This window comes from Pseudomonas sp. QC2, from assembly GCF_002859085.1.
Lineage (GTDB): Bacteria > Pseudomonadota > Gammaproteobacteria > Pseudomonadales > Pseudomonadaceae > Aquipseudomonas > Aquipseudomonas petroselini.
In genome coordinates, this window is the sequence record NZ_PKKS01000023.1 from 113,242 (window position 1) to 224,693 (window position 111,452).

Sequence of the window (111,452 nt, forward strand, 5' to 3'; positions counted from 1 at the left end):
CTGCCCAGATCCAGCAAAAGATCGAGCAGTCGCGGCAGGAACTTGAAGCTGCCCGCCGTAAAGGCGACCTGAACCGCATGGCTGAGTTGCAGTACGGGGTGATCCCGGACCTGGAGCGCAGCCTGCAGATGGTCGACCAGCACGGCAAAAGCGAGAACCAGTTGCTGCGCAGCAAGGTGACCGAGGAAGAAATTGCCGAAGTCGTCTCCAAGTGGACCGGTATCCCGGTGTCGAAGATGCTCGAAGGCGAGCGCGACAAGCTGCTGAAAATGGAAAGCCTGTTGCACCAGCGTGTCATCGGTCAGGAAGAGGCCGTGGTGGCGGTGTCCAATGCGGTGCGGCGCTCCCGGGCCGGTTTGTCCGACCCAAATCGTCCGAGCGGCTCGTTCATGTTCCTCGGCCCGACCGGTGTGGGTAAGACCGAGCTGTGCAAGGCCTTGGCCGAGTTCCTCTTTGATACTGAAGAGGCCATGGTGCGAATCGACATGTCTGAGTTCATGGAGAAACACTCGGTGGCTCGCCTGATTGGCGCTCCACCAGGCTATGTGGGGTATGAGGAGGGCGGTTACCTGACCGAAGCCGTGCGGCGTAAGCCTTACTCGGTGATCCTGCTGGATGAGGTCGAGAAGGCGCACCCGGACGTGTTCAACATCCTCTTGCAAGTGCTGGAGGATGGCCGCCTGACCGACAGCCACGGGCGTACGGTGGACTTCCGCAACACGGTGATCGTGATGACCTCCAACCTGGGCTCGGCGCAGATCCAGGAACTGGTGGGCGACCGTGAAGCCCAGCGTGCGGCGGTGATGGATGCCTTGACCACGCACTTCCGCCCGGAATTCATTAACCGGGTCGATGAAGTGGTGATCTTCGAGCCTTTGGCACGGGATCAGATTGCGGGCATCACCGAGATCCAACTGGGTCGTCTGCGTGGTCGTCTGACCGAGCGCGAGTTGTCGCTGGACCTGAGCCAGGAGGCGTTGGACAAGCTGATCGCGGTGGGTTACGACCCGGTGTATGGTGCACGGCCGTTGAAACGTGCGATCCAGCGCTGGATCGAGAACCCGTTGGCCCAGCTGATCCTGTCGGGCAGCTTTATGCCAGGGACCAGCGTTACGGCAACGGTGGAAAACGACGAAATCGTCTTCCACTGAGCCCCAACTGCTGGGTAATAAGAGAAGGCCTCGCTTTGCGAGGCCTTTTTTTTCGATAGGGCGTTGAACTGTAAGGCAAAGGCTTGTAAAGTGCGCCCCGCAGCAACGTCAGCCCACGGGTTTCTTCTCCCCAAGAAGAAATCAGAAACAAGCGCAAATCATTGTCTTAAAAGCAATTTAAAGGGTTGACAGGGTTTTTTAAGATTGTAGAATAGCGCGCCTCAGAGACACGAACGTAGCGATACGGAAAGGTCGAAGAGAAGGTTACACCGCAGTAAAAATGCTTTGAAATAAGTAACACTTTGAAATATGTAGTTCCGTGATAGCTCAGTCGGTAGAGCAAATGACTGTTAATCATTGGGTCCCAGGTTCGAGTCCTGGTCACGGAGCCAATTTCAAACCGGGGTATAGCGCAGTCCGGTAGCGCGCCTGCTTTGGGAGCAGGATGTCAGGAGTTCGAATCCCCTTACCCCGACCATATTTGGGTCGTTAGCTCAGTTGGTAGAGCAGTTGGCTTTTAACCAATTGGTCGTAGGTTCGAATCCCACACGACCCACCATTTTTGAGACCAGTTAACGCTGGAATCGAATCTTAAGATCAGAGGCCAAAAGCGCTGATCGAAGAAGGCGACTGAGAGGTCGCCTTTTTTTTACCGGGGTATAGCGCAGTCCGGTAGCGCGCCTGCTTTGGGAGCAGGATGTCAGGAGTTCGAATCCCCTTACCCCGACCATATTAAAAATCCTCGTATCGAAAGATACGGGGATTTTTTTTGTGCGCGTAAATCCTGAGCTCACCGCAAAGCAAAGGTGGGAGGGGGCAAGCCCCCTCCCACCTTTACAAGGTCCCATCCGAGACCGAGTTATCAGTGCAATTTAAGACGTGGCTCAGTCCCGCGCCCGATCTTGCTGCCCAGCATCAGCATCGCTGTGCGGAAGACCCCATACAGCGCCATCTGGTGCATGCGGTACAGCGACACGTAGAACATCCGCGCCAACCAGCCCTCCAGCATTACGCTGCCGGTGAGGTTGCCCATCAAGTTGCCCACCGCCGAGAACCGCGACAGCGAGATCAGCGACCCATAGTCGGTGTACTTGTACGACGGCAGGTCCTTGCCCTCGATGCGCAATTTCAGCGACTTGGCCAACAGTGAAGCTTGCTGGTGAGCCGCCTGGGCCCGTGGTGGCACGTTACGGTCGGTGCCCGCTTGCGGGCAGGCGGCGCAATCACCGAAGGCGAAGATGTTTTCGTCGCGGGTAGTTTGCAGCGTCGGCAGCACTTGCAATTGGTTGATGCGGTTGGTTTCCAAGCCATCGATGTCCTTGAGGAAACCTGGCGCGCGAATACCGGCCGCCCATACCTTGAGGCTCGCAGGGATGACCTGGCCGCTGCTGGTGATCAGCGCATCGGCAGTCACTTCGCTGACCGCGGAGTTGGTCAGCACCGTCACCCCAAGCTTCTCCAGGGTTTTATGCACCGGCACGCCGATCCGCTCCGGCAGTGCAGGCAGTACCCGCGGGCCGGCTTCGATCAGGGTGATGTGCATGTTTTCCGGCTTGATGCGGTCCAGGCCGTAGGCGGCCAGCTCATGGGCGGCGTTATGCAGTTCGGCGGCCAGTTCGACCCCCGTAGCCCCTGCGCCGACGATGGCGACGCTGATCTTTTCCACCACATCCGTCTGCCCGGCATGGGCGCGCAGGTAGTGGTTGAGCAATTGCTGGTGGAAGCGCTCGGCCTGTTTGCGGGTGTCGAGGAACAGGCAATGTTGCGCTGCGCCTTCGGTACCGAAATCGTTGGTAGTGCTGCCGACTGCGATCACCAGGCTGTCATAGCCCAGTACCCGCGCGGGCACCAGCTCACGGCCTTCTTCGTCGAGGGTGGCGGCCAGCTGGATCTTCTTCTGTTCGCGGTCGAGCCCGCTCATGCGCCCCAGTTGGAACTCGAAGTGGTTCCATTTGGCCTGGGCGACATAATTGAGTTCGTCTTCCGAAGAGTTCAGCGAACCGGCTGCCACTTCGTGCAGCAAGGGCTTCCAGATATGGGTCAGGTTGGCGTCCACCAGCGTGATACTGGCGGTGCCGCGCTTGCCCAGAGTCTTACCCAGGCGGGTAGCCAACTCCAGGCCGCCGGCGCCGCCGCCGACGATAATAATACGATGGGTCATGGGGATATCTCGCAAGGCTAAAAGAAATCGGAGCAGTTACCCCCGCGAGCGCCAGGCAGCTCATAGCGTCAGGTAACTCAAAAGGCGACTCAGCAAGCCGAGGCCGATCACCACTGCCAACACCACACCAAGGAGCAGCCACGGCCGGAAAGGCTTACGCTCGACTTGGTTCTGGGAGAGTTGCAGGTACTCTTCGACATGCTGTTGGTCATCGGGGTTCAGGCGGCTGGTCATAAAGGCCTCGTCAGGTAGACGTTGCAAAAGGGCGCCACGTTACAGTCCGGGGGCTCAGAGGCTGATGCCCACGTCGAACACTATGCTGCGACCCAGGTTGTTGCGCAAGAAATCCGGCGCATCCGGATGGGCGAACAACACCCGTGCGAAAGTCGGCCCCACCAGCGACAGTGAGCGCCAGCCCTGGCGCAGGTATTCCGTCGGTGGCGGGAAGTGGCTATTGAGGTCGAGCACTTCGCGCTTGAGGCTGGTGAAGGCGACGATATCCAGTTCCCCCAGGTCCATGCCGCGCTCTTTGTAGTTATGAGCCTTCTTGCGCAGCGTGGGCGCCAGGCGCAGTAAGAACTCATGGGCCGGGATGCGTCGCGGCTTGGCTTCGCGCCGCACCAACTGGCTCAGGGAGAACGCGCTGCGTCGGCGCAGCAACTCGTCGCGCCATTCGTCATTCAAGCGTCGGCCCTCGTCCAGCACGAAAAACACCTCGAAGCTGGCATCGCGAAACAGCACATCCGGCGGCTCTTGCCCGGCGGCGTGGAATTCTTCGGCCCGGTAGGGCACGTTCAAGCCTTGCAGCAGGCGCTGGCAGACCCAACGCTCACGCTCCCATTTGCGGGCATTGGACAAGAACGCATTGGCTTGTTCGGCCGCTACGGTGAGCAGGCGCAAGTAATCAGAGTCATCCATAGCTAGCAGCTTAGCGCCCAAATGATGACCGCAGGAAGTACCCTTGTGAAACGTCGGTGTAGACTGATCATCCGACTAGTGTCCGACGCAGGGGGAGTACTGCCGTGATCAGTGCCGCCATGTTAGCGCCGACAACAATGGGCATCGGCTGGCTGTTGTACGCACCTGTGGTGGCGTGGGCCATCTTGCGTTCACCTTGGGTCGAACTGTTTGCCGACCGACGGCGCCAGCATCTGCTGTTCGGCACCGTGTTCGCGTTGTTCATGCTGTGGCTGGTGCGGCGGGATTTTGATACGGGGGTGTCCTACCACTTTATCGGCATGACTGCCGTGACCCTGCTGCTGGATTGGCCCCTGGCCATCGTCGGTGGCTTTGCCGCCCAGTTGGGTCTGATGGTGCTGGGGCGCCAGGACCTTGCAGCACTTGGCGTCAACGGCCTGCTGCTGATCGTGCTGCCGGTGCTGGTCACCGAAGCCTGCGCGCTGCTGGTCGAGCGTGCGCAGCCACGCAATCCCTTTGTGTATATCTTCTGTTCCGGTTTTTTCGCGGCCGCGCTGTCGGCGCTGCTGTGCTTGCTACTAGGGCTGGGGCTTTTGTGGCTCGACGGTCGTTTTGCCATGCCGGAATGGCTGGAGGATTTCGTCGGTTATCTGTGGCTGATCATCTTTCCCGAAGCCTTCATCAACGGCATGGTCATCAGCGCCTTGGTGGTGTTCTGCCCGGAATGGCTGGAGACTTTCAACCGTACGCGCTACCTCTCTGCGCCCTGGAAGGACGGCGATTCAGAGCGTTGACCCAGATCAAATCCCGCCCGGCCGACCAGGCCCATGCTTTGCGAAATTTTCCTAGGCAAGGCGGGAGCACAGATCATGAGTGTGTATGAGTGGGCACGGCAGGAGTTGCGCAGAAGCCAGGATGCGGCGCTGGAAATCGGTTTCGACCCAGGCTTGACCCTGCGCGCCATGCTCAGCGCGGTGGTGCAGCAGAGCAAGGGCGTGCGCAGCTTTGAAGACCTGGCCGACGAGCTGCAATACCTTGCAGAAAACCTCGACGACCAGCAGGAATATGCCTTTATGCGCCCTTAGTGACGCGGCGGAAGGTCTTCGGAAAACAGCTCGTCTTCGGCATCCGGGGCCACCGGAATTTTATGTTCCTCAGCGGCCCAGGCGCCTAGGTCGATGAGTTTGCAGCGGTCCGAGCAGAACGGCCGGTTGAGGTTGGTCGCTGTCCATTCCACGGGGGCGCCGCAGGTTGGGCAGTCGACGGTCAAGGGTTGGCTCATGATCGGCCTCCACGCAAAGTAAGGTAAAAGTGGTGCAGTCGCTCGACCTCGCTGTGCAGCCAGGCAAGGTCCTGGTCGTTGACCAGCACGTCATCGGCATGGTTCAAGCGGTCTTCGCGGCTGGATTGGGCCTTGAGGATCGCCTGCACCTGTTGTTCGCTGATGCCGTCGCGCTGCAGGGTACGCTGAATCTGCAGCGATTGCGGCACGTCGATCACCAGGATGCGCTGGGTCATGCTGTACTGGCCGGACTCGATCAGCAGCGGCGACACCAGTATCGCGTAAGGCGACTTCGCGCGCGCCAGGTGGCTACGAATCTCATCGCCAATCAGTGGGTGCAGCAAGGCTTCCAGCCAACGGCGCTCTTCGGGTACTTCAAAGATCAGCTTGCGCAATGCCCCTCGGTCCAACTGGCCGTCCGGCTGCAGCACGCCGGCACCAAAATGCTCGGCGATGCGCGCCAGTGCCGGCCGGCCAGGTTCGACCACCCAGCGCGCCGCGTGGTCGGCGTCCACCAGGTCGATCCCCAGGTCGATAAAGTGCTGGGCCGCTGCGCTTTTACCGCTGCCGATGCCGCCGGTGAGGCCTAGAATCCAGGGTGTTGCAACAGAAGTGGTCATCTGAAACCGACAGACTGCAAATAGAAGTCGGTTATTTGACCACCCCAGAGCAATGCAATCCAGCCGGCAATTGCCAGATACGGACCAAACGGCATCGGTGTCGACGCCCGGGCCTTGCGCAGGCGCATCAGAATCAAGCCCACTAACACCCCGACCAGCGACGATATCAGCAGTGTCATCGGCAGGATCTGCCAGCCACCCCAGGCACCGAGCAGTGCCAGCAGCTTGAAGTCGCCGTGGCCCATGCCGTCCTTGCCGGTGGCCAGCTTGAACAGCCAGAACACGCTCCACAGGCTCATGTACCCGATAACCGCGCCCCAGAGGGCATCGGGTAGCGTCGTCAGCAGGCCAAGCGCGTTGACGATCAGTCCCAGCCAGAGCAGCGGCATCACCAGCGCATCCGGCAACAGTTGATGGTCGGCATCGATCAGGCTCATCGCCAACAAGCCCCAACTCAGCACCAGCATCGCGCCCGCCTGCCAGCCAAAGCCGAAATGCCAGGCCACCCAGGCCGAGATCAACCCGCACGCCAGTTCAGTGAGTGGATAGCGGGCGCTGATCGGGCCTTGGCAATGGGCGCAGCGGCCGCGCAGAAACAGGTAACTGAGCAACGGGATATTTTCCCATGGGCGTATCGGATGGTTGCAGTGCGGGCAGCAGGAGTTGGGGTGCATCAGGTTGTAGGTCGGCCCGGCAGGCTCAGCGGGCAAGCCGAGCACTTCGTGGGCCTGGGCGCGCCATTCCCGTTCGAGCATTTTCGGCAGGCGCCACACCAGCACGTTGAGAAAACTGCCGACGATCAGCCCCAGCACCCCGGCCATCGCCACAAAAGCCCAGGGCTGTTCAACCAATAGCAGGCTCAAAACGCGCTCCCCAACTGAAAGACCGGCAGGTACATGGCGATCACCAGCGCGCCGACGATGCCCCCCAATACCACCATGATCAGCGGTTCCATCAGGCTGGTGAGGTTATCGACCAGGTTGTCCACATCGACCTCGTAATGGTTGGCGACTTTTTCCAGCATGCGGTCCAACGTGCCCGACTCTTCGCCGATGGCCGTCATCTGGATCGCCATGCCGGGAAACAGGCCGCTGGCGGCCATGGATTGATTCAATTGCATACCGGTGGATACATCATGTCGCATATGCTCGATTGCCTGTCTGAATGGCCCCGAACCGGCGGCGCCGGCCACGGAATCCAACGCCTGCACCAATGGAACACCGGCGGCGAAGGTGGTGGAAAGCGTACGGGCGTAGCGGGCCACTGCGGATTTTTTCAGCAGTTTGCCTGCCAGGGGCGCTTTCAACAAACCGGCGTCTACCCGCAGACGAAAATCAGGGAAGGTGCGATACGCTTGGCGCCACCCCAAGCCTCCGGCAAGCATGCCCAGGGCCACGACCCACCAGGCTTTTTGCGTGAACTCGGAGAGGGCGATGACCTGCAAGGTGAACTCGGGCAGCTTGCCGTCGACCCCGGCGAACAAACTCTGGAACTGTGGCACTACCTGTATCAGCAGCACGCCGGTGACCAGGCTGGCGACCACCAGGACTGCGATCGGATAGGTCATGGCCTTTTTGATCCTGGCCCGTAGCTGCTCGCTCTTTTCGCGGTGGATCGCCACGCGCTCCAGCAGCGTTTCAAGTGCGCCAGCCTGTTCGCCGGCGGCCACCAGGTTGCAGTACAGCTCATCGAAATAGCGCGGTTGTTTGCGCAGCGCCTCGGCCAGGCTGGTGCCGGCGGCGATTGCCTGTTTCAACCCCTGCACCAGCTCGCGCACAGGGCGGCTTTCGAAGCCTTCACCGATAATGTCGAAGGCTTGTAGAAGTGGGATTCCAGCCTTCAGCAGCGTGGCCAGCTGTCGAGTTAGCAGGGTGATGTCCGCCGATTTGATCGACGGCGCGAGGCTCGGTAGCAAGGCGGATTTCTTGTACACAGCCACTGGGCTGATGCCTTGCCGGCGCAACTGAGCCTTGACCAGGGCAAGGTTGTGCCCCGTGGTTTGCCCGGACACCCTGCGTCCTTTGCGGTTGATGCCTTCCCAGGCGTAGATCGTTGCAGCGTTGTCCATGTCACGGTTCCGCACAGAGGTCGTCGAAGATTTATAGCGTAGTCAGGTGACGACTTCGGACACGCTGGCAGTGCAGGATAAAATGTCAGAATGTGCGTCTTGCAGGCGCTTGACCGCCTGCGGATGAGTACACTGGCGCCGCTGCAAAATACGGGGCGCAGGACGCGCCTTGTCATGAGTTCTATCCTGGAGAGTGAATGTGATACGTCAAAAAGGTTTTACCCTGATCGAGCTGTTGATCGTCGTGGCAATCATTGGCATTTTGGCCACCATTGGCCTGCCCATGTACACCACCCACCAGGCCAAGGCCAAGTTCACCGCAGGCCTGGCTGAAATCACTGCGTTGAAACCCGGGTACGAAGACACCCTCAACCAGGGCACCGTACCGACCCTCGCATTGATCGGCGGCACCAGCCCGACAGCCAACTGCAAGATCGACGTGGCAGGCGATGTAGGCACGGGTGCGGGCTCTATCAGCTGCGAAATACTCGACGCTCCAGCGCCGGTGCTGGGCAAGACCATCAGCCTGACGCGCAATGCCACCACTGGTTGGAAATGCACCACCACCGCCGACGCAAAATATGTCGCCAAGGGCTGCGGCGCCGACGGGGCATAAGTGCTGAACCGTCAACATGGACGTAAGAGGTGGCCGATGTCGTTATCCGTACAGCAGCGCGGCAGTATTTTTCTGGTCACAGTGGTGTGTCTGCTGGTTGTCGGGATTTGTGCACCGTTCAGTGGGCATGATTTGCAACGGGCGATGCAGATCGCCGTCGGGTTCTGCGCGGTGCTGTACGGGCTGTCGGTCGTCCGCGTTGAACGGTTGACGGACCGGCCCACCGCACTGGGCCTGACGCTCATTATCGTGCTGGGCCTGGTGTCATCAGCGCTGGCCCATCAGCCCCTCTGGGCGTTTGCCGAAGTGGCGTTGTTTGTCAGTTGCGGGGCGATTGCCGTGGCGTTTGCCTTGCTGCGTCGTCACGGGGGCGAGCCTTTGGATCGCGTCTTGATCATGGTGGTGGTGCTGCTGTGCCTGATCAAGTCGGTTCAATACGTGTATGCGGGCGTGCTTGCGTTCGCCAGTGCCGAGCGGACGCTGGATCCTGACCTGTTGCTGTCGGGCTTTTCCAACAAACGCTTCTACGGTCAATTCCAGACGTTCACCCTGCCGCTGCTGGCGCTGCCCTTGTTGATCCCCACGCTCTCCCGCTCGCTCAAAGCTGCAGTGTTTGCGTTGCTGTGCGTGTGGTGGATGATCGCGATCGGCGGCGGCACGCGTGGCACCTGGCTCGGCATGGGCGCGGCGGGTGGGGTGTTGGCAGTGCTGGGGCCATGGGGCCGACGCTGGTTGGGTTGGCAACTCGCTGCAGTGCTTGGCGGGCTGTTGCTGTATTGGCTGGTGTTTGCGGTGTTGGCGGATTACCTGGGGATCGAGATCGCCAATGCTGCCGGCGATCGCCTCACCACCTCGCTGTCGGGGCGCGGCCCGATCTGGTGGCAGGCCTGGTACATGCTCGTCGAGAGGCCATGGTTGGGGTTCGGGCCGATGCATTTTGCCGATGTTGCCAACAAGATTGCCGCTCACCCCCACCAGGCCATCCTGCAGTGGGCCAGTGAATGGGGGGTGCCATCGGCGCTGTGCGTTACGGTTTTGGCGTGGCGAGGCGGGTGGGCCACGCTCGGGGTGCTGCGTGAGCGTGCGCAGTGCGCCGAACGTGCAGACCTGCTGCGGCTGTGTCTGTTTGCCGCGCTGATCGGTGCGCTGGTGCAATCGATGGTCGACGGTGTGATGGTGATGCCCAACTCTCAAGTCTGGTTGGCGCTGGTGGTGGGCTGGTTGATGGCGCTGCATGTGTGGCGAACCGCTGTCGGTGTCGAGCGGTCATTCGCCTGGGGCATCTGGAAAACACTGAGCGTGTTGGCCGTTGGTCTGTTGATCGTGATCGCTGTGCGTGACGTACCTCACATCAAGCGAGCCCAGCAGCAGTACCTGGACGCCCATGGCACTTACCTTCAGCCACGCTTCTGGGCCCAAGGGGTGATTGCTCGCTGACGGCGGCAAGTTGCCGGACTTCCGATGCGGTGCTAGCTTTAGCCCACCGCCCGTGTAGCTCAGTCGGTAGAGCAGCGCACTCGTAACGCGAAGGTCGCAGGTTCGATTCCTGTCTCGGGCAAAAAGGCAACAAAGGTTCCACCGTTTCAAAGGCAATGTTTTCAGATGATCCCAGAATGGTTCTGAAGGCCAGACGAGCCGGCATTTGCGCCCGCTCTTTTGTATCTGCGCAACCTTGATGACCCAGATGCATCCCCATTCCTCGATCTAAGAGAACGACATGACCACGACTGAAATGACCCAGGAAGTTCGGCATCAAGCAGCCCTCGAGAAATACCTTGAGGAATCGCCGCAGCTTAAAGAAGAGATCAAGGACCTGAGCGCCGATGACCAGCGCGACCAGATTCAGTGGGCATTCGAGGACGAGGCCGAAAGCCAGGGCTACCAGCCCTGGGAGCTGACCCTCAAGTACACATCGACACCGGAAGAGTTCGAAGCGGCACGGCTGGCCTTGCATAGAGAGGCGGCCGAGGTGCTGGGTGTCGAGTGGGAAGAGTATTGCGAGATGAATGACCTGGTCGTTTAAACGCCGTTGTAGTGAGCGGGCTTGCCCCGCGCTGGGCTGCGTAGCAGCCCCAACACCTGCCACCCCGTTCTACCTGACAAAACGCGGCGGCCTCGTTGGGGCTGCTACGCAGCCCAGCGCGGGGCAAGCCCGCTCACCACACACGCATTTTCGAACGCGCTGGATACTTAAGGTGCATCGACACCGAAAGAGCATTGCAAGATGAATGACCTGGTCACTCAAACGCCGTTGTAGTGAGCGGGCTTGCCCCGCGCTGGGCTGCGAAGCGGCCCCAACACCTGCCACCCCGTTCTACCTGACAAAACGCGGCGGCCTCGTTGGGGCTGCTACGCACCCCAGCGCGGGGCAAGCCCGCTCACCACACACGCATTTTCGAACGTGCTGGATACTAAGGTGCATCGACACCGAAAGAGCATTGCGAGATGAATGACCTAGTCGTTTAAACGCCGTTGTAGTGAGCGGGCTTGCCCCGCGCTGGGCTGCGAAGCCGCCCCAACACCTGCCACCTCGTTCTGCCTGACAAAACGCGGCGGCCTTATTGGGGCTGCTACGCAGCCCAGCGCGGGGCAAGCCCGCTCACCACACACGCATTTCGAGCGCTCTGGATACTTAAGGTGCATCGACACCGAAAGAGCATTGCAAGATGAATGACCTGGTCACTCAAACGCCGTTGTAGTGAGCGGGCTTGCCCCGCGCTGGGCTGCGAAGCAGCCCCAACACCTACCACCCCGTTCTACCTGACAAAACGCGGCGGCCTCGTTGGGGCTGCTACGCAGCCCAGCGCGGGGCAAGCCCGCTCACCACACACGCATTTCGAGCGCCCTGGATACTAAGGTGCATCGACACCGAAAGAGCATTGCGAGATGAATGACCTGGTCACTCAAACGCCGTTGTAGTGAGCGGGGCAAGCCCGCTCACCACACACGCATTTCGAGCGCCCTGGATACTAAGGTGCATCGACACCGAAAGAGCATTGCGAGATGAATGACCTGGTCACTCAAACGCCGTTGTAGTGAGCGGGGCAAGCCCGCTCACCACACACGCATTTCGAGCGCCCTGGATACTAAGGTGCATCGACACCGAAAGAGCATTGCGAGATGAATGACCTGGTCACTCAAACGCCGTTGTAGTGAGCGGGGCAAGCCCGCTCACCACACACGCATTTTCGAACGTGCTGGATACTAAGGTGCATCGACACCGAAAGAGCATTGCGAGACGAATGACCTAGTCGTTTAAACGCCGTTGTAGTGAGCGGGCTTGCCCCGCGCTGGGCTGCGAAGCGGCCCCAACACCTGCCACCCCGTTCTACCTGACAAAACGCGGCGGCCTTCTTGGGGCTGCTACGCAGCCCAGCGCGGGGCAAGCCCGCTCACCACACACGCATTTTCGAACGGCTGGATACTAAGCGCATCGACACCGAAAGAGCATTGCGAGACGAATGACCTGGTCACTCAAACGCCGTTGTAGTGAGCGGGCTTGCCCCGCGCGGGGCTGCGAAGCGGCCCCAACACCTACCCCCCCGTTTTACCTGACAAAACGCGGCGGCCTCGTTGGGGCTGCTTGCGCACCCCAGCGCGGGGCAAGCCCGCTTACCACACACGCATTTCGAAGGTGCTAGATACTGAGGCGCATCGACAAGTCCACTGCCTTCACATCCTTGGTCATCGCGCCGATCGAGATGTAGTCCACCCCGGTCTCTGCAATCGGCAGCAGGGTGCTTTCATTGATCCCGCCGCTGGCCTCCAGCTTGGCCTTGCCGCCGTTCAGGCGCACGGCTTCACGCATATCGTCCAGGCTCAACTCATCGAGCATGATGATGTCGGCGCCTGCCGCCAGGGCTTCGCGCAGTTCCTCCAGGCTCTCCACTTCGATTTCCACCGGCTTGCCGGGTGCGATCTTGTGGGCGGCCGTAATCGCCTGGGCAATGCCGCCGCAAGCTGCGATATGGTTTTCCTTGATCAGGAACGCGTCATATAAACCGATACGGTGGTTGTGGCAGCCCCCGCAGGTGACTGCGTACTTCTGCGCCAGACGCAGGCCCGGCAAGGTCTTGCGGGTATCCAGCAGCTTGACCTGGGTGCTGGCGACAAAATCCGCCAGGAATTGGGCGCGTGTGGCGACGCCGGACAGCAGTTGCAGGAAATTCAGTGCGCAGCGTTCGCCGCTGAGCAGCGAGCGTGCCGGGCCTTCAAGGTGGAACAGCGCCTGGTTGGGGCTGACGCGTTCACCGTCGGCCACCTGCCAATGCACGGCGACCCGCGGGTCCAGTTGGCGGAACACCGCATCAACCCAGGCTGTACCGGCGATAACCGCCGTGTCACGGGTAATGATGGTGGCCGTGGCCAGCCGTTCGGCCGGGATCAACTGCGCAGTGATGTCGCCGCTGCCGATGTCTTCCAGCAGTGCGCGGCGCACGTTGGCTTCGATTTCGGCGGTGAGGTCGGCAAGACGGAGATTCGGCATAACAGGCTCCACAGACAAAGTGTCCCGATTATAGGGGCAGTGTGCGTTCGAACCCAGGCTCACCACTCATTTACCGCGTAATGGCAGAGTTTGCTGGCGCAACCCCCCTCATTTGCAAGATAATCTCGCGCCTTGCAATTGGCGTCATAGCTTTGACGTCTTGAGGATAAGCGGTTATTTCTGGTTCCCGACGGGGCCCGTACCCGATGTTTCCCCACCCCAATACCGCCGTTTCAGGAGGCCAGGATGCACAATGACGGAAAGGTGGTGCCAATCAACAAGGCACACGCTACGCCATCGCCGCTCGCCCGCCTGCCGGTGGTGTTGCAGCAGCTGCGCGACAAGGCCGCGCAACAGCTTCAACAAGGTCTGCAGGACCTGTTCGATAACGCTGACGACACGTTGTTCGAAATGGCCGACAAGGCGCGCAACAACCTCGATCACCATATTTTCTTTGAAGCCATGCGCGACCTGCGCCTCAAGCGCAAGAATTTCGAACGCGTGTTCATGGAGCAACTGTTCGGAGCTTTTGCCAGCCTGGGCCAGGCGGGGCGAGGGGAGTTGCAACTGGTGCCCGTGGTTTCCTATGACGCGGTGCCGGGGTCTTCCAAGGATGACCTGGAGAAAGCCGTAGCGCTTGAAGCCATGCTGGGGCGGGTGCGGCACCGTGACGGCCTGGCCCTGGGGCAACTCACGGCGCGCTTGAGCGCTTTGCTGGGCAACCGCCTGGATGAGCGTGAGAACCCTTTGGGTCCGGCACTGCTGTGTGAGTTTTTCCTGCGCGCGGGGCGCAGCCTGGGCGTGGAGATCCGCGTCAAACTGATCATGCTCAAGTTGTTTGAAAAATACGTGCTCAGCGATGCCGACCAGCTCTACGGCGAAGCCAACCAATTGCTGGTCGCGACGGGTGTATTGCCTGAACTCAAGGCCGTACCTTGCCGCCGCATCGAGGGGCGTGCGGGGCGTGAACTCCCGCCTGAAGAAACCTCGTCGGCCGCCGACCCGCTCGTCGACGAAAATGGCCAGCAAGCGTTCGCCGCGCTCCAGCCATTGCTGACAGTGGTACGCGGCAGTGTGGCGCCGACGCTTGAAGCCAGCGCCGAACCGCTGCCCATTGCCACCCGTGACCTGTTGCGCCTGCTCTCCCACTTGCAGCAGTACGTGCCGGAGCCTGAGGCCGAGGACGATTTCGACCTGCGTAACCAGCTTGAGCAGTTGCTCACCCGAGTCAGCGTCAAGAGTGGTAAGTCGCGGGTGGTGGAGGCGGCTGACGAAGACGTGATCAACCTGATTGCGCTGCTGTTCGAATTCATCCTCAACGACCGCGCCATACCCCATGCCTTCAAGGCCCTGATCGGCCGCCTGCAGATCCCGATGCTGAAAGTAGCGGTGTTGGACAAAAGCTTTTTCAGCCACCCCAGCCACCCGGCGCGGCGCCTGCTCAATGAAATCGCGGCGGCCGCCATGGGCAGCAGCCCGCGTGATGACTACCAGCATGACCACCTCTACCTGCGCATTGAGCAGGTGGTGCAGCGCTTGCTCAATGAGTTCGTCGAAGATCCGGCGATTTTTTCCCAATTGCTCGCGGAGTTCAGCGCGTTTACCGCCGATGAACGGCGGCGCAGCGACTTGCTTGAACAGCACACCCGCGATGCCGAAGCCGGGCGCGTGCGCACCGAAGCCGCCCGCCAGCGCGTGGCCGATGTGCTGAATAAACGGCTGTTAGGCAAGGTCCTGCCGCGTCCGGTCGTGCAGTTCCTGCAGCAGGCCTGGAGCCAGGTGCTGTTGCTGGCCAGCCTCAAACACGGCGAGCAGTCAGTGCAATGGCAGGCGGGCCTGCGCACCATGGACGAGCTGATCTGGAGCGTCAGCCTGCAACAAGACACCGAAGCCGGGCGCCATTTGCTCGAGCAACTGCCCGGTTTGCTCAAGGCGTTGCGCGACGGTCTGACCAGCGCGGCGTTCGACCCCTTCAGCACGCGAGAATTTTTTGTGCGCTTGCAGGCCCTGCATGTCCAGGCGCCTGAAGGCGTTGATGAGTTGATCGAAGTGCGCGAGCCGTTTGTACTCAGCGCAACGTCCTCCGATCAGGTCACCGACTTGCCGGACAACGACCCCGACCTGCTCAGGGCCCATCAACTCAAGGTGGGAGGCTGGGTGGTGTTCCAGGCAGACGACGCCAACGCGCTGCGGTGCAAGTTGACGGCGATTATGGCGCCAGCCCATACGTATATTTTTACCAGTCGCACGGGGCTCAAGGTCTTGGAGAAAAGCGCCGGCCAGTTGGCCTTGGCGTTCAAGCGTGGCGTGCTGCATACCCTGGATGACGGACCGCTGTTCGAGCGCGCGTTGGCCGCTGTAGTGAGCAAGTTGCGGCAACTCAATCACGGCAAGTGATCGCAACCGGAGGGGCGAACGCGGCATACTGGTCATACTTTGTCTCATTCAAGGAACCTGTATGCAGTTGGACCCCACCAGCGGTTGGTGCGAGGGCATCCGTCATTGCCCTTCACCCAACTTCAACGAGCGCCCCACAGGCGAAATCTCACTGTTGGTGGTGCATAACATCAGCCTGCCACCGGCGCAGTTCGCCACTGGCAAAGTGCAGGAGTTTTTCCAGAATCGCCTGGATGTCACGGAACATCCCTACTTTGAAGGGATTGCCGCCCTACGGGTGTCCGCGCATTTTCTGATTGAGCGCGACGGTACGGTGACGCAGTTTGTATCCTGCCTCGATCGGGCCTGGCATGCCGGGGTCTCGCAGTTCGAGGGGCGAGAAACCTGCAATGACTTTTCTTTGGGGATTGAGCTGGAAGGTACGGATGATCTGCCGTTCACCGATGCCCAATACGCATCGCTGATCGATCTGAGCCGCCAGTTGCTGGCGGCTTACCCCGACATTACTCCCCAGCGCGTGTGTGGTCACAGCGATATAGCCCCGGGGCGCAAGACCGATCCCGGCCCCGCTTTTGATTGGACGCGCTTTCGCAGCGCCCTGCAGGATGGAGGACACGCACGATGAGTTTCCTGGTGTTGGTACTGGCCGTATGGATCGAGAAATTCTCGGCGCTGCGCCAGCGATTGCAACGTGATGGCGGTTGGTTGCGCGAACTGGCCAAGCTGGAGTCGAGCCCGCGCATGGGCAAGCAACCCTGGCTGATTCTGGCGTTACTGGTGTTGTTCCCCGTCGCGCTACTGGCCTTGCTGCTGCTGGTGCTGGAACCGGTGGCCTACGGACTGCTGGCACTGCCGGTGCACCTGCTGGTCGTGATCTACAGCCTGGGCCGCGGTGATCTGCTCGCCGGGCTCGGGCCCTTCCGCGATGCCTGGCGACGTGGCGACCTGCAAGCGGCCGAGCATGTCGCCGAGCGTGACCTGAACCTGAGCGCCGACAGTGGCGAGCAATTGCTCGAACGCGTCCAGGGCCATCTGTTGTGGCAGGCCTACCAGAGCTTTTTCGCGGTGATTTTCTGGTATTTCCTGCTGGGCCCGGTTGCCGCGTTGGCGTATCGCCTGCTCGCATTGGCCAGTGAACATAGCAAGAACCCCCTGGTGGCTGAGCGTGCCGGGCAACTGCGTCATGCATTTGACTGGTTGCCGGTACGCCTGCTGGCGGCCAGTTTTGCCCTGGTGGGCAACTTCGTCGCAGTCGGTCGCGTGATGCTGCACGAACTGCTGAGTTGGGACATCAGCGCCGCTGAACTGGTCGAAAAAGTCGGCTTGGTCGCTGCCGAAATCCCGCCGCCGGCGGTAGGTCCCGATGGCATCAACAGCCTGGACCGGATATGGGAGCTGCTGCTGCGTGCGGCGGTGCTGTGGTATGCCGGGTTTGCGATCTGGACCGTATTGCCCTGACTGCGAACACACATCGGAAAATGTGGGGCAGGGCTTGCTGTAGTGAGCAGGCTTGCCCTGCGCTGGGCTGCGAAGCACCCCCACCGGATCCTGAGTGAACCCGCATTGTTTCCGTGGTGCCCCTCCTTTCGTTAACCTTAAGTTACAAAACTCCCTTTCAAATTGAGCTATACAGATGCTGGCTAACTGCCGCCCTGCGCCTCAATAAAAATAAAAGAAGGGGAGTTCACAGTGAAGAGCTTGCTCTATCCCGCCGTCGCGCTGATGAACCGCCTGAGCTTCGGCATGAAGTTCAGTTTGATCAGTGTGTTGTTCCTGCTGCCGATGCTGGCAACCAACTACTACCTGGTGCGTGATTCGTGGCGTGAATTCCAGGGCACCCGTGTGGAGCTGCAAAGCCTCGACTTGCTCGGCAGCAGCCTGGCCCTGCGCCGCGACCTGGAAACCCTCAACAACCAAGTACAGATCAACGCGACCCTTGGTCAATCCGGCAAGGCCGGTGACCTTGAGGGCAAGATCAGCGCCTTGGAGCACAGCGTGCTGACTCGCCTGCAAGGCCTCAATGCCATGACCATCGAGCCTGAGCAAATCGCTGCGTTTGACGCCAAGCGCGACGAGTTGATTGCGGCGTTCAAGGCCCAGCAACAGGAAACGTCGCTGCTGAGCAAAAGTGCACTGATCGGCAAGTTGCTCAACAAGGCCCAGATGCTCAGCCAGATCATCGCCAGTCAATCCGGCTTGAGCCGCGATTCCCAGAGTGATCTGCGCCAGCTCAGCGCACTGATCACCAGCGTCACCCCGCAGGTCACCCAGACCCTCGGCGAAGGTCGGGCGATGGGCGCTTACTCCCTGGGCCAGGGGTTTCTCAATTCGGCGTCCAGTACGCGCTTTGACGAACTGCTGCAGCAATTGGAAAAACTCCAAGCCGAATATGGCCTGAAGTTGCAGGATGCCCTGGGCTCCAGCAACGCCGCCCACGCGACGCTAGACAGCCTGGCCCAGGCCAGCAGTGCCAGCCTCAAGCAAGGCAGCGAGTTGTTTGAGGAGCAGGTGGTGATGGCCGAAACCCTCGACGCGCCCTGGCAGGGATTCTACGACAGCGTCAGCCAACTGATGGCCAGGACCTACCAGCTTGACGACGCCACGTTGACGTTCCTGGAGCAGCAGTTGGAGCAGCGCCTGGCGCAGAATCGCACGCATATGGTGGTGCTGGTCTCTGCCCTGACGGCGGTATTCTTGCTGATCTTCTATCTGTACGCAGGCTTCTATGCCTCCACCCGCACCACGCTGCGCCGGCTGGGCGCGATGATGGACAAGGTGGCGGCCGGCGACATGACCGTCACGTTTGTCGCCCAGAGCCGCGATGAACTGGGCGACCTGGGTCAGCTGTTCAACGGCACTGTGGCGAAGATCCATGACTTGATCGAGCGCGTCGGGCACACCGTCAGCCAGGTTGAACGCCAGGCCGGCCAAGTGGAAACGGTCTCGGCCCGGAGCAATCAGGCGGTTGCCGGGCAGCGTACCCGGATCGAGCAGGTGGCGACGGCCATGAACCAGATGTCGTCCACTGCCCAGGAGGTCGCGCGCAGCGCGGCGACGGCGGTCAGCAGCGCTCACAGCGTCAACGACGAAACCGTCAGCGGCCGTGGCTTGGTGCAATCCCAGCAGGGCAGCATTGCGCGGCTGGCCTCGGAGATCGATCAGTCGGTGCGGGTGATCAACCAATTGGCCACCGACAGCCAGTCCATCAGTAGCGTATTGGAAGTGATCAAAAGCATCGCCGAGCAAACCAACCTTCTGGCACTCAATGCCGCCATCGAGGCGGCGCGTGCCGGTGAGCAGGGGCGTGGTTTTGCGGTGGTGGCCGACGAGGTGCGCACCCTGGCCCGGCGCACCCAGCACTCCACTGAGGAAATCGAACAGATGATCAGCCGCTTGCAAGGCGGTGTGGCGGCGGCAGTAAGGGCCATGGGCAGCAGCCATGAGATGGCCAACGGCACCGTGGGTCAGTCGGAAAAAGTCCAGCAGGCTTTGGAAAATATCCTCGGCGCCGTAGGGATGATCGTTGATCAGAATCAGCAGATCGCCGCCGCCGTGGAACAACAGACCGCCGTTGCCCACGACATTGACCAGAACATCGTGGCCATCAATCGGGCTGGCGAATACGCCGCCGAAGGAGCGCACCAGACCGAGGCGGCGAGCCGGCAACTGTCGATGCAGGTGATTGAGTTGAAGCACTTGATCGGTGCGTTTCGCGTGTAAGACCGTGGTGTGGGAATTAGCTCTTGTTGGTGTAGTGCCTGTCCTGATTTCACGGAGTCCCTTTTCTGGCCGCGTGAAGGGGGGAGAATTTGTTTCAATCAAATTCAGGTTCAACGGAGCGCGACGACGATGACCACTGCGATCGGCATCAAAGGGCATTGTGCCCATTGTGATATCAGGTTTGAACTCAAGCCGTGGCAACTGAATGCCATCGCGATCCAAGAGCCTTTCGACTGCCCGTACTGCCAACGGATCGTGCAGTTGAACTGCCCCCGCCAATTGCGCCAGTTCAAGGCGCTGGACCATTGGGCGCTGGTGCAACCGAGCATGGTGGTGTTCACCTGCATGGTGCTGATTGTGGCGCTGGTGGCGGAGTGGGTGGGGCTGATCAGCGTGATCGGTCAGTTCAACGTCTCGCTGGTGATGCTGCTGATGCATTTCCTGGTGCTGCGCTACGCCCGCTACCGGCAGCGAATGACGCTGGACCTGCAAGTGGTCACGCCGGTGCTACCAATTGAACAGCTCGCACGCATTGCGTGTGCTCGCCTCAGCCAGTAACAGCGGGCTGATGCCCATGCGCTCGGCCAGGGCGGTGCAGATGTCCGGCAGGTGCTCGGGGCTGTTGCGTTGACCGGGAAACATGGCGGGCGCCATATCAGGGGAGTCGGTTTCCAGCACCACCGCGTCCAGCGGCAGTTGCGCCAACACCTTGTGCATACGCAGGGCCTGGGGCCAGGTGGCGGCACCGCCCAAACCCAGCTTGAAGCCGAGCTTGATGTACTCGCGGGCTTCTTCGCGGCTCCCGGCGAACGCATGGATGATGCCGCCGCGGTGCAGGCGGATGCGCTTGAGGGTAGCGATCACCGCGGCATGGCTGCGACGTACATGCAGCAACGCCGGTAATCGGAAGTCCGCCGCCAGCTTGAGCTGGGCTTCAAACAGGCTTTGCTGGCGTTCGCGGTCCAGCTGTTCGAGGAAGTAATCCAGGCCGATCTCGCCCACCGCGCACAGCTGCCGGTGGCCGTGCAGGCGCGTCAACCAGTTACCCAATTGCACAAGGTCGGCGGGTCGATGCTCATCGAGGTACACCGGATGTAAACCAAAGGCTGCGAATATTCCTTCATCCGCTTGCGCCAGGTCCCACAGGCGCTGCCAATTCTGCTGATACACCCCCAGCACCACCATGCGCCGCACGCCCAACGTCCGGCTGTGGGCGAGGACGTCCCGGCGGTCGCTGTCGAACTCCGGGAAATCCAGGTGGGTGTGGGTGTCGATCAGCTCCACGCTCAAGCCTCGTGAATACGCTGCTTGAAGGTCCGGCCGATGGCGTGTACGCCAGGTTGGTAGTGCTCTTCTTCGATAGCGGCCAGCGCCAGGCGCAGGGCGGTGTCGGCGATCAGTTGATGTTGCTGGGCCATGGCGTTGACCGGCAACGGCAGGAAGTCCAGCAACTGCGTATCACCAAAGGTGCCCAGGCGCAGCGGGCGCGACTTGAGCGGGAAGTCATGCAGGGCGTCGAACACACCTTGCAGCAGCACATAGGAGGTGGTCACCAGCGCGTCAGGCAAATGCCCCAGTTGCTGTAGAAGTTGCTCCATCAGCTGTCGGCCGCAGTCGCGACTGAAGGCTTCACCGTGTTCGACAATCACCTCGCCGGTGAACCCTTCGAGGGCCTCACGGAAACCCGCGGCACGCTCCTGGCTGATGCTCAATTCCGGCCGTGCGCCGATTAACGCGATCTGTTTGGGCAACGGTTGCAGCAGGCTGCTGGTCAATTGCTTGCAAGCCTGGCGGTCGTCGCTGACCACCGAGCAGAATTGATCCGCGCCCATCACCCGGTCGATGGCAATCACCGGCAGCCCCTTGGCTTGCAACTCGCGGTAACTGTCATCGCTGGCCGGCAGGCAACTGGCGACGAACAACGCATCACAGCGCCGGGCGCGGAACAGTTGCAGCAATTGGCGCTCGCTGTCGGCCTCATCGTCGGAGCTGGCGATCAGCAACTGATAGCCACGCGCCCGAGCGCCTTGCTCCAGGAGTTTGGCGATGCGTGCGTAGCTGGGGTTTTCCAGGTCGGGCAGGATAAAACCCAAGGTGCGCGTGTGCCGACTGCGCAGCCCGGCGGCCTGGGGGTTGGGCGTAAAGCCATGGGCTTCGACCACGGCGCGCACCCGCTCGACGGTTGCGTTGCTGATGCGTTGCTGTTCAGCCTTGCCATTGATGACGTAGCTGGCGGTGGTCACGGACACACCGGCGAGACGTGCGATATCACTGAGTTTCAAACCGGGATTTCCTTGTTTTTTGGAGCTTGCCCCGACATTTTGTCCAATCGTAACCGATTCCAGCACCGGACCTATGTCTCAGCTCAAGTGCCGAGTGGTTGTTCAAGGATGCGCAATTAACGCGTAGTCTTCCATAAACTCTAGATTAAACGTTTCAGCCAGCGTATTTTTACGACGTTCGCGACTGAGTAGCCACTGCCAATTGACTGCTCAGTCAGTTATTTATGAGCACCCCTTACACTGTTTGTTTAAAACAATACCTAGTGCGCCACTGCACTAACTAGGAGAACGGCATGCTTGAGCTCACTGTAGAGCAGATTTCCATGGGCCAGGTGGCTGTGGATAAGTCTGCTGCCTTGCACCTGCTCGCTGAAAAACTGGTGGCCGATGGCCTGGTCGCCGAGGGTTACCTCAGCGGTTTGCAAGCCCGTGAAGCTCAGGGCTCGACGTTCCTGGGCCAAGGTATTGCCATCCCCCACGGCACCCCTGAAACCCGCGACCAGGTGTTCTCTACCGGCGTGCGCCTGCTGCAGTTCCCCGAAGGGGTGGACTGGGGCGACGGCCAGATCGTATACCTGGCCATTGGCATTGCCGCCAAATCCGACGAACACCTGCGCCTGTTGCAACTGCTCACCCGTGCCCTCGGCGAAACCGACCTGGGCCAGGCGTTGCGCCGTGCCGGCACCGCCGAAGCGTTGCTGAAACTGTTGCAAGGCGCGCCGCAGGAACTGGCGCTGGATGCACAGATGATCAGCCTGGGCGTGTCCGCCGATGACTTCGAAGAGCTGGTTTGGCGCGGTGCACGCCTGCTGCGTCAGGCCGATTGTGTGAGCAATGGTTTCGCCGCGGTGTTGCAGCAGGTGGATGCGCTGCCCCTGGGCGATGGCCTGTGGTGGTTGCACAGCGAGCAGACGGTCAAGCGCCCGGGCCTGGCGTTTGTCACCCCGGACAAACCCATGCGCTACCTCGGTCAGCCGCTCAATGGCCTGTTCTGCCTGGCCAGCCTCGGTGAAGCCCACCAGGCCTTGCTTGAACGCTTGTGCGCCTTGCTGATCGAAGGGCGTGGCCAAGAGCTTGGCCGCGCCACCAGCAGCCGCGCGGTCCTCGAAGTGCTCGGCGGCGAACTGCCTCCGGACTGGCCCAGCGCACGCATCACCCTGGCCAACGCCCACGGTTTGCACGCGCGGCCGGCGAAGATCCTCGCCCAGTTGGCGAAAAATTTTGACGGTGATGTGCGTGTGCGCATCGTCGATGGCCCAGTGGGCGCCGTGTCGGTGAAAAGCCTGAGCAAACTGTTGAGCCTCGGCGCTCGACGTGGCCAGGTGCTGGAGTTTGTCGCCGAGCCGACCATTGCCGGCGACGCACTGCCCGCGCTGCTGGCGGCGGTGGAAGAAGGCTTGGGCGAAGACGTCGAGCCACTGCCGACCCTGAGCGCCCAGCCCGAAGCCCTCGATATCGAACCGGTGATCAGCGCGCCAGTGGCCGGGAGCCAGATCCAGGCCATCGCCGCCGCGCCGGGCATCGCCATCGGGCCTGCGCATATCCAGGTTCAGCAAACGTTCGACTACCCACTGCGCGGAGAATCCTGCGCCATCGAGCGCCAGCGCCTGCACAGCGCCTTGAGCGAGGTGCGCACCGATATCCAGGGCCTGATCGAACGCAACCCCTCCAAGGCGATCCGCGAGATTTTCATCACCCACCAGGAAATGCTCGACGACCCGGAACTCACCGACGAAGTCGACACCCGCCTCAAGCAAGGCGAAAGCGCTGAAGCGGCGTGGATGAGTGTGATTGAAGCCGCCGCCAAGCAGCAGGAGTCGTTGCAGGACGCCCTGCTCGCCGAGCGCGCGGCCGACCTGCGGGATGTTGGCCGTCGTGTGCTGGCGCAACTGTGCGGCGTTGAAACCGCCCAGGAGCCGAGCGAGCCCTACATCTTGGTGATGGATGAAGTCGGTCCGTCCGACGTTGCACGGCTTGATCCGGCGCGCGTCGCCGGCATTCTCACCGCCCGTGGCGGCGCGACGGCGCACAGCGCTATCGTCGCCCGTGCCCTCGGTATTCCGGCCTTGGTCGGCGCCGGCCCGGCGGTGTTGCTGCTGGCTTCCGGCACGCCGCTGTTGCTCGACGGCCAGCGCGGTCGCCTGCATGTGGACGCCGACAGTGCCACCCTGCAACGCGCCACGGTCGAACGCGACACCCGCGAACAGCGCCTGCAAGCCGCTTCGGCGCAACGCCATGAACCGGCGCTGACCCGTGACGGCCACGCCGTGGAAGTGTTCGCTAACATCGGCGAAAGCGCCGGTGTTGCCAGCGCGGTGGAGCAGGGCGCCGAAGGCATCGGCTTGCTGCGCACCGAACTGATTTTCATGGCCCACCCGCAAGCGCCGGACGAAGCCACCCAGGAAGCCGAATACCGTCGTGTGCTCGACGGCCTTGGCGGTCGCCCGCTGGTGGTGCGCACCCTTGATGTGGGCGGCGACAAACCGCTGCCGTATTGGCCGATTGCCCAGGAAGAAAACCCCTTCCTCGGCGTGCGCGGCATTCGTCTCACCTTGCAACGCCCGCAGATCATGGAAGCGCAATTGCGTGCGCTGTTGCGTTCTGCCGATAACCGTCCGCTGCGCATCATGTTCCCCATGGTCGGCAGCGTCGATGAATGGCGTGCGGCCCGTGACATGACCGAACGCCTGCGCCTGGAAATCCCGGTGGCGGACCTGCAACTGGGCATCATGATCGAAGTGCCGTCGGCGGCATTGCTCGCGCCGGTGCTGGCCAAGGAAGTCGACTTTTTCAGCGTCGGCACCAACGACCTGACCCAGTACACCCTGGCCATCGACCGTGGTCACCCGACGCTGTCCGCCCAGGCCGACGGCCTGCACCCGGCGGTGCTGCAGCTGATCGACATCACCGTGCGCGCCGCCCATGCCCATGGCAAATGGGTCGGCGTGTGCGGCGAGTTGGCGGCAGACCCGCTGGCGGTGCCGGTGTTGATCGGCCTGGGGGTGGATGAGTTGAGCGTGTCGGCCCGCAGCATTCCCGAAGTGAAGGCGCGCGTGCGCGAATTCAGTCTGAGCGAGGCCCAGGGCCTGGCGCAAAAAGCACTGGCGGTGGGCTCGCCCGCCGAAGTGCGTGCCCTAGTGGAGGCCGTGTAGATGGCAAGGATTCTGACCCTGACGCTGAACCCGGCGTTGGACCTGACGGTGCGTTTGGCGCGCCTGGAGCCGGGTGAAGTCAACCGCAGCGACACCCTGCTGACCCATGCCGCCGGCAAGGGCGTGAACGTGGCGCAGGTGTTGGCCGATCTGGGCCATGAGGTGAGCGTGGGCGGTTTTCTCGGCGCCGCAAACCCCGAGGCGTTCGATGCACTGATCGCCAGCCGTGGGTTTGGCGATGCGTTCGTCCGTGTGCCGGGAGAGACGCGCAGCAATATCAAGATTGCCGAGCAGGATGGCCGGGTCACTGACATCAATGCGCCGGGGCCGCAGGTGACGGAGCAGGCGCAGAACGCCTTGCTGGAGAAACTGGCGCAGATGGCTCCCGGTTTTGATGCGGTGGTGGTGGCCGGCAGCTTGCCACGCGGCGTCAGTGCGCAGTGGTTTCAACGCCTGGTGACGGAACTGAAAAGCCTCGGTTTGAAAGTCGCCCTGGACACCAGCGGCGAAGCGCTGCGCGCCGGTCTGAAAGCTGGCCCGTGGCTGGTCAAACCCAATACCGAAGAGCTGGCCGATGCCCTGGGTCATGCCCCGGATGCAATCAGCCAGCTTCACCTGCAGGGCGTGGAACATGTGGTGGTCTCCGACGGCGCCGCGGGCGTGAGCTGGTACAGCTCGAATGCGACGCTGCACGCCACACCGCCCAAGGTGACGGTGGCCAGTACCGTCGGCGCCGGCGACTCGCTGCTGGCCGGGATGCTGCACGGCTTGCTCAGCGGCGATACGCCGGAGCAGACCCTGCGCCGCGCCACGGCGATTGCCGCAATGGCGGTGACGCAAATCGGTTTTGGCATCAGCGATGACGCGCAGTTGGCGCGCCTCGAAAGCGGCGTTGTTGTGCGCACGCTGACAGAACAATAAGAGGGTTTGTGATGAAGTTAGCCATTGTTACCGCCTGCCCGAACGGCATGGTCACCAGTGTGCTGTGCGCCCGCTTGTTGGACGCCGCCGCGCAGCGCCAAGGCTGGAGTACCAGCGTGGAAGTGGTGGATGTGCAACGTCCGGAACGCCAGCTGTCCCAGGCCACCCTCGACGATGCCGAATGGGTGTTACTGGTCAGCAGCACCCCTGTGGATATGCAGCGGTTTGTCGGCAAGCGCGTGTTCCAGAGCACGCCGGCCCAGGCGCTGGCGGATGTCGACGCCGTACTGCGTCGCGGCGCGCAAGAGGCGCAGGTGTATGTCGCCACGGAACAAGCGGCCAAGCAGGCGCCGCGCATCGTTGCGATCACTGCTTGCCCGACCGGCGTCGCCCACACCTTCATGGCGGCCGAAGCTTTGCAGCAGACGGCCAAGCGTTTGGGCTATGACCTGCAGGTCGAGACCCAAGGTTCGGTCGGTGCCCGCACACCGTTGAGCCCGCAAGCCATCGCCGAGGCTGATGTGGTGCTGTTGGCCGCCGATATTGAAGTCGCCACCGAGCGCTTCGCGGGTAAGAAGATCTACCGTTGCGGCACCGGCATCGCCCTCAAGCAATCCGAAGCCACCCTCAACAAGGCCCTCGCGGAAGGCGCGGTGGAAAGCGCAGCCAGCGGTGCGGTGGCCAAGAAGGAAAAAACCGGCGTCTATAAACACCTGCTGACCGGGGTGTCGTTCATGTTGCCGATGGTCGTGGCGGGCGGGTTGTTGATTGCCTTGTCATTCGTGTTTGGCATCCACGCCTTTGAACAGGAAGGCACCCTGGCGGCGGCACTGAAAACTGTCGGCGACCGTGCCTTCATGCTGATGGTGCCGTTGCTGGCGGGCTACATCGCCTACTCGATTGCCGACCGTCCCGGCATTGCGCCCGGCATGATCGGCGGCTTGTTGGCGGGTACCTTGGGCGCGGGGTTCATCGGCGGTATCTTTGCCGGTTTCCTGGCCGGCTACTGCGTCAAGCTGATCACCCGTGCGGTGAAGTTGCCGCAGAGCCTGGAGGCGCTCAAGCCGATCCTGATCATTCCGTTGCTGGCGAGCCTGTTTACCGGCCTGGCGATGATCTACCTGGTCGGCCCACCGGTGGCGCGCCTGCTCACCGGCCTCACCGACTTCCTCAGCACCATGGGCACCACCAATGCGGTGCTGCTGGGCATCCTGTTGGGCGGCATGATGTGTGTCGACCTCGGCGGGCCGATCAACAAGGCCGCGTATGCGTTTTCTGTCGGTTTACTGGCGGCGTCCAGTGGTGCGCCGATGGCGGCGACCATGGCCGCGGGTATGGTGCCGCCGATTGGCATGGGCATCGCCACGTTCCTGGCGCGCCGCAAGTTCGCCCAGACCGAACGCGAGGCCGGCAAGGCGGCGATGATTCTCGGCATGTGCTTTATCTCTGAGGGCGCGATTCCCTTTGCCGCCAAAGACCCGTTGCGTGTGATCCCGGCCAGCATTGCCGGCGGCGCCTTGACCGGTGCACTGTCGATGTACTTCGGCTGCAAACTGGCAGCGCCCCACGGTGGCTTATTTGTGCTGGTGATTCCGAATGCGATGAACCATGCGTTGCTGTATCTGCTGGCGATTGTCGCCGGTAGCGTGCTGACCGGTGTGGTGTATGCGCTGATCAAGCGTCCGGATGTGGTAGAGCTGGCCGTCGCCCCCGCCAAGGCCTGACACGGCTCAAACCGGTAGGAGGGGGCTTGCTCCCGATAGCAGTGGATCAGTCAATTTTTTATTGCCTGTCACACTGTCATCGGGAGCAAGCCCCCTTCCACATTTGATCTCCACTGATCACACGATCAGTGTCATAACCGCTTCATCCGGTCGTGGTTAAGTTGCCCTTTTGATACTCAAGAGGGCACCTGCATGAGCCACTTCGATCTCGGCCGTCGCCGTGTGATGCAAGCCGTCGGCGCCGGTCTGTTGTTGCCGGGTTTGGCCCCGGCAGTGATCGCTTCGGTAAAGGATCGCCCGCAACTCACCGACGGCGTACAGTCCGGCGACCTGCTCGGCGATCGCGCCATGATCTGGAGCCGCAGCGATCGCCCGGCCCGCATGGTGGTGGAGTGGGACACCCGCAGCCTCTTCAGCAACCCGCGTCGATTCGTCTCGCCCCTGGCCGACAATCGCACCGACTTCACCGCCCGTGTTGAACTCACCGGATTGCCCGCCGACCAGGCGATTTTCTACCGCGTGCATTTTGAAGACGCCCAGACCGGCGTCGCCAGCGAACCCTGGTTCGGCCACCTGCGCAGCGTGCCGCAACAACGCCGCGACATCCGTTTTGTGTGGAGCGGCGACACCGTTGGCCAGGGCTTCGGTATCAATCCGGAGATTGGTGGCATGCGCATCTACGAAGCCATGCGCCTGCGCCTGCCGGACTTCTTCATCCACAGCGGCGACACCATCTACGCCGACGGCCCGGTGCCGGCGCAGCTGACCACCGAAGGCGGTCGCATCTGGCGCAATATCACCACCGAAGCCAAGAGCAAAGTCGCTGAAACCCTGGATGAATATCGCGGCAACTACCGCTATAACCTGATGGATGAAAACGTGCGCCGCTTCAACGCCGAGGTGCCGCAGATTTGGCAGTGGGACGACCACGAAGTGGTGAACAACTGGTCGCCAAGCAAGCAGTTGGATGAGCGTTACCAGACCAAGGACATCAACACCTTGGTGGGGCGTGCGCGCCAGGCCTGGCTGGAGTATTCACCGATGCGCCGGCAGAGCGCGGATGCGGGCGGGCGGATTTATCGCAAGCTCAGCTATGGCCCGCTGCTGGAGGTGTTCGTGCTGGATATGCGCAGTTATCGCGGACCCAACGATGACAACCTGGGCGCTGAAAAGCCCTTCCTCGGCCGCGAACAATTGGACTGGCTCAAGCGCGAACTCAAGGCGTCCCAGGCGCAGTGGAAAGTGATCGCCGCCGACATGCCCATCGGCCTCGGTGTGCCTGATGGTGAGGTCAGCCCCGGTGTGGCGCGTTGGGAGGCCATCGCCAACAACGACCCAGGCGCGCCGCAAGGTCGTGAAGTGGAAATCGCCGAGTTGCTGGGCTTTTTAAGGGCGCAACAGGTGCGCAACCATGTGTGGCTGACGGCCGATGTGCATTACTGCGCCGCGCATCACTATCACCCGGACCGTGCGGCGTTCCAGGATTTCGAACCGTTCTGGGAGTTTGTCGCCGGGCCGTTGAATGCGGGGAGCTTCGGGCCCAATCCGCTGGATAAGACCTTTGGCCCCGAGGTGGTGTTCGAGAAGGCACCGCCGGCGCAGAACACCTCGCCGTTCGCGGGTTTTCAGTTTTTTGGCGAGGTGCAGATTGATGGGCAGACGGCGGAGTTGACGGTGATCCTGCGGGATTTGGATGGCGTCTCGGTATTCGAACAGAAACTCCAACCGGCCTGATTGGAAGGCAATCAAGACTGTGGGAGGGGGCTTGCCCCTCCCACAGTTTGATTGTGGTTACGTCAGGGATTCAGTAGACGTCCCGGCGATAGCGACCTTGCTCGATCAGCCGTTCCACGGCTTCATTGCCGAGAATGTCCACCAGCGCCTGATCCACCCCAGCCGCCATCCCCTGCAAACTCCCGCACACATAAATCGCCGCGCCCTCCGCCAGCCACTTACGCAGCACCTCGGCCGATTCACGCAGGCGATCCTGCACATAGATTTTCTCTTCCTGATCGCGGGAAAACGCCAAGTCCAGCAACGCCAGATCTCCACTGGCCAGCCAGCCTTGCAGTTCGTCCTGGCACAGGTAGTCGTGCGCGATATTGCGCTCGCCAAAGAGTAGCCAGTTGCGCTGCTGGCCGTCGGCAATGCGCGCCTTGAGCAAGCTGCGCAGGCCTGCCAGGCCGGTGCCGTTGCCCAGCAGGATCAGGGGCACCGGCATCTCCGGCAGGTGAAAACCGCTGTTACGGCGCAGGCGCAGGCTGATGCTTGAGCCGATGGCGGCGTGCTCGGTGAGCCAGCCACTCGCCAGGCCCAGGCTGCCGTCGGGGTGGCGCTCCTGGCGCACGATCAACTCCAGCACGCCCTCGCTGGCAATCGAGGCGATGGAGTATTCGCGCATGCCCAGGGGCACCAGCGCGTTCACCAGCGCCTGGGCATGCAGGCCCACCAGATGAGCGCGGTTGTCCGGCAGTTGGCGGGTGGCCAGGGCTTGGTTGAGGGACTGCGCCAAGCCTTCGAACACTACGGCATCGCTGCCGGCCAGGCCCAGGCCTTCGAGAAAGTGTTCGATGGCCCAGGGACTATTGCGGGGCAGCACTTCAACCAGGTCACCGGCTTGCCAGGTGTGTGGCGCAGGCGAGGTGAGGCCCAGCAAATAGACCTGCGAGCCGCTGCTGTCGGGGTTGAGCAGGGTGCGTTGGCTGAGCGTCCAGTTTTCGTACTGGGCCGTCGGCCAAGCGGCTGCCGGGGCGTGGCCGGTGAGCTGGCCAAGTTGTTGTTGCCAGTGCAGCAGGGCGGTGGTGTCACCGCTGTCCACTTCGACCGGGGCGAACAAGGGATTGCCGCCCTGATTGGTCAGCCAGAAGTGCAGGCGCCGCGCAAAGCCGCAGAAGTGCTCGTATTGACGATCACCCAGGGCCAGCACCGAGTAGTTCAGGCCACTCAGGGACAGGTCCTGGCCGAGCACGCTGCGCTCGAAGCCGCGGGCGCTGTCGGGGGCTTCGCCGTCGCCGAAGGTGCTGACCACAAACAGCGCATTTTCCGACTGGCGCAGGTCGTCCTGGCTGACGCTGCCCAGCGGCTGCACCTTCACCGGCAAACCGGCCGCCTGCAATTGCCCTGCCGTTTGCCATGCAAGCTGTTCGGCAAAACCGCTCTGGCTGGCAAAGCCGATCAGCCAGGCCGGGGCGTCGCTGTGGTTGGCGCTCAGACCTTTGCGGGCATCACGCACCTGGCGCTTTTTGCGGCGACGGTCGAGGTACAGCAGCCAGCCGGTGATGAAGAACAACGGCATCAGCAGTGAGCTGACGGTCAGGACAATCCGCCCGGCCAGGCCGAAGTAACTGCCGGTGTGCAAGGCGTAGACGCTGGTCAGCAGTCTGGAGCCGAGGCTTTTGCTCGCGTACCGGTCGTGGGATTTGACCTCGCCAGTGGCCGGGTCCAGATTGATCTGGTTCAGCGCGCGGTCATGGGGCGAGTCTTTCAGCAAGTAGAAGACGGTGGCCGGTTGCCCGGCGACCGCTGGCATACGGATGTTGTAAGCGCTCAGGCCGGGGCCGGCGTTGCTGTAGATGCTGCTCCACATAGCCGCGTAATTGGCCACCGGCGCGGCACCTTCGGGCGCCGGGCCGCGCTTGCGAACCCGTTCATGTTGCGGGGCGTCGGACAGCAGTTGGGTCAGGCCCTGGCTGTACCAGTCGTAGGACCAATACAAACCGGTCAGCGCCGAAAACAGATAGGCCAGCAGGCACCAGGTGCCGAATACCGAGTGCAGGTCCCAGTTGAAGGCGCGGCCTTTTTTGCGCCAGTCCAACGTCAGCCAGGCCCGCCAGTTCGCCGCCTGGCGCGGCCAGCGCAGGTACAAGCCGGAGAGGCAGAAGAACACTAGGATCAGCGTGCACGCGCCGGTGATGTTGCGCCCGGTGTCGCCCAGTACGAGGAAACGGTGGAATTGCAGCAGGAACCCGAAGACGTCCTGGCCGACCACGTCGCCCATGTAGTCGCCGGTGTACGGATCGAAATAACGCAACTGACCACGGCGTTCGCCAGGCGGGGGGGTGAAGAACACGCGGGCAGCCTTGCCGCTTTCACTTTCCACGAACAGCATGGCTACCGTCTGGCCTTCAGTGGCCTCCAGCTTGCGCACCAGCTCGGCGGGCGGCAGTACGCCAGCGTCGCGTTTTTCCACGCTCAGTACGCTGGGGTTGAGCGCTTGCAGCATTTCATCCTGGAACGAGACCGCAGCCCCGCTGATCCCCATCAAGGCCAGCACCAGCCCGGCGGTAATGCCGAAGAACCAGTGCAACTGGAACAGGGTTTTCTTCAACACGTCTAACCGCCTCGTCTGTCTGAATGGGTAGGGCACGGCGCGCATTATGCCGTGGCTTGTCGAGAAACATTCTGTTTAACACGCAAAAGCCCCACGCATCCGATGCGTGGGGCTTTTTGCTGCGTGGCGCCGCTGCTTGGCAGTCGAAGCGGGTGGACAGCAGTGCATGTCCGAAGTCCACCTTTGGCCTGCGGCGCGTGAAGCATTACCCGGCGGCAGAACAGGGCCATGCCAAGTCGATGAACCTGCTGGGATGCTGGCCTTCCAGCAGCGCGCCGTGAGCCTTTCTTGATGCATAAAAAAACCCATGACACGTCATGGGTTTTTTGTGCCTGGCTGTCTTACACGTAGAACGATTTCAGCGGCGGAAAGCCATTGAACTCAACCGCGCTGTAGCTGGTGGTGTACGCACCGGTCGACAGCCAGTACAAACGGTCACCGATCGCCAGGTTCAGCGGCAGGCCGTACTTGTAGTTCTCGTACATGATGTCGGCGCTGTCGCAGGTAGGACCGGCGATCACCACTTCTTCCATCTCGCCCTTTTTCTCGGTCCAGATCGGGAACTTGATGGCTTCGTCCATGGTTTCGATCAGGCCGGAGAACTTGCCCACATCCGTGTACACCCAACGCTCGACGGCAGTACGGGATTTACGCGCCACCAGCACCACTTCACTGACCAGGATGCCGGCGTTGGCGATCAACGAACGGCCCGGCTCCAGGATGATTTCCGGCAGGTCGTCGCCGAAATCTTCCTTGAGGAAGCGGATGATTTCTTCGGCATAGGTTTCCAGGCTGTTGGTGCGGGTGATGTAGTTGGCCGGGAAGCCGCCGCCCATGTTGATCAGCTTGAGGTGGATATTGTCTTCTTCTTTCAGGCGCTCGAAGATCACTTTGACCTTGGCGATGGCCGCGTCCCACACGCTGATGTCACGCTGTTGCGAGCCGACGTGGAACGAGATGCCGTACGGCACCAGGCCCAGGTCGCGGGCGAGGATCAGCAGGTCCATGGCCATGTCTGTCTGGCAGCCGAATTTGCGCGACAAAGGCCAGTCAGCCGTGGTCGAGCCTTCGGTGAGGATACGCACATACACTTTCGAACCCGGCGCGGCCTTGGCGATGTTGCGCAGGTCGGCTTCGGAGTCGGTGGAGAACAGGCGCACGCCCTTCTCGTAGAAGTAGCGGATGTCTTTGGATTTCTTGATGGTGTTGCCGTAGCTGATACGGTCGGGGCTGACGCCACGGTCCATCACTTTATCCAGCTCGTAGATCGACGCGATGTCGAAGCTTGAGCCTTTATCCTTGAGCAGGTCGATGATCTCGACGGCCGGGTTGGCCTTGACGGCGTAATAGACCTTGGCGAATTCGAAACCGGCGCGCAGGTCATCGTAGGCCTGGCTGATCATCGCGGTGTCGATCACCACGAATGGGGTTTCTTGCTTGTCGGCGAACGCCTTCATTTTGTCAAACGTGGCGCGCGCGAAATAATCTTCGACATTGATCGACATGCTGGGAACTCCTAAGGGCAAACTGAAATTAGCAATGGGTGCAAATGAACGTCCTCCGTATCCCCACTTTGGTTCGCCTACTTCCCAAGGCATGTCGCCGAAAGCAAAAAGGCCATGGGATCACTTGCGTCCCTTGGCCTTGCTGTCTCGTCGTCAGTACTTGAGCCGGATGGATCGTTTCCAGCATGGACGTTCGGCGCGAACTTTAGGACGTGAGGGGCCATAGATCAACTAAAAATGTCGCGTTTTTGCACGCGTTCGTCGCGCGATGCCGTGCAGCTACTTATGTAACCGACCGGTGTGACGGAATGATGTTCCCCGCAGAAGGGAAATTGAGGGCATTTCCCTGACACACCGGAGGCTAAATGTGGGGGGGGCTTGCCCCGATGGCGGTGGATCAGTGACTGATGAAGTGACTGAAACACCGCCATCGGGAGCAAGCCCCCTCCCACATTTTTACCTGTGTTGTGTCAGATCAGGCCAGGGCAGTCTCAGCCGGCGACACGATACTGGTCTTGCCCCCACGCGACTTACCGGAGCTCAGGTACTCGGCAATCGACTCCTGCGTCACCTCACCCAGGAACACCCGCTCCGCATCCATCACCGGCAACCACGAACGGTTGAACTCATACATGCGCGACAACAGGATGCGCAAATGCTCGTCATACGCCGCGGTGGCGTTGAACTCACGCAGATACTGGCCGCAGGTACCGGTCTGACGGTGCAGGTCGCGGCGGCGCACATACCCCAGCGCTTTGTTCTCGGCGCAGGTGACCACCACGTAGCGACGGTCCAGTTCGTCCATTTGCTCCAGGGCCTCGGCCACCGGCGTTTCCGGGCTCACCGACGGCGCGTTGTCCGCGGCATCTTCGGCCTTCACCAGCAGCAAGCGCTTGAGGGTGCTGTCCTGGCCCACGAAGTTGCTGACGAATTCGTCGGCCGGGTGCGCCAGCAGCGTGTCCGGGTGATCGATCTGCAGCAGCTTGCCGGCGCGGAAGATGGCGATCTTGTCACCGAGCTTGATGGCTTCGTCGATGTCGTGGCTGACCATGATCACGGTCTTGTTCAGCGCGCGCTGCATCTCGAAGAATTCGTTCTGGATCATCTCGCGGTTGATCGGGTCGACCGCGCCGAACGGCTCATCCATCAGCAGCAACGGCGCATCGGCCGCCAGTGCGCGGATCACGCCGATGCGCTGTTGCTGGCCACCGGACAGCTCACGCGGGTAGCGATGCAGGTACTGCTTGGGTTCCAGCTTGATCATGCTCATCAACTCGCGGGCGCGGTCGTGGCATTTTTGTTTGTCCCAACCCAACAGTTTGGGCACAACCACGATGTTTTCCTCGATGGTCATGTTCGGAAACAGGCCGATCTGCTGGATCACATAGCCGATGTTGCGGCGCAGGGTCACTTCGTCGAGGTCGGTGGTGTCTTCGCCGTTGATCAGAATCTTGCCCGAAGTGGGCTTGATCAGGCGGTTGATCATTTTCAGCGTGGTGCTCTTGCCGCAACCCGATGGGCCGAGGAATACGCAAATTTCGCCTTCGTTGACGGTCAGGCTTACGTCGTTGACGGCGGAAACCGTCTTGCCGTTGCTTTGAAAAGTCTTGGTCAGGTTTTGAAGTTCGATCATTTGAGCAGTCCTTTTGGAGTCAGCGAGCGTTGCAGCCATTGCAGAAGCAGGTCGGCGAAGATGGCCAGGAGACTGACCAGCACGGCGCCGACGATCAGCATCGACATGTCGCTGCGGCTGATGGAAGCCAGAATAAGTACACCCAGGCCACCGGCGCCGATGGTGGCGGCGATGGTCATCACACCAATGTTCATCACCACGGCGGTGCGCACACCGGCGAGGATCACCGGCACGGCGATGGGCAGCTCGACCATGCGCAGGCGCTGGCCGAAGGTCATGCCGATGCCTTTGGCGGCTTCACGGATACCGGGTTCCACGCCGGTGAGGGCGAGGTAGGTATTACGCATGATCGGCAGCAGCGAGTAGAGGAACACGGCGGTGATCGCCGGCATCGGCCCCAGGCCCTGGCCGAACTTGGAGTAGAACGGCAGCAGCAGGCCGAACAAGGCGATCGACGGCACGGTCAGCAGCACCGTGGCGCTGGCTTGCAGCGGGCCGGCCAAGGTGGGGAAGCGGGTCATCAGCACGCTCAGGGGCACGCCTACGACGATTGCCAGGATCACCGCGATGCCGACCAGGGTGATGTGCTGCCAGGTCAGATGCAGGACTTGGGCCCAATCAAGATGGGAAAAGGCGTTTAAAAATTCCATGTCTTCTCCTCTTTAGTTGATCGGATGTTGGCGCAGAAAATCTGCGGCCACGGCGGACGGGCTTTCATGCTCGACGTCGACCCGCGCATTCAGCTCGCGCATGGTTTTGTCATCGAACAGATCGGCCAGCGGCTTGAGTTCAGCGGCCAGCTGAGGGTGCTGGTCGAGGTATTGCTGACGAATCACCGGCGCGGCGGTGTAGTCCGGGAAGTAGTGCTTGTCGTCTTCCAGCAGCTTGAGCTTGAAGGCGTTCAGACGACCGTCGGTGGTGTAGACCAGGCCGGCGAACACTTGGCCATTACGCAGCGCGGTGTAAACCAGGCCCGCGTCCATCTGCCGGGTGTTTTTGCGGGTCAGGTTCATGTCGTACAGCTTGACCATGCCGCCCATGCCGTCGGAACGGTTGGCGAACTCGGTGTCCAGGGCCACCAGGCGCGTGCCTTTGGTTTTTTCCGCCAGGGCTTGGGTCAGGTCGCTGATGCTATTGATCTGCGGGAATTCCTTGGCCACGTTCTCGGGTAACGCCAGCGCGTAGGTGTTGCTGAAGCGCGACGGCGAGAGCCAGACCAGGCCTTTTTTCGCGTCGAGTTCTTTAACCCGAGCGTAGGACTGTTCGCTGTCGAGTTTCTCGTCAATGTGGTTATAGGCCACCAGCGACACGCCGGTGTATTCCCACAGCAGGTCCAGTTGCCCGCTTTCCTGGGCACTGCGCGCCAGGTTGCTGCCCAGGCCGCCGGTCACCTGGGTTTGATAGCCCTTGGTGCGCAGGTACTGGGAGGTGATTTCGGCCAGCAGGGTCTGTTCGGTGAACACCCGGGCGCCGATGCGGATCAACGGTTTTTCAGCGGCTTGCGCAATGCCTGCAAACAGCAGGACGCAGCTCAATATCAGAGTCAGTCTTTTCATGTGATTTCCTTTGCCAAGCCTTAAGACGGACGCAACCCACGTTCCAGCCAGAGGCGGCTGGCCATGGTCACCAGACCGTCAAGCAGCAACGCCAGCAACGCGGTGCACGCGGCGCCGAGCAGCAATTGCGGCTGATTGTTCAGGGCGATGCCGGGGAAGATCAGGCTGCCGAGGCTGTTGGCACCAATCAGGAACGCCAGCGGTGCGGTGCCGACGTTGATGGCCAGGGCCACGCGCACACCGCCGATGATGATCGGCACGGCGTTGGGCAATTCCACGCGAAACAGCACCTGGCGCGGCGTCATGCCGATGCCGGTGGCGGCTTCTTTCAGCGAGCCTTGAACGTTTTTCAGGCCTTCGTAGGTGTTGCGCACGATAGGCAGGAGGGAGGCGAGGAACAGCGCGAAAATGGCCGGGCCGCTGCCGATGCCAAGAACGCCGAGGGCGATGGCCAGTACGGCCAGGGGCGGGACGGTGTTACCGATGTTGAAGATCTGCATGAAGCGTTCTGCGCGCCCGACCATGTTCGGTCGGCTGAGCAGGATACCGGCGGGGATGCCCACAATCAGGGCGGCCAGCATGGAGACTAGAACGAGGATCAAATGAGCTTGCAGGTAAAACAACAAATCGTCGCGGTACAGTTCGATCGTGTTGATGCCGATCCAGTGGACCAGCAGGGCCAAGAGGGCGACGACAACCGCTCCTCCTATCAGCCCTTTGCCATAGCGAATAGCCACAGGCGGACTCCTTTTTTCTTCTGTCGGCGCCCACATTCTCCGGCGGCAATGCCATGCCTGGCTGCCTCTGAATGTGGTCGCGAAATGCAGCTCGCCGATACCGGCAACGCGGTATGCGATCGAGCCATGAGCGCAGCCTCGTCAGGCTAACTTGCTGATTTATCAGCCCCTGTTCCGAGTGCGGTAGCAGGGGAGTGGACGTCTCTACCTTTTAAAAGGTTCCACACTTGGCAGCATTTAGCCACCCCCAATGGGCTGAACGGTGGTCCGTCCTCCTGGGTTTGCGCTATACTCGCCGCCCTTTTTTGACTCACCTGCCAGGCGATTTCCCATGACCCACCAGGCCGCCGAAGTCGCGAAACGCCGCACTTTCGCCATTATTTCCCACCCCGATGCCGGTAAAACCACCATCACCGAGAAGCTGTTGCTGATGGGCAAGGCAATCGCGGTGGCCGGCACGGTGAAATCCCGCAAGTCCGACCGCCATGCCACCTCCGACTGGATGGAAATGGAAAAACAACGGGGTATCTCCATTACCACGTCGGTCATGCAGTTCCCGTATCGCGACCACATGGTCAACCTGCTCGACACCCCAGGCCACGAAGACTTCTCCGAAGACACCTACCGCACCCTGACGGCGGTCGACTCGGCGCTGATGGTCCTCGACGGCGGTAAAGGCGTCGAGCCACGGACCATCGCGTTGATGGACGTGTGCCGCTTGCGTGACACGCCGATCGTCAGCTTCATCAACAAACTCGACCGCGATATCCGCGACCCGATCGAGTTGCTCGATGAAATCGAAGCCGTCTTGAAGATCAAGGCCGCGCCGATCACCTGGCCGATCGGTTGCTACCGCGACTTCAAGGGCGTGTACCACCTGGCCGACGACTACATCATTGTCTACACCGCCGGCCATGGCCACGAGCGCACCGACGTCAAGATCATCGAGAAGCTCGACTCTGACGAAGCCCGCGCCCACCTGGGCGACGAGTACGACCGTTTTGTCGACCAACTGGAACTGGTGCAAGGCGCCTGCCACGCGTTCAACCAGCAGGAATTCCTCGACGGCCAACTGACCCCGGTATTCTTCGGGACCGCCCTGGGCAACTTCGGTGTCGATCACGTGCTCGACGCTGTCGTGGACTGGGCCCCGCGCCCGCTGCCCCGTGTCGCCAACGAGCGCACCGTGGAACCGGTGGAAGAGAAGTTCTCCGGCTTCGTGTTCAAGATCCAGGCGAACATGGACCCTAAACACCGCGACCGCATCGCCTTCATGCGCATCTGCTCCGGCAAATACGACAAAGGCATGAAGATGCGCCACGTGCGCACCGGCAAGGACGTGCGCATCGGCGACGCCCTGACGTTCTTCTCCTCCGAGCGTGAACAGCTCGAAGAAGCCTTCGCCGGCGACATCATCGGCCTGCACAACCACGGCACCATCCAGATCGGCGACACCTTCACCGAAGGCGAGTCCCTGAGCTTCACCGGCATCCCGCACTTCGCCCCGGAACTGTTCCGCCGCGTGCGCCTGCGTGACCCGCTCAAATCCAAGCAACTGCGCCAAGGCCTGCAGCAATTGGCGGAAGAGGGGGCCACCCAGGTGTTCTTCCCTGAGCGCAGCAACGACATCATCCTCGGCGCCGTCGGTGTGCTGCAGTTCGATGTGGTCGCGAGCCGCTTGAAAGAGGAATACAAGGTTGAGTGCTCGTATGAGCCGATCACCGTGTACTCCGCGCGTTGGATCGATTGCAGCGATAAGAAGAAGCTGGAAGAGTTTTCCAACAAGGCGGTGGAAAACCTGGCGGTGGATGGTGGTGGTCATTTGACCTACCTGGCGCCGACCCGAGTCAATTTGGCATTGATGGAAGAGCGCTGGCCGGATGTGAAATTCCGTGCGACCCGCGAGCACCATTAAGGTCTGAGCGGTAAGGAACAGGGCGAAGCTGTGATGGCTTCGCCCTTTTTCATGGCCGCTCACCCATCAAAAATGTGGGAGGGGGCTTGCCCCCGATAGCAGTGTATCAATCAATAAGTCCGCTGGCTGGTACGCCGCCATCGGGGGCAAGCCCCCCTCCCACATTTTGCTTTCAGCCAGGCGTGGAATTGGCGAGAACCTTACATCCCGTCTAGCGTTTCAGGTATTTCACTTACCCATCGACGGAATAGGAGGCCACCGTGCGTATAACTCAGCGCGCCATTCAACTGGTGCTGCTCGGGGCTTTGGGGTTGTCCGCCTCATTGGCGCTTGCAGGCGCCGGAACGCCCCAGTGGAAGGACACCGGCCCTGTCACCAAGAAAAAGCAGCAGGAGGTCAACTCCGGCAGTTGGCAACCTCAGGCTCAGCCTGCCCCCAAAGAGGACGCAGAAAACCCCTACAACGAAGGGGAAGACAGCGAAACCTATGATGACGGGGACACCTGATAGCTGGCGCAAACCCAGTATCACAACTAGCTTCAAGGAATGGCGACGGTGGATCACTGTCGTACGGGTTTCATCTACTGACTGGACGGAAATCGACCATGAGTATTTTTCAACGAGTCGTGCTGTTGATAAAGGTGCTGGTGCTGATGTCGTTGGGTATGTCGGCGGCCTGGGCACATAACCCGGTGCAGAGCGGTCAGGCGAGCTTTTCAGCGTCGCATGACAAGGGCCTGCAGTTGGCCAAGTCTGAAGCTGAACCTGGGGACCAGGATCAGGGTGGCAGCAAGGACGATGATGACTCCACCACGAACGAGCCGGACAGTGACGACCCGGACGACGATGATGGCGACAGCCAAACCTAGGTCTTGACCAAAAGAAAGCCCCTCCCACCCGGCTGATGCGCAACCGGGTGGGAAGGGCTGTGAAACGCGTTACCACTGCTTACCCCTGTGGGCGCGGGCTGTTGTGGCGAGGGAGCTTGCTCCCGCTGGGGTGCGAAGCGCCCCCAAAAGCGGGCGACTGCTACGCAGTCGAACGGGAGCAAGCGCCCTCACCACAAGAGCAGCTCCCTTGAGGGAGCGTGTTGCTTTAAGCCACAAACTGCTCCGCGTAATGGCAAGCCACTTGGCGGTTATCCAACGGCCGCAGCTGCGGCTCCTCGGTGCTGCACCGCTGGGTCGCGTACGGGCAGCGTTTGTGGAACGCGCAGCCAGGCGGCGGGTTCAGGGGGTTGGGCAATTCGCCGACGATCTTGATCTTCGGCTTGCTCGGGTCCGGGTGGATGGTCGGGGTGGCCGACAGCAGCGCCTGGGTGTACGGGTGCAGCGGCCGGGCGTAGATGTCTTCCTTGGGGCCGACTTCCACCGGGCGGCCGAGGTACATCACCATCACGTCATCGGCGACGTGTTGCACCACCGCGAGGTTGTGGGAAATGAACACGTAGGCGGTGTTGAATTCCTGCTGCAAATCCATGAACAGGTTGAGCACCTGGGCCTGGATCGACACGTCGAGTGCCGAGGTCGGTTCATCCGCCACCAACACTTTCGGTTGCAGCATCATGGCGCGGGCCAGGGCGATGCGCTGGCGCTGGCCACCGGAGAACATGTGCGGGTAGCGCTGATAATGCTCAGGGCGCAGGCCCACTTGCTTCATCATCGCCTGGACTTTCTCGCGGCGCTCGGCGGCCGACAAGTTGGTGTTGATCAGCAACGGCTCGCCGAGTTGATCGCCGACCTTCTGGCGTGGGTTCAACGAGGCATACGGGCTCTGGAACACCATCTGCACGTCTTTGCGCAATTGCTTGCGCTGGGCCTTGTCGGCGCCGGCCACTTCCTGGCCGGCGATTTTCAAGGAGCCCGAAGACGGCTCTTCAATCAGCGTGAGTGCACGGGCCAGGGTGGATTTGCCGCAACCCGACTCGCCTACCACGGCGAGGGTCTTGCCGGCTTCCAGTTCAAACGACACACCATTAAGCGCGCGTACCAACGCATGGCCCTTGAACAGGCCACGGGACACTTCGTAGTGACGGGTGAGGTCGCGGGCGGTAAGAACGACGGCCATTACGCCACCTCCTGGTTCAAGGGGTAGAAGCAGCGCGCAAGGCTGTTGCTTTTCGGATCAAGCCCAGGCCGCTGGGTACGGCAGGACTCCTGCACATACGGGCAGCGCGGCGACAGCAGGCAACCCTGCGGGCGGTCATAACGACCGGGCACGATACCCGGCAGCGTGGCCAGGCGCGTGGCGCCGAGGCTGTGCTCGGGAATCGCCTTGAGCAGGGCTTCGCTGTACGGGTGCGCCGGAATGTCGAACAGTTGCGGCACCTGGCCGACTTCCACGGCTTGGCCGGCGTACATCACGCACACGCGCTGGGCGGTTTCGGCCACGACCGCGAGGTCGTGGGTGATCAGCACCAGGCCCATGTTCTGTTCTTTCTGCAGGGCCAGCAGCAGTTCCATGATCTGCGCCTGGATGGTCACGTCCAACGCGGTGGTCGGTTCGTCGGCGATCAGCAGCTTCGGCTCGCCGGCAATCGCCATGGCGATTGCCACGCGCTGGCTCATACCGCCGGACAGTTGGTGCGGGTAGGCGTCCATACGGCTGGCAGCGCCGGGGATTTCAACCTTTTCCAACAGTTCGATGGCGCGCTTGCGCGCTTGCTTGCCGGACATTTTCAGGTGCAGGCGCAGCACTTCTTCAATCTGGAAACCCACGGTGTAGCTGGGGTTCAGCGCGGTCATCGGGTCCTGGAATACCATCGCCAGGTCTTTACCGACGATCTGGCGACGCTGGCGGTTGCTCAGCTTGAGCATGTCCTTGCCGTCGAAGTTCAGCGCGTCGGCGGTGACGATGCCGGGGTGTTCGATCAGGCCCATCAGCGCCATCATGGTCACGGATTTACCCGAGCCCGACTCGCCAACAATCGCCAGGACTTCGCCTTTGTCGACGGTAATGTCGAGGCCATCGACCACCGGCACGGCGGTCTTGTCGCCGAAGCGCACGTTGAGATTCTTGATTTCTAACAGTGACATGGGAATCTCCTCAGGCGGCGTTCTTGAGTTTCGGGTCCAGCGCATCGCGCAGACCGTCGCCCATCAAGTTGATTGCCAGCACGCTGAGCAAAATGGTCAAACCCGGCAGGCTCACCACCCACCAGGCGCGTTCGATGTAGTCACGGGCCGAAGCCAGCATGGTGCCCCACTCAGGGGTTGGCGGTTGTACGCCAAGGCCAAGGAAGCCCAGGGCCGCAGCATCGAGGATCGCCGAGGAGAAACTCAGGGTGGCCTGGACGATCAGCGGTGCCATGCAGTTAGGCAGCACGGTGATGAACATCAGGCGTGGCAGACCGGCGCCGGCGAGGCGGGCGGCAGTCACATAGTCACGGTTCAGCTCACCCATCACCGCAGCGCGGGTCAGGCGGACATAGGACGGCAGCGACACGATGGCGATCGCGATCACGGTGTTGATCAGGCCAGGGCCAAGGATCGCGACAATGGCCACCGCCAGCAGCAGCGAGGGCAGGGCCAGCATGATGTCCATCAGGCGCATGATGGTCGGGCCGAGCAAGCGCGGGAAGAACCCGGCGAACAGGCCCAACAGGATGCCCGGGATCAGCGACATCACCACCGACGACAAACCGATCAGCAACGACAGGCGCGAGCCTTGGATAAGACGCGAGAGCAAGTCACGGCCAAGTTCGTCGGTGCCGAGCAGGAACTGGATCTGCCCGCCTTCCAGCCACGACGGCGGGGTCAGCAGGAAGTCGCGGTATTGCTCGCTCGGGTTATGCGGGGCAACCCACGGGGCGAAGATCGCGCAGAACACGATCAGCACCATGAACAGCAGGCCGGCAACCGCGCCTTTGTTCTTGGAGAAGGCTTGCCAGAATTCTTTGTACGGGGACGGGTACAGCAGGCTTTGATCGACTGCTGACACTTGAGTAGGTGTGGTCATGGTCATGATCTCAGCGCTGGTGACGGATGCGTGGGTTGGCGAAGCCGTAGAGGATATCCACCACGAAGTTCACCAGGATCACCAGGCAGGCGATCAGCAGGATGCCGTTCTGCACCACCGGGTAGTCCCGCGCGCCAATGGCTTCGATCAGCCATTTGCCGATGCCGGGCCACGAGAAGATGGTTTCGGTCAATACCGCACCGGCCAGCAGGGTGCCGACTTGCAGGCCAACCACGGTCAATACCGGGATCAGCGCGTTACGCAGGCCGTGCACGAATACCACGCGTGCCGGCGACAGGCCTTTGGCCTTGGCGGTACGGATGTAGTCTTCGCGCAGCACTTCGAGCATCGACGAACGGGTCATCCGTGCGATCACCGCCAACGGGATGGTACCGAGCACGATGGCCGGCAGGATCAGGTGGTGCAGCGCATCCCAAAACGCGTCCGGCTCGTCAGCCAGCAGGGTATCGATCAGCATGAAGCCGGTGCGCGGCTCGATGTCGTAGAGCAGGTCGATACGCCCGGAAACCGGGGTCCAGCCCAGGCTTACCGAGAAGAACATGATCAGGATCAGGCCCCACCAGAAGATCGGCATCGAATAGCCCGCGAGGGAGATGCCCATCACCCCATGGTCGAACAGGGATCCTCGCTTCAAGGCCGCGATCACCCCGGCCAACAGGCCCAGGATACCGGCGAACAACAGGGCGGCCATGGACAGTTCCAGGGTCGCCGGGAAGAGGGCGGTGAATTCAGTCCACACGCTGGTGCGGGTGCGCAACGATTCGCCAAGGTCGCCCTGGGCGAGCTTGCCGACGTAATCCAGGTATTGCGCATACAACGGCTTGTTAAGGCCAAGGCGTTCCATTGCCTGTGCGTGCATCTCGGGGTCGACGCGCCGCTCGCCCATCATGACTTCGACGGGGTCGCCAGGGATCATGCGAATCAACGCAAACGTGAGCAACGTTATGCCGAAAAACGTGGGGATCAATAACCCCAGTCGGCGGGCAATAAAACTAAACATCTTGTGGTGTACCTCAATCAGCCGGTTAGGCAGGTCCGGCACCACCCTGGTGGGCGGTGCCGAGCGTTTCTCTTATTACTTCACCTGGGTAGTGGCGAAGTTATTGTTCGTCAGAGGGCTTTGGGTATAACCCTCCACGTTCTTGCGCATGGCGGTGAACATTTTCGGGTAAGCCATGGGAATCCATGGTTGGTCCTTGTCGAAAACGTCCATTGCTTGTTCATAGAGTGCAGCGCGTTGTGCGGGTTCAGCGACAGCGCGCGCCTTGTCGATCAAGTCTTGAAACTCTTTGTTACACCAGCGCGCGTAGTTTTCGCCGTTTTTCGCTGCATCGCAACTCAGGTTTGGCGTAAGGAAGTTATCCGGGTCACCGTTATCCCCCGCCCAACCGGCAGAAACCATGTCGTGCTCGCCGGCTTTGGCGCGCTTGAGCATTTCGCCCCATTCCATGACCTTGATATTCACCTTCAGGCCAATCTGCGCCAGATCCGCCTGCATGCGCTGTGCGCCGAGCATAGGGTTAGGGTTGGTCGGGCCGCCGCCGTTACGGGTGAACAGGGTGAACTCGGTGCCTTCCGGTACGCCGGCTTCCTTGAGCAGGGCGCGGGCCTTGTCGAGGTCGCGAGGTGGGTTTTTCAACTTGTCGTTGAATCCCAGCAGCGTGGGTGGAAACGGGCCGGTGGCATCGACAGCGTTGCCTTTGCCGTACAGCGATTCGTTGTAGCCTTTTTTGTCGAACGCGATGTTGATCGCATGACGCACCCGCGCGTCGCTCATGTACTTGTGGGTGGTGTTCAGTGCGGTGTAGGCGGTGGTCATCGCCGCCAGTTCATCGACCTTCAGGTTCGGGTCTTTCTTGATGCTGGGCAGGTCATCGGGCTTGGGATATAGCGCGACCTGGCATTCGTTGGCTTTGAGCTTCTGCAGGCGCACGTTGTTGTCGACGGCGATGGCCAGGATCAACGGATCGGCCGGCGGCTTGCCACGGAAGTACTCCGGGTTGGCCTTGAAGCGTACCTGGGCATCTTTCTGGTAGCGGATGAAGATGAACGGGCCGGTACCGATCGGCTTGCTGTTGAGCTCATCGGTCTTACCGGCGGCGAGTAGTTTGTCGGCGTATTCAGCGGAGTGGATGGCGGTAAACGGCATCGCGACATCGGCCAGGAACGGTGCCTCAGGGCGCGTCAGGGTGAAGACCACCGTGTGGTCATCAGTCTTCTCGACACTTTTGAGCAGTTCCTTGAAGCCCATGCTTTCAAAATAGGGGAAACCCGTGGCGGATTTGTTATGCCAAGGGTGTTTCGGGTCCAACTGGCGCTGGAAGCTCCAGAGCACGTCATCGGCATTCAAGTTGCGCGTGGGTTTGAAGTAGTCGGTCGTGTGGAACTTGACGTCATCGCGCAGGTGGAACGTATAGGTCAGGCCGTCGTCACTGATTTCCCAGGTCTTGGCGAGCGCGGGAACGATTTCAGTGGTGCCGGGCTTGAAGTCCACCAGGCGGTTGAACATGGTTTCAGCAGCGGCGTCAGCGGTCACGGCCGTGGTGTACAGGACCGGGTCGAAACCTTCCGGGCTGGCTTCGGTGCAGACCACCAGCGGTTTGGCCGAAACGCCGATCGCCACGCTCAACAGCGCGGCAGCCATAGCGGCTTGTAGCGGGAGCATTTTCATTCAGAGCCCTCTGCAATCGATGGGACCAGACAAGCGTAGACGGCGGGCTCGTCCTGAGCCCGCCGTCTACCTGGCGCTAATTAAAGAATGTTGAATGGGATGGTGGTGACCAGGCGGAACTCTTTGATGTTGCCGTCAGCTTGTTCGGAGCTGGCACGGTGAGTCACGTAGGTTGCACGAATGGTAGTGGCCTTGAGTGGGCCGCTCTGGATCGCGTAGGACGAGCCAACACCGTATTCCTGGTGCTTCTCGCCGTCCATCAGGCGCAGGTCGCTGCGCGACGCGCCGGCTTCGCCGTAGGCGGTGCCTTTGTAGTGAGTACCGTCGATGCCCCAACCGCGAGCCGAGTAGACGTTGAACTTCAGGCCTGGCACGCCGTATTCGGCCATGTTGATGCCGTAGGCGATCTGGAAGGACTTCTCGTTCGGGCTGTTGAAGTCCGAAGTCAGGGAGTTGGCCAGGTAGATGCCGTTGGTTTCGTGCAGGTAGTCGAAGTACTCGTCACCGTTCACTTCCTGGTACGAGAAAGTCAGGCTGTGGGCTTGGTGAGTCAGGCCCAGGGACAACGAGTAGGTGTCGTTGTCGATGTTGCCCATCTTCTTGCTGCCGGTGTCAGTGGTTTTGTAGTAGTTCAGGCCGGTGGTCAGTGCCAGGGTCTGTGCATCACCCAGTTCATGGGTAGCGCCGAAGTAGTACTGGTTCCAGAAGTCTTCGACGTTAGCGGCGAACACGCTGGTTTTCAGGCTCTTGAACGGCTGGTAGTTGAAGCCCAGGGTTTTGACCTTGTCGGTTTCCTGGCCATTGCCGTATTCGGAACGGAATTTCGACAGGCTCTGCTCGGTACGCGGCGAAACGCGGTCGAAGATGCCGCCCTGGAACGACAGGTTGCTGAACTCTTCGCTGTTGAAGCTCACACCTTCGAAGCTCGAAGGCAGGGCGCGGTTGCCGATGGTGTCGACGATTCCGCTGCTGAAGTTCTGGCGACCGGCGGTCAAGGTGGTGTTCGATACGCGGAACTTGACGTTAGCCAGGCCCAGCTTGCTCCACTGGCCTACTGCGTCACCGAAGGAGTGAGCCAGGGTACGGTTGGAGCCGCCAGCGATGTCTTTTTGGTCCCGGTCAAGCGCGATGTAGTTGTAAGCGGCAACTTCGGTACTCACGCCAACTGTGCCTTGGGTGAAGCCCGAGGTGTAGTTGAGGATGGTGCCTTGGGCCCAGTTGTAGCGGCGAGAAACCCGGGTAGTTACATCATTGGCTTTATCGGCTTCAGTTTTGTAGTAGCCAAACTTCTGACCACGAAACTTCATCTCGTTGGAGTACCAGTTACGCGTGGTACCGCCCAGGCTTTGACCGTCGATAAAGCCTTTGGCCTCGCTTTGCGCGCTGGTGCCGGCCAGGGTGGTCGGAACGAAGTCCTGGCTGGTGGTTTCAGCGTAGGCGGTAGCCGTGATGGTGCTGATGGCCAGGGCCAGAAGCGCTTTGCTGCTCAGTTTCATGAATGAAGCTCCTTTGGTTCTCTTTTTAATGCCGGTCTTTTTTGGTGATCCGGCTATTGGGTGTGTAACTCGTTCAAGCTCATGCAAACGTTTGGCGTAGGAAAAATCCCAACAAAAGGCCGCGCGTTTGCAGCAAGGCGGAGGCCGCCTTGCGCAATCCGGTTATTTTCTTATGGGGTGATACTGACGCCCGAGAACACGTTGCGGCCGAAGGGGCTGACCTTGAAACCTTCGACTTTGGCGCTTAACGGCTGGTTGACCGTCGAGTGGGCGACTGGCGTGATCGGCACCTGCTGCTTGAGCAGTTGCTGCGCCTGTTTGTAGAGAACAGTCCTTTGTTCGCGGTCGGTCACGACCTTGGCTTGCTTGATCAGCTTGTCGTACGCCGGGTCACACCACATGGAGTAGTTGTTCCCGCCGATGGCGTCGCAGCTGTAGAGGGTGCCCAGCCAGTTGTCCGGGTCACCGTTGTCGCCGGTCCAGCCGATCAGGCTCACATCGTGCTCACCGTTCTTGGTGCGCTTGATGTATTCGCCCCACTCGTAGCTGACGATCTTGACCTTGAGGCCGATCTTGGCCCAGTCGCTTTGCAGCATCTCGGCCATCAGCTTGGCATTGGGGTTGTACGGGCGTTGTACCGGCATCGCCCATAGGGTGATTTCGGTGCCTTCCTTCACGCCGGCGGCCTTGAGCAGTTCCTTGGCCTTTTCCGGGTTGTAGGCGGCGTCCTGGATACTGTCGTCGTAGGACCACTGCGTCGGCGGCATGGCGTTGACCGCCAGTTGCCCTGCGCCCTGGTACACGGCGTTCAGAATGCTCTGCTTGTTCACCGCCATGTCCAGCGCCTGGCGCACTTCGAGCTGGTCGAACGGCTTGTGGCGCACGTTGTAGGCGATATAGCCGAGGTTGAAACCCGGCTTGGTCAGCAGTTGCAGGTTTGGGTCGGCCTTGAGGGCGTCGACGTCAGCCGGGCGCGGATGCAGCGTCACCTGGCATTCGCCCGCCTTGAGCTTTTGCACCCGCACCGACGCGTCGGTGTTGATGGCGAAGATCAACTGGTCCAGCTTGACCTTGCTCGGGTCCCAGTACTGTTTGTTGGCCACGTACCGGATCTGCGAATCTTTCTGGTACCGCTGGAACACGAAAGGGCCGGTGCCGATGGGCTTCTGGTTGATGTCGCTGGGCTTGCCGGTCTTGAGCAGTTGCTCGGCATATTCGGCCGAGAGGATCGCGGCGAAGCTCATGGCGATGTTCTGGATAAACGCGGCGTCGACCGTGTTGAGGGTCATCACCACGGTGTGCGGGTCGGTTTTCTCGACCTTGGCAATGTTCTTGTTCAGGCTCATCCCGTTGAAGTACGGAAACTCGGTGGGGTAGGCCTTGCGAAACGGATGGTCGGCGTCAAGCATGCGGTTGAAGGTGAACAGCACGTCGTCGGCGTTGAAGTCCCGCGTCGGTTTGAATTCCTTGTTGCTGTGGAATTTCACCCCTTCGCGCAGGTGAAAGGTGTAGGTCAGGCCATCTGGCGAAATATCCCACTTGGTTGCCAGCGCAGGTACGACACCGGTCTCGCCCTTTTCAAACTCAACCAGGCGGTTGTACAGCGGTTCGGCCGCATCGTTATCGGTGGCGGTGGTGTATTGCGCAGTGTCAAAGCCTGCCGGACTGCCTTCCGAGCAGAACACCAGGCTCTTTTTGTCGGCGGCATAGCCCATCGTGGCCGCAGCCAACAGGCTGGTGCCAAAAATTGCGGATAGAACGGTGGTATGGCGCATGACGATCCCGATCCTTGTTTGTAATTGTCATCAGCGAGCAACCCCCCTGGCGTACGGCCAGGGGAACATCACTGATCCCACACGCAGCAAGTGCCTTTCCGTGTTAGCAGCCTCTGCTGTCCTACGACGTTATGGGTCTCGGACTTCGCAGTAAATGCGCCAAATCGGATTGACCTTGTAGGCAACGGCGTCGCGCTTCGCAGTTCATTGCTGTAGGACGCAACGATTGCGAGCACGGCCTGTTGCCTACAGGCCAGGCGGATGCAATAACGGCGACGTTATGAAACGTCGCCGTCAAGGCTTCTTACTTGCCGCTTACGCTCACGCCGTAGAAGGAGTTCAAGCCAAACGGGCTGATCTTGAAGTCCTGCACGGAGTTGCGCATGGGTTGATACACCGTCGAGTGCGCGATAGGTGTCATCGGGACTGCATCTTTGAGGATATGTTGCGCCTGCTTATACAGCTCGGTGCGTTTGGCGACATCCGATGTGGCCTTGGCTTCTTTCACGATGCCGTCGAATTTCTTGTCGCACCATTTGGAGAAGTTGTTACCGGACAGCGAGTCGCAGCCGAACAGCACGTTCAGCCAGTTGTCCGGGTCACCATTGTCACCGCTCCAGCCAATGATCATGGCCTGGTTCTCGCCACCTTTGGAGCGCTTGATGTACTCGCCCCACTCGTAGCTGGTGATTTTCACGTTCAGACCGATCTTCTTCCAGTCGTTTTGCAGCATTTCAGCCATCAGCTTGGCGTTCGGGTTGTACGGACGCTGAACCGGCATGGCCCACAGAACGATTTCGGTCCCTTCCTTGACGCCGGCTTCCTTGAGCAGTGCCTTGGCTTTCTCAGGATCGTACTTGGCGTCCTTGATGGTGGTGTCATACGACCATTGGGTCGGCGGCATGGCGTTGACGGCCAGTTGACCGGCGCCCTGGTACACGGAGTCGATGATCTGTTGCTTGTTCACCGACATGTCCAGCGCCTGGCGCACGCGCAGGTCAGCCAGCGGGTTGGGCTGGTCGCTGCCCTTGATCTTGTCCATGACGTTGTAGGCGATGTAGCCCAGGTTGAAACCGGCCTGGTTCGGCAGTTTCAGGTCCTTGTCGGCTTCCAGCGCCTTGAGGTCGGCCGGACGCGGGAACAGGGTGATCTGGCATTCGTTTTTCTTCAGCTTCTGGATACGCACCGACGGGTCGGTGGTGATGGCGAAGATCAGGTTATCGATCTTGACGTCTTCAGGTTTCCAGTAGTCCTTGTTGCCGGTGTAACGGATGTTCGAGTCTTTCTGGTAGCTCTTGAACACGAACGGGCCAGTACCGACCGGTTTCTGGTTGATGTCCGAGGCCTTGCCTTCTTTCAACAGTTGGGCGGCGTATTCAGCCGACTGGATCGACGCGAAGCTCATTGCCAGGTTCTGGATAAAGGCGGCGTCCACAGTGCCAAGGGTGAACTTGACCGTGTGCTCATCGACTTTCTCGATGTTCTTGATGTTGGTGTCCATCCCCATGTCCGTGAAGTACGGGAACTCGGTGGGGTAGGCTTTGCGGAACGGATCGTCCTTGTTGATCATGCGGTTGAACGTGAACAGCACGTCATCGGCATTGAAGGTACGGGTCGGCTTGAAGTACGCGGTGGTGTGGAACTTGACGCCATCACGCAGGTGGAAGGTGTAGGTCAAGCCATCCGGGGACACGTCCCAGCTGGTGGCCAGCCCAGGAATCACAGCGGTGCCGCCGCGTTCGAACTGGGTCAGGCGGTTGAACATGGTTTCGGCCGAGGCATCGAAGTCTGTTCCGGTGGTGTACTGGCCTGGGTCGAAACCGGCCGGGCTCCCTTCGGAGCAGAACACCAGGTTAGTTGCCGCAAGGGCTACGGGGGCGGCGGCCATAAGGCCAGCGCTCACTAATAACGGAAGGACTGCGTGTTTAAGCATGTTGGCCTCATGATTTGTTGTCATTTTTGGTGGTGAGGGCGACCTCGTGAGTCGGCCTGCGGATACTTATGCAGGCGCCATACCCATTGCAAGATGCTGAACCGTTGCAAGGGTGAAACAGTGGTACGAACGTACAGGAATGTCGCAATTATGAAAGTTTGTACATATTTGCGCATATTTTGAGGGTTTTTTCGGTGCGTGAGCTGCACCAAAAAAGACCAACCGAGGCGTCTGGCGCACTCGGTTGGCGCACGGCTGTTACTTATCTAGACTCACGCCATAGAACGGCGTCAGCCCGAAAGGGCTGATCTTGAAGTCCTGGACTTCCTTGCGCAGCGGTTGGAAAACCGTCGAGTTCGCAATAGGCGTTATAGGTACTTGTTCCTTAAGGATTTTTTGTGCCTGTTGATACCACTTGATGCGCTGCTCGCGGTCGTTGCTGACTTTGGCTTGCTGCACCAGTTTGTCGTAGGCCGGGTTACACCATTTGGCGTAGTTGCTGCCCTTGACCGCGGCACAACTGTAGAGCACGCCGAGCCAGTTATCCGGGTCGCCGTTGTCGCCAGTCCAGCCATAAATCATCGCGTCATGCTCGCCGTTTTTGGCGCGCTTGATGTATTCGCCCCACTCATAGCTGACGATGTTGGCCTTGATGCCGATCTTTGCCCAATCCTGCTGGATCATTTGTGCCGACATCCGCGCGTTCGGGTTGGAAGCACGCTGTACGGTCATCGCCCACAAGTTGATGGTGGTACCTGGTGCAACCCCTGCTTCTTTTAGTAGCGCCTTGGCCTTTGCCGGGTCGTGGGGCGCGTCCTTGATACTGGGGTCATAAGACCACTGCGCAGGCGGCAGCGCGTTCTGCGCCAATTGCCCGGCGCTCTGGTACACCGCCTTGATGATCGCCGGCTTATCGATGGCCATGTCCAGCGCCTGGCGCACCTTGAGCTGGTCCAGCGGCGGGTGGGTCACGTTGTAGGCCAGGAAGCCCAGGTTGAACCCGGCTTGCTGCAGCACGCGCAAGTTCGGGTCTTGTTTCATCACTTCAATGTCGGCAGGGCGCGGGTAACCGCTGACCTGGCATTCGCCGGCCTTGAGCTTCTGCAGGCGCGACGCGGCATCCGGGGTGATGGCGAACACCAAGTTGTCGAGCTTCACATCCTCGGGTTTCCAATATTGCTTGTTGGCCACGTAGCGGATCTGCGAGTCCTTCTGGTAACGCTTGAACACAAACGGGCCGGTGCCCACCGGTTTTTGATTGATGTCGGAAGCGTTGCCTTGCTTGAGCAGTTGGGCGGCGTATTCGGCGGACTGCACCGAGGCAAAGCTCATGGCCAGGTTCTGCACGAACGAAGCGTCGACGTTGTTCAGGTTGAAACGCACGGTGTGTTCGTCGAGTTTTTCGACGTTTTTGATCGTGGTGTTCAACCCCATGTCGGTGAAGTACGGCGACTCGGACGGGTAGGCCTTGCGGAACGGGCTATCGGCATCCAGCAGGCGGTTGAAGGTAAACAGCACATCATCCGCGTTGAAGTCGCGGGTAGGGGTGAAGAAATCAGTGGTGTGGAACTTGACGCCATCCCGCAGGTGGAAGGTGTAGGTCAGGCCGTCTTTGGAGATATCCCAACTGGTCGCCAGGCCAGGTTCGACTTCGGTGCCGCCGCGCTTGAACTGGGTCAGGCGGTTGAACACGGTTTCGGCGGAAGCGTCAAAGTCGGTGCCGCTGGTGTACTGGCTGGGGTCGAAACCGGCGGGGCTGGCTTCGGAGCAGTAGACCAGGGTGCTGGCCGCTTGGGCCAGTGGCATAAAGGCCAGCAGGCCTGCGGCGAGGATGAGCGGTTTTAAGGCAATTCTTTCCATGGAGACCCCTGAAATGGCAGGCATATATAAGCTGCCCAAACGAAAACGGCGCTACCGAGGGTAACGCCGTTCAGGCCAATCAGGTAGGGGTCACTGCATCTGCACTTCGATCACGCCATCGGCGCTCATGCTTACCTGGCTGGTGCCGGCCTCGACTTCAGGCGTCGGTGCCGAATCCGCCATGGCTGCTTTCATCATCATGCCGCCACGGGCGTAAGGCATCGGGTAGCCGTTGGTGTTGAAGTTCAGGTTCACGATCTTGTAACCCTTGCCGCCCAACGCATCGGTGGCCAGTTGCGCGCGTGCTTTAAACGCGGCGACTGCGTCCTTGAGCAGTGCATCTTCGCTGGACTTGCGCGTGGCGTCGGCGATGGCGAAGTCCATGTTTTCCATTTTCAGGCTATTCAACAGTTCGCCGGTGAGTTTGGACAGCGCCGGGAAGTCTGCGCTTTCCAGGCGCAGTTCGGCGCGTTCACGCCAGCCGGTGATCTTCTGGTTCTTGTTGTCGTAGATCGGATAGCTGTTACGGCTGCCCTGGCGCAGTGTCACGCCTTTGACTTCGCGGGCCTCACCGAGGGCCTTGTTCAGGGTATTGGTGATTTCGGCGGCAAGCTTGGCCGGGTCGCTGTTCTGCGATTCGGTGTAGAGGGTCACGATCATCTTGTCGCGGGCCACCTCCTGGCTGACCTCGGCGCGCAGGGAAATCTGGTTGTAATGCAGCTCATCGGCGGCCAGGGCTGGAAGGCTGGCCAGGGCGCCGACGCTGAGCGTGATGACGGCTGCACTGCGAGTGAAACGAGACATGGAAGCTCCTTGGGATGTGCGTGTTGGGTATGACTGTAGACGGTGGCAGTGGGTTCTTCGGGTTTACACATTACCTACACATGTGGCGATGCCGACGAACGGTCATTTGCCCGGGCTGCGGCAAAGAGCCACACGCGCCGTGCCAGGCGGTCTGCTTCGTTTATACTCCTGCCGATCCGCCTGCAGCGCTCATCGGGAGAGCTCATGCTCGCCGCCGTAAAACTGACTTCCGCCACCCGCCAGAACCTCTGGCGCCTGACGTTCATCCGTACCCTGGTACTGGCCGCACAGGCCGGCTCCGTCGGGCTCGCCTATTGGTTCGACCTGTTGCCGCTGCCGTGGCTGCAATTGGGCGTGACCCTGGGTTTCTCCATCGTGCTCTGTGTGTTTACCGCCATCCGGTTGCGCACCACGTGGCCGGTGACCGAGCTGGAATACGCCCTGCAATTGGCGTGCGACCTGTTTATCCACAGTGTGTTGTTGTATTTCTCCGGTGGTTCCACCAATCCGTTTGTTTCTTATTACCTGGTGCCACTGACCATCGCCGCCGTGACCCTGCCGTGGCGCTATTCGGTGGTGCTGTCGGGCATCGCGTTGACGCTGTACACCTTGCTGTTGGCGCGCTTCTATCCGCTGCAAACGTTCCCGATCGCGCGGGAAAACCTGCAGATCTACGGGATGTGGCTGAGCTTTGCGCTGTCCGCTGCGGTCATTACGTTCTTCGCTGCCCGCATGGCCGAAGAACTGCGCCGCCAGGAAGAACTGCGCGCGATTCGCCGTGAAGAAGGCTTGCGCGACCAGCAGTTGTTGGCCGTTGCCACCCAGGCCGCCGGCGCCGCCCATGAGCTGGGCACACCCTTGGCCACCATGAGCGTGCTGCTCAACGAAATGACCCAGGACCATCACGACCCGGCGTTGCAAGAAGATCTCGGCGTGCTGCGTGAGCAGGTCAAGCAGTGCAAGCAGACCCTTCAGCAGTTGGTGCGCGCCGCCGAAGCCAATCGCCGCCTGGCGGTGGAGATGCAGGACGTGACCCAGTGGCTCGATGAAGCCCTGAACCGCTGGCACCTGATGCGCCCCGAAGCCAGTTACCGTTTTCATCTATTAGGGCAAGGCACCGTGCCGCGCATGGCGCCGCCGCCGGACTTGACCCAGGCCCTGCTCAACTTGTTGAACAATGCCGCCGACGCCTGCCCCGAAGGCCTGGGCGTTCAACTGGACTGGGACCTGGAAAACGTCACCATCAGTATTCGTGACCACGGCGCGGGCGTGCCGCTGGCCATTGCCGAACAGATCGGCAAACCGTTCTTTACCACCAAGGGCAAAGGCTTCGGCCTCGGTCTTTTTTTGAGCAAGGCCAGCGTGACCCGCGCCGGTGGCTCAGTAAAACTCTATAGTCATGAGGAAGGCGGCACGCTCACCGAGCTGCGCCTGCCCCGTGTCGCACGAGGAGATATCGATGAGTGACGAGATCCAAGTCGAAGGCGAAGAACTGCCGCACCTGTTGCTGGTAGATGACGACGCCACCTTTACCCGCGTGATGGCGCGCGCCATGAGCCGTCGCGGTTTTCGCGTGAGCACCGCAGGCTCCGCCGAAGAAGGGCTGACCATCGCCCAGGCCGATCTGCCGGACTACGCCGCGCTCGACCTGAAAATGGACGGCGACTCCGGCCTGGTGCTGCTGCCCAAGCTGCTGGAGCTCGACCCGGAAATGCGCGTGGTGATCCTCACCGGTTACTCCAGCATTGCCACCGCTGTCGAAGCGATCAAGCGCGGCGCCTGCAACTACCTGTGCAAGCCGGCAGATGCCGACGACGTGCTGGCCGCGTTGCTGTCCGAACATGCCGACCTTGACACCCTGGTGCCGGAAAACCCGATGTCGGTGGACCGCCTGCAGTGGGAGCACATCCAGCGCGTGCTGACCGAGCACGAAGGCAATATCTCCGCCACTGCGCGGGCCTTGGGTATGCACCGTCGCACCCTGCAACGCAAGCTGCAGAAACGTCCGGTACGACGCTGAACCTAAGCTGAACAACCTGCTTCAGGCCGCGCGAAACGCTGAACCGATCACCTATGATCGGTTCAAACGCCTGCCTTCTTCCCTACGAGCCTGAACGATGAATCCGAACGCTGAGTACTCCGCGGTCAATGACGCTGTGCGTGGGCAATTCTTTCGCCGAACCTGGGCGATGATCACGCCTTATTGGCGAAGTGAAGAGAAGGGCAAAGCCTGGTTGCTGTTGGCCGCGGTGATCGGCCTGTCGCTGTTCAGCGTGGCAATTTCCGTATGGCTCAACCACTGGTACAAGGACTTCTACAACGCCCTGGAAAAAAAGGACACCGCCGCCTTCTGGCAACAGATCGGCTATTTTTGCGCGATCGCAGCGGTGGCTATTCTCGGCGCGGTATACCGCCTTTACCTGACTCAGATGCTGACCATTCGCTGGCGGGCGTGGCTCACCGAAAAGCATTTTGCGCGCTGGCTTGGCAACAAAAACTACTACCAGTTGGAGCAGGGCGGCTACACCGATAACCCGGACCAACGTATCTCCGAAGACCTCAATAGTTTTACCTCGAACACGCTGAGTCTAGGTCTTGGGCTGCTGCGCAATGTGGTCAGCCTGGTGTCGTTTTCCGTCATCCTGTGGGGCGTGTCGGGCAGCATTGACGTGTTCGGTATCACCATCCCCGGCTACATGTTCTGGTGTGCATTGGTCTACGCCGGCGTGGGCAGTTGGTTGACCCACCTGATCGGTCGCCGGTTGATCGGCTTGAGCAACCAACAACAACGTTTCGAAGCGGACCTGCGTTTCTCCATGGTGCGGGTGCGGGAGAATGCCGAGAGCATCGCCTTGTACAACGGCGAGGCTAACGAAAACCAGCGCTTGAGCACGCGATTCGGCAAGGTCTGGCATAACTTCTGGGACATCATGAAGGTGTCCAAGCGCCTGACATTCTTCACCGCCGGCTATGAACAGATTGCGATTGTGTTTGCCTTTGTGGTCGCCGCGCCCCGCTACTTTGCCGGGAAGATCGAGCTGGGTGAGCTGATGCAAATCAACTCGGCGTTTGGCAACGTGCAAGGCAACTTCAGCTGGTTTATCAGCGCTTATGCCGACCTGGCCGGTTGGCGGGCGACCAGCGACCGTCTCTTGAGCTTTCAGCAGGCCATGGATGAAAACGAGCAACGCCCGGCCGCCATTGAGGTGCACGCGGAAGGCGAACGCCTGGTGGTGCAAGGGTTGGGCATGAACCTGGCCGATGGCCGCCACCTGCTCACCGACGCCAACATGATCGTCGAGCCGGGTCAGCGCGTCATGCTCAGCGGCCGTTCCGGCAGCGGCAAAAGTACCTTGCTGCGCGCCATGGGCCATCTCTGGCCTGCGGGTCACGGCAGCATTCGCCTGCCGGCCAAGCGTTACCTGTTCCTGCCACAGAAGCCCTACTTGCCGATTGGCACGTTGAAGGCGGTGTTGAGTTATCCACAGGACGACAGCGTCTACTCGGCAGAACGTTATGCACAGGTCCTGGAAACTTGCCGCCTGCCGCACCTGGTGGGGCGCCTGGATGAAGCCAATCACTGGCAGCGCATGCTCTCGCCGGGTGAGCAGCAACGCCTGGCCTTTGCCCGCGCGTTGTTGTTCGCACCGCAATGGCTGTATATGGACGAAGCCACGTCAGCGATGGATGAAGAGGACGAGGCGACGCTGTACCAGGCGCTGATTGATGAGCTGCCGGGTCTGAGCATCGTCAGCGTGGGTCATCGCAGCAGCCTCAAACGCTTCCATGGGCGGCATGTGCGGATCGAGGGTGGCTGGTTGCAGGAGCAACCACTGGCTTAAGGTCGCGTGCAGCCAGTGTGGGAGCACGCCCACACTGGATCTACCCTGTTCTGGAGAGCGAGCGTGCATAAAAAAGCCCGGCTGATCATCGATCAACCGGGCTTTTTAATTGCCTGAAGAGGACTTACTTCTTCAAGCCGTAATGCTCATCCAGCATACCTGGGGCGTTCGGCGTCTTTGGCGCGTAGTCCCGTGGTGGCTCCTGGTTTTCCCGTGGCGGGGTCAGGCGTTCCCGTGGGGTTTGCGGTGCATCGGAATGCAACGCGGCCAGCAGACGCTGACGGGTGATGTCGTCGAGGGCCAGGCGGTTAGCGCCATCGGCGAGGTGATCCTGTACTTCCTGGTAGCTCTGGGTGAGCTTCTTGACCAGGGTCGCGGTGCTGTTGAAGTGGGTAACAACCTCGTTCTGATAACTGTCAAAACGTTCCTGAATGTCATCCAGCTGACGCTGCGTGCGGTTAGGCGCGGCATTCGGCAGCAAGCGAGCAACCAGGAATCCAATGGCGACACCGGCAACCAGGGCAAGAGTCGGCAACAACCAAACTAAGAGCGAGTGTTCCACGAGTCCTTCCTCTATAAACGGCTTTGCTTTACGTTAACGGCTCGGACCTGCGCTGTATACCGCGATTAAGCTCGCAATGATGCCATGCACAGACTTTTAGCTAGACGAGTCGACCCTTTGAGAGGTCACGGAGTTCATTCCTTGCTCATGCGTGAAACCCCCGTTTTGATCGATGGCCCGGTAGGCCAATTGGAAGCCCTGTACCTGGATCACCCCGAGCCACGTGGCCTGGCGCTGATCTGCCACCCTAACCCGGTGCAGGGTGGGACCATGCTCAATAAAGTTGTATCGACCCTGCAACGTACCGCCCGCGATGCCGGTTTGATTACCTTGCGTTTCAATTACCGTGGCGTCGGCGCCAGTGCCGGCACGCACGATATGAGCACCGGTGAAGTGGACGATGCCGAAGCGGTCGCCACGTGGCTGCGGGAAAAACACCCTGATCTGCCGATCACCCTGCTTGGGTTTTCCTTCGGCGGCTACGTGGCTGCCAGCCTTGGCGGGCGCCTGGAAGCCAAGGGTGAAAAACTCGCGCACCTGTTCATGGTCGCCGCTGCGGTGATGCGCCTGCGCGATACCGACACACTTCCCCAAGGCTGCCCACTGACCTTGATCCAACCGGAAACCGACGAAGTGGTCGACCCGCAACTGGTCTACGATTGGTCCGCCGCCCTGAAACGCCCCCATGAGCTGCTGAAAGTGGCAGAATGCGGACACTTTTTTCACGGCAAGCTGACCGATCTCAAGGATCTGGTGCTGCCGCGTCTCTCGAATTGATAGCAGTCTGATAAGCGATTACCCATGACGACTCGTACCCGTATCCTCACCGGCATCACCACCACCGGCACGCCGCACCTGGGCAACTACGCCGGTGCGATCCGCCCGGCAATCCTGGCCAGCCAGGACGCGAATGCCGACTCGTTCTACTTCCTGGCCGACTACCACGCCCTGATCAAATGCGATGACCCGCAGCGTATCCAGCGCTCGCGTATGGAAATCGCCGCGACCTGGCTGGCCGGTGGCCTGGATGTGAACCGGGTGACGTTCTATCGGCAGTCGGACATCCCGGAAATCCCCGAGCTGACCTGGCTGCTGACCTGCGTGGCCGCCAAGGGCCTGCTCAACCGCGCCCACGCCTACAAAGCCTCGGTGGACAAGAACGTGGAAACCGGCGAAGACCCGGATGCGGGCATCACCATGGGCCTGTACAGCTACCCGGTGCTCATGGCGGCGGACATCCTGATGTTCAACGCGCACAAAGTGCCGGTGGGTCGCGACCAGATCCAACACGTGGAAATGGCCCGTGACATTGGCCAGCGCTTCAACCACCTGTTCGGCAACGGCAAAGAATTCTTCACCATGCCCGAGGCGTTGATCGAAGAAAGCGTCGCCACCTTGCCGGGCCTGGATGGCCGCAAGATGTCGAAGAGCTACGACAACACCATCCCGTTGTTCACCAGCGCCAAGGACATGAAGGACGCCATCTCGCGGATCGTTACCGACTCCCGCGCGCCTGGCGAAGCCAAGGACCCAGACAATTCGCACCTGTTCACCCTGTACCAGGCGTTTGCCAGCAAGGCCCAGGAAGAAGAGTTCCGCGCCGAGCTGCTGCAAGGGCTGGGTTGGGGCGAGGCGAAAAGCCGTCTGTTCCAGCTGCTGGATGGCCAACTGGGCGAAGCCCGTGAGCGCTACCATCAACTGATGTCACGCCCATCGGACATGGAAGACCTGCTGCTGGTCGGTGCCAAGAAGGCCCGTGCCGTGGCGGCACCGTTCCTGGCTGAACTGCGCGAAGCGGTGGGCCTGCGTTCGTTCGTCAACCAGGCTGCGGCGCCGGTTGCGGCCAAGAAGAAAGCGGCGAAAGCTGCACGGTTCGTGAGCTTTCGCGAAGACGATGGCAGCTTCCGCTTCCGCCTGCTGGCGGCGGATGGTGAGCAACTGCTGCTGTCGCGCCACTTTGCCGATGGCAAGGCGGCGGGCGTGGTGACCAAGCAGCTGCAGAGCGGTGACGCTTTGGACGTACGCACTGAGGCCCTGGGCTTCAGCGTATGGCTGGACGGTTCCGCCGTGGCAGACAGCGCCGAGTTCGCCGACGAAGCATCCCGTGATGCCGCCATCGAAGCCTTGCGCGTTGCGTTGACCCCCCTCGAGGATTAACCCGACCAAGGGTTGATTGCCATTATCCAGGGCCGTCGTTACAGTGACGGCCCGTTTTTGTTGCCTTGCTAACGAATTATGACGCCCCTAGAACGATATCAAGCTGATCTGAAACGCCCTGAATTCTTCCATGACGCAGCCCAGGAAACGGCGGTGCGTCATTTGCAGCGCCTGTACGACGACTTGGTCGCGGCCTCGCAGAGCAAGCCAGGCATGTTCAGCAAGCTGTTTGGCAAGAAAGACCACACGCCGGTCAAAGGCTTGTACTTCTGGGGCGGCGTCGGCCGCGGCAAGACTTACCTGGTCGACACCTTCTTTGAAGCGCTGCCGTTCAAGGAAAAGGTGCGCACGCACTTCCACCGCTTCATGAAGCGCGTGCACGAAGAGATGAAGACCCTGCCGGGCGAGAAAAACCCGCTGACCATCATCGCCAAGCGTTTCTCCGATGAAGCGCGAGTGATCTGCTTCGATGAGTTCTTCGTCTCCGACATCACCGACGCCATGATCCTCGGCACCCTGATGGAAGAACTGTTCAAGAACGGCGTGACCCTGGTCGCCACCTCGAACATCGTACCCGACGGCTTGTACAAGGACGGCCTGCAACGCGCGCGCTTCCTGCCGGCCATCGCGCTGATCAAGCAGAACACCGAGATCGTCAACGTCGACAGCGGCGTCGACTACCGCCTGCGTCACCTGGAGCAAGCGGAGCTGTTCCACTTTCCGCTGAATGAGGCGGCCCACGAAAGCCTGAAAAAGAGCTTCCGCGCCCTCACGCCGGAATGCACCCAGGCGGTGGAAAACGACAAGCTGATGATCGAGAACCGCGAAATCATCGCGCTGCGCACCTGCGATGACGTGGCCTGGTTCGAGTTCCGCCAACTGTGCGACGGCCCGCGTAGCCAGAACGACTACATCGAACTGGGCAAGATCTTCCACGCAGTGATCCTGAGCGGCGTGGAGCAGATGAGCGTTACCACCGACGACATCGCGCGACGTTTCATCAACATGGTCGACGAGTTCTACGACCGTAACGTCAAGCTGATCATCTCGGCGGAAGTCGAGCTCAAGGACCTGTACACCGGCGGCCGCCTGAACTTCGAGTTCCAGCGCACGTTGAGCCGCTTGCTGGAGATGCAGTCCCACGAGTTCCTGTCGCGTGGACACAAGCCCTAAGCACTACGCAGATCATATGTGGGGGCTTTTTGTGGTGAGCGGGCTTGTCCCGCGCTGGGCTGCGGAGCAGCCCCATTGGGTCTGCGGTGAACCCGTCGGGGGACAAGCCCCACTCACCACAACACGCCCTTTTCCACCTTTATTTCAGGCAGCCTGCTGAAACTGCTGCCGATACTGGTTAGGCGACAACTCCGTGTGCTGCCTGAACAGCCGCGCAAAGAAGCTCGCATCGTCATACCCCACCTCATAACTGATGGTCTTGATGCTCTTGCGGCTGCCCGAGAGCAAGCCCTTGGCCGTTTCGATGCGCAGGCGTTGTAAGTAGTGCAGCGGCTTATCACCGGTGGCGGTCTGGAAGCGGCGCATGAAGTTGCGGATGCTCATGCCGTGTTCCCTGGCCACGTCTTCGAAGCGGAACTTGTCGGCGAAGTGCTCTTCGAGCCAGTGCTGGATCTGCAGGATAATCACATCCTGATGCAGCTTCTGCCCGCCAAACCCAATGCGTCCAGGTGAGTAGCTGCGCTGCACCTCGTAGAGAATGTCGCGGGCCACGGCCTGGGCAATGTTGGCGCCGCAGAAACGTTCGATCAGGTAGATGTAGAGGTCGCACGCGGACGTGGTGCCGCCGGCGCAATACAGGTTGTCGGCGTCGGTGAGGTGCTTGTCCTGGTTGAGCTGCACCTTGGGGAAGCGTTCGCTGAAGGCGTTGAAGAAGCGCCAGTAGGTCGTGGCCTCCTTGCCGTCGAGCAGGCCGGCTTCGGCCAGCCAGAACACCCCGGTGGCTTCGCCGCATAACACCGCACCGCGTGCGTGCTGCTCGCGCAACCACGGCAGCACCTGCGGGTAGCGCGTGCACAAGGCGTCGAAGTCATCCCAGAAGGCCGGCAACACAATGATGTCGGCGTCTTCCAGGCCGCCATCCACCGGCATGATTACATCACTGAAGCTGCACACCGATTGCCCGTCGGGGCTGACCAGGCGTGTTTCGAATGCCGGGGTGAGGCCCAGGCCTTGTTGCTTGCCGTAGCGCAGGCTGGCGAGGTGGAAGAAATCCTTGGCTTGCATGAGGGTTGAAGCAAATACCCGATCAATGGCCAAAATGCTGACGCGCCGCAACGGCGTGGAGATTTGGTTAGACATAATTTCATTTATTCTTATAGGGGAAAGTGGTCACCAGACGGCTGGATCGTCTTATTTTTTGTCGCATGTGTCCAGTGTCCTGTGATGCCTTCGGGGCATAGTCTCTGTGGGCTCGTCTTTGTCCGACAATCCACGCAGGTGACCCATGATTCCCAGAACCTTGTTCAGTCCGGAACACGAACTCTTCCGCGAGAGCGTGCGCACCTTCCTGGAAAAAGACGCCGCGCCGTTCCACGGGCAATGGGAGAAACAGGGCTATATCGACCGCAGTCTGTGGAGCAAGGCGGGGGAGGCGGGCATGTTGTGCTCCCACCTGCCGGAAGCCTATGGCGGGCTCGGTGCGGACTTTCTGTACAGCGCGGTGGTGATCGAAGAGATCAGCCGGCTGGGCCTGACCGGCATCGGTTTTTCCCTGCACTCGGACATTGTTGCGCCGTACATCCTGCATTACGGCAGTGAGGCGCTGAAGCACAAATACCTGCCCAAGCTGATCTCCGGCGAGATGGTCACGGCCATTGCCATGACCGAGCCGGGAGCTGGTTCCGATCTGCAAGGGGTCAAGACCACGGCGGTGCTGGACGGCGATGAGTATGTGATCAATGGCTCCAAGACGTTTATCACCAACGGCTACCTGGCCGAGTTGGTGATCGTGGTGGCCAAGACCGATCCCAAGGCGGGCGCCAAGGGCACCAGCCTGTTCCTGGTAGAGGCCGACACGCCGGGCTTCGACAAGGGCAAACGCCTGGAGAAGGTGGGTATGAAGGCCCAGGACACCTCGGAGCTGTTCTTTCAGGATGTGCGAGTGCCCAAGGAAAACCTGCTGGGCCAGGCGGGGATGGGGTTTGCCTATCTGATGCAGGAGTTGCCCCAGGAGCGCCTGACGGTGGCGATCGGCGCGTTGTCATCAGCCGAGGCGGCGCTGGCGTGGACCCTGGAATACACCCGCGAGCGCAAGGCGTTCGGCAAGGCGATTGCCGACTTCCAGAACACTCGCTTCAAGTTGGCGGAGATGGCCACCGAGATTCAGATCGGTCGGGTGTTCGTGGACAAGTGCATGGCGTTGCACCTGGAGGGCAAGCTGGACGTGCCCACGGCGGCGATGGCCAAGTACTGGGCCACGGACCTGCAGTGCAAGGTGCTCGACGAATGCGTGCAGTTGCACGGCGGCTACGGCTTCATGTGGGAATACCCGATTGCGCGGGCGTGGGCGGATGCGCGGGTGCAGCGGATTTATGCGGGGACCAATGAAATCATGAAGGAGATTATTGCGCGGGCGCTTTGATTTTTTGCGGGTCTTGAGTACGTCATCGGAGGCCCCCTCCCACATTGGCATGCATTCCAAGTGTGGGAGGGGGCTTGCCCCCGATAGCGGTCTACAGGTCAATCAAGGCGCAGGATTCGGATGATCCTTCTGAATCGCCTCAATCCCTTCCAGCACTTCCTTCGACAGCTTCAGGTCAGCACTGGCGATGTTGCTGTCCAGTTGCTCCAGTGACGTTGCGCCAATAATGTTGCTGGTCACGAACGGCTGTTGTGTCACAAACGCCAATGCCATCTGCGCCGGATCCAGGCCGTGCTCGCGCGCCAGTGCCACGTAACGGCTGCACGCCGCCTCCGACTGCGGGTTGAAGTAGCGGCTGAAACGGCTGTACTCGGTCAGGCGTGCCTTGGCCGGGCGCGCGCCACCTTCGTACTTGCCGCTGAGCATGCCGAATGCCAGGGGCGAATACGCCAGCAGGCCGCATTGCTCACGAATCGCGATTTCCGCCAGGCCCACTTCAAAACTGCGGTTGAGCAGGTTGTAGGGGTTCTGGATCGACACCGCGCGTGACCAGCCACGGGCTTCGGCCAGGGCCAGGAATTTCATGGTGCCCCACGGGGTCTCGTTGGACAGGCCAATGTGGCGGATCTTGCCGGCCTTCACTTGCTCATCCAGTGCTTCGAGGGTTTCCTCAAGCGGAGTGAGGTCGTCTTCGTCCTTGTGCTTGTAGCTCAGTTGACCGAAAAAGTTGGTGCTGCGCTCCGGCCAGTGCAGCTGGTAGAGATCGATCCAGTCGGTTTGCAGGCGTTTGAGGCTGGCATCCAGGGCTTCGACGATGTGTTTGCGGTTGTGGCGCAGGTGACCATCGCGGATGTAGTCGATGGTGTTGCCGGGGCCGGCGATCTTGCTGGCGAGGATCCAGTCGGCGCGGTCGCCACGGCTTTTGAAGTAATTGCCGATATAACGTTCGGTGGTGGCATAGGTGTCGGCCTTGGGCGGCACCGGGTACATTTCCGCGGTATCGAGGAAGTTGATGCCGGCGGCCTTGGCCCGTTCGATCTGTGCGAAGGCCTCTGCCTCGCTGTTCTGCTCGCCCCAGGTCATGGTGCCCAAGGCGATCGCGCTCACGTTCAGATCGGTGCGGCCCAGCTGTCGATAATCCATCGGGTACTCCTTCGGGGAAAACAATCATAAAAGCAGGTTGAATTTTTTTTCGCAATCTGCATAATTGCCCACCTCTTTCTGCAGTGGAAGTGATGCGCCGCCTGCCGAAGAATCTTGCCGTTGAACGGACGCGCCGACCCGAGCCCCCGATAGCGTCTGTATCCGGCTGCCTTTGACTTGTCAAAGTACGCACTATTCAGTAAGATCCGCCGTCTAATTTACAGGGCGGCCCCTGAGGCTATTAAAGAATGACAACTTTTACTGCAAAACCGGAAACAGTTCAGCGCGACTGGTTTGTCGTCGACGCCGCTGGTCAGACCCTGGGTCGTCTGGCCACTGAAGTCGCCAGCCGTCTGCGTGGCAAGCACAAGCCTGAGTACACCCCTCACGTTGACACCGGTGACTACATCGTGATCATCAACGCTGAGCAGGTTCGTGTAACCGGCAACAAAGCAAGCGACAAAATGTACTACCGTCACTCCGGTTTCCCAGGCGGTATCAAGTCTTCCAATTTCGAAGGCCTGATTGCCAAGAAGCCTGAAGCCCCGATCGAAATCGCGGTCAAAGGCATGCTGCCTAAGGGCCCACTGGGTCGCGATATGTTTCGCAAGCTGAAAGTCTATGCGGGCGCTGTACACCCTCATGCTGCTCAGCAGCCCCAAGAACTGAAGTTTTAACGGAATAGTTCATTATGTCGGCGACTCAAAATTACGGCACTGGCCGTCGCAAAACCGCAACCGCACGCGTTTTCCTGCGTCCGGGCACTGGTAACATCTCGATCAACAACCGCACTCTGGACAACTTCTTCGGCCGCGAAACTGCCCGCATGGTAGTTCGTCAGCCGCTGGAACTGACCGAGACAGTTGAAAAGTTCGACATCTACGTCACCGTTATCGGTGGCGGTGTAAGTGGTCAAGCTGGCGCAATCCGCCACGGTATCACTCGCGCTCTGATGCAGTACGACGAAACCCTGCGTGGCGCTCTGCGCAAAGCTGGCTTCGTGACTCGTGATGCCCGTGAAGTTGAACGTAAGAAAGTCGGTCTGCGTAAAGCGCGTAAGCGTCCGCAGTACTCGAAGCGTTAATTCGCTTTACGTTCCACAAAAACGCCCAGCCTCCTCACGGAGCTGGGCGTTTTTTATTGCCTGCGATTTATACACAAATTTCGCCGTGACAACTTGCCACATCCGTAGACCCCCTATACTACAAGGCCTGGAGGCTGAGCCCAGGGCAATTCCCTTGTCATACGTGGGGCTTTTCATTACCATTCGGCAAAATTTTTATAAGTAAAGATTCAACACTTAGTAGACGCCTGATTTAACAGGCCAAAAAAGCTGATGGGAGAGGACTGAATGAGCAATGACGGCGTGAATGCAGGCCGGCGTCGCTTCTTGGTAGCAGCCACATCCGTGGTGGGTGCTGCAGGAGCGGTGGGGGCTGCGGTCCCGTTCGTGGGGTCATGGTTTCCCAGTGCCAAGGCGAAAGCCGCAGGTGCACCGGTGAAGGTGAATATCAGCAAGATCGAGCCAGGGCAGCAGATGATTGCTGAATGGCGCGGTCAGCCGGTCTTCATTGTTCGTCGTACCGAGGAAATCCTGGGGAATCTGAAAAAGATCGAAGGCCAGCTGTCTGACCCCAAATCTGAGAATTCCGACCAGCCCGCCTACGCCAAGAACGAAGTGCGTTCGATCAAGCCAGAGATCCTGCTGCTGGTCGGTCTTTGTACCCACCTGGGTTGCTCGCCTACCTTTCGCCCGGAAGTGGCCCCGGTCGATCTGGGCAAGGACTGGGTCGGCGGTTACTTCTGCCCCTGCCACGGCTCCCACTACGACCTCGCCGGCCGTGTCTACAAGTCCCAGCCTGCTCCGTTGAACTTGCCGGTTCCTCCGCACAACTACGAATCTGACGACATCATTGTCATTGGCCTCGACAAGGAGAACGCGTGATGAGCAAGTTCATGGATTGGGTGGATGCGCGCTTCCCCGCCACAAAAATGTGGGAAGACCATCTCAGCAAATATTACGCGCCGAAGAACTTCAACTTCTTCTACTTCTTCGGCTCCCTGGCACTGCTGGTGCTGGTCAACCAGATCGTCACCGGGGTGTGGTTGACGATGAGCTATACACCGTCGGCGGAAGAGGCGTTTGCCTCCGTCGAGTACATCATGCGTGACGTCGAGTACGGCTCGATCCTGCGCCTGCTGCACTCCACCGGCGCGTCGGCGTTCTTTATCGTCGTCTACCTGCACATGTTCCGTGGCCTGCTCTACGGCTCGTACCAGAAGCCCCGCGAGCTGGTGTGGGTGTTCGGCATGCTGATCTACCTGGCGCTGATGGCGGAAGCCTTCATGGGCTACCTGCTGCCGTGGGGCCAGATGTCGTACTGGGGCGCCCAGGTGATCATCTCGCTGTTCGGTGCGATCCCGGTGATCGGCAACGACCTGACCCAGTGGATCCGTGGTGACTACCTGATCTCCGGCATCACCCTGAACCGCTTCTTCGCCCTGCACGTGGTGGCCTTGCCAATCGTGATCCTCGGCCTGGTAGTGCTGCACATCCTTGCCCTGCACGAAGTGGGTTCCAACAACCCCGACGGCGTCGACATCAAGAAGCACAAGGACGAAAACGGCATCCCGCTGGATGGCATTCCGTTCCACCCTTACTACACCGTGAAAGACATTGTCGGCGTGGTGGTGTTCCTGTTCGTGTTCTGCTCGATCGTGTTCTTTTTCCCGGAGATGGGCGGTTATTTCCTCGAGAAGCCGAACTTCGAACAAGCCAACGCCTTCAAGACGCCTGAGCACATTGCCCCGGTCTGGTATTTCACGCCGTTCTACGCGATCTTGCGCGCAATCCCCGACAAGCTCATGGGCGTGATCGCCATGGGCGCGGCCATTGCGGTGCTGTTCGTGTTGCCTTGGCTCGACCGCAGCCCGGTCAAGTCCATGCGCTACAAAGGCTGGCTGAGCAAGATCTGGCTGTGGGTGTTCTGCATTGCGTTCGTGATCCTGGGCGTGCTGGGCGTCTTGGCGCCGACCCCGGAGCGTACGTTGTTGTCGCAGGTCTGCACCTTCCTGTACTTCGCCTACTTCATTCTGATGCCGTTCTACACCCGGCTCGAGAAGACCAAACCGGTTCCGGAAAGGGTGACTGGCTGATGAAAAAGTTATTCGTTGCATTGATGCTTGCGGCCCTGCCGCTACTGTCCTTCGCTGCCGAGCACGGCGGCCCGGAACTGGAAAAAGTCGATATCGACGTGTCTGACAAGGCGGCTATGCAAGACGGCGCGCGTACGTTCGCCAACTATTGCATGGGCTGCCACAGCGCCAAGTTCCAGCGTTACGAGCGGGTGGCCGATGACCTCGGTATCCCCCATGAAATGATGCTGGAGAAGCTGGTGTTCACCGGTGCCAAGATCGGCGACCACATGAACATCGGCATGAAGCCTGCCGACGCCAAGACCTGGTTCGGCGCAGCACCGCCTGACTTGACTCTGGTGGCACGTGTACGCGGCACCGACTGGCTCTACGGCTACCTGAAATCCTTCTACGAGGACCCGGCGCGCCCTTATGGCGTGAACAACCGTGTGTTCCCGAATGTCGGCATGCCTAACGTTCTGGTCGGCCTGCAAGGCAAGCAAGTGGTAGGATGCAAGCAGATCCAGGTCGTTGAAGACGGCAAGAAGCAATACGATCCGTTGACCGGCACACCTTTGACTCATGAAGCGTGCGATCAACTGAAGATAGAAACCCCAGGTTCGTTGACGGACGAGCAGTTCGACGAGAAGGTCAAGAACCTTGTGACCTTCCTGGCCTACTCTGCCAACCCGGTCAAACTGCAGCATCAGCGCATCGGTACGTATGTGTTGCTGTACCTGGCCTTCTTCTTCGTATTCGCCTATCTGCTCAAACGCGAATACTGGAAGGATGTGCATTGATCCAACCGTAAGCAATTGCTGTTAATCTTGCGCGCCCAGCGGCATCTCTGACTACGTAGCGGTCTGGTTCTACCAGGCGTTACAGGGATGCTCCCTGGGCGCGCTCGTTTTTGAGCTTTCGATAATTTCAACAAGCGAGGAGGACCGCCATGGGCGTGACCAACCGGTTGGCCTGTTACTCCGACCCCGCCGACCACTATTCCCACCGAGTACGCATCGTGCTCGCAGAGAAGGGTGTCAGCGCCGAGATCATCAGTGTGGAAGTGGGTCGTCATCCGCCGAAACTGATCGAAGTGAACCCTTACGGCAGCTTGCCCACCCTGGTCGATCGTGACCTGGCGTTGTGGGAGTCAACCGTGGTGATGGAATACCTGGATGAGCGTTATCCGCATCCGCCTTTGCTGCCGGTGTACCCGGTGGCGCGTGCCAACAGCCGACTGCTGATCCATCGGATCCAGCGTGACTGGTGCGGGTTGGTGGATTCGATTCTGGATTCGCGTACAAAAGAAGCTGTTCGTGTGCAGGCGCGTAAGGAATTGCGCGAAAGCCTGACCGGCGTTTCGCCGTTGTTCGCGGATAAACCTTTTTTCCTCAGTGAGGAACAAAGCTTGGTGGATTGCTGCCTATTACCGATACTCTGGCGCTTGCCGATTCTCGGTATTGAACTGCCGCGGCCGGCCAAGCCGCTGCTTGATTACATGGAGCGCCAGTTTGCGCGTGAGGCTTTCCAGGCGAGTCTGTCTGGCGTCGAACGCGATATGCGCTAAGGCTTAAGGAGCCGCTGATGAACTCCAGTCGACCCTACCTGGTCCGCGCGCTCTATGAGTGGATTGTGGACAACGATTGCACCCCGCACATGCTGGTCAATTCCGAATTTCCTGCGGTTCAGGTACCGGAGGGTTTTTCCAGTGATGGGCAGATTGTGCTGAACGTATCACCCAGTGCGGTGCGTCACCTGCACATGGACAATGAAGCGGTGAGCTTCGAAGGGCGTTTCGGCGGTGTGCCGCATACGCTGTACGTGCCGATTGGCGCCATCCTCGGCATTTATGCCCGGGAGAATGGTCAAGGCATGGTGTTCGATCTGGAGTCGCCTTTCGAGGAAGATGAAGCGATCGAAAGCGAAGCGGGTGATGATTTGCCACCACCGGATTCCGAGCCACCGCGCCCTAGCGGCCGGCCGAGCCTGAAGGTGGTGAAATGATGGGCTTGACCTTCGGGTAGGCCGAAAAAATGCCTCGACCTGTGTCGGGGCATTTTTTTGCGCGCAGGATAGGGATGAAAGTCGTGCCCGGACGGTGATCGTACAACCACCATAGGCTATGATGCGTGTTCAAGCTCAACGAGAAAGATGATTCATCATGGAAAACGCCAACACCGCCCCTCGTCTTCCCCGCAAGCGCCGCAGCCTTGCCCAGGAATTGGTCACGGTGTTGTCCGAGCAGATCCGTGACGGCCAACTCAAGCGGGGCGATAAGCTGCCCACCGAGTCGGCGATCATGGACGCCCATGGGGTCAGCCGCACGGTGGTGCGGGAGGCTATCTCACGTCTGCAGGCGGCGGGGCAGGTAGAAACCCGTCATGGCATCGGCACTTTTGTGCTCGACACGCCAAGCCCGAGCGGCTTTCGCATCGATCCGGCCACGGTCGTTACCCTGCGCGATGTGCTGGCGATTCTGGAGCTGCGGATCAGCCTGGAAGTGGAGTCCGCCGGCCTCGCCGCATTGCGCCGCAACGATGAACAATTGGCCGCCATGCGTGCGGCGCTCGATGCCCTGAATGAAAGCGCGGCCCACGCCGGCGATGCGGTGGCATCCGACTTTGCGTTCCACCTGGAAATTGCGCTGTCCACCGGCAACCGCTACTTCACCGACATCATGACCCACCTGGGCACGAGCATCATTCCGCGTACCCGCCTGAACTCGGCGCGCTTGGCCCATGACGACCAGCAGCACTACATGGGGCGCTTGAGTCGTGAGCATGAAGAGATTTACGAGGCGATTGCGCGTCAGGATTCGGATGCGGCGCGGGCGGCGATGCGGTTGCATTTGACGAATAGTCGGGAGCGGCTGCGCCATGCCCATGAAGAGGCGGAGGCGCAGCGGGGTTGATTCTGTCGGTTGGGGCTGGGTTAGTTAGGCCAAATCGAAATCGATTTGGTCGACAGCGCCATTGTTGATATGGAAGTTTTTGCCCACGACTTCCAGAGGTGGATCACCGTCAAGTTGGATGGTGTCACCAATATTGGGCAGATCGACAGCGTCAATGTTCTGAGTTCGCCCTTTTGATTTGTTGGAGCGGGATTTAAAGGTGCACTTTTTAGTAGCCATGATATGCCTCATTGATTTCAAGATGAGTAAATGGCCTCCAAGGTGACAGCGCCTCTGAGTCGTGCAGAGGTAACCCGGCGGTCGAATGCAAGCTACTGGAGTTTTATTGGCTCTCGATACTGTCAGAGTTGACAGTGGCGATGAACGGGCCCATGTGTGCGTTTACACACATGGGCACTGATTAGCTCAAGTCTGCGGGGTGTTCGGCTTGTAATCCTTGAGCAACAAATACGTACTCCACCCCCACCAATCATTCGTCCAGTGCTTGTCGTTCAGGTCATTCACCTCCTTGCGGCGCAGCACCTTATCTCCCTCCATCTTGAACAGCGGCGAGAAGTTATTCGCCGGGTTCTGCGCCGCATTCAGGTCCGGAACATACAGCGGCGCCTTGAAATTGGCCGGGGAGGGCGCGACACCGCTGATAAATGTCTCGAAGACCTCATCCGCCGAAGCCTGCACCGCACGTTTGACCTGCACCCGATTGTCCGCATCAATCGCGTCGAAGTAGCGTTTATCCCCATAGGCGTGCCACTGATCGCCCATGGCGTTACGCACCTTGAGCCCGAACTTGCTGTCTTCGTCATGCATGAAACGGCTGATCAGCGAACCCAGTTCACCGGGTGTCACCACCGCTGCGAGTTGTTTGCGTGGCACACGTAAATGGCCTGCCGAAAACAGATCGGTCAAAAAGTGATCAGCAAAACCGTTCATGGCATACGCCAGTTCCAGCGCCTGATCGGTGCCGGTCTGGTGAGCCACGACAGCTTGCTGCAACGCCGCCGTATGCCCCGCCAGATAGGCCGACAGCGCCCACTCGCCGAAGTGGTCGGCATTGTCCGCCGCCAACTTCAAATAGCGCCCCAGTGGAATCAGCGCCGACACTGCGCTGCCTCCGCCGGTGATACGGTTCCATTCTCCAGACAACGTATCGCCCAGCGCGTCGTAAGCCTCATGGGCCTGCTTGCCCTCCTTGACCGCCTGCTGGACCGCAGAAATCTCCTTTTGCATCACGGCAAGGATCTTGTGTGCTTCTTCGCGCGCGGCGGGCAGCACGGCCAGGGAGTTGAAGGCTGCGGTAAAGCGTTGCACGCGTTCGGCAGGGGAGGTGCCATCGCTGATGGGCTGGCCAGGAATGCCATAGAAGTCGCCGCCCAGGGCGATGACTTGGCCATACGTCAGCGCCAGTCCGTTGGGCAGGTGCAGTTCGATCTGGCGCGCGGGAATCGGCGCGGCATCTTTGACGAAGCGCAACAGGGTGTCATCGCCGATGGCGGTGTGTTCACCCCCTTCAAAACGCAGGGTGGGCGGTTTTTTTTCGGGTGCTGCGAGTTCAAGACCTGACATGTTAGCTCCTTGCTATGTCGTATGAATCTTCCTTAAATGCTGTATGTATATACAGCTTTAGCGAGCATAGAGGAAAAAAGTCCCACGTCAAGAACAGCGGTTTTGAAGTGTTCCGCCCCTGCATCTGCGAACGGTCGATGAATTGCAGTTGACGAAATTATTTATAGTTGTACGATGACGTACGACATCACCAAAACCAACAACAACCTTTCAATAGAAAGTCTTCGCCCAGGGTGTTCGAATAATGAATCCACAAGAACTGAAGTCCATCCTCTCCCACGGTCTGCTGTCTTTCCCGGTGACCGATTTCAATGCCCAGGGTGACTTCCACCAGGCGGGCTACATCAAGCGCCTGGAATGGCTGGCCCCTTACGGCGCTACCGCCCTGTTCGCTGCCGGCGGTACCGGTGAGTTTTTCTCCCTCGCTGCCAGCGAATATTCCCAAGTGGTGAAAACCGCCGTTGATACCTGCGCCACCAGCGTGCCGATTCTTGCCGGTGTCGGCGGTGCAACCCGCCAGGCCATCGAGTACGCCCAAGAGGCCGAGCGCCTGGGTGCCAAAGGTTTGCTGCTGCTGCCGCACTACCTCACCGAAGCCAGCCAGGACGGTGTTGCCGCCCACGTTGAAGCCGTGTGCAAGTCGGTCAAGATCGGCGTCGTGGTCTATAACCGCAACGTTTGCCGCTTGACGGCGCCCCTGCTGGAACGCCTGGCCGAGCGCTGCCCGAACCTGATCGGCTACAAAGACGGCCTGGGTGACATCGAGTTGATGGTGTCGATCCGCCGTCGCCTGGGCGACCGTTTCAGCTACCTCGGTGGCTTGCCGACTGCAGAGGTTTACGCCGCTGCCTACAAGGCACTGGGCGTGCCGGTGTACTCCTCGGCGGTGTTCAACTTCATCCCGAAAACCGCGATGGACTTCTACCACGCCATTGCCCGCGACGATCACGCCACCGTCGGCAAGATCATCGACGACTTCTTCCTGCCGTACCTGGACATCCGTAACCGTAAGGCCGGTTACGCCGTGAGCATCGTCAAGGCCGGCGCGAAAATCGCCGGCTATGACGCAGGCCCTGTGCGCACCCCGCTGACCGATCTGCTGCCGGAAGAATACGAAGCCCTGGCCGCGCTGATCGACAAGCAAGGTCCGCAATAAATTATCCACAAGGCCGCTGAGCAATCAGCGGCCTTTTGCGTCAGGAGAAGATTCGTGTCTCAAGCTCAACGTTTTGATAACTACATCAATGGCCAGTGGGTGGCCGGCGCTGACTATTGCGTCAACCTCAACCCGTCGGAGTTGTCCGATGTCATTGGCGAATACGCCAAGGCTGACGTTGCTCAAGTCAACACCGCCATCGATGCTGCCCGCGCCGCGTTCCCGGCTTGGTCCACTTCCGGGATCCAGGCTCGCCACGATGCCTTGGATAAAGTCGGCAGCGAAATCCTCGCCCGCCGCGAAGAGCTCGGCACCCTGCTGGCCCGTGAAGAGGGCAAGACCCTGCCCGAAGCCATTGGCGAAGTGACCCGCGCCGGTAATATCTTCAAGTTCTTCGCCGGTGAGTGCCTGCGCCTGTCCGGTGACTACGTGCCATCGGTTCGCTCGGGCGTCAATGTCGAAGTCACCCGCGAAGCCCTGGGTGTGGTCGGTTTGATCACGCCGTGGAACTTCCCGATCGCCATCCCTGCGTGGAAAATCGCCCCGGCCCTGGCCTACGGCAACTGCGTGGTGATCAAGCCCGCCGAGCTGGTACCGGGCTGCGCCTGGGCCCTGGCAGAGATCATTTCCCGTGCCGGTTTCCCTGCCGGTGTATTCAACCTGGTAATGGGCAGCGGCCGTGTGGTCGGTGATGTGCTGGTCAACAGCCCGAAAGTCGATGGCATCAGCTTCACCGGTTCGGTGGGCGTCGGTCGCCAGATCGCCGTCAGCTGCGTGTCGCGCCAGGCCAAAGTGCAGTTGGAAATGGGCGGCAAGAACCCGCAGATCATTCTCGACGACGCCGACCTCAAGCAGGCCGTCGAGCTGTCCGTACAGAGCGCGTTCTACTCCACCGGCCAGCGTTGCACGGCGTCCAGTCGCCTGATCGTCACCGCCGGTATCCACGACCAGTTCGTCGCGGCCATGGCTGAGCGCATGAAGTCGATCAAGGTCGGTCACGCCCTCAAAAGCGGCACCGACATCGGTCCGGTGGTTTCCCAGGCCCAGTTGGACCAGGACCTCAAGTACATCGACATCGGCCAAAGCGAAGGTGCGCGGCTGGTCAGCGGTGGCGGCCTGGTGACCTGCGATACCGAAGGTTACTACCTGGCGCCGACGCTGTTTGCCGACAGCGAAGCCGCCATGCGCATCAGCCGTGAAGAGATCTTCGGCCCAGTGGCCAACGTAGTGCGCGTCGCGGACTACGAGGCGGCGCTGGCTATGGCCAATGACACCGAGTTCGGTTTGTCGGCGGGCATTGCCACGACGTCGCTGAAGTACGCCAACCACTTCAAGCGCCACTCCCAGGCCGGGATGGTGATGGTCAACCTGCCAACCGCCGGTGTGGACTATCACGTTCCGTTCGGTGGCCGTAAGGGTTCATCCTATGGTTCGCGTGAGCAAGGTCGCTATGCGCAAGAGTTCTACACCGTGGTGAAAACCAGCTACATCGGTTCGTAATTCGCAACACCTGTGGAACCCGCTTGTGTGGGAGCTGGCTTGTCTGCATCGCAAGCGAGCCAGCTCCCACATAAAGCGGTCCGCAGTAGCCATACACACAACAATTACCCGCAAAAAAAATAATTAGTGGGAGTACTTCTAGATGCAAGCGACCAAGCCGACCCACGTCCGCTATTTGATCCTGCTCATGCTGTTCCTGGTGACCACGATCAACTACGCCGACCGGGCCACCATCGCCATCGCGGGCTCCAGCCTGCAAAAAGACCTCGGCATCGACGCGGTCACCCTCGGTTATATCTTCTCCGCATTCGGTTGGGCCTACGTGGCCGGGCAAATCCCCGGCGGCTGGCTGCTCGACCGCTTCGGTTCGAAAAAAGTCTATGCCCTGAGCATTTTCACCTGGTCGCTGTTCACCGTGCTGCAAGGCTATGTCGGTGAGTTCGGTGTCTCCACTGCGGTTGTCGCGCTGTTTATGCTGCGTTTCATGGTGGGCCTGGCTGAAGCGCCATCCTTCCCAGGTAACGCACGCATTGTGGCCGCCTGGTTCCCGACGGCCGAGCGCGGTACGGCATCGGCTATCTTCAACTCGGCGCAGTACTTCGCCACGGTGCTGTTTGCACCGCTGATGGGATGGATCGTCTACCGCTTCGGCTGGCAGCACGTGTTTATCGTGATGGGCGTGATCGGCATCGTGTTCTCGCTGATCTGGCTGAAAGTGATCCATAGCCCACGCCAGCACCCGATGATCAACGAAGCCGAGCTCAACCACATCGCCGCCAATGGCGCGATGGTTGATATGGACCAGGATAAGGGCAAGGGTAAGAAAACCGACGGTCCGAAGTGGGATTACATCCGCCAGTTACTGACCAACCGCATGATGCTCGGCGTGTACCTGGGCCAGTATTGCATCAATGGCATCACCTACTTCTTCCTGACCTGGTTCCCGGTGTACCTGGTGCAGGACCGTGGCATGACCATCCTCAAGGCCGGTTTCATCGCCTCGCTGCCGGCGATCTGCGGCTTCATCGGCGGCGTGCTGGGTGGGGTGATTTCCGACTACCTGCTGCGCAAGGGCCATTCGCTGACGTTCGCCCGCAAGGCGCCGATCATCGCCGGCTTGCTGGTCTCCAGCAGCATCATTGCGTGTAACTATGTCGATGTTGAATGGATGGTCGTGGGCTTCATGGCCTTGGCTTTCTTCGGCAAAGGCGTTGGCGCACTGGGCTGGGCGGTGGTGTCTGACACGTCGCCGAAACAAATCGCCGGTCTCAGTGGCGGCTTGTTTAACACCTTCGGTAACCTGGCCTCGATCACTACGCCGATTGTCATCGGCTACATCATCAGCACCACCGGTTCGTTCAAATGGGCCCTGGTGTTCGTCGGCGCCAACGCGCTGGTGGCAGTGTTCAGCTACCTGGTCATCGTTGGCCCGATCAAGCGTGTAGTACTCAAAGAGCCGCCAGCCAAGGGCCCTGAGTTGAACAACCTAACCGAAGCGCATTCCTGAGGGGCCGTGTGATGCAGTTGATTGAACATGCCGACTCGCCGCGCTCGATTCGTTTGCACGAGCGCGACAACGTGGTGATCGTGGTCAATGACCAAGGCGTACCGGCCGGGACGGAGTTCCCGGACGGCCTGGTGACCGTGGATTTCATCCCCCAGAGCCACAAGGTGACCCTGGAAGATATCCCCGAAGGCGGTCAGATTATTCGCTACGGCCAGACCATTGGTTACGCCTTGGCGCCGATTCCGCGCGGCAGTTGGGTCCAGGAAGATCAACTGCGCATGCCGACCGCGCCACCGCTGGACAGCTTGCCGCTGTCCACCGAGGTGCCTGAAACCCAGGCGCCGCTGGAAGGGTTTACGTTCGAGGGTTACCGCAATGCCGACGGCACCGTGGGCACGCGCAATATCCTCGGCATCACCACCACGGTGCAATGCGTTACCGGTGTGCTGGACCACGCGGTCAAGCGCATCAAGGACGAATTGCTGCCCAAATACCCCCACGTCGATGACGTGGTGGCGCTGACCCACAGCTACGGCTGTGGGGTGGCGATTACGGCGACGGATGCCTACATCCCGATCCGTACCGTGCGTAACCTGGCGCGCAACCCGAACCTGGGCGGCGAAGCCTTGGTGATCAGCCTGGGCTGCGAGAAATTGCAGGCCGGGCAGGTGATGCACGACAACGACAGCTCCGTCGACCTGAGCGAGCCGTGGTTGTACCGGTTGCAGGATTCCAGCCACGGGTTTACCGAAATGATCGAGCAGATCATGGCGCTGGCCGACGTGCGCTTGAAGAAGCTCGACCAGCGCCGCCGGGAAACCGTGCCGGCGTCGGAGCTGATCCTGGGCATGCAGTGCGGCGGCAGTGATGCGTTTTCCGGCATCACCGCCAACCCGGCGCTGGGTTATGCCTCGGATTTGCTGCTACGGGCCGGGGCGACGGTGATGTTCTCCGAAGTGACTGAAGTCCGCGATGCCATTTACCTGCTGACTTCGCGTGCAGAGACGAAGGAAGTTGCCGAGGAGCTGGTACGGGAAATGGACTGGTACGACCGTTACCTGGCCAAGGGCGAGGCGGATCGCAGCGCCAACACCACGCCAGGCAACAAGAAAGGCGGGTTGTCGAATATTGTCGAGAAGTCCCTGGGCTCCATCGTCAAATCCGGCAGCAGCGCGATCAACGGCGTGCTAGGTCCGGGCGAGCGGTTCAAGGGCAAGGGCCTGATCTTTTGCGCCACGCCGGCCAGCGACTTTGTGTGCGGCACCTTGCAACTGGCAGCGGGGATGAACCTGCACGTGTTCACCACTGGGCGTGGCACGCCTTATGGGTTGGCCATGGCGCCGGTAGTGAAGGTCTCGACCCGTACGGAGTTGGCGCAGCGCTGGCCGGACCTCATCGATATCGACGCCGGGCGCATTGCCACCGGGCGCGCGACCATCGAAGAGTTGGGCTGGGAGTTGTTCCACTTCTACCTGGATGTGGCCAGCGGCAAGAAGCAAACGTGGGCGGAGCATCACAAGTTGCATAACGACATTACGTTGTTCAACCCGGCGCCGATCACCTAGGTCTTCTTGCTGGAATCAAGGCAGTGCCCTCATCAAGGCCTGGAGATGGGGGTAAACCTGTTTCGGGCTGTCAGCCCGGAGGATATGCCCGGACATCTCGGGCATAGGCTGCGTCGTGTAGTAGTCGGCGCAGACAAAGCCGTCAACCCAGCCATCGGCATACACCTGATGGTCGGAGCCAGCGTCTCCGACCATCAGGACGCTTCCCTGGAGCCGGCCGTTCTTGCGCCATTGCCGAACAATCTTGCTCTTGCCCCTGCTGGGGTTTATCAGTGGCGACGGTCGCGGGCACACGGCGCGTGATCCGGCCCAGAAAAGACGGTTGGCTTTAACGTCCTGTGCGTTGATATTCAGTGAGTGAGCAATGGGGGCAATCCACTCTGTGTATCCGCCTGAAAGGATATGCACCTGTGTACCTTCTTGCTGCAGGTTGTGCAGCGTTTGCACAAGCGCTGGGTCGAGGTTGCCAATGATCGCTTGGGTATAACGATGAACGTGATGCTTGCGCACGCACGCCAGGGTCTTCATCAAGTACAGCAATTCCCGGATATTGGCTTGGCCTGACAAGGCTTTGGGCACAATCAGTTTGAGTTGTTCCAGCGTTACCTGAGCGTTCGGGCTGTCGGCAATTGCCGATTTGACGATCTCAAGCGTGCTTTCGTGGTTCACCAAGGTCTGGTCGAAGTCGAAAATGACATGCGTTGCAGGGGGCGCTTTCATCGGCGTGCCTGCGCATCTATCTGGCGATAGCGGTGCTTATCCTCTCGGGTCCAGTGGGTCGCGGCAATTCCCAAGTGCTGGGCGATGCGTGCTTGTATCTGGTCGGCAAACGCTTGCCCGCTCTGATGCTCCTCGCGTTCCAGGCGTTCCAGATAGGTCATTTCGCAGACCATCCAGGGCATCATCAGCAAGCGTAGGAAACTCGCCAGGGCGGATGCATGAAGTGGGCTTGCGACCAGGCCGAACGGGAGAATCAGGCGCCCGGCCAGCGGTACGACGGGTAACTGGCGGCTCAACAGCCCAGCCCGAAAGCGATACAAGCCGTGGCCATTGTTAATGGTCGCTTCGGGGGTCGTGTAGAGAGCGGTCCCTTGGGGGTTGGTTCGCATCTTTTGCAGATTGCGGGAGAAGGTCTTCTTATCGGCACCGTTCCAGAAGTGCCCACCCGAGCATTTGATCAGCAGCAAAGCCATGAGGGCGACAACCCGGTTGTAGCCGCTGGACGCCACCAGCGTTGCTCCAGGCATCGCCAGGATTGCAAACGGATCAATCACGCTGACGTGGTTGGCGGCCACCACACAACCGCTGGTGAGCGTTGAGATTTGTCGCGGTGACAGGGCGCACTTGATGCGAATGCCCAGTATCCAGAGAAGGCCTCGATACAGGATTCGCTTGGCGCCTACGGGAAGCGGCCAGGCGATCAGGCTCACTGCGATCATCGAGACCAGGCGCACACACGCCAGCACACAACCGAAGGGCAGGTAAAGTTGCCGTAGAACGCTGGGGAACGCCCAGGTTTTCCGAGTGCACAGGCCTGCTATAGAGTGAAGGGGGTCGAGTGGCGGCACTTTGTTGTTCATGGTGGCTTACTCTGCAGTGTTTTTTTCAAGCCAGCTTTTTCTGCTCGGCAGTTTTCATTCGGCGTGAGAACCGATTGATTCGCTCCAGGTTGGCAGGGCTTATTTCTTTGAAGCGCTCACACGTAAGGTCGATCTTTGTGTGAGGGCCGAAGGCGGTTTCCATCACCTCTCCTGTGAGCTCCGGCATGTGCAAGAATGCTTTGTTCATTTCCAGCGCACGGTGATGGTTGACGTTGGTCAGTGTGTAAATGCGGTCAAAACCCACGTGCAAAAACCCGTACTCAAGTGCCAGGTGGATGGCAATAAAGGGATAGGGTGTGCCCCAGTATTTTTTGAGGAAACGATTGCCAAAGTTAATGCCATGCTCTTTTTTCGAGAATCCGGCATAACCAATAAAGGGGCCGTCCAGGCCAATGCTTACAGCCCAGCGCGACCAGTTCTGCTCGGCAATTTCTTTTTTGAACGTTGATATTTCGTTTATGGCAGCGGCCCTGTCTCGCGTGCTGCCGGCCGAAATGAACTTCATTGCCTCGGGGTCGCTGAGGAGTTCGGTATAACCCTCAACGTCTTGATCATCCCAACTTCTGATATACACGTTGTGTAAATGGTTGAAGGATTTACGCATGAGCCCCTCTCGCGCCTCGAAATAATGGTGGTTTGCTGCTGAGTTGTGATTTCGTTACAGAGGGATTTTCAGGGGCGGCAATTATGAAGAAGAGGTGTGGAGTCCCATTTATGCGTAGGAGTCTGTGTAGCGTTGTGTGCGAGGAATACGTGATGGGTGAGATCCCGTGGTTATTTCATACGAAATAGGCACAGTTCCGAGTTCAAGTTTTTTTAGTTTGTATTGATGTGTCGAAATGAAGTGCGAGCAACCAGCGCGACTGCTTTATAATCGCAACCCCTGATAACAGGACTTAAGGCTGATACAGCATGCTCGCCATTTTCCTTGCGACGCTCACCATCACCGCGCCGGTGTTTGCCATGCTGTTTCTCGGTGTGTTGCTCAAGCGCCTCAACTGGATCAACGACAACTTTATCCACACCGCCTCGTCCCTGGTGTTCAATGTCACCATGCCGGCGTTGCTGTTCCTCGGCATCCTGCATGCCGACCTGCATTCGGCGCTCAAACCGGGTTTGCTGATCTACTTTGCCGTCGCCACGCTGCTCAGCTTTGCCTTGGCCTGGGGCTGGGCGATTTTCCGTTGCAAGCGTGAAGACCGTGGCATCTATACCCAGGGCGCGTTTCGCGGCAATAACGGCGTGATCGGCCTGGCACTCGCGGCCAGTATGTACGGCGACTACGGTATCTCTCTCGGCGCGATCCTCGCCGCGCTGGTGATCCTGTTCTACAACACGTTGTCGACTATCGTGCTGGCGGTCTACAGCCCAGTCATCAAGTCCGACCCGTGGAGCATCTTCAAAAGTGTGGTGGCCAACCCGCTGATCATCAGCGTGATTGTGGCCGCCCCGTTCGCCTATTTTCAGATCGGCTTGCCGGGTTGGCTGGAAAAGTCCTTGGGGTACCTGGCAGACACCACGTTGCCGCTGGCGCTGATCTGCATTGGTGGCACCTTGTCGTTGGCCGCATTGCGCAAGAGCGGCAACATGGCCTTGAGCGCGAGCCTGATGAAAATGGTCTGGCTCCCGGTGGTCGCCACCCTGGGCGCCTGGCTGCTGGGGTTCCGAGGGCCGGAGTTGGGGATTCTGTTCCTGTATTTCGGCGCGCCGACGGCCGCTGCGAGCTTTGTCATGGCCAGGGCGGCCGAGGGCAATCATGAGCTGGCGGCGGCGATTATTGTGATCACCACCCTGATGGCGGCAGTGACCACGAATATCGGGATCTTTGTGTTGCAGGCGGGTGGTTGGATCTGAACGCTCGGGTGCCTGTGAGGGCCAATCGGGGGCAAGCCCCCTCCCACATGTGGATGGGTGAACACATTCATTGTGAGAGGGGCTTGCCCTCGATCGCTATCTGACCGTCACTGCTGATCTGCCTGATACGCCTCGATCACTTCCTGCGCCGCACGAAACGCATCAATCGCCGCCGGCACTCCGGCGTACACCGCGCAATGCAGCAGCGCTTCGCGGATCTCTTCCACGCTGCAACCATTGTTCAGCGCGCCGCGCACATGGCCCTTGAGTTCCTGCGGGCACTTCAGCGCGGTCAGGGCGGCGAGGGTGATTAGGCTGCGGGTTTTCAGCGACAACCCCTCGCGGTTCCACACACTGCCCCAGGCGTGCTCGTTGACGAAGTCCTGCAGCGGCTGGGTGAACTCGGTGGCATTGCCCAAGGCACGGTCGACGAATACATCCCCCATGACCTGGCGACGCATTTCAACCCCAGGCTTTTTTTGATCGGTCATTGCGATTCCCTCTTGTGTTGGCGGCGCCAGGCTCGCAGCGTGCTGAACAACAGAAACGCCACCAGCACTGGCAGGACGTAATACAGCATCAGTTGTTCAAGCTTGTTGGCCAGGGGCATGCCGGTGGTGAACGTCATTACATGCAGCCCGTACGCCAGGTACAGGCCCAGCAGCACAAGGCCTTCGGCACGGGTCACGCGGTAACCGGTGTAGAACACCGGCAGGCACAGCACCACCACGCCGAGCATCACCGGCAGGTCAAAGTCCAAGGCATTCGGCGAAACCGACAGCGGCGAGGGCGCGAGCAAGGCGGTCAGCCCCAATACGCCGAGCAGGTTGAACAGGTTGCTGCCGATCACGTTGCCCACGGCAATTTCCCGCTCGCCGCGCAGGGCGGCAATCAGCGAGGTGGCCAGGCACGGCAGCGAGGTGCCGACACCGATCAGCGTCAGGCCGATGATGCGTTCCGACAGGCCCAGGTCGCTCGCCACGTCCACGGCAGCGCCGAGCAACAGATGCCCGGCCAGCACCAGAATCAGCAGCCCGCCGAGCATCAACAGCACGCTGCTCAGCCATGGCGCCCTGGCCACGGTGTCCAGCGTGCGCGGGCGGCGGGAGTGGCGCGTCTGGTAATGCAGCACGCCGAGGTAGGCGATCAGGGCCACGAGCAACAGCAGGCCGTCGATGGGTGTGAGCTCTTCATTGGCTGCCAGGGTAAACACCAGCAGGCCGGCCAGGATCATCACCGGGATATCCAGGCGTACCAGTTGCCGGGAGACCCGCAGCGGAATGATCAGCGCCGACAGGCCCAGGGTTACAAGGATGTTGAAGATGCTGCTGCCGATCACGCTGCCCACGGCGATATCCGTATTGCCGGCCAGGGTGGCCTGCAGGCTCACGGTCATCTGTGGCGCGCTGCTGCCGAAGGCGACGATGGTCAGGCCAATGATCAACGGCCGCACCTTGAGGCTCGCGGCCAGGCGTACGGCGGCCCGCACCAGGATTTCGGCGCCGACGATCAGCAGCAGGAGGCCGCTGACCAATTCCAGAAGGCTCCAGGGGGAGAGGGCGGTTAGTCCGAAAATGGCCGGGCCTCCATCGTCAGTTGCTCAAGGCTTGTACGCGCACGCGTGCGGTGCCGCTGCTGATCATACCCAGCTGCTCGGCGGCCTTGCGTGAAAGATCAATCAAGCGCCCACGGGTATGCGGGCCGCGATCGTTGATGCGCACAACCACGGATCTGTCGTTGTCGAGGTTGGTGACCTTGACCTGGGTGCCGAAGGGCAATCGCCGATGGGCGGCGGTCAAGGCGTTCTGGTTGAAAGGTTCACCGCTGGCAGTCTTGTTGCCATGGTGTTTGGCGCCGTAATAGGAGGCGGTGCCGGTTTCGTCGTAACCGTTGGGGTTGATGACGCCGCTGGCGCAGCCGGCCAGCAGGGAGGACAGGATCATCAGGCCGAGTAGGCGCTTCATTCAAGGTATCCCCATATCAAAGGTGGAAGGGGCTTACGTGGGAGGGGGCTTGCCCCCGATAGCGGTGTATCAGCCAAGCATTCGTCAGCTGATACTCTGCAATCGGGGGGCAAGCCCCCTCCCACCTTGGTCCGAGCCGAGCATGAGATCTCAGTCGGCCCCTTCATCGCTATCAGCCTTCAAGCTTGCTTTTCAGCAGCTCGTTCACCTGTTGCGGGTTAGCCTTGCCTTTGGAGGCTTTCATCGCCTGGCCCACAAAGAAGCCGAACATCTTGCCGCGCTTGGCTTCGTCTGCCGCACGGTATTGCTCGACCTGCTCGGCATTGGCCGCGAGCATTTCATCCAGCACGGCCGAGATGGCGCCGCTGTCGGTGACTTGCTTGAGGCCACGCTTCTCGATGATCTCGTCGGCACTGCCTTCACCGCTGGCCATGGCTTCGAACACGGTCTTGGCAATTTTGCCGGAGATGGTGTTGTCCTTGATGCGCAGCAGCATGCCGCCCAGTTGCTCGGCGGTGACGGGGGCTTCGTCGATTTCCAGGCCCTGTTTGTTCAGCAGGCTGCCCAGCTCGACCATCACCCAGTTGGCCGCCAACTTGGCGTCACCGGCGATGCTCACGACTTTTTCGAAGTAGTCGGCTTGTTCGCGGCTGGAAGCCAGCACGCTCGCATCGTAGACCGACAGGCCGAACTGCGCCTGGAAGCGTTCGCGTTTTTGCGGCGGCAATTCCGGCAGAGTAGCGCGGATGTCATTGAGGAACGAATCCTCGATCACCACCGGCAACAGGTCCGGGTCGGGGAAGTAACGGTAGTCGTTGGCTTCCTCTTTGCTGCGCATGGCGCGGGTTTCGTCTTTGTTCGGGTCGTACAGGCGGGTTTGCTGGATCACTTTGCCGCCGTCCTCGATCAGTTCGATCTGGCGACGCACTTCGGTGTTGATCGCCTTCTCGATGAAACGGAACGAGTTGACGTTCTTGATCTCGCAGCGAGTGCCGTACTCGGCCTGGCCTTTGGGGCGTACCGACACGTTGCAGTCGCAGCGCAGCGAGCCTTCGGCCATGTTGCCGTCGCAGATGCCCAGGTAACGCACCAGCGCGTGGATGGTCTTGACGTAGGCCACGGCTTCCTTGGCGCTGCGCATGTCCGGTTCGGAAACGATCTCCAGCAGCGGTGTGCCGGCGCGGTTCAGGTCGATGCCGGTGGCGCCGTTGAATTCTTCATGCAGGCTTTTGCCGGCGTCTTCTTCCAAATGTGCGCGGGTTACGCCGACGCGCTTGATGGTGCCGTCTTCCAGTGGGATGTCCAGGTAACCCTTGCCGACGATCGGCAATTCCATCTGGCTGATCTGGTAGCCCTTGGGCAGGTCCGGGTAGAAGTAGTTCTTGCGCGCGAACACGTTGTGCTGGCCGATCTCGGCGTCAATCGCCAGGCCGAACATCACCGCCATGCGCACCGCTTCCTGGTTCAGCACCGGCAGCACGCCGGGCATGCCCAGGTCTACCAGGCTCGCCTGGGTGTTGGGCTCGGAGCCGAACGTGGTGGCGCTACCGGAGAAAATCTTCGATTGGGTGGCGAGCTGGGTATGAATCTCCAGCCCGATCACAACTTCCCATTGCATAGTGTTCTCCTCAGAAGCCGGTAGGGGTGCGAGTGTGCCAGTCGGTGTTCAACTGGTACTGGTGCGCCACATTGAGCAGGCGGCCTTCCTGGAAATACGGGGCGAGCAATTGCACGCCGACCGGCAGGCCATCGACGAAACCGGCGGGCATGGACAAGCCCGGCAGGCCCGCGAGGTTGGCGGTGATGGTGTAGAGGTCTTCCAGGTACTCGGCAATCGGGTCGCCGGTCTTGGCGCCGATCTTCCAGGCCGGGTTCGGCGTGGTCGGGCCGAGGATCACGTCGACTTCTTCAAAGGCCGCCATGAAGTCGTTCTTGATCAGGCGACGGATTTTCTGCGCCTTGAGGTAGTACGCGTCGTAGTAGCCCGCCGACAGGGCGTAGGCCCCGACCATGATCCGGCGTTGTACTTCGGCGCCGAAGCCTTCGCCACGGGAGCGTTTGTACAGGTCGGTGAGGTCTTTCGGGTTTTCGCAGCGGTAGCCGAAGCGCACGCCGTCGAAACGCGACAGGTTGGAAGAGGCTTCCGCTGGCGCGATCACATAGTAGGCAGGAATCGCGTGCTGGTTGTTCGGCAGGCTGATTTCCTTGATCACTGCACCGAGGCCTTCCAGCGTCTTGACGCTGTTGTGCACCAGCTCGGCGATACGCGGGTCGAGACCGGCGCTGAAGTATTCCTTCGGCACGCCAATGCGCAGGCCCTTGATCGAGGTGTTCAGGCTGGCGCTGTAGTCCGGCACGGGCTCATCGATGCTGGTGGAGTCCTGTTTATCGAACCCGGCCATACCTTGTAACAAAATTGCGCAGTCTTCAGCAGTGCGGGCCAGGGGGCCGCCCTGATCCAGGCTGGAGGCGTAGGCGATCATGCCCCAGCGGGAAACGCGACCGTAGGTCGGCTTCAACCCGGTAAGGTTGGTGAACGCCGCCGGCTGGCGGATCGAACCGCCCGTGTCGGTGGCCGTGGCAGCCGGCAGGAAACGCGCGGCAACGGCGGCGGCCGAACCACCGGACGAACCACCGGGCACGTGGTCGAGGTTCCACGGGTTTTTCACCGCGCCGTAGTAGCTCGACTCGTTGGCCGAACCCATGGCGAACTCGTCCATGTTGGTCTTGCCCAGGGTCACAGCCCCGGCGGCAGCCAGCTTGGACACCACGGTGGCGTCGTAGGGGGCTTTGAAGTTGTCGAGCATCTTCGAGCCGCAACTGGTGCGAATGCCCTGGGTGCAGAACAGGTCCTTGTGGGCGATAGGGGCGCCCAGCAGTGCGCCCTGTTCACCGTTGGCGCGACGTGCGTCGGCAGCCTTGGCCTGGCTCAAGGCCAGCTCTTCGGTGAGGCTGATGAAGCTGTTGACCTTCGGATCGTGCTCGGCGATACGCGCCAGCAGGGTCTTGGTCAGCTCTTCGGAAGAAAACTTTTTGTCGGCGAGACCGCGGGCGATCTCGGCCAGAGTCATGTGATGCATTGCAGGCTCTTTCCCTTTAGTCGATGACTTTCGGAACCAGGTACAGGCCGTTTTCGACCGCTGGCGCGATGGACTGGTAGGCCTCGCGATTATTACTTTCGGTCACGACGTCTGCGCGCAGGCGCTGGCTGGCTTCCAGCGGGTGAGCCAGGGGCTCGATGCCGTCGGTATTCACGGCCTGCATTTGGTCGACCAGCCCGAGAATACTGTTCAGGGCTGCGGTGGTCTGTGGAAGATCGTCTTCATTCAGGCCAAGCGAGGCCAAATGCGCGATTTTTTCCACATCGGAGCGTTCAAGCGTCATGGGAATCTCCAGTGGAAAACAGAACGGAGGCTGTCCGTGTGTTAGATTGTCGGAACACTACCGCATTTCTACGGTCTTACGGCCGCGATTGTGGGGGTTGGTGCACAGAAAGTCGGCCAATTTAGCACATTGGCGCCTTGCCCAAAATCCCTGTCGTTGTTAGAGTTTGCCGCACTTTTTTACCCACGCGTTGCCTAGGGTCCCTTTCCCATGTTCAAGAAACTGCGTGGCATGTTTTCCAGCGATCTTTCCATTGACCTGGGCACTGCCAACACCCTTATTTACGTGCGCGAGCGCGGTATCGTCCTGAATGAGCCATCGGTTGTGGCCATTCGGACCCATGGTAATCAGAAAAGTGTCGTTGCCGTCGGCACCGAGGCCAAGCGCATGCTCGGCCGTACACCAGGCAATATTGCTGCCATTCGTCCGATGAAAGACGGCGTGATCGCCGACTTCAGTGTCTGCGAGAAGATGCTGCAGTACTTCATCAACAAGGTTCACGAAAACAGTTTCCTGCAGCCCAGCCCTCGTGTGCTGATCTGCGTTCCATGCAAATCCACCCAGGTTGAGCGTCGTGCCATCCGAGAATCGGCCCTTGGTGCCGGTGCTCGCGAAGTGTTCCTGATCGAAGAGCCGATGGCTGCTGCGATCGGTGCCGGCCTGCCGGTAGAAGAAGCCCGCGGTTCGATGGTGGTGGATATCGGTGGTGGTACCACTGAAATCGCCCTGATTTCCCTGAACGGTGTGGTGTATGCCGAATCCGTACGCGTAGGCGGCGACCGTTTCGACGAAGCGATCATCACTTATGTGCGTCGTAACTACGGCAGCCTGATCGGCGAATCCACCGCCGAGCGCATCAAGCAGGAAATCGGTACCGCTTATCCGGGCGGCGAAGTGCGCGAAGTCGATGTTCGCGGTCGCAACCTGGCCGAAGGCGTTCCACGTGCCTTCACCCTGAACTCCAATGAAGTGCTGGAAGCTCTGCAAGAGTCCCTGGCTACTATCGTTCAGGCCGTGAAGAGCGCCCTGGAGCAATCGCCGCCGGAACTGGCTTCCGATATCGCCGAGCGTGGGCTGGTGCTGACCGGTGGTGGCGCCTTGCTGCGCGACCTCGACAAGCTGCTGGCCCAGGAAACCGGCTTGCCGGTGATCGTCGCCGAAGACCCGCTGACCTGCGTCGCCCGTGGCGGTGGCCGTGCACTGGAAATGATGGATAAACACACCATGGACCTGCTTTCCAGCGAATAAGCATTTGCTGATTAGCCCATGTTTCGCCCGCAGGCAGCACTTTGCAGTGCTGCCTGTTGGCGTTTATCTTCTTCAATCTGCATCCAGGCCGGTTAGATGCCGTATGAATAAAGAGAACATTTGCCTGGGAGGAGCGGCTTATTAAACCGCTTTTCGCCAAAGGCCCCTCATTGGGCGTACGCCTGTTGGTGCTGGTCGTGCTTTCGGTCGCGCTGATGGTGGTCGATGCCCGCTTTGCACTGCTCAAGCCCGTGCGTAGCCAGATGTCGCTGGTGTTGATGCAGACTTACTGGATCACCGACCTGCCACAACGTCTCTACCAGGGCGTGGCCAGCCAATTCGGCAGCCGCACCGAGCTGGTCGCCGAGAACGAAAAACTCAAGACCGAAAACCTGCTGTTGCAGGGGCGCATGCAAAAGCTCGCGGCCCTCACCGAGCAGAACGTTCGGCTGCGCGAGTTGCTCAATTCCTCCGCACTGGTCAACGAAAAGGTCGAAGTGGCCGAGTTGATCGGCATGGACCCCAACCCCTTCACCCATCGCATTATCATCAACAAGGGTGAGCGCGACGGTGTGGTCCTTGGCCAGCCGGTGCTCGATGCCCGTGGCCTGATGGGCCAGGTGGTTGAGCTGATGCCCTACACCTCACGGGTGTTGCTGCTGACGGACACCACCCACAGCATTCCGGTGCAGGTGAACCGCAACGGCCTGCGTGCGATCGCCAGCGGCACCGGTAACCCTGAACGGCTGGAGTTGCGCCATGTGGCCGATACTGCCGACATCAAGGAAGGCGACTTGTTGGTCAGTTCCGGCCTGGGTCAGCGTTTCCCGGCGGGTTACCCGGTGGCGACCGTCAAGGAAGTGATCCACGATTCCGGCCAGCCGTTCGCCATTGTGCGTGCCGTGCCTACCGCCGCCTTGAACCGCAGCCGCTACCTGCTGCTGGTGTTCAGTGACAACCGCACCCCGGAAGAGCGCGCCAACGACGCCGCCCAGGCCCAGGAGGCGGAAGACAAACAAAACGGTACAGCGCCGATCGTTCCCACAACCGTGCCGAAACCGGCATTCGTGGGGCCGCCCGCGCCTGTCGCTGCTCCGGCAGCGCCGGTGGCCACCCCGGTCAAACCGGCAGCCCACAGCGCACGCCCGGTTAAACCGGCAACGACTAAGCCACCGGTCACCACGCCTGCAGCCAAGCCTCCGGCAAACGCGCCGACCACCACGCGGCAGAGGGAGGAATAATGGCCGGTACTCATTCGCGCAATGGCTGGATCGTCTGGCTGACCTTCGCCATTGGCTTGCTGCTCAGCGTTTCGCCGCTGCCGCAGTTCATGGAAATCCTGCGCCCGCTCTGGCTGGCTTTGCTGCTGGCCTTCTGGTCGCTGAACCTGCCGCACAAAGTGGGTATGGTGACGGCGATGTTCCTGGGCTTGGCCGAGGATGTGCTCTATGGCACCTTGCTGGGCCAGAACGCGTTGATCCTGACCCTGATCACCTTCCTGGTGCTGTCGTTGCAGCAGCGCCTGCGCATGTTCCCGATGTGGCAGCAGTGCCTGGTGATCCTGGTGATCTTCGGCCTGGCACAGCTTGTTCAACTGTGGCTCAGCGCCTTGACCGGCAATCGCCAGCCAACCCTGGCGCTGGTGCTGCCGGCCCTGGTCAGTGCCTTGCTGTGGCCGTGGATCAGTTTCGGTCTGCGCGGGCTGCGTCGTCGTTATAAAATCAATTGAATGGATTGCGAGGCTCTGCCTGGTTATCGAACCCTACAGGGAGAGTCTGCAATGAATTCGCTTTACTTGGCCTCGGGCTCTCCGAGGCGGCGTGAACTGCTGACCCAGATCGGTGTGCCCTTCACCGTGGTCAGCGCCGCCATTGATGAAACGCCTCTTACAAACGAAACCCCTGTTTCCTACGTCGAGCGCCTTGCGCGCGGCAAGGCAACGGCGGGTTTTGCTGCGCTTGAGCACACAACAGGCGCCTGCGTGCTGGGCGCCGATACCGCCGTGATTGTCGATGGCAAGATCCTTGGCAAACCGGTGGATCAGGCCGATGCCCTGGCCATGTTGACGGCCTTGGCGGGACGCGAACATGAAGTCCTTACCGCCATCGCGCTCACTGACGGCCAGCGCTGCGAAGCGCGCTGTGTCAGCAGTCGAGTGCTTTTCCGTGGGATTTCCGTCGAGGAGGCTACAACCTACTGGCACAGTGGCGAACCCCATGACAAAGCGGGCGGCTATGCTATCCAAGGCCTGGGTTCGGTGTTTGTCGCCGGGCTCAATGGCAGTTATTCCGCTGTGGTAGGCCTGCCGGTGTGTGAAACCGCGCAACTGCTCGATCAATTCGGCATACCCTGTTGGCAAAACATCACCGCGCGCTGAACGCCGTACGCCAGCGCCCAGCCTTAAGCGATCGGTCACTATTGTGAAAACGCCTGAACGAGACCCAGCCATGAGTGAAGAGATTCTGATCAATATCACGCCGATGGAATCGCGCGTGGCGGTGGTAGAGAACGGTGTTCTGCAAGAAGTGCACGTGGAGCGCACCCAGAAGCGCGGAATTGTCGGCAATATCTACAAAGGCAAGGTGGTGCGCGTATTGCCGGGCATGCAAGCGGCATTCGTCGACATCGGCCTGGACCGCGCGGCGTTTATCCATGCTTCGGAAATTTCCCTGCGCGAAGGCCCTGCGGTAGAAAGCATCAGCGCCCTGGTGCATGAAGGGCAAAGCCTGGTGGTACAAGTCACCAAGGACCCCATCGGCTCAAAGGGCGCACGCCTGACCACTCAGCTGTCGATTCCTTCGCGGTACCTAGTTTATATGCCGCGCACTGCCCATGTCGGCATTTCCCTGAAGATCGAAGACGAAGCCGAGCGCGAACGCCTGAAGAAAGTGGTCAGCGACTGCGTGGCGGCCGAAGGCATCAAGGAGGCGGGCGGTTTTATCCTGCGTACCGCCGCCGAAGGTGCCGGTGCCGATGAGATCCTGATGGACATCCGCTACCTGCGACGCCTGTGGGACCAGATCGATGCCCAGATCAAGACCATCAGTGCGCCAAGCGTTATTTATGAAGACCTGGGCCTGGCCCTGCGCACGCTGCGCGATTTGGTCAGCCCCAAGATTGAGAAAATTCGCATCGACTCGCGGGAAACTTTTCAGCGCACCACGCAGTTTGTTGCCGAGCTGATGCCGGAAATTGCCGACCGCCTGGAACATTACCCTGGCGAGCGACCGATCTTCGACCTGTATGGCGTCGAAGACGAAATCCAGAAGGCCCTTGAGCGCAAAGTGCCGCTCAAATCCGGCGGCTACTTGGTGGTCGACCCGGCGGAGGCCATGACCACCATTGACGTCAACACTGGTGCGTTTGTCGGCCATCGCAACCTTGAAGAGACCATCTTCAAGACCAACCTCGAAGCGGCGACCGCGATTGCCCGCCAGCTGCGCCTGCGTAACCTGGGCGGCATCATCATCATCGACTTCATTGACATGGAAGACGAAGAGCACCAGCGCCAAGTGTTGCGTACCCTCGAAAAGCAGCTGGAACGCGATCACGCCAAGACCAATATCATCGGCATCACCGAGCTGGGCCTGGTGCAGATGACCCGCAAGCGCACCCGCGAAAGTCTCGAGCAAGTGCTGTGCGAGCCGTGCAGCAGTTGCCAGGGGCGCGGTAAGTTGAAGACCCCGGAAACGGTTTGCTACGAGATTTTCCGGGAAATCTTACGAGAGGCACGTGCCTACCAGGCCGAAGGTTATAGAGTGCTCGCCAACCAGAAAGTGGTCGACCGGTTGCTGGACGAAGAGTCCGGTAACGTGGCCGAACTGGAGGGGTTTATCGGGCGCACCATTCGTTTCCAGGTTGAAACCATGTATTCACAGGAACAATACGACGTGGTGCTGCTCTGATCCTCATTCGTTTACTTTTCAAGAGACCGGCAGACCTTGATCTGCCGTCCGACTACCGCCTTGAGGGTCGCCTGACATGGAGCGTCTGATACGCTTTTTTGCCGCTTTGACCCGTTGGGGCCTGGGCCTCTGCGCGTTGCTGCTGGTATTGGCGGCGGTGTACGTGAGCCTCGGTCGTGAGTTGACCCCCCTGGTGGCCGAGTACCGTGCCGAAGTCGAGGCCAAGGCCCAGGCTGCGGTGCAGATGCCTTTGCACATCGGCAGCCTCGAAGGCCGCTGGAGCGGCTTCGCGCCGGTATTGCTGGCCCATGATGTGATGGTGGGCGAGGGCAGCAGTGCCTTGCGCCTGGACCAGGTCGAAGTGGTGCCGGATATCTGGGCCAGCCTGATGGCCCGCGAAGTCCGCATTGCGCATCTGCAGGTCAGTGGCCTGCAACTCAGCGTCAAGGAAGATAAGGACGGGCGTTGGGCACTGCAAGGCCTGCCGGTGCAGGACGACCAGCCGCTGGACCCGGAGCAGTTGCTCAAGCGCATGCAAGTGGTCAAGCGCGTGTCCCTGCTCGACAGCCAGGTGACGTTGCAACCGTTTGACCATGCACCGGTGACCCTTACCTATGTCGGCCTGAGCCTGCACACCGGCGCCACCCGCCAACGCCTGGACGCGCGCCTGACCCTGCCCGACGGCCAGCCCCTTGCCGTCAGCCTGCGCACCCGTATTCGCGCCAGCCAGTGGAAGGAGGGTGAAGTCCAGGCCTACCTGAGCCTGCCGCAAAGCGATTGGGCCAAGTGGATTCCGGCCAAGCTGACCCAACAGTGGAAACTCACCCAATTCAAGGCCGGCGGCGAATTCTGGCTGAACTGGGCCAAGGGCACCGTGCAGAGCGCGGTGGTGCGTCTCAACTCGCCGCAGGTGAAGGGCAGCTACGCCGACCGTAAGCCTGTCCATATCGAAAATCTCGCGCTCACCGCTTACCTGCAACGCAGTGACACCGGCCTCAAGGTGCTGTTCGACTCGCTGGCGATGAACCTGGGGGAGACCCGCTGGGAATCTCGCCTGCAAGTGCAACAGCGCCTGGCCACCGACAAGGAGCAGGAAGTCTGGAAGCTCCAGGCTGACCGGCTGGACCTGACGCCGATCACACCACTGCTCAACGCCCTGGCGCCGCTGCCGGAAGGTTTTGCCAAGACGATCCAGCACCTCAAGGCCACAGGCCTGCTACGCAATGTGCTGGTGGATTTTCGGCCTCAAGACACTACCGATCAAAAAGTCAGCTTCGCCGCTAACCTCGAGCGCATCGGTTTTGATGCCTACTTCGGCGCGCCGGCTGCGCGTAACGTGTCCGGCAGCATCAGCGGCGACCTGGGCCATGGCGAGTTGCGCATGGACAGCAAGGACTTTTCCCTGCACCTCGATCCGATCTTTGCCAAGCCCTGGCAGTACATCCAGGCGAATGCGCGCCTGACGTGGAAACTGGACAAAGAGGGGTTCACCCTGATTGCGCCGTATATCAAGGTGCTGGGGGAAGAGGGCAAGATCGCCGCCGATTTCCTGATTCGCCTGCATTTTGATCACAACCAGGAAGACTACATGGACCTGCGGGTCGGCATGGTCGATGGCGATGGGCGCTTCACGCCCAAATACCTGCCGGCGGTGTTGAGTCCTGCGCTGGATGAGTGGCTACGCACCGCGATCCTCAAGGGCGCAGTGGATGAAGGCTTCTTCCAGTATCAAGGTTCGTTGAACCACGATGCGCTGCCGGCCTCGCGCAATATCAGCCTGTTCTTCAAGGTGCATGATGCCGAACTGGCCTTCCAGCCGGGCTGGCCTCATGTCAGCAAGGTCAAGGGCGAGGTGTTCGTCGAGGAAAGTGGTGTGCGTATCCTGGCCAGCAAGGGCCAGTTGCTCGACACCAAGGTCAAGGACATCTACGTCAATATTCCCCACGCACCTGAAGGCAAAGACAGCCATCTGCTGCTCACGGGTGGGTTTGCCGGTGGCTTGGGCGATGGTCTGAAAATCCTCCAGGACGCGCCGATCGGCACGGCATCGACGTTTGCCGGCTGGAAAGGTGAGGGCGACTTGCAAGGCAGCCTTGACCTGGACATTCCGCTGGCCAAGGGCGCAGAGCCGAAAATCGTGGTGGACTTCAAAACGGATAAGGCGCGCCTGCAACTGGCTGAGCCCACCTTGGACCTGACCCAGCTCAAGGGCGACTTCCGTTTCGACAGCGCCAAGGGCCTCAGTGGCCAGAACATCACAGCCCAGGCGTTCGACCGGCCAATCACCGCGCAGATCTTTGCCGACGGCAAACCGGGCAACATCAGCACACGCGTGGTTGCCAAGGGCCAGGTGACGGTCAAGCGGCTGACGGATTGGCTGAAAATTACCCAGCCGTTACCGGTGTCCGGCGATATTCCGTACCAGTTGCAACTGACTCTGGACGGCGCCGACAGCCAGTTGATGGTCAGCTCCAACCTCAAGGGCGTGGCAGTGGACTTGCCGGCGCCGTTCGGCATGCCGGCCAGCCAAGGGCGTGACAGTGTGTTCCGCATGACGTTACAAGGGGCCGAGCGCCGTTATTGGTTCGATTACGGTGAGTTGGCCAACTTTACCTTTGCTGCGCCGCCGGACAAATTCAATGACGGTCGCGGTGAGCTGTTCCTTGGTGATGGCGACGCCGTGCTACCGGGTGCCAAAGGATTGCGCATTCGCGGTGTGTTGTCGGAGCTCGATATCGATCCCTGGAAGAAACTGGTGGAGCGCTATGCCGGCAACGATCCGGGCGGCAGCGCCAAGCAATTGCTGAGCGGCGCCGACTTCAAGGTAGGCAAGCTGACTGGGCTTGGCACCCAGTTCGATCAGGTCACTTTGCAGCTGGACCGCAAACCTGCGGCGTGGGGTTTGCAACTCGACAGCCAGCAGGCCAAGGGCACGGTTAACGTGCCCGACGCCAAAGGCGCGCCGATTGCGATCAACCTGCAATACGTGAAGCTGCCGGCGGTGGACCCAACGGTGCAAGCGGACGAAAACGCGCCGGACCCCTTGGCGAGTATCGATCCCAAGGATATTCCCGCGCTGGATATCGCCATCGACCAGTTGTTCCAAGGCCCGGACCTGATAGGTGCGTGGTCGCTGAAGATTCGCCCGACGGCCAAGGGCCTGGCCTTCAACAACCTGGACCTGGGCCTCAAGGGCATGCAGCTCAAGGGCGCCGGTGGTTGGGAAGGTGCGGCGGGTGACAGCAGCAGTTGGTACAAGGGCCGCTTGGACGGCAAGAACATTGGCGATGTGCTCAAGGGCTGGGGTTATGCGCCCACCGTCACCAGCCAGGACTTCCACCTGGATGTGGACGGACGTTGGCCCGGTTCGCCGGCCTATGTGGGGCCCAAGCGTTTCTCCGGCAGCCTGGATGCGGCATTCCGCAACGGCCAGTTTGTGGAAGTGGAAGGCGGTGCCCAGGCCCTGCGGGTATTCGGCCTGCTGAACTTCAACTCCATCGGGCGCCGGCTGCGCCTGGACTTCTCGGACTTGCTCGGCAAAGGCTTGAGTTATGACCGGGTAAAAGGCTTGTTGGCGGCCAGTAACGGTGTGTTCGTGACCCGTGAGCCGATCACCATGACCGGGCCTTCCACTAATCTGGAACTGAATGGCACCCTGGACCTGGTGGCTGACCGGGTTGATGCCAAGTTGCTGGTAACGCTGCCGGTGACCAACAACCTGCCGATCGCGGCGTTGATCGTTGGCGCGCCCGCGATTGGCGGTGCGTTGTTCCTGATCGACAAGTTGATTGGTGATCGGGTTTCCCGCTTCGCCAGTGTGCAATACAAAGTGGAAGGGCCATGGAAGGACCCGAAAATCACCTTCGACAAGCCATTTGAAAAGCCAAACTGAGAGCCTGTGGAGTAGCATGGCCGTACGCCCCTTACGGAGAGTCGGCCCATGTCCTTTGCGGTAATTCAAATGGTCAGCCAGAGCGATGTGCTGGCCAACCTGGCCCAGGCCCGTCGTTTGCTGGAGCAGGCTGCGGCAGGCGGTGCAAAGCTGGCGGTGCTGCCGGAAAACTTCGCTGCCATGGGCCGCCGCGACGTGGCGGATATCGGTCGCGCCGAGGCGCTGGGCGAAGGCCCGATCCTGCCATGGTTGAAACAGACCGCCCGCGACCTCACCTTATGGATAGTGGCGGGGACTTTGCCGCTGCCGCCGAAGGATCAACCGCACGCCAAGTCCAACGCTTGCTCGCTGCTGGTCGACGATCAGGGCGAAATCGTTGCCCGTTACGACAAGCTGCACCTGTTCGATGTGGATGTCGCCGATGCTCGCGGTCGTTATCGCGAATCCGACGACTATGCTTTCGGGGGCAATGTGGTGGTGGCGGATACGCCCGTCGGTCGCTTGGGCCTGACGGTGTGTTACGACTTGCGCTTCCCCGAGCTGTACAGCGAATTGCGCGCGGCGGGGGCCGAATTGATTACTGCGCCGTCGGCGTTTACGGCAGTGACCGGCGCGGCGCACTGGGATGTACTAATTCGCGCTCGTGCCATCGAGACCCAGTGCTACCTGCTGGCGGCCGCCCAAGGTGGCGTGCATCCGGGGCCACGGGAAACCTATGGCCATGCAGCGATTGTCGACCCCTGGGGACGCGTGCTGGCACAACAGGATCAAGGCGAAGCGGTGCTGCTGGCCGAACGCGATAGCAGTGAACAGGCGTCGATAAGGGCGCGCATGCCGGTGGTCAACCATCGGCGCTTTTTCTCGCAGGGCGCACAGCGACCTGCTTCGGAACGATGAATTTAAGGCCCTACCTATGAGCGAGTTGTTGTCCTCAGTCAGTGAACACCTCCTGGCACCCGGTGGCGTGACCATCGAAAGTTTGCAAACCGTGCTGGGCGATCTCGCCGGGCCCGGCATCGACGCGGCCGACCTGTATTTCCAGGGCCAGATCTCCGAGTCCTGGGCCCTTGAAGACGGGATCGTCAAGGAAGGCAGCTTCAACTTGGATCAAGGGGTGGGTGTCCGTGCGCAATCCGGTGAAAAAACCGGTTTTGCCTACAGTAACGCAATCACCCTGGAAACCTTGGGCCTGGCGGCGCGTGCCGCGCGTTCGATCTCCCGTGCCGGGCAAAATGGCACGGTGCAGGCATTCAGCACCCAGGACGTGGCGCAGTTGTACGCGCCGGATAATCCCCTGGAAGTGATCAGCCGTGCGGAAAAGGTCGAGTTGCTCAAGCGTATCGACGCCGCCACCCGTGCCCTTGACCCGCGTATCCAGCAAGTCACCGTCAGCATGGCGGGTGTGTGGGAACGAATCCTGGTGGCGTCCACCGATGGTGGCCTGGCGGCCGATGTGCGGCCGTTGGTGCGTTTCAATGTCAGTGTGATCGTCGAACAGAACGGTCGCCGCGAACGCGGTGGGCATGGCGGCGGCGGGCGTACCGACTACCGTTATTTCCTCACCGACGACCGTGCCATGGGCTACGCCCGTGAAGCGTTGCGCCAAGCATTGGTCAATCTGGAAGCCATTCCGGCGCCGGCCGGTACCTTGCCGGTGGTGCTGGGTTCGGGCTGGTCCGGCGTGCTGCTGCACGAGGCCGTCGGCCATGGCCTGGAAGGTGACTTCAACCGCAAGGGCAGTTCGGCCTACAGCGGGCGCATGGGCGAGATGGTTGCGTCCAAGCTCTGCACGATCGTGGATGACGGCACCCTGGCCGGGCGCCGTGGTTCGCTGAGCGTCGATGACGAGGGCACGCCGACCGAGTGCACCACCTTGATCGAGAACGGTGTGCTCAAGGGCTACATGCAAGACAAACTCAACGCCCGCCTGATGGGCGTGGCACGCACCGGTAACGGTCGTCGTGAATCCTACGCGCACCTGCCGATGCCACGCATGACCAACACCTACATGCTCGGTGGCGAAAGCGATCCTGCGGAAATCATCGCCTCGGTGAAACGCGGCATCTACTGCGCCAACCTCGGTGGCGGCCAGGTGGATATCACCAGCGGCAAGTTCGTGTTTTCCACCAGCGAGGCGTACCTGATCGAAGACGGCAAGATTACCGCGCCGGTCAAGGGCGCAACGTTGATCGGTAATGGTCCGGAAGCCATGAGCAAGGTGTCGATGGTGGGTAACGACCTGTCGCTGGACAGCGGCGTGGGTACGTGCGGGAAAGATGGGCAGTCGGTGCCGGTGGGTGTCGGCCAGCCAACGCTGAAGATTGATGCGATCACCGTGGGTGGCACGGGGTCGTAAGCGGTGGAGCTTCGGGTGGCGAAGACCGCCACCCGGGGAAGGGTATCAACGCAGGCCGCGTTGAGTCTCGTCCAGCTCACGGATGTATTTGAAGATTTTACGGCTGGTGGCCGGCGCCTTGTTATGCGCCTGCTCGTGCTGGGCTTGACGGATCAGGGAACGCAGTTGCTGGCGGTCCGCGTCCGGGTAGTCCAACACGAATTTCTCCAGCACCCCGTCATCGCCCGCGATCAGGCGGTCACGCCAACGCTCCAGGTTATGGAAGCGTTCGTTGTACTGGCGAGTGGAGGCATCGGTTTGATCAAGCAAAGCCAGAATGGCGTCAGTGTCCTGATCGCGCATGAGTTTGCCGATAAACATGATGTGCCGTTTACGCGCGATATTCGCGGTGTGCTTGGGTGCGTCCGCAAGAGCCCGGCGCATTTCGTCGGTCAGTGGCAGTTTTGCAATCAAGTCTTTCTTGAGCGTTGTAAGGCGCTCGCCCAGGTCAACCAGAGCATGCAGCTCACGTTTGACCTGGGTTTTGCTTTTCTCCCCATCGAGGGAGTCGTCGTAAGAATCAACCATGGTGGCAGTCCGCAAAGAAACGCCGCCATGATAACCAGTCGGGGGCCGCTTGTCCGGCCCGGTCGCTCGATGGCCTTAACCGAAAGCAGAATTTGAGTGGAGAAAACCATGAGTGCAGCCCAAAGCGTCGGTCCACAAGCGTTACCGGCACTGCAGGAACAAGTCGAGCAGATCCTTGCCGAGGCCAAGCGCCAGGGGGCCAGTGCCTGTGAAGTGGCGGTATCGCTGGAGCAGGGGTTGTCGACATCGGTTCGTCAGCGGGAAGTGGAGACGGTTGAGTTCAACCGCGACCAAGGCTTTGGCATCACCTTGTATGTCGGACAGCGCAAAGGTTCTGCCAGTACCTCGGCCAGTGGCCCGGAAGCGATTCGCGAGACCGTCGCGGCGGCGTTGGCGATTGCCAAGCACACCTCTGAGGATGAAAGCTCGGGTTTGGCCGACAAGGCACTGATGGCCAAGGACTTGAAGGATTTTGATCTGTTCCACGCCTGGGACATCACGCCCGAGCAGGCCATCGAGCAGGCGCTGACGTGTGAAGCGGCGGCGTTCGATGCCGATGCCCGCATCAAGAACGCTGATGGCACCACGTTGAGCACCCATCAGGGCTGTCGCGTGTATGGCAACAGCCATGGTTTTATCGGCGGTTATGCGTCGACTCGTCATAGTCTGAGCTGCGTGATGATCGCCGAGGCCAACGGCCAAATGCAGCGCGATTACTGGTATGACGTGAACCGCCAGGGCGATTTGCTGGCAGACCCGGTCAGCATCGGCCAGCGTGCTGCACAGCGCGCGGCGAGCCGCCTGGGCGCGCGCCCTGTGCCGACCTGTGAAGTGCCGGTGCTGTTTTCGGCGGAACTGGCCGGTGGCTTATTTGGCAGTTTCCTGGGAGCGATCTCCGGTGGCAACCTGTACCGCAAGTCCTCGTTCCTGGAAGGGGCGATTGGCCAGAAACTGTTTCCCGAGTGGCTGACCATCGACGAACGTCCCCACCTGATGCGTGCTATGGGGAGCACGTCGTTTGATGGCGATGGCTTGGCGACTTATGCCAAGCCGTTCGTCGAAAGCGGCGAGTTGGTCTCCTACGTCCTGGGCACTTATGCCGGGCGCAAACTGGGCCTGCCAAGCACTGCCAACTCCGGCGGGGTGCATAACCTGTTCGTCACCCATGGCGATGAAGACCAGGCGGCGCTGTTGCGGCGGATGGGGCGTGGCCTGCTGGTGACTGAGTTGATGGGGCACGGGCTGAACATGGTCACGGGCGATTATTCCCGTGGCGCGGCGGGTTTCTGGGTGGAAAACGGCGAGATTCAGTTTGCCGTCCAGGAAGTGACAATCGCCGGCAACATGCGCGATATGTTCAAGCAGATCGTTGCCGTCGGAAACGACCTGGAATTGCGCAGCAATATCCGTACGGGTTCGGTGTTGATCGAGCGGATGACCGTCGCCGGTAGCTGATCCTTCCAACACGCTTCAACAAAAAAGGCGTGCCATCTTCAAGATGGCGCGCCTTTTTTTGTGGCCGCGTGTCAGTGGGATTAACGTGTCACTCTTGTTTTGATTCTCAATATCATTTAATAATAAATATCATTACCGAATGAGTGTGGATCATGAGTTCTGTCCTGCATGAGGATCCTTACCTTGAAAGCTGGCGCTGGATGAGTCGCCAGATTCGCTGCGGCCTCGATCCCAACGAGCCGCGCCTGATCGAACATTACCTCAATGAGGGTCGATACCTGGCGTGCTGCACCGCGACCCATCCGTGGACGATCGCTGAAACCTCATTTCGCCTGTTGCTCGACACCGCCAGCGATATCGCACTGCCCTGGCACTGGCGCTCCGTGTGCCTGGACCAGGCCTGGCGCCCCCTACGTGACCTGGAAAAACTCTCCCACTGTGCCTGCCGCCTCAAGCGCTGGCAGACCTTTGCCTGGCAATTGGCGACCTGCGAATTGCTGCCGTCTATTTCTGTTTCTGACCTGGTGCAAGGATCTAACGATGAGTAACACCCGTATCGAACGCGACAGCATGGGCGAACTGCAAGTGCCTGCCGAGGCCCTGTATGGTGCGCAAACCCAACGCGCGGTGAACAACTTTCCGATCAGCAACCAACGCATGCCGGCGCAATTCATCCGTGCCCTGATCCTGGCCAAAGCCGCTGCTGCCAAGGTCAACGTCGATCTCAAGCAAATCAGCGAAGGGCAGGGCAAGGCCATTGTCGATGCCGCCCAGGGGTTGCTGGAGGGCGACTTCATGCAGCACTTCCCGGTGGATATCTTCCAGACCGGCTCCGGCACCAGCTCCAATATGAACGCCAACGAAGTGATTGCGACCCTCGCCAGCCGTGTGCTGGGCGAGTCGGTCAACCCGAACGACCACGTGAATTGCGGCCAAAGCAGCAACGACATCATTCCAACCACCATCCACGTCAGCGCCGCGTTGGTCTTGCACGAGCAAACGCTGCCGGCCCTGCTGCACCTGGTGCAGGTGATCGAGCGGAAGGCTGAAGAGGTTCACCCGTTCATCAAGACCGGCCGCACGCACCTGATGGACGCCATGCCGGTGCGCATGAGCCAAGTGCTCAACGGTTGGGCGCAGCAGCTCAAGGCCAATATCGGTCATCTGCAGGACCTTCTGCCGAGTCTTCAGGCGCTGGCCCAGGGCGGCACGGCAGTCGGTACCGGGATCAACGCCCACCCTGAATTTGCTGCGCGTTTCAGCCAGCAACTGAGCAGCCTGACCGGCGTGAAATTCACCCCCGGCAAAAACCTGTTCGCCTTGATTGGCTCCCAGGACACTGCCGTTGCCGTGTCCGGTCAATTGAAGGCCACCGCCGTGTCGCTGATGAAAATCGCCAACGACCTGCGCTGGATGAACTCCGGTCCGCTCGCCGGCTTGGGTGAAATTGAGTTGGAAGGCCTGCAGCCTGGCTCTTCGATCATGCCTGGCAAGGTCAATCCGGTGATTCCTGAAGCGACTGCCATGGTCGCCGCGCAAGTCATCGGGAATGACACGGTGATCACCGTCGCCGGTCAGTCGGGCAATTTCGAGCTGAACGTGATGCTGCCGATCATCGCGCAGAACCTGTTGAGCAGTCTTGAGCTGCTGGCCAACGCCAGCCACCTGCTGGCGGACAAGGCCATCGCCAGTTTCAAGGTCAATGAAGCGAAGCTAAAAGAAGCGCTGTCGCGCAACCCGATCCTGGTCACTGCACTCAACCCGATCATCGGTTATCAAAAGGCTGCTGAAATCGCCAAGAAGGCCTATCAGCAAGGCCGTCCGGTGATTGACGTCGCTCTCGAGCACACCGACTTGCCGCGTAGCCAACTGGAGATCCTGCTGGATCCGGAAAAGCTCACGGCCGGCGGCGTGTAATCACCGACCCTGCTTTGGAGGCTCACCATGGAGCACTGGAAACGCACGATCGAACGGGCCAATCGCTGCTTTATGGCAGGCGAGCTGGTCGACGCTCGCGAGGCCTATTTGCAAGCCCTGGCCCTGGCCCAAGTGTTGTTCGAACGCTGGGCGGATGCCGACGAAGCAGTGGCGGCGTGCGTCATTTCCCATCACAACCTGGCGGACCTGCACCTGCGCCTGAACCAACCGGAGGAGAGCGCGGAATACCTCTGCGCTATCCACCAGCGCCTGCTGCAGACCATGCAGGACCCGCGACTCAGCCCGCAGTTGCGGGAAGCGGCCCTGCGCCAGAGCAGCAAAACCTACGTCGAGCTGTTGAATTTCATCAGCGATCACGGCGAGTACCCGCGTACTCATCGCTTGCTGGGCGGCACTGCGGCACAGCCGACCACTCCTCAATACGGAGCACATTGATATGACTTACACCTTGCCTGCCTTGCCTTACGCGTACGACGCCCTGGAGCCGCATATTGATGCGCAAACCATGGAGATCCACTACAGCAAGCATCACCAGACTTACATCAACAACCTCAACGCTGCGGTAGAGGGCACTGAATTCGCCGGCTGGCCGGTCGAGAAGCTGGTGTCCAGCGTGCAGCAACTGCCGGAAAAACTGCGTGCCGCCGTGATCAACCAGGGGGGCGGCCATGCCAACCACTCGTTGTTCTGGGCGGTGATGTCACCCAAAGGTGGCGGCAAACCCGAAGGGGCATTGGGCAAAGCCATTGATGAACAGCTTGGCGGTTTTGATAGCTTCAAGGAGGCCTTCACCAAAGCGGCGTTGACGCGTTTCGGCAGCGGTTGGGCGTGGCTCAGTGTCACCCCGCAAAAGACCCTGGTGGTGGAGAGCAGCGGCAACCAGGACAGCCCACTGATGAACGGCAACACGCCGATCCTCGGCCTGGACGTGTGGGAACACGCCTATTACCTGCTGTACCAGAACCGCCGCCCGGAATACATCAACGCCTTCTACAGTGTTATCAACTGGCCAGAAGTTGCAGACCGCTACCAGGCCGCCGTGGCCTGACATCCACCTTCATAACAAGACCTAAGGCCGACTATGGGCACTGAAACACTGGCGATCAGCAGCGGGCGAATGTTTCGTTATGCGTTTGGCTCGCTGCTGCTGCTGGCAGGTACTGCATTGCTGGTGGCCCACGGGCTGGCCTGGCTGGACCTGGAACCGCGGATTCTACGCGCCCTGCAGGGCGGCTCCATTTGCGCGCTCGGCACTGCGCTCGGTGCGGTCCCGGTGCTGGTGATTCGCCATATGCCGGTCGCGTTGAGCGATACATTGCTGGGCTTTGGTGCGGGGGTCATGTTGGCGGCGACGGCGTTTTCGCTGATCGTGCCGGGCATTGCCGCGGCAGAAGGCTTGGGGCTTTCGCCCTGGAGCGCCAGCGGCTTGATCAGCTTCGGCATCATGCTGGGAGCGTTCGGGCTGTATCTGGTTGACCGCAAGGTCTCCGGCGCCAGTCCGGAAATGCTGGTCGGCACGCCGGATAAACCGGTGATCCCGCCGCGTATCTGGCTGTTTGTGTTTGCCATCATCGCCCACAACATTCCCGAAGGCATGGCGGTCGGTGTATCCGCTGGCGGCGGTATGCCGGATGCCGACAGCCTTGCCATGGGGATTGCCCTGCAAGACGTGCCCGAAGGCCTGGTGATTGCGTTGGTCTTGGCCGGGGCAGGCATGTCGCGGGTCAAGGCGTTCCTGATCGGCGCGGCGTCAGGTCTGGTGGAGCCCGTGTTTGCAGTGCTCTGTGCCTGGCTGGTAAGCCTGGCAGAAGTGCTATTACCGTTGGGCCTTGCCCTGGCCGCTGGTGCGATGCTGCTGGTCGTCACTCACGAGGTGATCCCCGAGTCGCGCCGCAATGGTCACGAAAAGCTCGCCAGCCTGGGTTTGTGCATCGGTTTTTGTTTGATGATGGTGATGGACACGGCGCTGGGGTGAGGTCGTTGCGACTTCATCCCGCCTTAAAGGGTGAGTTTACTCACCCTCATCAAAGTAGTTATTGATCAGCGCCACCAGGGCATCCATCGCTTCCTGCTCTTGCTCACCTTCTGTCTTCAAGTGAATCTTGGTGCCTTTGCCGGCGGCCAGCATCATCATGGCCATGATGCTTTTGCCATCGACCATGGACTCTGGCGTGCGTCCGGCGCGGATCTGGCAAGGGAACTGTCCTGCAACGCCGACGAACTTGGCTGACGCCCGGGCGTGCAAGCCCAGCTTGTTGATGATTTCAATTTCCAGAGCGGGCATCGCGCAGGTGTTCCTTTCAGCTGAGGTCGCGGTGGCGGACCTGGACGTTCTTGAGGGTTTTTTGCAGCACCTGGCCCAGGCGCTCGGTCAGATAGACGGAGCGGTGGTGACCGCCGGTGCAGCCGATGGCAATGGTGACATAGGCCCGATTGCTGGCAGCAAATCGGGGTAACCATTTGAGCAAGTAGCTGGAAATGTCCTGGAACATCTCCTCCACATCCGGTTGTGCAGCCAGGTAATCGGCGACGGGCTGATCCAGTCCGGACTGATCACGCAGTTCCGGCTTCCAATAAGGGTTGGGCAGGCATCGCACATCGAATACCAAGTCGGCGTCCACCGGCATGCCGCGCTTGAAACCAAACGACTCCACCAGAAACGCCGTGCCTGGCTCCGGCTGGTTCAGCAGGCGCAGCTTGATGGCATCGCGCAGTTGGTACAGGTTAAGGCTGGTCGTGTTGATCTTGAGGTCGGCGAGGTCAATGATCGGTCCCAGCAGCTTGGTTTCATCTTCGATGGCTTCTGCCAGCGAGCGATGAGGGCTGCTGAGGGGGTGACGCCGGCGGGTTTCGGAGAAACGCTTGAGCAGTGTCTCTTCGTCGGCATCCAGGTACAGCACATCGCAATGAATGTGCTTGGCCCGCACTTCCTCGAGCAATTGCGGGAATCGCTCCAGGTGGCTGGGCAGGTTGCGGGCATCAATCGAAACGGCGACCAGGGGTTGAGCCAGTTCGGTGTGGATCAACGCGCGTTCTGCCAATTCCGGCAGCAGGCCGGCGGGCAGGTTGTCGATGCAATAGAAACCGTTGTCCTCAAGAACATTGAGGGCGGTACTTTTACCCGAGCCGGAGCGGCCGCTGACGATGATCAAGCGCATGGTTACTGCCCGTTCTGTTCATCCAGGACAACCTGGTACAGCGCCTCATTGCTGCTGGCGCTGCGCAGTTTGTCGCGTACGTCCTTGCGGTCGAGCATGCTGGCGATCTGCCGGAGCAGTTCCAGGTGCGCATCGGTGGCAGCTTCCGGGACCAGCAGAACGAACAGCAGGTCGACCGGGGCACCGTCGATGGCGTCGAAATCGATAGGGGCGTCCAGGTGCAGCAGGGCGCTGACAGGAGTCTCGCAGCCTTTGAGGCGGCAGTGGGGAATGGCGATGCCGTTGCCAAAACCGGTCGAGCCAAGTTTTTCACGGGCAATCAGTGCCTCATACACAGCTTGCGTATCCAGTTCGGGCACTTCACGGCCGATCAGGTTGGCAATTTGTTCGAGGGCGCGTTTTTTACTGCCGCCCGGCACGTTCACGAGGGAACGGCCGGGGGTCAGGATGGTTTCAAGTCGGATCATGGGGGGAGAGTTAACGACCTGTACCTTGCATCAGGTGCAGATTCTTTTCCTTATGCTTTATGAGTTGGCGGTCCAGCTTGTCGTAGAGCGAGTCGATCGCCGCGTACATGTCTTCATGTTCCGCATTGGCGACGAGCTTGGCATTCGGAACATGCAGGGTGGCCTCGATTTTCTGCTTGAGCTTGTCGACCTCCATGATGACCTGCACGTTGGTGATCTTGTCAAAATGCCCCGCAAGCTTGTTCAACTTGCTTTCGGTGTACTCACGCAGGGGCTTGGTAACTTCCAGTTGGTGTCCACTGATGTTGACTTGCATACAGCTTCTCCTTCGTTGCCAGTGCATAACGCGACGGGTAGGAATACCCGCCACTGGTCTGCATTTTAAAACTGCCTGCGCGTCGATCTTGCCTGATCGCCGCTCGGCGAGTTTTAAAACGCATCCCGGAACGCTGTGGCCCGCCCGTCACATCAAACGCTTACGCTCGCTGGAAGGCGCGATCCCAAGGGATTCGCGGTACTTGGCGACGGTTCGACGGGCGACCTGAATGCCTTGTGCCTCCAGTAAACCAGCGATCTTACTGTCACTCAATGGCTTTTTCTGATTTTCAGCAGCAACCAGTTTTTTGATGATCGCGCGGATCGCCGTGGACGAGCATTCACCGCCTTCGGAGGTGCTGACGTGGCTGGAGAAAAAGTATTTCAGTTCATAAATACCCCGAGGGGTATGCATGAATTTTTGCGTGGTCACCCGGGAAATCGTTGATTCATGCATGCCGACCGCTTCGGCGATGTCATGCAGCACCAGCGGTTTCATCGCTTCGTCGCCGTACTCCAGGAAGCCGCGCTGATGCTCGACGATCTGGGTGGCGACTTTCATCAGGGTTTCGTTTCGGCTTTGCAGGCTCTTGATGAACCAGCGCGCTTCCTGCAACTGGTTGCGCATGAAGGTGTTGTCGGCACTGGTATCGGCGCGACGTACGAAGCCGGCGTATTGCGGGTTCACCCGCAGGCGCGGCACCGATTCCTGGTTCAGCTCTACCAGCCAGCGCTCGTTGTCCTTGCGCACGATCACATCGGGAACCACGTATTCGGCTTCGCTCGATTCGATTTGTGAGCCAGGACGCGGGTTGAGGCTCTGTACCAGCTCGATGACCTGGCGCAGGTCGTCTTCCTTGAGCTTCATGCGGCGCATCAACTGGCTGTAGTCGCGGCTGCCCAGCAGGTCGATGTAATCGGTCACCAGGCGCTGGGCTTCGGCGAGCCAGGGGGTCTTGGCCGGTAATTGGCGCAATTGCAGCAACAGGCATTCGCTGAGGGTGCGTGCGCCGATGCCGGCGGGCTCGAACTGTTGGATGCGGTGCAGGACGGCTTCGATCTCGTCCAGCTCGATATCCAGCTCCGGATCGAAGGCTTCAAGAATTTCTTCGAGCGTCTCGTCCAGGTAACCCTGATTGTTGATGCAGTCGATCAGGGTCACGGCGATCAAGCGATCGGTGTCCGACATCGGCGCAAGGTTCAGTTGCCACAGCAGGTGGCTCTGCAGGCTCTCGCCAACGGAGGTGCGTGTGGTGAAGTCCCACTCATCATCGTCATTGCTGGGCAGGCTGCTGGCGCTGGTCTGGTAGACGTCTTCCCAGGCCGTGTCGACCGGAAGCTCGTTGGGAATGCGTTCGTTCCATTCGCCTTCCTCAAGGTTATCCACCGTAGGGGCGGTTTCCTGGTAGGAGGGTTCCTGCACGTCGGGATTGGGTTTTTGCTCGATATTATCGGCCAGCGGGTCTGCATTATCGAAGTCGTCGCCTTCCTCCTGGCGTTCGAGCATCGGATTGGACTCCAGGGCCTCCTGGATTTCCTGTTGCAGGTCCAGGGTCGACAATTGGAGCAGGCGGATGGCCTGTTGCAGCTGCGGTGTCATCGTCAGCTGCTGGCCCATTCTCAGGACTAGCGATGGTTTCATGGCAGGGGCTTAACACCTTATTCGCCGGCGCAATGCGCCATCCACGACAGGGCGCGTGAGCGCCAAACATAAGCAAATTATATGCCTGATGTCGGGGGCTTTGCCTAGAGCGCGGTAACAATAAAAATCCGGAGGTTTTCATTGACTCCCGCGCGCCTTGGCGAACAGCCGTGACACCACGGTGTTTACAGGCGGAACTCGTGACCCAGGTACACTTCCTTGACCAGCTCGTTGGCCAGGATGGTGGCGGAATCACCTTCGGCGATCAGCTGGCCATCGTTGACGATATACGCTGTTTCGCAGATATCGAGGGTCTCACGGACGTTGTGGTCGGTGATCAGCACGCCAATGCCCTTGGCCTTGAGGTGATGGATGATCTGCTTGATGTCGCCCACCGAGATCGGGTCGACGCCCGCAAACGGTTCGTCCAGCAGGATGAACTTGGGCGCAGTGGCCAGGGCGCGGGCGATTTCCACACGGCGACGCTCACCGCCGGACAGGCTCATGCCGAGGTTGTCGCGGATATGGTTGATGTGGAACTCCTGCAGCAGGCTTTCCAGCTCCTTGCGACGGCCGTCACGGTCGAGCTCCTTGCGGGTCTCGAGGATGGCCATGATGTTATCGGCGACCGACAGTTTGCGGAAGATCGACGCTTCCTGCGGGAGATAGCCGATACCGGCGCGGGCGCGGCCGTGCATCGGCTGGTGGCTCACGTCCAGGTCGTCGATCAGCACGCGGCCCTGATCCGCCTGGACCAGGCCGACGATCATGTAGAAGCAGGTGGTCTTACCGGCGCCGTTAGGGCCGAGCAAGCCGACGATCTGGCCGCTGTCGATCGACAGGCTGACGTCGCGCACGACCTGACGGCTTTTATAGGCCTTGGCCAGATGCTGGGCTTTCAGGGTTGCCATTACTCGGCCTTCTTCTTCGGCTGGATGACCATGTCGATCCGTGGACGAGGTGCAGTGACCTTGTTGCCATTGGCGCGACCGGCGTTAGCGATCTGTTTCACGGTGTCATAGGTGATCTTTTCACCTTCCGTGGAGTTGCCGTCCGGGCTGAGTACTTTCGCCTGGTCGATCAGTACGATGCGGTTCTGCTGGGCGTGATACTGGATGGTCTTGCCGTAGCCCTTCATCGGACCGGTATCGGCAGCGGACTGCTTCTGTTCGAAGTAAGCCAGGTTGCCGACCGAGGTCACCACATCAATGTCGCCAGCCGGGGTGCGAGTCAGGGTCACGGTATTGCCGGTGATCTTCATCGAACCTTGGGTGATGATCACGCCGCCGGTATAGGTGGCGACGCCTTGTTTATCATCCAACTGCGCATCGTCAGCCGAGATGTGGATCGGTTGCTGGCTATCGTTCGGCAGAGCCCAGGCGCTCACGCTTCCCAGTGCTGCGCCCAGACCGAGCAAAATAGGGAGAGTTTTAACGAGCCTCATACTGTCCTCTTACGTTCGATAGCAGGTGTATCCTGCTTTCTTTCAAATACGCTTTCATTCCCTTGCCAGTCGATACACCGCCAGCGCCGTCGATTCTAACGTCTTGCTCGGTCTGCGCATATTGCTTCTGCGGGAATACGGTCATGCGACTGCTGGTAATCACGGTCTCACGTTTTTTATCGTCAGTGCGCGCAACGCGCACCGAGTCGATCAGTTCCACCTCGGTACCGTCCGGGTTGACCTCGCCACGTTTGCTGGTGACGTGCCATGGGAACTCGGTACCGCGGTAAATGTTCATGTCGGGGTTGGTCAGCAGGGTGACTTCGCTGGCCTTGACGTGTTCGACCTTGTCCGAGGTCATCTCGTACTGCACTTTGCCGTCGGGCAGGAACTGCACGCTCTTGGCATTGGTGGCGTAATAGTCGATAGCGCCTTCGTCAACCTGCGCGGCAGGCTGGTCGAGAAAGCGCTCCGGGCTGATATTCCAGTAGCCCACCGCCAGGAACAGCGCGGCGATGACCCCGAATAACAGGAAGTTGCGAATCTTTTTGCTCAGCATAAAACGCTCTATAAGTAGGCGGCGTGGGCCGCTTCAAGGCTACCCTGGGCTCGCAGGATCAGCTCGCAGAATTCGCGTGCGGCGCCTTCACCGCCACGGGCGGTGGTGATGCCATGGGCGTGCTCGCGAACAAAGGCTGCCGCGTTGGCGACCGCCATGCCCAGGCCCACTCGGCGGATCACCGGCAAGTCGGGCAAGTCATCGCCCAAGTAGGCGACCTGCTCATAGCTTAGGTTGAGTTGGCCAAGAAGCTCGTCCAGAACCACCAGTTTATCCTCGCGGCCCTGATACAGGTGAGGAATCCCCAGGTTTTGTGCGCGACGTTCCACAACGGGGGTTTTTCTGCCGCTGATAATCGCCGTTTGCACGCCCGACGCCATCAGCATCTTGATGCCCTGGCCGTCGAGGGTGTTAAAAGTCTTGAATTCACTGCCGTCTTCGAGGAAGTACAAGCGGCCATCGGTCAGCACACCGTCAACGTCGAAAATCGCCAGCTTGATGTTTTTACCGCGTTGCAACAGGTCGCTGGTCATTTACATCACTCCCGCACGCAGCAAGTCGTGCATGTTCAGGGCGCCAATCGGGCGGTCGTCGCCATCGACCACCACCAGTGCGCCGATCTTGTGGTCTTCCATGATTTTCAACGCCTCGGCTGCCAGCATTTCGGGGCGCGCGGTCTTGCCGTGAGGTGTCATCACTGCGTCGATGCTGGCGGTGTGGATATCGATGGTGCGGTCCAGGGTGCGGCGCAAGTCACCGTCGGTGAACACCCCGGCCAGGCGGCCATCGGCTTCCAGGATCACCGTCATGCCCAAACCCTTGCGAGTCATTTCCATCAGCGCGTCCTTCAGCAGGGTACCGCGCTGGACGTGGGGCAGCTCATCACCCGAGTGCATGACGTTTTCCACTTTCAGCAGCAGGCGGCGGCCCAAGGCGCCCCCCGGGTGCGAAAACGCAAAGTCCTCGGCGGTAAATCCACGCGCCTCCAGCAGTGCCACGGCCAGGGCATCACCCATCACCAGGGCGGCGGTGGTGGACGAAGTCGGCGCCAGGTTCAGCGGGCAGGCTTCGTGGTCCACGTGAACGTTGAGGTTGACTTCGGCGGCCTTGGCCAGCGTCGATTCCGGGTTGCCGGTGATGCTGATCATCTGGATGCCCAGGCGCTTGATCAGCGGCAACAGGGTCACGATTTCGTTGGTGCTGCCGGAGTTGGACAACGCCAGGATGATGTCATCCTTGGTGATCATGCCCATGTCGCCGTGACTGGCTTCGGCGGGGTGCACGAAAAACGCGGTGGTCCCGGTGCTGGCCAGGGTGGCGGCGATTTTGTTGCCAACGTGGCCTGACTTGCCCATGCCGACCACGACAACGCGGCCC

Annotated in this window: 103 protein-coding genes and 5 tRNA genes (2 of these 108 only partly in view); 57 read left to right on the plus strand and 51 right to left on the minus strand. The window is 60.4% G+C overall.

The window, feature by feature from the left end; translation table 11 throughout:
• The 5 genes from clpB to QCBJ_RS21270 all read left to right on the plus strand — a co-directional run.
• A protein-coding gene (clpB, locus tag QCBJ_RS21250) for an ATP-dependent chaperone ClpB (RefSeq protein WP_012722152.1) crosses the window boundary here: on the plus strand, nt 1-1,151 show its 3' end. The gene continues 1,414 nt to the left of window position 1, outside the view; 1,151 of the gene's 2,565 nt are visible here — the last part of the coding sequence; its start codon lies off the left edge, out of view; its stop codon occupies nt 1,149-1,151.
• A gap of 316 nt (nt 1,152-1,467) precedes the next feature.
• Nucleotides 1,468-1,543 (plus strand) — tRNA-Asn (locus QCBJ_RS21255).
• A 9-nt stretch (nt 1,544-1,552) separates the two neighbouring features.
• Nucleotides 1,553-1,629: transfer RNA gene (locus tag QCBJ_RS21260), tRNA-Pro, on the plus strand.
• 5 nt (nt 1,630-1,634) lie between these two features.
• Nucleotides 1,635-1,710, plus strand: a tRNA-Lys gene (locus tag QCBJ_RS21265).
• A gap of 94 nt (nt 1,711-1,804) precedes the next feature.
• A tRNA-Pro gene (locus QCBJ_RS21270) sits at nt 1,805-1,881 on the plus strand.
• Between the two features lie 132 nt (nt 1,882-2,013).
• On the opposite strand, the gene QCBJ_RS21275 is transcribed toward QCBJ_RS21270, so the two are convergent.
• From QCBJ_RS21275 to QCBJ_RS21285, 3 genes are read right to left on the minus strand one after another with little or no spacing between them, the layout of a single operon-like run.
• Nucleotides 2,014-3,312, minus strand: a complete 1,299-nt coding sequence (locus QCBJ_RS21275) for an NAD(P)/FAD-dependent oxidoreductase (RefSeq protein WP_012722153.1) — start codon at nt 3,310-3,312, stop codon at nt 2,014-2,016.
• A gap of 60 nt (nt 3,313-3,372) precedes the next feature.
• The gene (locus QCBJ_RS21280) at nt 3,373-3,546 is read right to left on the minus strand and encodes a DUF3094 family protein (RefSeq protein ID WP_012722154.1); all 174 of its coding nucleotides are present in this window, start codon (nt 3,544-3,546) and stop codon (nt 3,373-3,375) included.
• A 54-nt stretch (nt 3,547-3,600) separates the two neighbouring features.
• Nucleotides 3,601-4,230 carry a DUF1780 domain-containing protein gene (locus QCBJ_RS21285; protein ID WP_010213242.1) on the minus strand — a complete coding sequence of 210 codons (630 nt, stop codon included), beginning with the start codon at nt 4,228-4,230 and terminating at the stop codon, nt 3,601-3,603.
• Nucleotides 4,231-4,334: 104 nt separating this feature from the next.
• On the opposite strand from QCBJ_RS21285, the gene QCBJ_RS21290 reads away from it, so the two are divergent.
• Nucleotides 4,335-5,024 (plus strand): energy-coupling factor ABC transporter permease, encoded by a 690-nt coding sequence (locus QCBJ_RS21290; protein ID WP_102061564.1) that lies wholly within the window; start codon nt 4,335-4,337, stop codon nt 5,022-5,024.
• Between the two features lie 75 nt (nt 5,025-5,099).
• Complete coding sequence (locus tag QCBJ_RS21295) at nt 5,100-5,315, plus strand: hypothetical protein (RefSeq protein ID WP_012722156.1); 216 nt, start codon at nt 5,100-5,102, stop codon at nt 5,313-5,315.
• On the opposite strand, the gene yacG is transcribed toward QCBJ_RS21295, so the two are convergent.
• The 4 genes from yacG to QCBJ_RS21315 are packed head-to-tail and all read right to left on the minus strand — an operon-like array spanning nt 5,312 to nt 8,200.
• Complete coding sequence (gene yacG, locus QCBJ_RS21300) at nt 5,312-5,512, minus strand: DNA gyrase inhibitor YacG (protein ID WP_064054725.1); 201 nt, start codon at nt 5,510-5,512, stop codon at nt 5,312-5,314. The genes QCBJ_RS21295 and yacG overlap by 4 nt on opposite strands.
• Nucleotides 5,509-6,132, minus strand: coding sequence for a dephospho-CoA kinase (coaE, locus tag QCBJ_RS21305; protein WP_012722158.1), 624 nt, complete (start codon nt 6,130-6,132; stop codon nt 5,509-5,511). The genes yacG and coaE overlap by 4 nt, the downstream gene beginning before the upstream one ends.
• Nucleotides 6,129-6,995: an A24 family peptidase gene (locus QCBJ_RS21310; protein WP_102061565.1), complete on the minus strand. Its 867-nt coding sequence runs from the start codon at nt 6,993-6,995 to the stop codon at nt 6,129-6,131. Before QCBJ_RS21310 ends, coaE begins: the two co-directional genes overlap by 4 nt.
• Nucleotides 6,992-8,200 carry a type II secretion system F family protein gene (locus tag QCBJ_RS21315; RefSeq protein ID WP_102061566.1) on the minus strand — a complete coding sequence of 403 codons (1,209 nt, stop codon included), beginning with the start codon at nt 8,198-8,200 and terminating at the stop codon, nt 6,992-6,994. Before QCBJ_RS21315 ends, QCBJ_RS21310 begins: the two co-directional genes overlap by 4 nt.
• Nucleotides 8,201-8,402: 202 nt before the next feature.
• Between QCBJ_RS21315 and QCBJ_RS21320 the strand changes: the two genes are divergently transcribed.
• The 4 genes from QCBJ_RS21320 (at nt 8,403) to QCBJ_RS21335 (ending at nt 10,839) form a co-directional block, all read left to right on the plus strand.
• Complete coding sequence (locus QCBJ_RS21320; protein ID WP_043206123.1) at nt 8,403-8,816, plus strand: pilin; 414 nt, start codon at nt 8,403-8,405, stop codon at nt 8,814-8,816.
• A gap of 36 nt (nt 8,817-8,852) precedes the next feature.
• Nucleotides 8,853-10,253, plus strand: a complete 1,401-nt coding sequence (locus tag QCBJ_RS21325) for an O-antigen ligase (RefSeq protein ID WP_102061567.1) — start codon at nt 8,853-8,855, stop codon at nt 10,251-10,253.
• Between the two features lie 48 nt (nt 10,254-10,301).
• Nucleotides 10,302-10,374: transfer RNA gene (locus QCBJ_RS21330), tRNA-Thr, on the plus strand.
• Nucleotides 10,375-10,533: 159 nt separating this feature from the next.
• On the plus strand, nt 10,534-10,839 hold the full coding sequence (locus tag QCBJ_RS21335) for a DUF6388 family protein (protein ID WP_064054729.1): 306 nt from the start codon (nt 10,534-10,536) through the stop codon (nt 10,837-10,839).
• 1,614 nt (nt 10,840-12,453) lie between these two features.
• Here the strand turns inward: QCBJ_RS21335 and nadC are convergent.
• A complete protein-coding gene (nadC, locus tag QCBJ_RS21340; RefSeq protein WP_102061568.1) occupies nt 12,454-13,302 on the minus strand; it encodes a carboxylating nicotinate-nucleotide diphosphorylase in 849 nt (282 codons plus the stop codon).
• A 246-nt stretch (nt 13,303-13,548) separates the two neighbouring features.
• Between nadC and QCBJ_RS21345 the strand changes: the two genes are divergently transcribed.
• The 5 genes from QCBJ_RS21345 (at nt 13,549) to QCBJ_RS21365 (ending at nt 19,977) form a co-directional block, all read left to right on the plus strand.
• On the plus strand, nt 13,549-15,699 hold the full coding sequence (locus QCBJ_RS21345; protein ID WP_102061569.1) for a DUF1631 domain-containing protein: 2,151 nt from the start codon (nt 13,549-13,551) through the stop codon (nt 15,697-15,699).
• Between the two features lie 61 nt (nt 15,700-15,760).
• On the plus strand, nt 15,761-16,324 hold the full coding sequence (gene ampD / locus QCBJ_RS21350; protein ID WP_012722166.1) for a 1,6-anhydro-N-acetylmuramyl-L-alanine amidase AmpD: 564 nt from the start codon (nt 15,761-15,763) through the stop codon (nt 16,322-16,324).
• Entirely contained in the window at nt 16,321-17,157 is an 837-nt protein-coding gene (gene ampE, locus QCBJ_RS21355; protein ID WP_012722167.1) for a regulatory signaling modulator protein AmpE, read from the plus strand. Before ampD ends, ampE begins: the two co-directional genes overlap by 4 nt.
• Before the next feature lie 1,557 nt (nt 17,158-18,714).
• Nucleotides 18,715-19,419 carry a methyl-accepting chemotaxis protein gene (locus tag QCBJ_RS30830; RefSeq protein ID WP_371916688.1) on the plus strand — a complete coding sequence of 235 codons (705 nt, stop codon included), beginning with the start codon at nt 18,715-18,717 and terminating at the stop codon, nt 19,417-19,419.
• A gap of 129 nt (nt 19,420-19,548) precedes the next feature.
• Entirely contained in the window at nt 19,549-19,977 is a 429-nt protein-coding gene (locus QCBJ_RS21365; RefSeq protein WP_012722169.1) for a hypothetical protein, read from the plus strand.
• Here the strand turns inward: QCBJ_RS21365 and QCBJ_RS21370 are convergent.
• Together QCBJ_RS21370 and cra are read right to left on the minus strand one after the other, a co-directional pair.
• Nucleotides 19,927-20,703 carry a TatD family hydrolase gene (locus QCBJ_RS21370; RefSeq protein ID WP_102061571.1) on the minus strand — a complete coding sequence of 259 codons (777 nt, stop codon included), beginning with the start codon at nt 20,701-20,703 and terminating at the stop codon, nt 19,927-19,929. The genes QCBJ_RS21365 and QCBJ_RS21370 overlap by 51 nt on opposite strands.
• Before the next feature lie 2 nt (nt 20,704-20,705).
• Nucleotides 20,706-21,701 (minus strand): catabolite repressor/activator, encoded by a 996-nt coding sequence (cra, locus tag QCBJ_RS21375; protein ID WP_012722171.1) that lies wholly within the window; start codon nt 21,699-21,701, stop codon nt 20,706-20,708.
• 293 nt (nt 21,702-21,994) lie between these two features.
• On the opposite strand from cra, the gene ptsP reads away from it, so the two are divergent.
• The 4 genes from ptsP to QCBJ_RS21395 all read left to right on the plus strand — a co-directional run bounded on the left by ptsP (nt 21,995) and on the right by QCBJ_RS21395 (nt 29,232).
• Nucleotides 21,995-24,853, plus strand: coding sequence for a phosphoenolpyruvate--protein phosphotransferase (ptsP, locus tag QCBJ_RS21380; protein ID WP_102061572.1), 2,859 nt, complete (start codon nt 21,995-21,997; stop codon nt 24,851-24,853).
• Entirely contained in the window at nt 24,854-25,774 is a 921-nt protein-coding gene (pfkB, locus tag QCBJ_RS21385) for a 1-phosphofructokinase (protein ID WP_102061573.1), read from the plus strand.
• An 11-nt stretch (nt 25,775-25,785) separates the two neighbouring features.
• Nucleotides 25,786-27,498: a PTS fructose-like transporter subunit IIB gene (locus QCBJ_RS21390; protein WP_043204768.1), complete on the plus strand. Its 1,713-nt coding sequence runs from the start codon at nt 25,786-25,788 to the stop codon at nt 27,496-27,498.
• Between the two features lie 192 nt (nt 27,499-27,690).
• On the plus strand, nt 27,691-29,232 hold the full coding sequence (locus QCBJ_RS21395) for an alkaline phosphatase (protein ID WP_102061574.1): 1,542 nt from the start codon (nt 27,691-27,693) through the stop codon (nt 29,230-29,232).
• Nucleotides 29,233-29,302: 70 nt separating this feature from the next.
• Here the strand turns inward: QCBJ_RS21395 and QCBJ_RS21400 are convergent, their stop codons facing one another.
• The 6 genes from QCBJ_RS21400 to QCBJ_RS21425 form a co-directional block, all read right to left on the minus strand.
• Nucleotides 29,303-31,828, minus strand: a complete 2,526-nt coding sequence (locus QCBJ_RS21400; RefSeq protein ID WP_102061575.1) for a sulfite reductase flavoprotein subunit alpha — start codon at nt 31,826-31,828, stop codon at nt 29,303-29,305.
• Between the two features lie 341 nt (nt 31,829-32,169).
• Complete coding sequence (locus tag QCBJ_RS21405) at nt 32,170-33,333, minus strand: type III PLP-dependent enzyme (RefSeq protein ID WP_012722179.1); 1,164 nt, start codon at nt 33,331-33,333, stop codon at nt 32,170-32,172.
• 475 nt (nt 33,334-33,808) lie between these two features.
• Nucleotides 33,809-34,966, minus strand: a complete 1,158-nt coding sequence (locus tag QCBJ_RS21410) for a betaine/proline/choline family ABC transporter ATP-binding protein (RefSeq protein ID WP_012722180.1) — start codon at nt 34,964-34,966, stop codon at nt 33,809-33,811.
• Nucleotides 34,963-35,616, minus strand: a complete 654-nt coding sequence (locus tag QCBJ_RS21415) for an ABC transporter permease (RefSeq protein ID WP_102061576.1) — start codon at nt 35,614-35,616, stop codon at nt 34,963-34,965. Before QCBJ_RS21415 ends, QCBJ_RS21410 begins: the two co-directional genes overlap by 4 nt.
• Before the next feature lie 12 nt (nt 35,617-35,628).
• On the minus strand, nt 35,629-36,522 hold the full coding sequence (locus QCBJ_RS21420) for a glycine betaine ABC transporter substrate-binding protein (RefSeq protein WP_102061577.1): 894 nt from the start codon (nt 36,520-36,522) through the stop codon (nt 35,629-35,631).
• 20 nt (nt 36,523-36,542) lie between these two features.
• The gene (locus QCBJ_RS21425; RefSeq protein ID WP_252120892.1) at nt 36,543-37,295 is read right to left on the minus strand and encodes an ABC transporter permease; all 753 of its coding nucleotides are present in this window, start codon (nt 37,293-37,295) and stop codon (nt 36,543-36,545) included.
• A gap of 295 nt (nt 37,296-37,590) precedes the next feature.
• On the opposite strand from QCBJ_RS21425, the gene QCBJ_RS21430 reads away from it, so the two are divergent.
• The 3 genes from QCBJ_RS21430 (at nt 37,591) to QCBJ_RS21440 (ending at nt 40,042) form a co-directional block, all read left to right on the plus strand.
• A complete protein-coding gene (locus QCBJ_RS21430; protein ID WP_012722183.1) occupies nt 37,591-39,174 on the plus strand; it encodes a peptide chain release factor 3 in 1,584 nt (527 codons plus the stop codon).
• Nucleotides 39,175-39,434: 260 nt separating this feature from the next.
• Complete coding sequence (locus QCBJ_RS21435) at nt 39,435-39,680, plus strand: hypothetical protein (protein ID WP_012722184.1); 246 nt, start codon at nt 39,435-39,437, stop codon at nt 39,678-39,680.
• A gap of 98 nt (nt 39,681-39,778) precedes the next feature.
• Nucleotides 39,779-40,042: a hypothetical protein gene (locus tag QCBJ_RS21440; protein ID WP_012722185.1), complete on the plus strand. Its 264-nt coding sequence runs from the start codon at nt 39,779-39,781 to the stop codon at nt 40,040-40,042.
• A 226-nt stretch (nt 40,043-40,268) separates the two neighbouring features.
• Here QCBJ_RS21440 and QCBJ_RS21445 read toward each other — a convergent pair whose 3' ends face one another.
• From QCBJ_RS21445 to QCBJ_RS21490, 10 genes are all read right to left on the minus strand, one after another.
• A complete protein-coding gene (locus tag QCBJ_RS21445) occupies nt 40,269-41,240 on the minus strand; it encodes a peptide ABC transporter ATP-binding protein (RefSeq protein WP_012722186.1) in 972 nt (323 codons plus the stop codon).
• Nucleotides 41,240-42,208, minus strand: coding sequence for an ABC transporter ATP-binding protein (locus QCBJ_RS21450; protein WP_012722187.1), 969 nt, complete (start codon nt 42,206-42,208; stop codon nt 41,240-41,242). The genes QCBJ_RS21445 and QCBJ_RS21450 overlap by 1 nt, the downstream gene beginning before the upstream one ends.
• A gap of 10 nt (nt 42,209-42,218) precedes the next feature.
• Nucleotides 42,219-43,130: an ABC transporter permease subunit gene (locus QCBJ_RS21455; RefSeq protein WP_043204774.1), complete on the minus strand. Its 912-nt coding sequence runs from the start codon at nt 43,128-43,130 to the stop codon at nt 42,219-42,221.
• Nucleotides 43,131-43,140: 10 nt separating this feature from the next.
• Nucleotides 43,141-44,151: an ABC transporter permease subunit gene (locus tag QCBJ_RS21460; RefSeq protein WP_003171721.1), complete on the minus strand. Its 1,011-nt coding sequence runs from the start codon at nt 44,149-44,151 to the stop codon at nt 43,141-43,143.
• Nucleotides 44,152-44,226: 75 nt separating this feature from the next.
• Entirely contained in the window at nt 44,227-45,822 is a 1,596-nt protein-coding gene (locus QCBJ_RS21465; RefSeq protein ID WP_102061578.1) for an ABC transporter substrate-binding protein, read from the minus strand.
• Between the two features lie 80 nt (nt 45,823-45,902).
• A complete protein-coding gene (locus QCBJ_RS21470; RefSeq protein WP_102061579.1) occupies nt 45,903-47,318 on the minus strand; it encodes an OprD family outer membrane porin in 1,416 nt (471 codons plus the stop codon).
• Nucleotides 47,319-47,488: 170 nt separating this feature from the next.
• Complete coding sequence (locus tag QCBJ_RS21475) at nt 47,489-49,093, minus strand: ABC transporter substrate-binding protein (RefSeq protein WP_012722191.1); 1,605 nt, start codon at nt 49,091-49,093, stop codon at nt 47,489-47,491.
• A gap of 304 nt (nt 49,094-49,397) precedes the next feature.
• Nucleotides 49,398-51,026: an ABC transporter substrate-binding protein gene (locus QCBJ_RS21480; protein ID WP_102061580.1), complete on the minus strand. Its 1,629-nt coding sequence runs from the start codon at nt 51,024-51,026 to the stop codon at nt 49,398-49,400.
• Nucleotides 51,027-51,284: 258 nt separating this feature from the next.
• Nucleotides 51,285-52,886, minus strand: a complete 1,602-nt coding sequence (locus QCBJ_RS21485; protein WP_093542203.1) for an ABC transporter substrate-binding protein — start codon at nt 52,884-52,886, stop codon at nt 51,285-51,287.
• A gap of 90 nt (nt 52,887-52,976) precedes the next feature.
• Nucleotides 52,977-53,690, minus strand: coding sequence for an SIMPL domain-containing protein (locus QCBJ_RS21490; protein ID WP_046034315.1), 714 nt, complete (start codon nt 53,688-53,690; stop codon nt 52,977-52,979).
• Nucleotides 53,691-53,894: 204 nt separating this feature from the next.
• Between QCBJ_RS21490 and QCBJ_RS21495 the strand changes: the two genes are divergently transcribed.
• The 3 genes from QCBJ_RS21495 (at nt 53,895) to QCBJ_RS21505 (ending at nt 57,532) form a co-directional block, all read left to right on the plus strand.
• The gene (locus tag QCBJ_RS21495; protein WP_012722195.1) at nt 53,895-55,157 is read left to right on the plus strand and encodes an ATP-binding protein; all 1,263 of its coding nucleotides are present in this window, start codon (nt 53,895-53,897) and stop codon (nt 55,155-55,157) included.
• Nucleotides 55,150-55,710 (plus strand): response regulator transcription factor, encoded by a 561-nt coding sequence (locus QCBJ_RS21500; RefSeq protein WP_003171731.1) that lies wholly within the window; start codon nt 55,150-55,152, stop codon nt 55,708-55,710. The genes QCBJ_RS21495 and QCBJ_RS21500 overlap by 8 nt, the downstream gene beginning before the upstream one ends.
• A 97-nt stretch (nt 55,711-55,807) precedes the next feature.
• Complete coding sequence (locus QCBJ_RS21505) at nt 55,808-57,532, plus strand: ABC transporter ATP-binding protein/permease (RefSeq protein WP_064054748.1); 1,725 nt, start codon at nt 55,808-55,810, stop codon at nt 57,530-57,532.
• Nucleotides 57,533-57,656: 124 nt separating this feature from the next.
• Here the strand turns inward: QCBJ_RS21505 and QCBJ_RS21510 are convergent, their stop codons facing one another.
• Nucleotides 57,657-58,094, minus strand: a complete 438-nt coding sequence (locus tag QCBJ_RS21510; protein WP_003171734.1) for a YhcB family protein — start codon at nt 58,092-58,094, stop codon at nt 57,657-57,659.
• A 147-nt stretch (nt 58,095-58,241) separates the two neighbouring features.
• Here QCBJ_RS21510 and QCBJ_RS21515 point away from each other — a divergent pair, with 147 nt between their 5' ends.
• The 3 genes from QCBJ_RS21515 (at nt 58,242) to zapE (ending at nt 61,424) form a co-directional block, all read left to right on the plus strand.
• Nucleotides 58,242-58,871, plus strand: coding sequence for an alpha/beta hydrolase (locus QCBJ_RS21515; protein ID WP_012722197.1), 630 nt, complete (start codon nt 58,242-58,244; stop codon nt 58,869-58,871).
• A gap of 24 nt (nt 58,872-58,895) precedes the next feature.
• Nucleotides 58,896-60,251, plus strand: a complete 1,356-nt coding sequence (locus tag QCBJ_RS21520; RefSeq protein WP_012722198.1) for a tryptophan--tRNA ligase — start codon at nt 58,896-58,898, stop codon at nt 60,249-60,251.
• Nucleotides 60,252-60,329: 78 nt separating this feature from the next.
• Entirely contained in the window at nt 60,330-61,424 is a 1,095-nt protein-coding gene (gene zapE, locus QCBJ_RS21525; protein WP_012722199.1) for a cell division protein ZapE, read from the plus strand.
• A gap of 144 nt (nt 61,425-61,568) precedes the next feature.
• Here the strand turns inward: zapE and QCBJ_RS21530 are convergent, their stop codons facing one another.
• Complete coding sequence (locus tag QCBJ_RS21530; protein WP_175538057.1) at nt 61,569-62,489, minus strand: GlxA family transcriptional regulator; 921 nt, start codon at nt 62,487-62,489, stop codon at nt 61,569-61,571.
• 220 nt (nt 62,490-62,709) lie between these two features.
• On the opposite strand from QCBJ_RS21530, the gene QCBJ_RS21535 reads away from it, so the two are divergent.
• Nucleotides 62,710-63,846, plus strand: coding sequence for an acyl-CoA dehydrogenase family protein (locus tag QCBJ_RS21535; protein ID WP_012722201.1), 1,137 nt, complete (start codon nt 62,710-62,712; stop codon nt 63,844-63,846).
• Nucleotides 63,847-63,948: 102 nt separating this feature from the next.
• On the opposite strand, the gene QCBJ_RS21540 is transcribed toward QCBJ_RS21535, so the two are convergent.
• Nucleotides 63,949-64,989 carry an NADP(H)-dependent aldo-keto reductase gene (locus QCBJ_RS21540; RefSeq protein WP_064054751.1) on the minus strand — a complete coding sequence of 347 codons (1,041 nt, stop codon included), beginning with the start codon at nt 64,987-64,989 and terminating at the stop codon, nt 63,949-63,951.
• Nucleotides 64,990-65,237: 248 nt separating this feature from the next.
• On the opposite strand from QCBJ_RS21540, the gene rplM reads away from it, so the two are divergent.
• The 8 genes from rplM to QCBJ_RS21580 all read left to right on the plus strand — a co-directional run bounded on the left by rplM (nt 65,238) and on the right by QCBJ_RS21580 (nt 71,035).
• The gene (gene rplM, locus QCBJ_RS21545; protein WP_003188508.1) at nt 65,238-65,666 is read left to right on the plus strand and encodes a 50S ribosomal protein L13; all 429 of its coding nucleotides are present in this window, start codon (nt 65,238-65,240) and stop codon (nt 65,664-65,666) included.
• A 14-nt stretch (nt 65,667-65,680) separates the two neighbouring features.
• Nucleotides 65,681-66,073, plus strand: a complete 393-nt coding sequence (gene rpsI, locus QCBJ_RS21550; protein WP_003171743.1) for a 30S ribosomal protein S9 — start codon at nt 65,681-65,683, stop codon at nt 66,071-66,073.
• Nucleotides 66,074-66,340: 267 nt separating this feature from the next.
• A complete protein-coding gene (gene petA / locus QCBJ_RS21555; protein ID WP_012722203.1) occupies nt 66,341-66,934 on the plus strand; it encodes a ubiquinol-cytochrome c reductase iron-sulfur subunit in 594 nt (197 codons plus the stop codon).
• Nucleotides 66,934-68,145, plus strand: a complete 1,212-nt coding sequence (locus tag QCBJ_RS21560) for a cytochrome bc complex cytochrome b subunit (protein ID WP_003171746.1) — start codon at nt 66,934-66,936, stop codon at nt 68,143-68,145. Before petA ends, QCBJ_RS21560 begins: the two co-directional genes overlap by 1 nt.
• Nucleotides 68,145-68,924 carry a cytochrome c1 gene (locus tag QCBJ_RS21565; RefSeq protein WP_012722205.1) on the plus strand — a complete coding sequence of 260 codons (780 nt, stop codon included), beginning with the start codon at nt 68,145-68,147 and terminating at the stop codon, nt 68,922-68,924. Before QCBJ_RS21560 ends, QCBJ_RS21565 begins: the two co-directional genes overlap by 1 nt.
• Before the next feature lie 149 nt (nt 68,925-69,073).
• Nucleotides 69,074-69,691: a glutathione S-transferase N-terminal domain-containing protein gene (locus QCBJ_RS21570; protein WP_012722206.1), complete on the plus strand. Its 618-nt coding sequence runs from the start codon at nt 69,074-69,076 to the stop codon at nt 69,689-69,691.
• 17 nt (nt 69,692-69,708) lie between these two features.
• Nucleotides 69,709-70,128 carry a ClpXP protease specificity-enhancing factor gene (locus tag QCBJ_RS21575; RefSeq protein WP_012722207.1) on the plus strand — a complete coding sequence of 140 codons (420 nt, stop codon included), beginning with the start codon at nt 69,709-69,711 and terminating at the stop codon, nt 70,126-70,128.
• Between the two features lie 157 nt (nt 70,129-70,285).
• The gene (locus QCBJ_RS21580) at nt 70,286-71,035 is read left to right on the plus strand and encodes a FadR/GntR family transcriptional regulator (protein WP_012722208.1); all 750 of its coding nucleotides are present in this window, start codon (nt 70,286-70,288) and stop codon (nt 71,033-71,035) included.
• Between the two features lie 24 nt (nt 71,036-71,059).
• On the opposite strand, the gene QCBJ_RS21585 is transcribed toward QCBJ_RS21580, so the two are convergent.
• Together QCBJ_RS21585 and QCBJ_RS21590 are read right to left on the minus strand one after the other, a co-directional pair.
• Nucleotides 71,060-71,254, minus strand: a complete 195-nt coding sequence (locus QCBJ_RS21585) for a hypothetical protein (RefSeq protein ID WP_102061581.1) — start codon at nt 71,252-71,254, stop codon at nt 71,060-71,062.
• A 186-nt stretch (nt 71,255-71,440) separates the two neighbouring features.
• Nucleotides 71,441-72,598 carry a phospholipase gene (locus tag QCBJ_RS21590; protein ID WP_093542196.1) on the minus strand — a complete coding sequence of 386 codons (1,158 nt, stop codon included), beginning with the start codon at nt 72,596-72,598 and terminating at the stop codon, nt 71,441-71,443.
• A gap of 244 nt (nt 72,599-72,842) precedes the next feature.
• Between QCBJ_RS21590 and kdgD the strand changes: the two genes are divergently transcribed.
• From kdgD to garD, 4 genes are all read left to right on the plus strand, one after another.
• Complete coding sequence (kdgD, locus tag QCBJ_RS21595) at nt 72,843-73,754, plus strand: 5-dehydro-4-deoxyglucarate dehydratase (protein ID WP_012722210.1); 912 nt, start codon at nt 72,843-72,845, stop codon at nt 73,752-73,754.
• A gap of 54 nt (nt 73,755-73,808) precedes the next feature.
• Complete coding sequence (locus QCBJ_RS21600; RefSeq protein WP_102061582.1) at nt 73,809-75,254, plus strand: aldehyde dehydrogenase family protein; 1,446 nt, start codon at nt 73,809-73,811, stop codon at nt 75,252-75,254.
• A gap of 142 nt (nt 75,255-75,396) precedes the next feature.
• Nucleotides 75,397-76,761, plus strand: coding sequence for an MFS transporter (locus QCBJ_RS21605; protein WP_012722212.1), 1,365 nt, complete (start codon nt 75,397-75,399; stop codon nt 76,759-76,761).
• 11 nt (nt 76,762-76,772) lie between these two features.
• The gene (gene garD, locus QCBJ_RS21610) at nt 76,773-78,326 is read left to right on the plus strand and encodes a galactarate dehydratase (protein ID WP_102061583.1); all 1,554 of its coding nucleotides are present in this window, start codon (nt 76,773-76,775) and stop codon (nt 78,324-78,326) included.
• Between the two features lie 15 nt (nt 78,327-78,341).
• Here garD and QCBJ_RS21615 read toward each other — a convergent pair whose 3' ends face one another.
• From QCBJ_RS21615 to QCBJ_RS21625, 3 genes are read right to left on the minus strand one after another with little or no spacing between them, the layout of a single operon-like run.
• Nucleotides 78,342-79,046, minus strand: a complete 705-nt coding sequence (locus QCBJ_RS21615) for an HAD-IB family phosphatase (protein WP_012722214.1) — start codon at nt 79,044-79,046, stop codon at nt 78,342-78,344.
• Nucleotides 79,043-79,906: a 1-acyl-sn-glycerol-3-phosphate acyltransferase gene (locus tag QCBJ_RS21620; protein WP_012722215.1), complete on the minus strand. Its 864-nt coding sequence runs from the start codon at nt 79,904-79,906 to the stop codon at nt 79,043-79,045. Before QCBJ_RS21620 ends, QCBJ_RS21615 begins: the two co-directional genes overlap by 4 nt.
• 25 nt (nt 79,907-79,931) lie before the next feature.
• On the minus strand, nt 79,932-80,531 hold the full coding sequence (locus QCBJ_RS21625) for a GNAT family N-acetyltransferase (protein ID WP_012722216.1): 600 nt from the start codon (nt 80,529-80,531) through the stop codon (nt 79,932-79,934).
• Between the two features lie 308 nt (nt 80,532-80,839).
• Here QCBJ_RS21625 and QCBJ_RS21630 point away from each other — a divergent pair, with 308 nt between their 5' ends.
• Nucleotides 80,840-81,781: an AEC family transporter gene (locus tag QCBJ_RS21630; protein ID WP_012722217.1), complete on the plus strand. Its 942-nt coding sequence runs from the start codon at nt 80,840-80,842 to the stop codon at nt 81,779-81,781.
• Nucleotides 81,782-81,888: 107 nt separating this feature from the next.
• On the opposite strand, the gene QCBJ_RS21635 is transcribed toward QCBJ_RS21630, so the two are convergent.
• The 6 genes from QCBJ_RS21635 to gatC form a co-directional block, all read right to left on the minus strand.
• Nucleotides 81,889-82,272: a carboxymuconolactone decarboxylase family protein gene (locus tag QCBJ_RS21635; protein ID WP_012722218.1), complete on the minus strand. Its 384-nt coding sequence runs from the start codon at nt 82,270-82,272 to the stop codon at nt 81,889-81,891.
• Nucleotides 82,269-83,315: a calcium/sodium antiporter gene (locus QCBJ_RS21640; RefSeq protein WP_064054759.1), complete on the minus strand. Its 1,047-nt coding sequence runs from the start codon at nt 83,313-83,315 to the stop codon at nt 82,269-82,271. Before QCBJ_RS21640 ends, QCBJ_RS21635 begins: the two co-directional genes overlap by 4 nt.
• Before the next feature lie 58 nt (nt 83,316-83,373).
• Entirely contained in the window at nt 83,374-83,745 is a 372-nt protein-coding gene (locus tag QCBJ_RS21645; RefSeq protein WP_012722220.1) for a septal ring lytic transglycosylase RlpA family protein, read from the minus strand.
• Nucleotides 83,746-83,917: 172 nt separating this feature from the next.
• Nucleotides 83,918-85,363, minus strand: a complete 1,446-nt coding sequence (gatB, locus tag QCBJ_RS21650; protein WP_046034322.1) for an Asp-tRNA(Asn)/Glu-tRNA(Gln) amidotransferase subunit GatB — start codon at nt 85,361-85,363, stop codon at nt 83,918-83,920.
• 10 nt (nt 85,364-85,373) lie between these two features.
• Nucleotides 85,374-86,825: an Asp-tRNA(Asn)/Glu-tRNA(Gln) amidotransferase subunit GatA gene (gene gatA, locus QCBJ_RS21655; protein ID WP_012722222.1), complete on the minus strand. Its 1,452-nt coding sequence runs from the start codon at nt 86,823-86,825 to the stop codon at nt 85,374-85,376.
• Between the two features lie 16 nt (nt 86,826-86,841).
• A complete protein-coding gene (gene gatC, locus QCBJ_RS21660) occupies nt 86,842-87,129 on the minus strand; it encodes an Asp-tRNA(Asn)/Glu-tRNA(Gln) amidotransferase subunit GatC (protein ID WP_012722223.1) in 288 nt (95 codons plus the stop codon).
• 210 nt (nt 87,130-87,339) lie between these two features.
• On the opposite strand from gatC, the gene mreB reads away from it, so the two are divergent.
• From mreB to tldD, 8 genes are all read left to right on the plus strand, one after another.
• A complete protein-coding gene (gene mreB / locus QCBJ_RS21665) occupies nt 87,340-88,377 on the plus strand; it encodes a rod shape-determining protein MreB (protein WP_002555108.1) in 1,038 nt (345 codons plus the stop codon).
• A 140-nt stretch (nt 88,378-88,517) separates the two neighbouring features.
• Nucleotides 88,518-89,618 (plus strand): rod shape-determining protein MreC, encoded by a 1,101-nt coding sequence (gene mreC / locus QCBJ_RS21670; RefSeq protein ID WP_102061584.1) that lies wholly within the window; start codon nt 88,518-88,520, stop codon nt 89,616-89,618.
• Complete coding sequence (gene mreD / locus QCBJ_RS21675) at nt 89,618-90,106, plus strand: rod shape-determining protein MreD (protein WP_003171788.1); 489 nt, start codon at nt 89,618-89,620, stop codon at nt 90,104-90,106. The genes mreC and mreD overlap by 1 nt, the downstream gene beginning before the upstream one ends.
• A 51-nt stretch (nt 90,107-90,157) precedes the next feature.
• Nucleotides 90,158-90,754, plus strand: a complete 597-nt coding sequence (locus tag QCBJ_RS21680) for a nucleoside triphosphate pyrophosphatase (RefSeq protein WP_012722225.1) — start codon at nt 90,158-90,160, stop codon at nt 90,752-90,754.
• Nucleotides 90,755-90,824: 70 nt separating this feature from the next.
• Nucleotides 90,825-92,282: a ribonuclease G gene (gene rng, locus QCBJ_RS21685; protein WP_012722226.1), complete on the plus strand. Its 1,458-nt coding sequence runs from the start codon at nt 90,825-90,827 to the stop codon at nt 92,280-92,282.
• A gap of 76 nt (nt 92,283-92,358) precedes the next feature.
• Nucleotides 92,359-96,174: a YhdP family protein gene (locus tag QCBJ_RS21690; RefSeq protein WP_102061585.1), complete on the plus strand. Its 3,816-nt coding sequence runs from the start codon at nt 92,359-92,361 to the stop codon at nt 96,172-96,174.
• 48 nt (nt 96,175-96,222) lie between these two features.
• Nucleotides 96,223-97,071 (plus strand): carbon-nitrogen hydrolase family protein, encoded by an 849-nt coding sequence (locus tag QCBJ_RS21695; protein ID WP_012722228.1) that lies wholly within the window; start codon nt 96,223-96,225, stop codon nt 97,069-97,071.
• Nucleotides 97,072-97,087: 16 nt separating this feature from the next.
• Nucleotides 97,088-98,530 (plus strand): metalloprotease TldD, encoded by a 1,443-nt coding sequence (gene tldD / locus QCBJ_RS21700; protein ID WP_102061586.1) that lies wholly within the window; start codon nt 97,088-97,090, stop codon nt 98,528-98,530.
• Between the two features lie 45 nt (nt 98,531-98,575).
• On the opposite strand, the gene yjgA is transcribed toward tldD, so the two are convergent.
• Complete coding sequence (gene yjgA, locus QCBJ_RS21705) at nt 98,576-99,097, minus strand: ribosome biogenesis factor YjgA (RefSeq protein WP_043204785.1); 522 nt, start codon at nt 99,095-99,097, stop codon at nt 98,576-98,578.
• Nucleotides 99,098-99,205: 108 nt separating this feature from the next.
• On the opposite strand from yjgA, the gene pmbA reads away from it, so the two are divergent.
• The 6 genes from pmbA (at nt 99,206) to QCBJ_RS21735 (ending at nt 104,465) form a co-directional block, all read left to right on the plus strand.
• The gene (pmbA, locus tag QCBJ_RS21710; RefSeq protein ID WP_043204787.1) at nt 99,206-100,552 is read left to right on the plus strand and encodes a metalloprotease PmbA; all 1,347 of its coding nucleotides are present in this window, start codon (nt 99,206-99,208) and stop codon (nt 100,550-100,552) included.
• A gap of 152 nt (nt 100,553-100,704) precedes the next feature.
• Nucleotides 100,705-101,100 (plus strand): hypothetical protein, encoded by a 396-nt coding sequence (locus QCBJ_RS21715; protein WP_012722232.1) that lies wholly within the window; start codon nt 100,705-100,707, stop codon nt 101,098-101,100.
• Entirely contained in the window at nt 101,093-102,469 is a 1,377-nt protein-coding gene (locus tag QCBJ_RS21720) for an aspartate ammonia-lyase (RefSeq protein WP_012722233.1), read from the plus strand. Before QCBJ_RS21715 ends, QCBJ_RS21720 begins: the two co-directional genes overlap by 8 nt.
• A gap of 27 nt (nt 102,470-102,496) precedes the next feature.
• A complete protein-coding gene (locus tag QCBJ_RS21725) occupies nt 102,497-102,925 on the plus strand; it encodes a hypothetical protein (protein WP_012722234.1) in 429 nt (142 codons plus the stop codon).
• Between the two features lies 1 nt (nt 102,926).
• Nucleotides 102,927-103,538 (plus strand): superoxide dismutase, encoded by a 612-nt coding sequence (locus QCBJ_RS21730; RefSeq protein ID WP_064054765.1) that lies wholly within the window; start codon nt 102,927-102,929, stop codon nt 103,536-103,538.
• A 33-nt stretch (nt 103,539-103,571) separates the two neighbouring features.
• Nucleotides 103,572-104,465: a ZIP family metal transporter gene (locus QCBJ_RS21735; protein ID WP_012722236.1), complete on the plus strand. Its 894-nt coding sequence runs from the start codon at nt 103,572-103,574 to the stop codon at nt 104,463-104,465.
• A 36-nt stretch (nt 104,466-104,501) separates the two neighbouring features.
• Here QCBJ_RS21735 and QCBJ_RS21740 read toward each other — a convergent pair whose 3' ends face one another.
• The 10 genes from QCBJ_RS21740 to QCBJ_RS21785 form a co-directional block, all read right to left on the minus strand.
• Nucleotides 104,502-104,774, minus strand: coding sequence for an HPr family phosphocarrier protein (locus tag QCBJ_RS21740; RefSeq protein ID WP_012722237.1), 273 nt, complete (start codon nt 104,772-104,774; stop codon nt 104,502-104,504).
• A gap of 16 nt (nt 104,775-104,790) precedes the next feature.
• Complete coding sequence (rapZ, locus tag QCBJ_RS21745; RefSeq protein WP_012722238.1) at nt 104,791-105,648, minus strand: RNase adapter RapZ; 858 nt, start codon at nt 105,646-105,648, stop codon at nt 104,791-104,793.
• Between the two features lie 2 nt (nt 105,649-105,650).
• Nucleotides 105,651-106,115 (minus strand): PTS IIA-like nitrogen regulatory protein PtsN, encoded by a 465-nt coding sequence (ptsN, locus tag QCBJ_RS21750; protein WP_012722239.1) that lies wholly within the window; start codon nt 106,113-106,115, stop codon nt 105,651-105,653.
• A 10-nt stretch (nt 106,116-106,125) separates the two neighbouring features.
• Complete coding sequence (hpf, locus tag QCBJ_RS21755) at nt 106,126-106,431, minus strand: ribosome hibernation-promoting factor, HPF/YfiA family (protein ID WP_003171804.1); 306 nt, start codon at nt 106,429-106,431, stop codon at nt 106,126-106,128.
• 147 nt (nt 106,432-106,578) lie between these two features.
• Nucleotides 106,579-108,072, minus strand: a complete 1,494-nt coding sequence (locus tag QCBJ_RS21760; protein WP_012722240.1) for an RNA polymerase factor sigma-54 — start codon at nt 108,070-108,072, stop codon at nt 106,579-106,581.
• Nucleotides 108,073-108,257: 185 nt separating this feature from the next.
• Nucleotides 108,258-108,983 carry an LPS export ABC transporter ATP-binding protein gene (gene lptB / locus QCBJ_RS21765; protein WP_003171806.1) on the minus strand — a complete coding sequence of 242 codons (726 nt, stop codon included), beginning with the start codon at nt 108,981-108,983 and terminating at the stop codon, nt 108,258-108,260.
• Nucleotides 108,983-109,516 (minus strand): lipopolysaccharide transport periplasmic protein LptA, encoded by a 534-nt coding sequence (lptA, locus tag QCBJ_RS21770; protein ID WP_012722241.1) that lies wholly within the window; start codon nt 109,514-109,516, stop codon nt 108,983-108,985. The genes lptB and lptA overlap by 1 nt, the downstream gene beginning before the upstream one ends.
• Nucleotides 109,503-110,075, minus strand: coding sequence for an LPS export ABC transporter periplasmic protein LptC (gene lptC, locus QCBJ_RS21775; protein ID WP_012722242.1), 573 nt, complete (start codon nt 110,073-110,075; stop codon nt 109,503-109,505). Before lptC ends, lptA begins: the two co-directional genes overlap by 14 nt.
• An 8-nt stretch (nt 110,076-110,083) precedes the next feature.
• The gene (locus QCBJ_RS21780; protein ID WP_010213109.1) at nt 110,084-110,608 is read right to left on the minus strand and encodes an HAD family hydrolase; all 525 of its coding nucleotides are present in this window, start codon (nt 110,606-110,608) and stop codon (nt 110,084-110,086) included.
• Nucleotides 110,609-111,452, minus strand: the 3' portion of a protein-coding gene (locus tag QCBJ_RS21785) for a KpsF/GutQ family sugar-phosphate isomerase (protein ID WP_012722243.1). It continues 131 nt past the right edge of the window; only the last 844 of its 975 coding nucleotides appear in the window; the start codon falls outside the window, past its right edge; the stop codon is at nt 110,609-110,611. It abuts the gene before it with no gap.

Excerpts from the sequence above, each read along its gene's own strand:
- QCBJ_RS21485 (WP_093542203.1), bottom strand. The coding sequence starts at position 52,886 with ATGGAAAGAATTGCCTTAAAACCGCTCATCCTCGCCGCAGGCCTGCTG.
- rplM (WP_003188508.1), top strand. The coding sequence starts at position 65,238 with ATGACAACTTTTACTGCAAAACCGGAAACAGTTCAGCGCGACTGGTTT.
- lptA (WP_012722241.1), bottom strand. The coding sequence starts at position 109,516 with ATGAGGCTCGTTAAAACTCTCCCTATTTTGCTCGGTCTGGGCGCAGCA.
- QCBJ_RS21505 (WP_064054748.1), top strand. The coding sequence starts at position 55,808 with ATGAATCCGAACGCTGAGTACTCCGCGGTCAATGACGCTGTGCGTGGG.
- QCBJ_RS21535 (WP_012722201.1), top strand. The coding sequence starts at position 62,710 with ATGATTCCCAGAACCTTGTTCAGTCCGGAACACGAACTCTTCCGCGAG.
- QCBJ_RS21605 (WP_012722212.1), top strand. The coding sequence starts at position 75,397 with ATGCAAGCGACCAAGCCGACCCACGTCCGCTATTTGATCCTGCTCATG.
- tldD (WP_102061586.1), top strand. The coding sequence starts at position 97,088 with ATGAGCGAGTTGTTGTCCTCAGTCAGTGAACACCTCCTGGCACCCGGT.
- garD (WP_102061583.1), top strand. The coding sequence starts at position 76,773 with ATGCAGTTGATTGAACATGCCGACTCGCCGCGCTCGATTCGTTTGCAC.
- QCBJ_RS21495 (WP_012722195.1), top strand. The coding sequence starts at position 53,895 with ATGCTCGCCGCCGTAAAACTGACTTCCGCCACCCGCCAGAACCTCTGG.
- QCBJ_RS21475 (WP_012722191.1), bottom strand. The coding sequence starts at position 49,093 with ATGCGCCATACCACCGTTCTATCCGCAATTTTTGGCACCAGCCTGTTG.
- QCBJ_RS21760 (WP_012722240.1), bottom strand. The coding sequence starts at position 108,072 with ATGAAACCATCGCTAGTCCTGAGAATGGGCCAGCAGCTGACGATGACA.
- kdgD (WP_012722210.1), top strand. The coding sequence starts at position 72,843 with ATGAATCCACAAGAACTGAAGTCCATCCTCTCCCACGGTCTGCTGTCT.
- hpf (WP_003171804.1), bottom strand. The coding sequence starts at position 106,431 with ATGCAAGTCAACATCAGTGGACACCAACTGGAAGTTACCAAGCCCCTG.
- QCBJ_RS21280 (WP_012722154.1), bottom strand. The coding sequence starts at position 3,546 with ATGACCAGCCGCCTGAACCCCGATGACCAACAGCATGTCGAAGAGTAC.
- ptsP (WP_102061572.1), top strand. The coding sequence starts at position 21,995 with ATGCTTGAGCTCACTGTAGAGCAGATTTCCATGGGCCAGGTGGCTGTG.
- QCBJ_RS21395 (WP_102061574.1), top strand. The coding sequence starts at position 27,691 with ATGAGCCACTTCGATCTCGGCCGTCGCCGTGTGATGCAAGCCGTCGGC.
- QCBJ_RS21500 (WP_003171731.1), top strand. The coding sequence starts at position 55,150 with ATGAGTGACGAGATCCAAGTCGAAGGCGAAGAACTGCCGCACCTGTTG.
- ampD (WP_012722166.1), top strand. The coding sequence starts at position 15,761 with ATGCAGTTGGACCCCACCAGCGGTTGGTGCGAGGGCATCCGTCATTGC.
- rng (WP_012722226.1), top strand. The coding sequence starts at position 90,825 with ATGAGTGAAGAGATTCTGATCAATATCACGCCGATGGAATCGCGCGTG.
- pfkB (WP_102061573.1), top strand. The coding sequence starts at position 24,854 with ATGGCAAGGATTCTGACCCTGACGCTGAACCCGGCGTTGGACCTGACG.
- QCBJ_RS21410 (WP_012722180.1), bottom strand. The coding sequence starts at position 34,966 with ATGATCGAACTTCAAAACCTGACCAAGACTTTTCAAAGCAACGGCAAG.
- QCBJ_RS21715 (WP_012722232.1), top strand. The coding sequence starts at position 100,705 with ATGAGTTCTGTCCTGCATGAGGATCCTTACCTTGAAAGCTGGCGCTGG.
- QCBJ_RS21725 (WP_012722234.1), top strand. The coding sequence starts at position 102,497 with ATGGAGCACTGGAAACGCACGATCGAACGGGCCAATCGCTGCTTTATG.
- QCBJ_RS21465 (WP_102061578.1), bottom strand. The coding sequence starts at position 45,822 with ATGAAAATGCTCCCGCTACAAGCCGCTATGGCTGCCGCGCTGTTGAGC.
- QCBJ_RS21580 (WP_012722208.1), top strand. The coding sequence starts at position 70,286 with ATGGAAAACGCCAACACCGCCCCTCGTCTTCCCCGCAAGCGCCGCAGC.
- QCBJ_RS21325 (WP_102061567.1), top strand. The coding sequence starts at position 8,853 with ATGTCGTTATCCGTACAGCAGCGCGGCAGTATTTTTCTGGTCACAGTG.
- rapZ (WP_012722238.1), bottom strand. The coding sequence starts at position 105,648 with ATGCGCTTGATCATCGTCAGCGGCCGCTCCGGCTCGGGTAAAAGTACC.
- QCBJ_RS21315 (WP_102061566.1), bottom strand. The coding sequence starts at position 8,200 with ATGGACAACGCTGCAACGATCTACGCCTGGGAAGGCATCAACCGCAAA.
- QCBJ_RS21345 (WP_102061569.1), top strand. The coding sequence starts at position 13,549 with ATGCACAATGACGGAAAGGTGGTGCCAATCAACAAGGCACACGCTACG.
- QCBJ_RS21570 (WP_012722206.1), top strand. The coding sequence starts at position 69,074 with ATGGGCGTGACCAACCGGTTGGCCTGTTACTCCGACCCCGCCGACCAC.
- QCBJ_RS21460 (WP_003171721.1), bottom strand. The coding sequence starts at position 44,151 with ATGTTTAGTTTTATTGCCCGCCGACTGGGGTTATTGATCCCCACGTTT.
- QCBJ_RS21450 (WP_012722187.1), bottom strand. The coding sequence starts at position 42,208 with ATGTCACTGTTAGAAATCAAGAATCTCAACGTGCGCTTCGGCGACAAG.
- pmbA (WP_043204787.1), top strand. The coding sequence starts at position 99,206 with ATGAGTGCAGCCCAAAGCGTCGGTCCACAAGCGTTACCGGCACTGCAG.
- QCBJ_RS21575 (WP_012722207.1), top strand. The coding sequence starts at position 69,709 with ATGAACTCCAGTCGACCCTACCTGGTCCGCGCGCTCTATGAGTGGATT.
- QCBJ_RS21405 (WP_012722179.1), bottom strand. The coding sequence starts at position 33,333 with ATGTCGATCAATGTCGAAGATTATTTCGCGCGCGCCACGTTTGACAAA.
- QCBJ_RS21565 (WP_012722205.1), top strand. The coding sequence starts at position 68,145 with ATGAAAAAGTTATTCGTTGCATTGATGCTTGCGGCCCTGCCGCTACTG.
- QCBJ_RS21520 (WP_012722198.1), top strand. The coding sequence starts at position 58,896 with ATGACGACTCGTACCCGTATCCTCACCGGCATCACCACCACCGGCACG.
- QCBJ_RS21730 (WP_064054765.1), top strand. The coding sequence starts at position 102,927 with ATGACTTACACCTTGCCTGCCTTGCCTTACGCGTACGACGCCCTGGAG.
- mreB (WP_002555108.1), top strand. The coding sequence starts at position 87,340 with ATGTTCAAGAAACTGCGTGGCATGTTTTCCAGCGATCTTTCCATTGAC.
- QCBJ_RS21530 (WP_175538057.1), bottom strand. The coding sequence starts at position 62,489 with ATGCAAGCCAAGGATTTCTTCCACCTCGCCAGCCTGCGCTACGGCAAG.
- QCBJ_RS21365 (WP_012722169.1), top strand. The coding sequence starts at position 19,549 with ATGACCACTGCGATCGGCATCAAAGGGCATTGTGCCCATTGTGATATC.
- QCBJ_RS21470 (WP_102061579.1), bottom strand. The coding sequence starts at position 47,318 with ATGAAACTGAGCAGCAAAGCGCTTCTGGCCCTGGCCATCAGCACCATC.
- QCBJ_RS21780 (WP_010213109.1), bottom strand. The coding sequence starts at position 110,608 with ATGACCAGCGACCTGTTGCAACGCGGTAAAAACATCAAGCTGGCGATT.
- rpsI (WP_003171743.1), top strand. The coding sequence starts at position 65,681 with ATGTCGGCGACTCAAAATTACGGCACTGGCCGTCGCAAAACCGCAACC.
- gatA (WP_012722222.1), bottom strand. The coding sequence starts at position 86,825 with ATGCATCACATGACTCTGGCCGAGATCGCCCGCGGTCTCGCCGACAAA.
- QCBJ_RS21620 (WP_012722215.1), bottom strand. The coding sequence starts at position 79,906 with ATGAACAACAAAGTGCCGCCACTCGACCCCCTTCACTCTATAGCAGGC.
- QCBJ_RS21415 (WP_102061576.1), bottom strand. The coding sequence starts at position 35,616 with ATGGAATTTTTAAACGCCTTTTCCCATCTTGATTGGGCCCAAGTCCTG.
- lptB (WP_003171806.1), bottom strand. The coding sequence starts at position 108,983 with ATGGCAACCCTGAAAGCCCAGCATCTGGCCAAGGCCTATAAAAGCCGT.
- ptsN (WP_012722239.1), bottom strand. The coding sequence starts at position 106,115 with ATGATCCGACTTGAAACCATCCTGACCCCCGGCCGTTCCCTCGTGAAC.
- QCBJ_RS21720 (WP_012722233.1), top strand. The coding sequence starts at position 101,093 with ATGAGTAACACCCGTATCGAACGCGACAGCATGGGCGAACTGCAAGTG.
- QCBJ_RS30830 (WP_371916688.1), top strand. The coding sequence starts at position 18,715 with ATGTCGTCCACTGCCCAGGAGGTCGCGCGCAGCGCGGCGACGGCGGTC.
- petA (WP_012722203.1), top strand. The coding sequence starts at position 66,341 with ATGAGCAATGACGGCGTGAATGCAGGCCGGCGTCGCTTCTTGGTAGCA.
- QCBJ_RS21515 (WP_012722197.1), top strand. The coding sequence starts at position 58,242 with ATGCGTGAAACCCCCGTTTTGATCGATGGCCCGGTAGGCCAATTGGAA.
- QCBJ_RS21335 (WP_064054729.1), top strand. The coding sequence starts at position 10,534 with ATGACCACGACTGAAATGACCCAGGAAGTTCGGCATCAAGCAGCCCTC.
- yacG (WP_064054725.1), bottom strand. The coding sequence starts at position 5,512 with ATGAGCCAACCCTTGACCGTCGACTGCCCAACCTGCGGCGCCCCCGTG.
- QCBJ_RS21590 (WP_093542196.1), bottom strand. The coding sequence starts at position 72,598 with ATGTCAGGTCTTGAACTCGCAGCACCCGAAAAAAAACCGCCCACCCTG.
- QCBJ_RS21275 (WP_012722153.1), bottom strand. The coding sequence starts at position 3,312 with ATGACCCATCGTATTATTATCGTCGGCGGCGGCGCCGGCGGCCTGGAG.
- gatB (WP_046034322.1), bottom strand. The coding sequence starts at position 85,363 with ATGCAATGGGAAGTTGTGATCGGGCTGGAGATTCATACCCAGCTCGCC.
- lptC (WP_012722242.1), bottom strand. The coding sequence starts at position 110,075 with ATGCTGAGCAAAAAGATTCGCAACTTCCTGTTATTCGGGGTCATCGCC.
- QCBJ_RS21285 (WP_010213242.1), bottom strand. The coding sequence starts at position 4,230 with ATGGATGACTCTGATTACTTGCGCCTGCTCACCGTAGCGGCCGAACAA.
- gatC (WP_012722223.1), bottom strand. The coding sequence starts at position 87,129 with ATGACGCTTGAACGCTCCGATGTGGAAAAAATCGCGCATTTGGCCTCG.
- QCBJ_RS21735 (WP_012722236.1), top strand. The coding sequence starts at position 103,572 with ATGGGCACTGAAACACTGGCGATCAGCAGCGGGCGAATGTTTCGTTAT.
- QCBJ_RS21560 (WP_003171746.1), top strand. The coding sequence starts at position 66,934 with ATGAGCAAGTTCATGGATTGGGTGGATGCGCGCTTCCCCGCCACAAAA.
- QCBJ_RS21690 (WP_102061585.1), top strand. The coding sequence starts at position 92,359 with ATGGAGCGTCTGATACGCTTTTTTGCCGCTTTGACCCGTTGGGGCCTG.
- ampE (WP_012722167.1), top strand. The coding sequence starts at position 16,321 with ATGAGTTTCCTGGTGTTGGTACTGGCCGTATGGATCGAGAAATTCTCG.
- QCBJ_RS21480 (WP_102061580.1), bottom strand. The coding sequence starts at position 51,026 with ATGCTTAAACACGCAGTCCTTCCGTTATTAGTGAGCGCTGGCCTTATG.
- QCBJ_RS21645 (WP_012722220.1), bottom strand. The coding sequence starts at position 83,745 with ATGAAGCGCCTACTCGGCCTGATGATCCTGTCCTCCCTGCTGGCCGGC.
- QCBJ_RS21490 (WP_046034315.1), bottom strand. The coding sequence starts at position 53,690 with ATGTCTCGTTTCACTCGCAGTGCAGCCGTCATCACGCTCAGCGTCGGC.
- nadC (WP_102061568.1), bottom strand. The coding sequence starts at position 13,302 with ATGCCGAATCTCCGTCTTGCCGACCTCACCGCCGAAATCGAAGCCAAC.
- QCBJ_RS21440 (WP_012722185.1), top strand. The coding sequence starts at position 39,779 with ATGAGTATTTTTCAACGAGTCGTGCTGTTGATAAAGGTGCTGGTGCTG.
- QCBJ_RS21455 (WP_043204774.1), bottom strand. The coding sequence starts at position 43,130 with ATGACCACACCTACTCAAGTGTCAGCAGTCGATCAAAGCCTGCTGTAC.
- QCBJ_RS21615 (WP_012722214.1), bottom strand. The coding sequence starts at position 79,046 with ATGAAAGCGCCCCCTGCAACGCATGTCATTTTCGACTTCGACCAGACC.
- QCBJ_RS21425 (WP_252120892.1), bottom strand. The coding sequence starts at position 37,295 with ATGTGGGCGCCGACAGAAGAAAAAAGGAGTCCGCCTGTGGCTATTCGC.
- QCBJ_RS21695 (WP_012722228.1), top strand. The coding sequence starts at position 96,223 with ATGTCCTTTGCGGTAATTCAAATGGTCAGCCAGAGCGATGTGCTGGCC.
- QCBJ_RS21680 (WP_012722225.1), top strand. The coding sequence starts at position 90,158 with ATGAATTCGCTTTACTTGGCCTCGGGCTCTCCGAGGCGGCGTGAACTG.
- coaE (WP_012722158.1), bottom strand. The coding sequence starts at position 6,132 with ATGACCACTTCTGTTGCAACACCCTGGATTCTAGGCCTCACCGGCGGC.
- QCBJ_RS21630 (WP_012722217.1), top strand. The coding sequence starts at position 80,840 with ATGCTCGCCATTTTCCTTGCGACGCTCACCATCACCGCGCCGGTGTTT.
- zapE (WP_012722199.1), top strand. The coding sequence starts at position 60,330 with ATGACGCCCCTAGAACGATATCAAGCTGATCTGAAACGCCCTGAATTC.
- QCBJ_RS21420 (WP_102061577.1), bottom strand. The coding sequence starts at position 36,522 with ATGAAAAGACTGACTCTGATATTGAGCTGCGTCCTGCTGTTTGCAGGC.
- QCBJ_RS21635 (WP_012722218.1), bottom strand. The coding sequence starts at position 82,272 with ATGACCGATCAAAAAAAGCCTGGGGTTGAAATGCGTCGCCAGGTCATG.
- QCBJ_RS21445 (WP_012722186.1), bottom strand. The coding sequence starts at position 41,240 with ATGGCCGTCGTTCTTACCGCCCGCGACCTCACCCGTCACTACGAAGTG.
- QCBJ_RS21295 (WP_012722156.1), top strand. The coding sequence starts at position 5,100 with ATGAGTGTGTATGAGTGGGCACGGCAGGAGTTGCGCAGAAGCCAGGAT.
- QCBJ_RS21740 (WP_012722237.1), bottom strand. The coding sequence starts at position 104,774 with ATGCCCGCTCTGGAAATTGAAATCATCAACAAGCTGGGCTTGCACGCC.
- yjgA (WP_043204785.1), bottom strand. The coding sequence starts at position 99,097 with ATGGTTGATTCTTACGACGACTCCCTCGATGGGGAGAAAAGCAAAACC.
- QCBJ_RS21390 (WP_043204768.1), top strand. The coding sequence starts at position 25,786 with ATGAAGTTAGCCATTGTTACCGCCTGCCCGAACGGCATGGTCACCAGT.
- QCBJ_RS21625 (WP_012722216.1), bottom strand. The coding sequence starts at position 80,531 with ATGCGTAAATCCTTCAACCATTTACACAACGTGTATATCAGAAGTTGG.
- QCBJ_RS21585 (WP_102061581.1), bottom strand. The coding sequence starts at position 71,254 with ATGGCTACTAAAAAGTGCACCTTTAAATCCCGCTCCAACAAATCAAAA.
- QCBJ_RS21540 (WP_064054751.1), bottom strand. The coding sequence starts at position 64,989 with ATGGATTATCGACAGCTGGGCCGCACCGATCTGAACGTGAGCGCGATC.
- QCBJ_RS21430 (WP_012722183.1), top strand. The coding sequence starts at position 37,591 with ATGACCCACCAGGCCGCCGAAGTCGCGAAACGCCGCACTTTCGCCATT.
- mreD (WP_003171788.1), top strand. The coding sequence starts at position 89,618 with ATGGCCGGTACTCATTCGCGCAATGGCTGGATCGTCTGGCTGACCTTC.